Annotated in this window: 98 protein-coding genes, 3 tRNA genes and 1 pseudogene (1 of these 102 only partly in view); 49 read left to right on the plus strand and 53 right to left on the minus strand. The window is 54.5% G+C overall.

The window, feature by feature from the left end:
- Positions 1 to 57 precede the first annotated feature (57 nt).
- The 9 genes from DBR37_RS06190 (at position 58) to DBR37_RS06230 (ending at position 8,113) form a co-directional block, all read left to right on the plus strand.
- A tRNA-Glu gene (locus DBR37_RS06190) sits at positions 58 to 133 on the plus strand.
- Positions 134 to 279: 146 nt separating this feature from the next.
- A tRNA-Glu gene (locus tag DBR37_RS06195) sits at positions 280 to 355 on the plus strand.
- A 207-nt stretch (positions 356 to 562) separates the two neighbouring features.
- Entirely contained in the window at positions 563 to 1,168 is a 606-nt protein-coding gene (locus DBR37_RS06200) for an ankyrin repeat domain-containing protein (protein WP_124573600.1), read from the plus strand.
- Positions 1,169 to 1,388: 220 nt separating this feature from the next.
- Positions 1,389 to 1,868, plus strand: a complete 480-nt coding sequence (locus tag DBR37_RS06205) for a MarR family winged helix-turn-helix transcriptional regulator (RefSeq protein ID WP_124573601.1) — start codon at positions 1,389 to 1,391, stop codon at positions 1,866 to 1,868.
- A 32-nt stretch (positions 1,869 to 1,900) separates the two neighbouring features.
- Positions 1,901 to 3,406, plus strand: a complete 1,506-nt coding sequence (locus DBR37_RS06210) for an efflux transporter outer membrane subunit (RefSeq protein WP_124573602.1) — start codon at positions 1,901 to 1,903, stop codon at positions 3,404 to 3,406.
- Positions 3,403 to 4,599, plus strand: coding sequence for an HlyD family efflux transporter periplasmic adaptor subunit (locus tag DBR37_RS06215; RefSeq protein WP_124573603.1), 1,197 nt, complete (start codon positions 3,403 to 3,405; stop codon positions 4,597 to 4,599). The genes DBR37_RS06210 and DBR37_RS06215 overlap by 4 nt, the downstream gene beginning before the upstream one ends.
- A gap of 3 nt (positions 4,600 to 4,602) precedes the next feature.
- Complete coding sequence (locus DBR37_RS06220) at positions 4,603 to 6,156, plus strand: DHA2 family efflux MFS transporter permease subunit (RefSeq protein WP_124573604.1); 1,554 nt, start codon at positions 4,603 to 4,605, stop codon at positions 6,154 to 6,156.
- Between the two features lie 94 nt (positions 6,157 to 6,250).
- On the plus strand, positions 6,251 to 7,411 hold the full coding sequence (gene earP, locus DBR37_RS06225; protein ID WP_124573605.1) for an elongation factor P maturation arginine rhamnosyltransferase EarP: 1,161 nt from the start codon (positions 6,251 to 6,253) through the stop codon (positions 7,409 to 7,411).
- A gap of 126 nt (positions 7,412 to 7,537) precedes the next feature.
- Positions 7,538 to 8,113: an elongation factor P gene (locus DBR37_RS06230; protein ID WP_012078983.1), complete on the plus strand. Its 576-nt coding sequence runs from the start codon at positions 7,538 to 7,540 to the stop codon at positions 8,111 to 8,113.
- Between the two features lie 66 nt (positions 8,114 to 8,179).
- Here the strand turns inward: DBR37_RS06230 and DBR37_RS06235 are convergent, their stop codons facing one another.
- Positions 8,180 to 9,169: a M48 family metallopeptidase gene (locus DBR37_RS06235; protein ID WP_124573606.1), complete on the minus strand. Its 990-nt coding sequence runs from the start codon at positions 9,167 to 9,169 to the stop codon at positions 8,180 to 8,182.
- A 15-nt stretch (positions 9,170 to 9,184) separates the two neighbouring features.
- The gene (locus DBR37_RS06240; RefSeq protein ID WP_124573607.1) at positions 9,185 to 10,279 is read right to left on the minus strand and encodes a YjgN family protein; all 1,095 of its coding nucleotides are present in this window, start codon (positions 10,277 to 10,279) and stop codon (positions 9,185 to 9,187) included.
- Positions 10,280 to 10,854: 575 nt separating this feature from the next.
- Here DBR37_RS06240 and DBR37_RS06245 point away from each other — a divergent pair.
- A complete protein-coding gene (locus DBR37_RS06245) occupies positions 10,855 to 11,397 on the plus strand; it encodes a polymer-forming cytoskeletal protein (RefSeq protein ID WP_124573608.1) in 543 nt (180 codons plus the stop codon).
- Between the two features lie 168 nt (positions 11,398 to 11,565).
- Positions 11,566 to 12,435 carry a formyltetrahydrofolate deformylase gene (gene purU, locus DBR37_RS06250; protein ID WP_124573609.1) on the plus strand — a complete coding sequence of 290 codons (870 nt, stop codon included), beginning with the start codon at positions 11,566 to 11,568 and terminating at the stop codon, positions 12,433 to 12,435.
- 183 nt (positions 12,436 to 12,618) lie between these two features.
- Here the strand turns inward: purU and DBR37_RS06255 are convergent, their stop codons facing one another.
- From DBR37_RS06255 to yjgA, 3 genes are read right to left on the minus strand one after another with little or no spacing between them, the layout of a single operon-like run.
- The gene (locus DBR37_RS06255; protein WP_124573610.1) at positions 12,619 to 13,281 is read right to left on the minus strand and encodes an alpha/beta hydrolase; all 663 of its coding nucleotides are present in this window, start codon (positions 13,279 to 13,281) and stop codon (positions 12,619 to 12,621) included.
- Positions 13,282 to 13,314: 33 nt separating this feature from the next.
- Positions 13,315 to 13,929, minus strand: a complete 615-nt coding sequence (mog, locus tag DBR37_RS06260) for a molybdopterin adenylyltransferase (RefSeq protein ID WP_124573611.1) — start codon at positions 13,927 to 13,929, stop codon at positions 13,315 to 13,317.
- Positions 13,913 to 14,503, minus strand: coding sequence for a ribosome biogenesis factor YjgA (gene yjgA / locus DBR37_RS06265; RefSeq protein ID WP_124573612.1), 591 nt, complete (start codon positions 14,501 to 14,503; stop codon positions 13,913 to 13,915). The genes mog and yjgA overlap by 17 nt, the downstream gene beginning before the upstream one ends.
- Positions 14,504 to 14,591: 88 nt before the next feature.
- On the opposite strand from yjgA, the gene pmbA reads away from it, so the two are divergent.
- Positions 14,592 to 15,956 carry a metalloprotease PmbA gene (pmbA, locus tag DBR37_RS06270; protein WP_124573613.1) on the plus strand — a complete coding sequence of 455 codons (1,365 nt, stop codon included), beginning with the start codon at positions 14,592 to 14,594 and terminating at the stop codon, positions 15,954 to 15,956.
- 179 nt (positions 15,957 to 16,135) lie between these two features.
- Complete coding sequence (locus DBR37_RS06275; protein ID WP_012078992.1) at positions 16,136 to 17,215, plus strand: TRAP transporter substrate-binding protein; 1,080 nt, start codon at positions 16,136 to 16,138, stop codon at positions 17,213 to 17,215.
- A gap of 229 nt (positions 17,216 to 17,444) precedes the next feature.
- Here DBR37_RS06275 and DBR37_RS06280 read toward each other — a convergent pair whose 3' ends face one another.
- The 3 genes from DBR37_RS06280 to argH all read right to left on the minus strand — a co-directional run bounded on the left by DBR37_RS06280 (position 17,445) and on the right by argH (position 21,460).
- Positions 17,445 to 19,136 carry a TRAP transporter large permease subunit gene (locus tag DBR37_RS06280; protein WP_124573614.1) on the minus strand — a complete coding sequence of 564 codons (1,692 nt, stop codon included), beginning with the start codon at positions 19,134 to 19,136 and terminating at the stop codon, positions 17,445 to 17,447.
- 15 nt (positions 19,137 to 19,151) lie between these two features.
- Positions 19,152 to 19,736: a TRAP transporter small permease subunit gene (locus tag DBR37_RS06285; protein WP_124573615.1), complete on the minus strand. Its 585-nt coding sequence runs from the start codon at positions 19,734 to 19,736 to the stop codon at positions 19,152 to 19,154.
- A gap of 329 nt (positions 19,737 to 20,065) precedes the next feature.
- Positions 20,066 to 21,460, minus strand: a complete 1,395-nt coding sequence (gene argH / locus DBR37_RS06290) for an argininosuccinate lyase (protein ID WP_124573616.1) — start codon at positions 21,458 to 21,460, stop codon at positions 20,066 to 20,068.
- 154 nt (positions 21,461 to 21,614) lie between these two features.
- Between argH and DBR37_RS06295 the strand changes: the two genes are divergently transcribed.
- Together DBR37_RS06295 and DBR37_RS06300 are read left to right on the plus strand one after the other, a co-directional pair.
- Positions 21,615 to 22,586, plus strand: a complete 972-nt coding sequence (locus DBR37_RS06295; RefSeq protein WP_124573617.1) for a sensor histidine kinase — start codon at positions 21,615 to 21,617, stop codon at positions 22,584 to 22,586.
- The gene (locus tag DBR37_RS06300) at positions 22,583 to 23,371 is read left to right on the plus strand and encodes a LytTR family DNA-binding domain-containing protein (RefSeq protein ID WP_124573618.1); all 789 of its coding nucleotides are present in this window, start codon (positions 22,583 to 22,585) and stop codon (positions 23,369 to 23,371) included. The genes DBR37_RS06295 and DBR37_RS06300 overlap by 4 nt, the downstream gene beginning before the upstream one ends.
- Positions 23,372 to 23,445: 74 nt before the next feature.
- On the opposite strand, the gene ppc is transcribed toward DBR37_RS06300, so the two are convergent.
- Entirely contained in the window at positions 23,446 to 26,301 is a 2,856-nt protein-coding gene (gene ppc / locus DBR37_RS06305; protein ID WP_124573619.1) for a phosphoenolpyruvate carboxylase, read from the minus strand.
- Positions 26,302 to 26,516: 215 nt separating this feature from the next.
- On the opposite strand from ppc, the gene hemC reads away from it, so the two are divergent.
- From hemC to ppa, 5 genes are all read left to right on the plus strand, one after another.
- Positions 26,517 to 27,470, plus strand: coding sequence for a hydroxymethylbilane synthase (hemC, locus tag DBR37_RS06310; RefSeq protein WP_124573620.1), 954 nt, complete (start codon positions 26,517 to 26,519; stop codon positions 27,468 to 27,470).
- A complete protein-coding gene (locus DBR37_RS06315) occupies positions 27,463 to 28,233 on the plus strand; it encodes a uroporphyrinogen-III synthase (RefSeq protein WP_124573621.1) in 771 nt (256 codons plus the stop codon). The genes hemC and DBR37_RS06315 overlap by 8 nt, the downstream gene beginning before the upstream one ends.
- Positions 28,230 to 29,402, plus strand: coding sequence for a uroporphyrinogen-III C-methyltransferase (locus DBR37_RS06320; RefSeq protein ID WP_370454230.1), 1,173 nt, complete (start codon positions 28,230 to 28,232; stop codon positions 29,400 to 29,402). The genes DBR37_RS06315 and DBR37_RS06320 overlap by 4 nt, the downstream gene beginning before the upstream one ends.
- A 65-nt stretch (positions 29,403 to 29,467) precedes the next feature.
- A complete protein-coding gene (locus DBR37_RS06325) occupies positions 29,468 to 30,664 on the plus strand; it encodes a heme biosynthesis protein HemY (protein ID WP_124573623.1) in 1,197 nt (398 codons plus the stop codon).
- Between the two features lie 167 nt (positions 30,665 to 30,831).
- The gene (ppa, locus tag DBR37_RS06330; RefSeq protein WP_012079003.1) at positions 30,832 to 31,371 is read left to right on the plus strand and encodes an inorganic diphosphatase; all 540 of its coding nucleotides are present in this window, start codon (positions 30,832 to 30,834) and stop codon (positions 31,369 to 31,371) included.
- A 155-nt stretch (positions 31,372 to 31,526) separates the two neighbouring features.
- Here the strand turns inward: ppa and DBR37_RS06335 are convergent, their stop codons facing one another.
- The 3 genes from DBR37_RS06335 to DBR37_RS06345 form a co-directional block, all read right to left on the minus strand.
- Positions 31,527 to 32,405 (minus strand): EamA family transporter, encoded by an 879-nt coding sequence (locus DBR37_RS06335; protein WP_124573624.1) that lies wholly within the window; start codon positions 32,403 to 32,405, stop codon positions 31,527 to 31,529.
- 94 nt (positions 32,406 to 32,499) lie between these two features.
- A complete protein-coding gene (locus tag DBR37_RS06340; RefSeq protein ID WP_124573625.1) occupies positions 32,500 to 33,537 on the minus strand; it encodes a serine/threonine-protein kinase in 1,038 nt (345 codons plus the stop codon).
- Positions 33,538 to 33,624: 87 nt separating this feature from the next.
- Positions 33,625 to 34,782 carry a GNAT family N-acetyltransferase gene (locus tag DBR37_RS06345; RefSeq protein ID WP_124573626.1) on the minus strand — a complete coding sequence of 386 codons (1,158 nt, stop codon included), beginning with the start codon at positions 34,780 to 34,782 and terminating at the stop codon, positions 33,625 to 33,627.
- A 78-nt stretch (positions 34,783 to 34,860) separates the two neighbouring features.
- Here DBR37_RS06345 and DBR37_RS06350 point away from each other — a divergent pair, with 78 nt between their 5' ends.
- Positions 34,861 to 36,474 carry an NAD+ synthase gene (locus DBR37_RS06350; protein ID WP_124573627.1) on the plus strand — a complete coding sequence of 538 codons (1,614 nt, stop codon included), beginning with the start codon at positions 34,861 to 34,863 and terminating at the stop codon, positions 36,472 to 36,474.
- Positions 36,475 to 36,559: 85 nt separating this feature from the next.
- Complete coding sequence (locus DBR37_RS06355) at positions 36,560 to 36,898, plus strand: P-II family nitrogen regulator (RefSeq protein WP_124573628.1); 339 nt, start codon at positions 36,560 to 36,562, stop codon at positions 36,896 to 36,898.
- A gap of 54 nt (positions 36,899 to 36,952) precedes the next feature.
- Here the strand turns inward: DBR37_RS06355 and DBR37_RS06360 are convergent, their stop codons facing one another.
- Both DBR37_RS06360 and trxB read right to left on the minus strand, forming a co-directional pair.
- The gene (locus DBR37_RS06360; RefSeq protein ID WP_124573629.1) at positions 36,953 to 37,594 is read right to left on the minus strand and encodes a Smr/MutS family protein; all 642 of its coding nucleotides are present in this window, start codon (positions 37,592 to 37,594) and stop codon (positions 36,953 to 36,955) included.
- Positions 37,595 to 37,692: 98 nt separating this feature from the next.
- On the minus strand, positions 37,693 to 38,646 hold the full coding sequence (trxB, locus tag DBR37_RS06365; RefSeq protein ID WP_124573630.1) for a thioredoxin-disulfide reductase: 954 nt from the start codon (positions 38,644 to 38,646) through the stop codon (positions 37,693 to 37,695).
- 295 nt (positions 38,647 to 38,941) lie between these two features.
- On the opposite strand from trxB, the gene DBR37_RS06370 reads away from it, so the two are divergent.
- The 3 genes from DBR37_RS06370 to DBR37_RS06380 all read left to right on the plus strand — a co-directional run bounded on the left by DBR37_RS06370 (position 38,942) and on the right by DBR37_RS06380 (position 43,419).
- On the plus strand, positions 38,942 to 41,275 hold the full coding sequence (locus tag DBR37_RS06370; RefSeq protein WP_199739052.1) for a DNA translocase FtsK: 2,334 nt from the start codon (positions 38,942 to 38,944) through the stop codon (positions 41,273 to 41,275).
- Between the two features lie 8 nt (positions 41,276 to 41,283).
- On the plus strand, positions 41,284 to 41,952 hold the full coding sequence (gene lolA / locus DBR37_RS06375) for an outer membrane lipoprotein chaperone LolA (protein ID WP_124573631.1): 669 nt from the start codon (positions 41,284 to 41,286) through the stop codon (positions 41,950 to 41,952).
- A 165-nt stretch (positions 41,953 to 42,117) separates the two neighbouring features.
- A complete protein-coding gene (locus DBR37_RS06380; RefSeq protein WP_124573632.1) occupies positions 42,118 to 43,419 on the plus strand; it encodes a replication-associated recombination protein A in 1,302 nt (433 codons plus the stop codon).
- A gap of 87 nt (positions 43,420 to 43,506) precedes the next feature.
- On the opposite strand, the gene DBR37_RS06385 is transcribed toward DBR37_RS06380, so the two are convergent.
- The gene (locus tag DBR37_RS06385; protein WP_124573633.1) at positions 43,507 to 44,910 is read right to left on the minus strand and encodes a hypothetical protein; all 1,404 of its coding nucleotides are present in this window, start codon (positions 44,908 to 44,910) and stop codon (positions 43,507 to 43,509) included.
- A gap of 278 nt (positions 44,911 to 45,188) precedes the next feature.
- A complete protein-coding gene (locus DBR37_RS06390) occupies positions 45,189 to 45,395 on the minus strand; it encodes a hypothetical protein (protein WP_124573634.1) in 207 nt (68 codons plus the stop codon).
- A 147-nt stretch (positions 45,396 to 45,542) separates the two neighbouring features.
- Between DBR37_RS06390 and serS the strand changes: the two genes are divergently transcribed.
- Positions 45,543 to 46,838: a serine--tRNA ligase gene (gene serS, locus DBR37_RS06395; protein WP_124573635.1), complete on the plus strand. Its 1,296-nt coding sequence runs from the start codon at positions 45,543 to 45,545 to the stop codon at positions 46,836 to 46,838.
- Between the two features lie 7 nt (positions 46,839 to 46,845).
- Here the strand turns inward: serS and DBR37_RS06400 are convergent, their stop codons facing one another.
- Positions 46,846 to 48,831 carry a GGDEF domain-containing protein gene (locus DBR37_RS06400; RefSeq protein ID WP_124573636.1) on the minus strand — a complete coding sequence of 662 codons (1,986 nt, stop codon included), beginning with the start codon at positions 48,829 to 48,831 and terminating at the stop codon, positions 46,846 to 46,848.
- A gap of 262 nt (positions 48,832 to 49,093) precedes the next feature.
- On the opposite strand from DBR37_RS06400, the gene DBR37_RS06405 reads away from it, so the two are divergent.
- Positions 49,094 to 49,184, plus strand: a tRNA-Ser gene (locus DBR37_RS06405).
- 240 nt (positions 49,185 to 49,424) lie between these two features.
- On the opposite strand, the gene DBR37_RS06410 is transcribed toward DBR37_RS06405, so the two are convergent.
- Positions 49,425 to 50,312, minus strand: coding sequence for an ImmA/IrrE family metallo-endopeptidase (locus tag DBR37_RS06410; protein ID WP_124573637.1), 888 nt, complete (start codon positions 50,310 to 50,312; stop codon positions 49,425 to 49,427).
- Positions 50,305 to 50,631 (minus strand): helix-turn-helix domain-containing protein, encoded by a 327-nt coding sequence (locus tag DBR37_RS06415; RefSeq protein WP_124573638.1) that lies wholly within the window; start codon positions 50,629 to 50,631, stop codon positions 50,305 to 50,307. The genes DBR37_RS06410 and DBR37_RS06415 overlap by 8 nt, the downstream gene beginning before the upstream one ends.
- Before the next feature lie 393 nt (positions 50,632 to 51,024).
- On the opposite strand from DBR37_RS06415, the gene DBR37_RS06425 reads away from it, so the two are divergent.
- On the plus strand, positions 51,025 to 51,342 hold the full coding sequence (locus DBR37_RS06425; RefSeq protein WP_124573640.1) for a hypothetical protein: 318 nt from the start codon (positions 51,025 to 51,027) through the stop codon (positions 51,340 to 51,342).
- Positions 51,343 to 51,972: 630 nt separating this feature from the next.
- Here the strand turns inward: DBR37_RS06425 and DBR37_RS06430 are convergent.
- From DBR37_RS06430 to DBR37_RS06440, 3 genes are all read right to left on the minus strand, one after another.
- Positions 51,973 to 54,468, minus strand: a complete 2,496-nt coding sequence (locus DBR37_RS06430; protein ID WP_124573641.1) for a TonB-dependent receptor — start codon at positions 54,466 to 54,468, stop codon at positions 51,973 to 51,975.
- Positions 54,469 to 54,613: 145 nt separating this feature from the next.
- Positions 54,614 to 55,633, minus strand: coding sequence for a FecR domain-containing protein (locus DBR37_RS06435; protein WP_124573642.1), 1,020 nt, complete (start codon positions 55,631 to 55,633; stop codon positions 54,614 to 54,616).
- 28 nt (positions 55,634 to 55,661) lie between these two features.
- The gene (locus DBR37_RS06440; protein ID WP_370454232.1) at positions 55,662 to 56,204 is read right to left on the minus strand and encodes a sigma-70 family RNA polymerase sigma factor; all 543 of its coding nucleotides are present in this window, start codon (positions 56,202 to 56,204) and stop codon (positions 55,662 to 55,664) included.
- Positions 56,205 to 57,005: 801 nt separating this feature from the next.
- Here DBR37_RS06440 and DBR37_RS06445 point away from each other — a divergent pair.
- The 4 genes from DBR37_RS06445 to DBR37_RS06460 all read left to right on the plus strand — a co-directional run bounded on the left by DBR37_RS06445 (position 57,006) and on the right by DBR37_RS06460 (position 60,343).
- Positions 57,006 to 57,257: a hypothetical protein gene (locus tag DBR37_RS06445; protein WP_124573643.1), complete on the plus strand. Its 252-nt coding sequence runs from the start codon at positions 57,006 to 57,008 to the stop codon at positions 57,255 to 57,257.
- Positions 57,258 to 57,343: 86 nt separating this feature from the next.
- Positions 57,344 to 57,580 carry a hypothetical protein gene (locus tag DBR37_RS06450; RefSeq protein ID WP_124573644.1) on the plus strand — a complete coding sequence of 79 codons (237 nt, stop codon included), beginning with the start codon at positions 57,344 to 57,346 and terminating at the stop codon, positions 57,578 to 57,580.
- Between the two features lie 177 nt (positions 57,581 to 57,757).
- Positions 57,758 to 59,116: an MgtC/SapB family protein gene (locus DBR37_RS06455; RefSeq protein ID WP_124573645.1), complete on the plus strand. Its 1,359-nt coding sequence runs from the start codon at positions 57,758 to 57,760 to the stop codon at positions 59,114 to 59,116.
- A 378-nt stretch (positions 59,117 to 59,494) separates the two neighbouring features.
- Positions 59,495 to 60,343, plus strand: coding sequence for a Crp/Fnr family transcriptional regulator (locus DBR37_RS06460; protein WP_199739053.1), 849 nt, complete (start codon positions 59,495 to 59,497; stop codon positions 60,341 to 60,343).
- Positions 60,344 to 60,426: 83 nt separating this feature from the next.
- Here the strand turns inward: DBR37_RS06460 and DBR37_RS06465 are convergent, their stop codons facing one another.
- From DBR37_RS06465 to DBR37_RS06480, 4 genes are all read right to left on the minus strand, one after another.
- Positions 60,427 to 61,110 carry an OmpA family protein gene (locus DBR37_RS06465; protein ID WP_124573646.1) on the minus strand — a complete coding sequence of 228 codons (684 nt, stop codon included), beginning with the start codon at positions 61,108 to 61,110 and terminating at the stop codon, positions 60,427 to 60,429.
- A 324-nt stretch (positions 61,111 to 61,434) separates the two neighbouring features.
- Positions 61,435 to 61,758, minus strand: coding sequence for a BON domain-containing protein (locus DBR37_RS06470; protein ID WP_124573647.1), 324 nt, complete (start codon positions 61,756 to 61,758; stop codon positions 61,435 to 61,437).
- A 291-nt stretch (positions 61,759 to 62,049) separates the two neighbouring features.
- Positions 62,050 to 63,636, minus strand: a complete 1,587-nt coding sequence (gene gshA, locus DBR37_RS06475) for a glutamate--cysteine ligase (RefSeq protein WP_124574179.1) — start codon at positions 63,634 to 63,636, stop codon at positions 62,050 to 62,052.
- 185 nt (positions 63,637 to 63,821) lie between these two features.
- Positions 63,822 to 66,014: a YgiQ family radical SAM protein gene (locus DBR37_RS06480; protein WP_233588329.1), complete on the minus strand. Its 2,193-nt coding sequence runs from the start codon at positions 66,012 to 66,014 to the stop codon at positions 63,822 to 63,824.
- A gap of 389 nt (positions 66,015 to 66,403) precedes the next feature.
- Between DBR37_RS06480 and DBR37_RS06485 the strand changes: the two genes are divergently transcribed.
- From DBR37_RS06485 to DBR37_RS06495, 3 genes are all read left to right on the plus strand, one after another.
- Positions 66,404 to 67,048, plus strand: a complete 645-nt coding sequence (locus tag DBR37_RS06485) for a hypothetical protein (protein WP_124573649.1) — start codon at positions 66,404 to 66,406, stop codon at positions 67,046 to 67,048.
- 156 nt (positions 67,049 to 67,204) lie between these two features.
- Positions 67,205 to 67,918, plus strand: coding sequence for an rRNA pseudouridine synthase (locus DBR37_RS06490; protein ID WP_124573650.1), 714 nt, complete (start codon positions 67,205 to 67,207; stop codon positions 67,916 to 67,918).
- Positions 67,919 to 68,424: 506 nt separating this feature from the next.
- Positions 68,425 to 70,146, plus strand: a complete 1,722-nt coding sequence (locus DBR37_RS06495; protein WP_124573651.1) for a methyl-accepting chemotaxis protein — start codon at positions 68,425 to 68,427, stop codon at positions 70,144 to 70,146.
- Positions 70,147 to 70,249: 103 nt separating this feature from the next.
- Here DBR37_RS06495 and fghA read toward each other — a convergent pair whose 3' ends face one another.
- The 5 genes from fghA to minC form a co-directional block, all read right to left on the minus strand.
- Complete coding sequence (gene fghA, locus DBR37_RS06500) at positions 70,250 to 71,095, minus strand: S-formylglutathione hydrolase (RefSeq protein ID WP_124573652.1); 846 nt, start codon at positions 71,093 to 71,095, stop codon at positions 70,250 to 70,252.
- Between the two features lie 10 nt (positions 71,096 to 71,105).
- Positions 71,106 to 72,212 (minus strand): S-(hydroxymethyl)glutathione dehydrogenase/class III alcohol dehydrogenase, encoded by a 1,107-nt coding sequence (locus DBR37_RS06505; protein WP_124573653.1) that lies wholly within the window; start codon positions 72,210 to 72,212, stop codon positions 71,106 to 71,108.
- Positions 72,213 to 72,356: 144 nt separating this feature from the next.
- Positions 72,357 to 72,626 carry a cell division topological specificity factor MinE gene (minE, locus tag DBR37_RS06510; protein ID WP_012079030.1) on the minus strand — a complete coding sequence of 90 codons (270 nt, stop codon included), beginning with the start codon at positions 72,624 to 72,626 and terminating at the stop codon, positions 72,357 to 72,359.
- A gap of 2 nt (positions 72,627 to 72,628) precedes the next feature.
- Positions 72,629 to 73,444 (minus strand): septum site-determining protein MinD, encoded by an 816-nt coding sequence (minD, locus tag DBR37_RS06515; RefSeq protein ID WP_012079031.1) that lies wholly within the window; start codon positions 73,442 to 73,444, stop codon positions 72,629 to 72,631.
- Positions 73,445 to 73,480: 36 nt separating this feature from the next.
- Complete coding sequence (gene minC, locus DBR37_RS06520) at positions 73,481 to 74,278, minus strand: septum site-determining protein MinC (RefSeq protein ID WP_124573654.1); 798 nt, start codon at positions 74,276 to 74,278, stop codon at positions 73,481 to 73,483.
- Positions 74,279 to 74,571: 293 nt separating this feature from the next.
- Here minC and DBR37_RS06525 point away from each other — a divergent pair, with 293 nt between their 5' ends.
- Entirely contained in the window at positions 74,572 to 75,474 is a 903-nt protein-coding gene (locus tag DBR37_RS06525; RefSeq protein ID WP_124573655.1) for a recombination-associated protein RdgC, read from the plus strand.
- Positions 75,475 to 75,610: 136 nt separating this feature from the next.
- A complete protein-coding gene (locus DBR37_RS06530) occupies positions 75,611 to 76,063 on the plus strand; it encodes a DUF2721 domain-containing protein (RefSeq protein WP_124573656.1) in 453 nt (150 codons plus the stop codon).
- Positions 76,064 to 76,126: 63 nt separating this feature from the next.
- Here DBR37_RS06530 and DBR37_RS06535 read toward each other — a convergent pair whose 3' ends face one another.
- The 4 genes from DBR37_RS06535 to argA all read right to left on the minus strand — a co-directional run bounded on the left by DBR37_RS06535 (position 76,127) and on the right by argA (position 79,311).
- A complete protein-coding gene (locus tag DBR37_RS06535; protein ID WP_124573657.1) occupies positions 76,127 to 76,582 on the minus strand; it encodes a DUF2628 domain-containing protein in 456 nt (151 codons plus the stop codon).
- Entirely contained in the window at positions 76,579 to 77,376 is a 798-nt protein-coding gene (locus DBR37_RS06540) for a hypothetical protein (protein WP_124573658.1), read from the minus strand. The genes DBR37_RS06535 and DBR37_RS06540 overlap by 4 nt, the downstream gene beginning before the upstream one ends.
- Positions 77,377 to 77,582: 206 nt before the next feature.
- Positions 77,583 to 77,855, minus strand: coding sequence for an oxidative damage protection protein (locus tag DBR37_RS06545; RefSeq protein ID WP_012079035.1), 273 nt, complete (start codon positions 77,853 to 77,855; stop codon positions 77,583 to 77,585).
- A gap of 145 nt (positions 77,856 to 78,000) precedes the next feature.
- Complete coding sequence (gene argA, locus DBR37_RS06550; protein WP_124573659.1) at positions 78,001 to 79,311, minus strand: amino-acid N-acetyltransferase; 1,311 nt, start codon at positions 79,309 to 79,311, stop codon at positions 78,001 to 78,003.
- An 85-nt stretch (positions 79,312 to 79,396) separates the two neighbouring features.
- Between argA and hrpA the strand changes: the two genes are divergently transcribed.
- The gene (gene hrpA / locus DBR37_RS06555) at positions 79,397 to 83,353 is read left to right on the plus strand and encodes an ATP-dependent RNA helicase HrpA (RefSeq protein WP_124573660.1); all 3,957 of its coding nucleotides are present in this window, start codon (positions 79,397 to 79,399) and stop codon (positions 83,351 to 83,353) included.
- A 17-nt stretch (positions 83,354 to 83,370) separates the two neighbouring features.
- Here the strand turns inward: hrpA and DBR37_RS17240 are convergent, their stop codons facing one another.
- From DBR37_RS17240 to DBR37_RS06575, 5 genes are all read right to left on the minus strand, one after another.
- Positions 83,371 to 83,679, minus strand: coding sequence for an iron transporter (locus DBR37_RS17240; RefSeq protein WP_233588295.1), 309 nt, complete (start codon positions 83,677 to 83,679; stop codon positions 83,371 to 83,373).
- Positions 83,676 to 85,280: a PepSY domain-containing protein gene (locus DBR37_RS06560; protein WP_233588296.1), complete on the minus strand. Its 1,605-nt coding sequence runs from the start codon at positions 85,278 to 85,280 to the stop codon at positions 83,676 to 83,678. Before DBR37_RS06560 ends, DBR37_RS17240 begins: the two co-directional genes overlap by 4 nt.
- A gap of 20 nt (positions 85,281 to 85,300) precedes the next feature.
- Positions 85,301 to 87,841, minus strand: a complete 2,541-nt coding sequence (locus tag DBR37_RS06565) for a TonB-dependent receptor (RefSeq protein ID WP_124573661.1) — start codon at positions 87,839 to 87,841, stop codon at positions 85,301 to 85,303.
- A gap of 111 nt (positions 87,842 to 87,952) precedes the next feature.
- Positions 87,953 to 88,942, minus strand: a complete 990-nt coding sequence (locus DBR37_RS06570; RefSeq protein WP_233588297.1) for a FecR domain-containing protein — start codon at positions 88,940 to 88,942, stop codon at positions 87,953 to 87,955.
- Entirely contained in the window at positions 88,939 to 89,460 is a 522-nt protein-coding gene (locus DBR37_RS06575; RefSeq protein ID WP_124573662.1) for a sigma-70 family RNA polymerase sigma factor, read from the minus strand. The genes DBR37_RS06570 and DBR37_RS06575 overlap by 4 nt, the downstream gene beginning before the upstream one ends.
- Before the next feature lie 333 nt (positions 89,461 to 89,793).
- Here DBR37_RS06575 and dcd point away from each other — a divergent pair, with 333 nt between their 5' ends.
- Both dcd and DBR37_RS06585 read left to right on the plus strand, forming a co-directional pair.
- On the plus strand, positions 89,794 to 90,360 hold the full coding sequence (gene dcd, locus DBR37_RS06580; RefSeq protein ID WP_124573663.1) for a dCTP deaminase: 567 nt from the start codon (positions 89,794 to 89,796) through the stop codon (positions 90,358 to 90,360).
- A 20-nt stretch (positions 90,361 to 90,380) separates the two neighbouring features.
- The gene (locus DBR37_RS06585; protein WP_124573664.1) at positions 90,381 to 91,100 is read left to right on the plus strand and encodes a hypothetical protein; all 720 of its coding nucleotides are present in this window, start codon (positions 90,381 to 90,383) and stop codon (positions 91,098 to 91,100) included.
- Positions 91,101 to 91,105: 5 nt separating this feature from the next.
- Here DBR37_RS06585 and DBR37_RS06590 read toward each other — a convergent pair whose 3' ends face one another.
- Positions 91,106 to 92,011: a LysR family transcriptional regulator gene (locus tag DBR37_RS06590; protein WP_124573665.1), complete on the minus strand. Its 906-nt coding sequence runs from the start codon at positions 92,009 to 92,011 to the stop codon at positions 91,106 to 91,108.
- Positions 92,012 to 92,109: 98 nt separating this feature from the next.
- On the opposite strand from DBR37_RS06590, the gene DBR37_RS06595 reads away from it, so the two are divergent.
- Positions 92,110 to 92,685 (plus strand): chromate transporter, encoded by a 576-nt coding sequence (locus DBR37_RS06595; RefSeq protein ID WP_124573666.1) that lies wholly within the window; start codon positions 92,110 to 92,112, stop codon positions 92,683 to 92,685.
- The gene (locus DBR37_RS06600; RefSeq protein WP_124573667.1) at positions 92,682 to 93,212 is read left to right on the plus strand and encodes a chromate transporter; all 531 of its coding nucleotides are present in this window, start codon (positions 92,682 to 92,684) and stop codon (positions 93,210 to 93,212) included. Before DBR37_RS06595 ends, DBR37_RS06600 begins: the two co-directional genes overlap by 4 nt.
- Before the next feature lie 34 nt (positions 93,213 to 93,246).
- Here DBR37_RS06600 and DBR37_RS06605 read toward each other — a convergent pair whose 3' ends face one another.
- Complete coding sequence (locus tag DBR37_RS06605) at positions 93,247 to 93,708, minus strand: PliI family lysozyme inhibitor of I-type lysozyme (RefSeq protein WP_124573668.1); 462 nt, start codon at positions 93,706 to 93,708, stop codon at positions 93,247 to 93,249.
- Between the two features lie 180 nt (positions 93,709 to 93,888).
- Here DBR37_RS06605 and DBR37_RS06610 point away from each other — a divergent pair, with 180 nt between their 5' ends.
- Together DBR37_RS06610 and DBR37_RS06615 are read left to right on the plus strand one after the other, a co-directional pair.
- On the plus strand, positions 93,889 to 94,539 hold the full coding sequence (locus DBR37_RS06610) for a SatD family protein (protein ID WP_124573669.1): 651 nt from the start codon (positions 93,889 to 93,891) through the stop codon (positions 94,537 to 94,539).
- A complete protein-coding gene (locus DBR37_RS06615; protein WP_124573670.1) occupies positions 94,532 to 94,888 on the plus strand; it encodes a hypothetical protein in 357 nt (118 codons plus the stop codon). Before DBR37_RS06610 ends, DBR37_RS06615 begins: the two co-directional genes overlap by 8 nt.
- 11 nt (positions 94,889 to 94,899) lie before the next feature.
- Here the strand turns inward: DBR37_RS06615 and DBR37_RS06620 are convergent.
- The 5 genes and pseudogenes from DBR37_RS06620 to DBR37_RS06640 all read right to left on the minus strand — a co-directional run.
- Positions 94,900 to 95,004: pseudogene (locus tag DBR37_RS06620) on the minus strand (VOC family protein); the annotation flags it as partial.
- Between the two features lie 12 nt (positions 95,005 to 95,016).
- Entirely contained in the window at positions 95,017 to 97,269 is a 2,253-nt protein-coding gene (locus DBR37_RS06625) for an arginine/lysine/ornithine decarboxylase (protein WP_124573671.1), read from the minus strand.
- A 172-nt stretch (positions 97,270 to 97,441) separates the two neighbouring features.
- On the minus strand, positions 97,442 to 97,930 hold the full coding sequence (locus tag DBR37_RS06630; RefSeq protein ID WP_124573672.1) for a dihydrofolate reductase: 489 nt from the start codon (positions 97,928 to 97,930) through the stop codon (positions 97,442 to 97,444).
- Positions 97,931 to 97,942: 12 nt separating this feature from the next.
- Entirely contained in the window at positions 97,943 to 98,917 is a 975-nt protein-coding gene (locus DBR37_RS06635) for a thymidylate synthase (RefSeq protein WP_124573673.1), read from the minus strand.
- Positions 98,918 to 99,023: 106 nt separating this feature from the next.
- Positions 99,024 to 100,811, minus strand: a complete 1,788-nt coding sequence (locus DBR37_RS06640) for an ABC transporter transmembrane domain-containing protein (protein ID WP_124573674.1) — start codon at positions 100,809 to 100,811, stop codon at positions 99,024 to 99,026.
- A gap of 304 nt (positions 100,812 to 101,115) precedes the next feature.
- Between DBR37_RS06640 and egtD the strand changes: the two genes are divergently transcribed.
- Both egtD and egtB read left to right on the plus strand, forming a co-directional pair.
- On the plus strand, positions 101,116 to 102,066 hold the full coding sequence (egtD, locus tag DBR37_RS06645) for an L-histidine N(alpha)-methyltransferase (RefSeq protein ID WP_124573675.1): 951 nt from the start codon (positions 101,116 to 101,118) through the stop codon (positions 102,064 to 102,066).
- Positions 102,067 to 102,147: 81 nt separating this feature from the next.
- On the plus strand, positions 102,148 to 103,359 hold the full coding sequence (gene egtB / locus DBR37_RS06650; RefSeq protein ID WP_124573676.1) for an ergothioneine biosynthesis protein EgtB: 1,212 nt from the start codon (positions 102,148 to 102,150) through the stop codon (positions 103,357 to 103,359).
- Positions 103,360 to 103,379: 20 nt separating this feature from the next.
- Here the strand turns inward: egtB and DBR37_RS06655 are convergent, their stop codons facing one another.
- From DBR37_RS06655 to selD, 3 genes are all read right to left on the minus strand, one after another.
- The gene (locus DBR37_RS06655) at positions 103,380 to 105,737 is read right to left on the minus strand and encodes a fatty acid cis/trans isomerase (protein WP_124573677.1); all 2,358 of its coding nucleotides are present in this window, start codon (positions 105,735 to 105,737) and stop codon (positions 103,380 to 103,382) included.
- Positions 105,738 to 105,856: 119 nt separating this feature from the next.
- Positions 105,857 to 107,515 (minus strand): 2-isopropylmalate synthase, encoded by a 1,659-nt coding sequence (gene leuA, locus DBR37_RS06660; RefSeq protein WP_124573678.1) that lies wholly within the window; start codon positions 107,513 to 107,515, stop codon positions 105,857 to 105,859.
- A gap of 476 nt (positions 107,516 to 107,991) precedes the next feature.
- Positions 107,992 to 109,038, minus strand: coding sequence for a selenide, water dikinase SelD (gene selD / locus DBR37_RS06665; RefSeq protein ID WP_124573679.1), 1,047 nt, complete (start codon positions 109,036 to 109,038; stop codon positions 107,992 to 107,994).
- Positions 109,039 to 109,506: 468 nt separating this feature from the next.
- Here selD and DBR37_RS06670 point away from each other — a divergent pair, with 468 nt between their 5' ends.
- On the plus strand, positions 109,507 to 110,022 hold the full coding sequence (locus DBR37_RS06670; RefSeq protein ID WP_158610233.1) for a fimbrial assembly protein: 516 nt from the start codon (positions 109,507 to 109,509) through the stop codon (positions 110,020 to 110,022).
- A 69-nt stretch (positions 110,023 to 110,091) separates the two neighbouring features.
- On the opposite strand, the gene DBR37_RS06675 is transcribed toward DBR37_RS06670, so the two are convergent.
- Complete coding sequence (locus DBR37_RS06675) at positions 110,092 to 110,523, minus strand: YXWGXW repeat-containing protein (RefSeq protein WP_124573681.1); 432 nt, start codon at positions 110,521 to 110,523, stop codon at positions 110,092 to 110,094.
- Positions 110,524 to 111,046: 523 nt separating this feature from the next.
- Here DBR37_RS06675 and DBR37_RS06680 point away from each other — a divergent pair.
- Complete coding sequence (locus DBR37_RS06680; protein ID WP_370454233.1) at positions 111,047 to 113,401, plus strand: putative bifunctional diguanylate cyclase/phosphodiesterase; 2,355 nt, start codon at positions 111,047 to 111,049, stop codon at positions 113,399 to 113,401.
- A 58-nt stretch (positions 113,402 to 113,459) separates the two neighbouring features.
- Positions 113,460 to 114,314 carry a phosphate/phosphite/phosphonate ABC transporter substrate-binding protein gene (locus DBR37_RS06685; protein WP_233588298.1) on the plus strand — a complete coding sequence of 285 codons (855 nt, stop codon included), beginning with the start codon at positions 113,460 to 113,462 and terminating at the stop codon, positions 114,312 to 114,314.
- 16 nt (positions 114,315 to 114,330) lie between these two features.
- Here DBR37_RS06685 and leuD read toward each other — a convergent pair whose 3' ends face one another.
- Positions 114,331 to 114,948, minus strand: a complete 618-nt coding sequence (leuD, locus tag DBR37_RS06690) for a 3-isopropylmalate dehydratase small subunit (RefSeq protein ID WP_124573683.1) — start codon at positions 114,946 to 114,948, stop codon at positions 114,331 to 114,333.
- Positions 114,941 to 115,343, minus strand: partial view of a 3-isopropylmalate dehydratase large subunit gene (gene leuC / locus DBR37_RS06695; RefSeq protein ID WP_124573684.1) — the 3' portion only. It continues 1,004 nt past the right edge of the window; only the last 403 of its 1,407 coding nucleotides appear in the window; the start codon falls outside the window, past its right edge; the stop codon is at positions 114,941 to 114,943. Before leuC ends, leuD begins: the two co-directional genes overlap by 8 nt.

Here is a 115,343-nt window from a genome sequence, read left to right on the forward strand (position 1 = left end):
CCAACTGTGGTAGAGAAGTGTAGGAAGCAGTAAGGCCAGTAATACGGGCAGTTTTCTGTCCCCATCGTCTAGAGGCCTAGGACATCACCCTTTCACGGTGAGTACAGGGGTTCGAATCCCCTTGGGGACGCCAGGTTAAAAACACCACGCTGATGCGTGGTGTTTTTTTTTCCGATTCATGCATATCGCGGAATGTACATGATGTGCGTGCAAATTGATTGCGCCTGTTTGGTAGAGAAGTGCAGGGCGTAGCAAGGCCAGTAATATGGGCAGTTTTCTGTCCCCATCGTCTAGAGGCCTAGGACATCACCCTTTCACGGTGAGTACAGGGGTTCGAATCCCCTTGGGGACGCCAGGTTAAAAACACCACGCTGATGCGAGGTGTTTTTTTTTGTCTTTTCGATTCATGCATATCGCATGATGTACGCTTGTTACTACCGCATATTCATATGCGTCGGTCACACGATGCCTGAATTGGATGAAAATGAAATGTGCGTAAATTGATTGCGCCTGTTTCGTAGTCCTTACTTATCAGTTTCGCGCGACAGACAGGAGAAGACATATGTTAAACAGCGAAGCAGTAAGCCAGTTTTTACAAGCGGCCGAAGAAGGTGACCTGGCGCAGCTGCGCGTCTTGCTGGCAGCAGGTGTGGATATCAATGCGACTAATCGCCAGGGACGTACCGCGATTACCTTGGCGAGCCTGAAGCAGCACTATGCATGCGTAGAGTGCCTGATAGCAGCCGGTGCCGATATCAATAAGCAGGACCAGACTTGCTTCAATCCTTTTTTGCTGGCCTGCCTGAATAATGATTTGCGTTTGCTGCGCATCGTATTGCCAGCGCAGCCTGATCTGAATCGTTTATCGCGCTTTGGTGGCGTAGGCCTGACGCCGGCCTGTGAAAAAGGTCATCTCGATATCGTGCGCGAGTTATTGCTGCATACCGAGATCAACGTTAATCACACCAACTTTGTCGGCTGGACGCCGCTGCTGGAAGCCATCATCCTCAATGACGGCGGCAGCAAGCAGCAAGAGATCGTGCGTTTGTTGCTGGAGCATGGTGCGAATCCGCATATGACCGATATGTGGGGCAAAACGCCGCTCTTCCTGGCGCGCGAAAAAGGTTACGAAGAAATCGCCCAATTGCTGATCGCGGCCGGCGCTTGATGGTGTCAGCGGGTAGCCTTCTGCAGCTACTCGCGATGCATCGCCAGATCTATCCTTCCTCATCTTAATTAATAACGTCTGTATATAGAGCGACGCGAGGGCGGCGCGCGTCGTCCTTCCTGTCTGATTTCCCGGTTTTTTGAGTTCCCTGCAAGCTTTTGAACTTTTCGGCATAATAGCTGCCTATGCAGTTATTGACATGACCCCTATTATGACAAACATGAAAGAAAAGTTTCCTCCCGGCAGCTACTGTATTGAAGACAGTGTTGGCTATCTGCTCGCGCGTTCGCGCACCAAACTTGCAAAACGCGTGGATTCCAAGCTGGCGGCGCATGACATTACGTCGGCGCAAGGTGCGGTAGTGATGATGCTGGCCAGCGGCAATTTCTCGACTGCTGCCGAATTGTCGCGCGAGCTGTATCTGGATTCTGCTTCCATGACCCGCATGGTTGATCGCCTGCAAAAGCGCGGCATGCTGGTGCGCAAGCCACGTGGTGATGACAGGCGTGTCATTGATTTGCATTTAACTGAAACTGGCGCAGCACTGGCCGAGCAATTGCCGACTTTGTACTCCGTGGTGCTGAATCAAAGCTTTGCCGATTTCAGCGTGGAAGAAGTGACGACCCTGAAAAGCCTGTTACGCAAACTGCTGGATAGCAATGCCGGTGAAGTCCCTGTTGCAGAAAAAAACGACAAGTAAGTCTGGTCAAAAAATATTAAGCAGGATCTATCATGAAAATTTCCTCATCCCAGGGTTTGCGCTTACCGCTCCGCGGTTTGCTGACGGCTGGTTGTGCTGCCGTTTTGCTGAGTGCCTGTGCCAGCTTCAAGGGCATAGATACCAGCGCCACCATGCAGCAGAGCAGTGATTACGCCAGCGCGACTTCGTTGCCGCAGCAGGGCGGGCAGTGGCCGGATGCATCATGGGCACAGAGCATAGGCGGTGCGCAGTTGCAGGCTTTGGTGGATGAAGCCATCGCTGGTAATCCCAATCTGCAAGTCGCTGCGGCGCGTGTCGCCGGGGCACAGGCAGCCGCCGATGTCGCTGCCGCGAGCGCACGACCATCATGGTCGGCGAATGCCAGCAGCACCTATCAGCGCTATACCGAGAACGGCATCATCCCGCCACCATTGGGTGGTGAGTACAAGTCCGACAATCAGCTTACGCTGAATTTTTCCTATGATTTTGATTTCTGGGGCAAGCACGCGGCTGAATTGCGCAGCGCCTTGTCGGCCGGAAAAGCCGCGCAAGCCGAGCAATACAATGCGCGCCTGATGATTTCCACCGCAGTGGCGCGCGCCTGGATACAACTGGCGCGTCAGTACGGGCAACTGGATTTGAACCAGGAGCAGTTGAAAGCAGCCGCCGAAATCCAGCGCCTGACGCAACTGCGCTTCAAAGTCGGCCTTGGTACCCAAAGTGAAAACCAGCAAACCACGCAAAGCCTCGCCAGCCTGCGCGCAGAAAATGCGCAACTGAATGAAGCCATCGCACTGACACGCAATCAATTGGCTGCCTTGCTGGGCAAGGGCCCGGATCGTGGCTTGCAAATCGAGCGTCCGGCTTTGCCGTCTGAAACGGCCATCGCCTTGCCGGATGCCTTGCCGCTGGGCCTGATCGGACGTCGCCCGGATATCGTGGCGGCACGCTGGCATGTGGAAGCGGCGCAAGGTGATATCGATGCCGCCAGGACGCTGTTCTACCCGAACGTCAACATCATGGCCTTTGCCGGTTTCTCCAGCCTCGGCCTGACCAATTTGCTGAAAAGCAGCAGCGGCATCGTCGGTGTCGGCCCCGCGATTTATCTGCCTATCTTTGACCGCAGCTTGCGCGCCAACCTGAAAGGACGTGTCGCATCGTATGACGGTTCGGTCGCAACCTATAACCAGACCCTGACCGAAGCGCTGCATGATGTCGCCGATCAGGTGCAGTCCCTGCGCGCGGCTACCCTGCAAAGCGAACAGCAACAGCTGGCGACGCAGGCTTCGGCGAACAGCTTCCGGCTGGCGCAGCAACGTGAGCGTGTCGGTACCACCAATATGCTGCCGGTGCTGTCGGCGCAGATGACCATGCTGTCGCAACGCCGCATCGACCTTGATTCTCGCGCACGTCGCAGTGATCTGCGCATCACTCTGATCAAGGCACTGGGCGGTGGTTTTGACGCACAGGCGCAAGGCTTAGATAAAGACAATTCCAATTCAACTACCGTTTCCACCTCCGTGAGAAGTGCATCATGAATACGACTAGCCCAGAAGTAGCAGAAACACCTAAAACCAACGGTAAACGCCGTCAACGCCTGATAGCAGTATCGGTCCTGCTGGCCTTGCTATTGATCGCCTATGGCGTCTGGTGGGCGATTTACGCGCGTCATTTTGAAGATACCGATGATGCATATGTCGCCGGTAACGTGGTGCAGGTGACGCCGCAGGTCAGCGGCACGGTAGTCGCGATCCATGCCGACGATACCGAGCTGGTAGAGGCGGGCAAGCCGCTGGTTGATCTCGATCACAGCGACGCCAAGGTAGCGCTGGATCAGGCGGAAGCGCAGCTGGCGCAGACCGTACGTGAAGTACGTACGCTGTTCGTCAACAACGGTGCATTGAATGCAGCGGTCACCCAACGCGTCGCCGATGTGGCCCGTGCGCGTGATGATCTGGCGCGGCGCCAGGAATTGAGCGGTACTGGTGCGGTAGCGAAAGAAGACCTCGACCATGCCCGCACTGCATTGATTGCCGCCGAGTCTGCGTTGCAGGCAGCACGTGATCAACTGACGTCGAACCAGGCGTTGACCGATGGTACGACCGTGGCCCAGCATCCGAATGTGCAACGTGCAGCAGCACAAGTACAAGCCGCTTACCTGGCTTTGTCGCGTAATACTTTGCTCGCACCGATTACCGGTTACATCGCCAAACGCTCGGTGCAGGTCGGCCAGCGCGTCGCACCTGGCACACCTTTGTTGTCGGTCGTGCCTTTGAATGCGCTGTGGGTCGATGCCAACTTCAAGGAAGTACAGGTTGCGAAGATGCGTATCGGCCAGCCGGTTGAACTGTACTCAGATGTATACGGCAGCAGCATCAAGTATCACGGCAAGGTAGCAGGTTTGTCGGCGGGTACCGGTGCAGCCTTCGCTTTGTTGCCGACGCAAAATGCCAGCGGCAACTGGATTAAGGTGGTGCAACGTATTCCGGTGCGGATTACCCTGGATCCCAAGGATCTGGAAGCACATCCATTGCGCGTAGGTTTGTCCATGCAGGTAGATGTGGATGTGGCGAAATCGGAAGGGACATCGCTGACTTCGACCGTAGCACCACGTGAGCAACCGGCGTATCAGACAGCAGTGTTTGAAGACGCTGGTAGCCAGGCTGCAGCACGCGTGGCACAGATCATTGCAAGCAATCTGAATAGCGCTGCGCCTACAGCCAAACACTAAACCATGAGCGCCACTCCCCGTACCGCCTTGCCGCCACTGAGCGGCACGCCGCTCATTATCGGCACGCTGGCTTTATCGCTGGCGGTGTTCATGAACGTGCTCGATTCATCGATTGCCAACGTATCTATCCCGGCGATCTCCGGCGACCTTGGTGTGTCGCCGCAGCAGGGTACCTGGGTGATTACATCGTTCTCGGTGGCGAATGCAATTTCAGTTCCATTGACCGGCTGGCTGACGCAACGCATAGGCCAGGTACGCCTCTTCATCGGTTCCATCCTCTTGTTCGTGCTGGCTTCCTGCCTGTGCGGCTTTGCTCCCAGCATAGAAATCCTGATTGCCGCGCGCGTGTTGCAGGGCGCAGTGGCGGGCCCGATGATTCCTTTGTCACAGGCTTTGCTCTTGTCCAGCTATCCGCCCGCGAAGAGCGGGATGGCGCTGGCGTTCTGGGGCATGACGACGCTGGTGGCGCCTATTATGGGGCCGCTGCTCGGTGGCTGGATCTCGGATAATTACACCTGGCCGTGGATCTTCTTTATCAATATTCCTATCGGCCTGTTTGCTGCATGGGCGACCTGGTCCATCTATAAAGAACGCGAATCCAAAACCTACAAATTGCCTATCGATAAGGTCGGACTGGTATTGCTGGTGTTGTGGGTGGGCTCGCTGCAATTGATGCTGGATAAGGGCAAGGAACTGGACTGGTTCCACTCTGGTGAAATCATCATCCTGGCCTCGGTCGCAGTCGTGACGTTCATCTACTTTGTGATTTGGGAAATCGGTGAAGAGCATCCGGTGGTTGATCTGTCGCTATTCAAGGGACGTAACTTCAGCGGCGGTGTGATTGCGATTTCCGTTGCTTATGGTTTGTTCTTCGGTAGCCTGGTGATCCTGCCTTTGTGGTTACAGACGCAAATCGGCTATACCGCAACCGAGGCCGGGAAGGTGATGGCGCCGGTGGGTATCTTCGCGATTATCCTGTCGCCCATCGTCGGCAAGATGTTGCCGAAGATCGATGCACGCTGGGTTGCGACCACGGCCTTCCTGATCTTCTCGCTGGTGTTCTTCATGCGCTCGCAATTCACGCAGGATGTGGACATGATGACGCTGATGATCCCGACCGTGATCCAGGGTGCGGCGATGGCGATGTTCTTCATTCCGCTGACCTCCATCATCCTGTCCGGACAATCGCCGGACAAGATTCCGGCGGCGGCAGGTTTGTCCAACTTCGTCCGTATCATGTTCGGCGGTATCGGTACTTCGGTGATGTCGACCATGTGGGATAACCGCACCATTCTGCATCATGCGCAACTGGCTGAATATACCGGCGTGCATAATCCGGCCTTCACGCAAGCGGTGAATGCGCTGATGGCACGTGGTATGTCGGAACAGGCCGCATGGGCGGTGATAGACCGGCAGATGACGGTGCAGGCCAGTACGCTGGCGGCGACCGATCTGTTCTGGATGTCGGCCATCATGTTCCTGTGCCTGATCGGCTTTATCTGGATTACCAAGCGCAGCAAGGCCAGCGGCGGCGCCGATGCGGCGGGTGCGCATTGATGTAGTACATGTGCTGCGTACGGAATATGACTATATTCGGGCGCAGCACATGGCTGATCGTCTATCATGCTGGGATTAAATTTTGGCCTGCAGCATGACTACTCCTCAAACTTTGCATCTGTTCTGCCGTGTCGTCGATAACTATGGCGATATCGGCATCTGCTGGCGTCTCGCACGTCAGTTGCAACAGGAACACCATATTTCCGTCACCTTATTGGTAGATGATCTGCTCAGCTTCCGGCGCATCTGCCCGGAAGTTGTGCCGGACGCTGAACTACAGCAGGTAGCGGGTGTTACGGTACGCCACTGGCGTAGTCAGGATGGTGAGTACACAGCGAAAGACGTCGCCGATATCGTCATTGAATTCTTTGCCTGCGATATCCCGCCCAACTATATTGCCGCGATGGCGCAATGCGAGCCGCGTCCGCGCTGGTTCAATCTGGAGGGCCTGACTGCGGAAGAGTGGGTCGAAGGTTGCCATACGTTGACTTCACCGCATCCGCGCCTGCCGCTGATCAAGCATTTCTTTTTTCCCGGCTTCACAGACAAAACCGGTGGCTTGCTGCGCGAAGCCGGGCTGGAACAAGAGCGTCTGCAGTTCCAGGCTGATCCGGCCGCGATGACGGACTTCCTCGCGCGCTTTGGTGTGACGCCTGTTGACATGGCGGCGACCAGGGTTGCCCTGTTTTGTTATCCGTATGCTCCGGTCGCTGAATTGTTTGAGGTGTGGCAAAACGGTCAGAAGCCGGTTTGTTGCCTGGTGCCGGAGGGCGTCGCGACTGCAGCAGTACAGGCTTTCCTCGGTACGGAAGCGAAAGCTGGCGCGAGTGCCAGCCGCGGTGCATTGACGGTACGGGTGCTGCCTTTTGTGCCGCAGCCTGATTACGACAAGTTGCTCTGGGCTTGTGATTTTAATTTTGTGCGCGGTGAAGACTCCTTCGTCCGGGCGCAATGGGCGGGTCTGCCCTTCGTCTGGCATATCTATCCGCAGGATGAAAACCTGCATCACAAGAAACTGCGTGCCTTTTTGCAACGCTATAGCGCGGCTTTACCCAGCCTGGCGGCTTTCTCGCTGTACTGGAATGGCGCAGAGGTGCCGGGTGGTGCGCAGCAGGCAGACTGGGGGGCTTTATGGGCTGCAGTCGAGGCAGATATGGCTGAAATTACGGAAAAATCGGCAGATTGGCAGCGTCAAATGCTGAAAAATGGCGATTTAGCGTCAAATTTGTTGAAATTTGCTACTACGCTGCCTTAAGTCGAGCGCCCAGAAAAGGTATAATTCTCGGCTAATTTAGAATTCGATCAAACGTGAGCTTACGGCGCTGTTGGGCGGGAGGCGACCGATGATTTTTATGCAACCCACTTTTTACGTACACTTTTTATGAAACCTGCAAAAGAAATTCGCGTTGGCAACATCATTATGGTTGATAGCAAACCTATGATCGTGTTGCGTTCTGATGTCAATGGTTCTAGCCGCACGGGCTTCACATACAAATGGAAGATGAAAAATCTTCTGACGAACACCCCGATGGAAAACGTATTCCGCGGTGACGACAAGTTCGACGTTGTTGTTCTCGACAAAAAACCAGTTACTTACTCGTACTTTGCTGATCCGCTGTATGTCTTCATGGATGAAGAATACAACCAGTACGAAATCGAAGAAGAAAACCTGGGCGATGCATTGCACTACCTGAAAGACGGTATGGAATGCGAAGCGGTGTTCTACGACGGCAAAGCAATCTCGGTTGAGCTGCCTATCACCATCGCACGTCAAGTTGTGTACTCCGAGCCAGCAGTCAAAGGCAATACTTCGGGTAACGTATTGAAAGAAGCGAAAATCGAAAACGCGGTTGAAGCACACCGTCACACGGTTCAGGTTCCACTGTTTGTGAGCCAGGACGACGTGATCGAGATCGACACCCGTACCAATGAATACAAACGCGTGGTTCGTAACTAATCACCGTCTGTAAATAAAAAAGCTGCCCGCGGGCAGCTTTTTTTTCGTTCATGCAAATGCAAAGGCTTAACGCGACTTGAGTATGTGGTCGATACGCTCGTCGGTTGAAGGATGGCTGGACAGATAGGGTGGTGGCGTAGTTTCTTTGGTTGCCGCCTGCAGCTGCTCAAAGCCGCCTGCCATGTGCACCAGGTCTATGCCGTTCGCTTTCATCATCGCAATCGCATAGTCATCCGCTTCACGTTCGGCATCACGTGAATACTTCATATCCAGCAGCAGTGTCGGAATATTCGCCACGATAGCTGATGCATCGCCAAATACGACCGTAGCCAGTGCTGCTACCGCCGAGCTTTGCACCACCCGGCGCATCAGGTGACGTTCGTGCAAATGACCGAGTTCGTGCGCCAGTACCCCCATGACTTGCTCGTCGTTCTTCATCAGCTTTACCAGTTCATCGGTAATGATGATTTCACCCGAGGGCAGCGCAAAGGCGTTCGGACCTATCTTGCTCTTGCGGAACAGGATGCGGTATCCCGGTACGTCTCCGCGTGGCGGCTGCAAGTGCCTGAACTGTCCGATCAAGGCTTCTTGTCGTGCCTGCGGTAGCTGGCTGGGTGCGAAGATTTGCTTGTCGAGAAAATCCAGCATGCCTTTGCCGATTGAACGTTCCACCTTTTCCGGCAGCATCTTGGCGATGCCTTCGGATGCCAGCGGTAACACGTATAGATAGCTGAGGGTCAGCACGATCAGGGTCGCGACCACTGCAGTCAGCGCACCACGCCAGCTTTGCTGCATGCGTACGATCAAGGAATCCTGATGGCCGGTATCTGCCAGCAGCGCATCGAAAGCCGCGGTATCGGCTATCTCGAGATAAGCCTCATCCGGGAAAGTGACCTTGCGTTTGGTGTTGCGCGCACGTTCGGAGACGCGCAACTCGCTGATCGGGCAGCTACGTTCAGCTTCACCTGAAATAGTCGCATGCCCGCCCTCTACCGATAGCGTGACCTGATGCGCGCGTGAAGTCTTGCCATCGAAATAAAGGGCGGGGATGCTCATGCCTGGTTCCAGCACTTACAACGACAAATCAAAATCAAGCAGATCGGCTACGCCTTCGCCAGTCGCGCTGACTTGCTGTTGGCTTGCTGCGATGAAATTCTCCAGGCTGCCGTCAGGAAGCAGGGACATGCATTCAATGCGGTACTTCATCGCGCGTATCTGTGCGAACGGCAGGAACAGTCCCAGTGTGCAGATAATGCCGATGATGTTGGTGACGGTAATGAATGCCATGCGTGTCCACTTCATATCGCTGAGGAAACGATGTTTCTCAAGCTGCGTATTATTCCAGATCAGGTTCTGGATCAGGGTCGCAAAGATAGGGAAGAGCAGGAACATCCAGATATACAACGCACCGAAGAATAGGAAGACGCCTGCCGCACCTGCAGCAGCCGCTCCTTCACGATCCATCGCGTCCGCGGTAATGATCGCAAACAAGGTGCCTCCCAGGGTGACCGAGATGGCGATGATGCCGGCCAGCCAGATGACGAAGACCAGCAGATAGGCTTTGTAAAAACTGCCGACTGTAGCGCTGAAGGAAAAATGGCTGGTACCAAAGCGGCTTTCCTGATGCTGGAATTTCTTGATGCGTTGATGCGTGAATGGCCCAAGTATAAAGAGGGATAAAGCGGTCAGGATAGGCAGCGCCAGGTACACCCAGTAGATTTGCTTTAATGCGCCACGGAAACCAAAGCGGATGCCGCGATAGCTGGTGTTGTACAGTTTGAACTGCAGGCTTTTCCAGATCAGCCACGGTGTCGCCGCCATCACCGCCAGCACCATCAGAAGGCCGACCAGGTTCGACATTTCGAGTGCGATGTTATAGATGACGATAAGCACGACCGCCATGATGCGCCCCTTGAGGATGGCGATCGGATTGCCGTGATATTCGAAGCTGGTGCCGGCCACGCTGCTGCTGCCGTAGAAGTAGCGTGTACGGCGTACTTTGGCCCACGCAGAATAAATGCCGAGGGTGAGAATGGAAAACAGCAGGTTGACGATCCAGATGCGGAAATATTCGCTGCCGGTGCCGCTGAAAGAAAAGCGTATCGGTGTATCGGAGGCCTGGGGATTGTTTTCAGGTATGTCGTGAAAAACAGCTGCGTCGGTCATGGTTGCTCCCTGAGGGGTTATTGTTATTAAGTACGTCTGGCCACAAGGTTACTTGTTGATAAGCAATTGTCAAGCACAGACGCCCACCGAGTATGCGGGCTAAATATATCTGCTTTGTGACATGCACTGAGCAAGGCGGTGATGCAGGAATATGCATTGCTCACGCCTCAATGAATAAATTCGATTTCAAGAGTAGTCCCGTCAGCAGATTTTTGCTGCGCGCTTTTATCCCATCTGTGATGCTCGCATCGACTTCGTAAGTCGCGTCTTCTTCGTGTGCTGTGTAAATATTTCCTGAGCAACGCAGTGATTTGTAATTCTTACCCGATAAAATTTACTGCTTAAAATTTAAGCAAAATATTTTTTATAAAAATGTAACAAATGTGAACTTTAAAAACGCATGACACACCAAGTGTTGGTTGTGCAGAGTGGAGAGCTAGTCTGTCTGCTCATAGCATTGCCACCACGCAAAACAGATAAGCCGGGATGCCGTTACGCGCGATGTACTGCCGATGCTGCCAGCGTATTCATTTATTTTTATTACGTCATCGCGACAATTATTTTCAGGAGATTTCATGCTTCGATCCGACACGCTTTTTGGCAAGCGAGAAACCAATACGCCAAATCCTCCTATGAGCACAACCAACTCATCGTCATTGTCCAGTTCAAGCACAGGCAGCTCCAGTTTTCCTAAAGCATCAGTTCCGACAGGTGGTTTGAATGCCTCGGGGCAAGCATCAAATCAGCACACCAATGAAGTTGGCAGCAAACTGATCGTTGGTCCTAACATTAAACTCAAGGGTGTTGAGATCACTGATTGCGACACGCTGGTGGTTGAAGGTTTCGTTGAAGCGACGATGGATTCACGCGTGATCCAGATTTCCAAAGACGGCTCCTTCAAGGGTTCGGCCGGTATCGACATCGCTGAAATTCACGGCACGTTTGACGGCGAACTGACAGTACGCCAGAAGCTGGTGATCTACGCATCGGGCAAGGTCTCCGGAAAAATTCGTTACGGCAATGTCGTGATCGAAGAAGGCGGCCAACTGGCTGGTGATGTGCAGGTAGGTGGTGCGGCGACTCAGGCGAAAGGTTTGTCAGTCGCGAAAAGCGTCTAACTTTCCCGCACGCAAAAAACTGTCCCTCGCCGTGGCGGCATGGCTATCGCGAGGGACTTATAACGTCTGCTGACATGATGTATTCGGGCAGGATTTCTCCTGATTAACAAAGGCATGCGACAATAAAGCGCAACGCTTGAGCCGCAAGCGCACTTTATTCAGGTACTCATCATGCATCCGGAATACATACTCAATCTGTCCTGTATCGATCAGCGTGGCATCGTGCAACGCGTATCCGGATTTCTGGCCGAGCATGGGTGCAACATCATAGAGTCAGCCCAGTTTGGTGATGCGCAATCGCAACTGTTCTTCATGCGCGTCTATTTCGCGGCGGAAGATGCATCCATCAATGATGCGGCTCTGCGCGCCAGTTTCTCGCTGATGGCAGAGACGATGCAGATGACCTGGCAATTGCATGATGCGCAGAAAAAGCCGCGCGTGATGCTGATGGTTTCGAAGATCGGGCATTGCCTCAACGATTTGCTGTTCCGCTATAAAAGTGGTTTGTTGCCGGTAGACATTCCGGCCATCGTTTCCAATCACACAGACTTCTATCAACTCGCGGCCAGCTACAACATCCCGTTCCACCACCTGCCGCTGGCGCCTGGTGCTTCTGAAGAAGCCAAGCGTGCACAGGAAGAGCGCGTGCTGGAAATCGCCCGCAGTGCGGAAATCGATCTGGTGGTGTTGGCGCGCTATATGCAGATATTGTCACCGCAGATGTGCCAGGCTTTGCAGGGGCGGGCGATTAATATCCATCATTCTTTCCTGCCTAGCTTCAAGGGAGCCAAGCCTTATTATCAGGCGCATGAGCGTGGCGTGAAGCTGATCGGCGCGACCGCGCATTTCGTGACTGGTGATCTGGATGAAGGTCCGATTATTGAGCAGGATGTGGAGCGCGTGGATCATGCTATGAATCCGGCTACCTTAACTGCGATCGGACGGGATGTGGAGTGTGTGGTGTTGGCGCGGGCGGTTAAGTATTTTGTGGAGCATCGGATTTTGCTTAATGGGCATAAGACGGTTGTTTTTAAGTAGATGGTTTAGTTTCGTTTTCTGATGCTGATGGGGTTCTTTCTTCGATCAGCCTTGGTTTGCCGGGCTACCCCCGGCAACGCACTTCTCCACGAAGAAAGAACAGCGTTATTACCAATCGAGCTAAACCAGACAGACAATAAAAAAGCACGCATATAGCGTGCTTTTTTCAATCCCCCAAAACGCTTACTTCAACACGCGTTTCAGGAAGTTGGAAATATCATCCAGCTGCGGTCCGCAAACCGAGTGCGGCATGTTGTATTCATGCCAGTCCACCTCATATCCCAGCGCTTGCAACAAGCTCAGTGAACGTTGCGCACGTGTAATAGGAATGACCTGATCACCACGACCATGGCCGTAGTAGATAGGGATGTCTTTGTTGGCATCGCTGCGTTCGGCTTCGACCGTCGAGTCGATCGGTACGTAACCGGACAGGCAGAGCAGGCCGCCCAGGCGTTCAGGGTAGCGCAGGCCGACCTGGAAGGTCATCGCGCAACCTTGCGAGAAACCGGCAATGAGGATTTTGTCGGCGGCGATGCCGCGTGCTTTTTCGCGTTCGATCAATTCATTGATGGAAACTTGCGAAGCGCGCAAACCTGCTTCATCTTCTTCGCGACCAAATTCAGTCACCACAACGTCATACCAGGCCGGCATTTCACGGAAGCCGTTAACAGTGACCGGAATTTCCGGTGCGTGCGGGAATACGAAACGGATGCCAGGCAGGCCGCTCAGGTCGAGTTCTCTGACGATAGGAACAAAGTCGTTGCCGTCGGCGCCTAGGCCATGCATCCAGATGATGGAAACGGTTGGGTTGGGTGCGGTTTCAAGTTCGACGGTTTCTAAAGTCATGATGATGAGTAAAAATTACGGGAAGTTAAAAAATTATTTGGCCGGACGGATCGCGTGTTTCGGACGCCAGGCTTTGCAGACTGCTTCGTTCGTTTCGATATACGGGCCGCCCATCAGGTCTATGCAATACGGTACCGCTGCGAAGATACCGCCTACGATTTGCTTGCCGTCGGCATCCCTTAAGCCTTCCAGGGTTTCCTTGATCGATTTGGGCTGGCCTGGCAGGTTCATGATGAGAGCCGCGTGCTCTGCGGTTTCACGGATTACAGTGACCTGACGCGACAGGATGGCGGTCGGTACGAAGTGCAGGCTGATCTGGCGCATTTGTTCGCCGAAGCCAGGCATTTCCTTGGTGCCGACAGCGATGGTCGCTTCCGGTGTGACGTCGCGACGGGCCGGGCCGGTGCCGCCGGTGGTGATGACGAGGTCGCAGCGTTCGATGTCGACCAGTTCTATCAGGGCTTTTTCAATCGCGGATTGCTCATCCGGGATCAAACGGGTTTCTACTACCCATGCACTGGTCAACGCCGAGGTGAACCAGGCTTGCAGTGCAGGTATGCCTTCGTCCTGATACACACCGCTGGAGGCGCGGTCCGAGATCGATACCAGGCCGATCTTCAATTCATCCGGGTTAGTCTTCTTCGACATCGTCTTCTTCGTCCGTAGTAGATGTGGCAGCGGCTGCCGCCTGCAGTTGCTTGAGGATCTGGAAAATTTCGCGATAAGCTTTCGGCGGCTTGTTCTCTGCCTGCTCCTTACGCGCGTTGCGTATCAGGGTGCGCAGGTGCTGGCCGTCCAGTTCCGGATTGTCTGCCAGCAACTGTGTCAGCGCTTTGTCATCTGTCAACAATTTGTCGCGTTTGCGTTCGATCGCGTGCAGGGCAGCGGTTTCGGATTTGGACGCGCCTTTCCAGCTATCCAGCATTTTCTGGATGACGGCGATTTCGTCCGGCTCCAGCGAGCGCATTTTTTTGCCGACATATTGTGTCTGCCGACGGCGACCTTCGTGGTCTTTGATTAACTGGCATTCGAGGATGGCGTCGCGCACGTCTTCCGGCATAGGCACGCGTTTGACGCGGTCGCGCGGTTCGGCGATCAGCTCTTCACCGAGCTTTTGCAGGGCCGTCATCTGGCGCTTTAGCTCGGATTTTGATGGGCGTTCGTATTCCTGTTCGAATTCGCTCGACTGGAATCCGCAGGAGCCTCGGTTGGGATTTGGCATGATCTGATTTGATAAGGCTAGTAGCCATTCTGTAAACGACTGCTATGATAACTGTTTTATAGGTATTTCCGAAGAAAACGACCCCCTCATGAGCGAATCAGTGTTTATACATAGTCAAGATCAATTAAAGCAATTGGCGCAGGATGTGCTGCGTTATGCGAAGGAAAAAGGCGCTTCCGATGCGGCCGTAGAGATCAATGAGGGCAGCGGTTTGTCGGTTTCGGTACGCAAAGGCGGCGTCGAGACGATAGAACAGAATAAAGACAAGGGCATGGGCGTTACCGTTTACCTGGGGACAGACGGCCATGTACGACGTGGTAATGCCAGCACTTCCGACTTTTCCCAGCAGGCACTGAAGGATACGGTTGAGGCGGCTTATAACATCGCCCGCTTTACCGCGGAAGACGATTGTGCCGGTTTGCCGGAAGCCGACATGCTGGAGCGTAATCCGCGCGATTTGCAGCTGTGCTACCCATGGCTGATTTCCAGTGAGGAGGCGGTCGAGCTGGCCAAGCGTGGCGAAGCAGCAGCATTTGCCGTCGACAAGCGCATCACGAATAGCGAAGGGGCCAGCGTCTATGCGCAGCAATCGCATTTTGTTTCAGCTAATTCGCGCGGCTTCATCGGTGGCTATCCTTATTCGCGTCATACGATTTCTGTCGCACCTATCGCCGGCAAGGGCAGCAATATGCAGCGCGACGACTGGTATTCGTCGATGCGTGATCCTAAGAAGCTGGCGAAGCCGGAAGCGATCGGTCAGTACGCAGCGCAACGTGCACTGGCACGCCTGAATGCACGTAAGCTGGATACGCGTAAATGCCCGGTCCTGTTCGAAGCGCCGCTGGCAGCCGGTTTGCTCGGTGCTTTTGTGCAGGCCGTCTCCGGTGGTGCCTTGTACCGCAAATCGACTTTCCTGCTGGATTCGCTCGGCAAGGCCGCTTTTGCATCGCATGTACAAATTGTCGAAGACCCGCACGTGATTGGTGCAGTCGGTTCATCGCCATTTGATGAAGAGGGGGTGAAGACCCACCGCCGTGATGTCGTCAAGGACGGTATCGTGCAGGGTTATTTCCTTTCGACTTATTCGGCCCGCAAGCTCGGCATGCAAACTACCGGTAATGCAGGTGGTTCGCATAATTTGTCGATGACTTCGACGCTGACCAAATCGACGGATGATTTCAAGGCGATGCTGAAGAAGCTCGATACCGGTCTGCTGGTAACCGAACTGATGGGGCAGGGTGTCAATTATGTGACAGGTGATTACTCGCGTGGCGCCTCCGGTTTCTGGGTCGAGAAGGGTGTGATCCAGTACCCGGTTGAAGAGATTACGATCGCCGGAAACATGAAGGATATCTTCATGCAGGTAGTGGCGATCGGAGCCGATACTTTGGTGCGCGGAACCAAACAAACAGGTTCGGTGTTAATAGAAAATATGGTGGTTGCTGGTGGTTAATGCGGCATTTTCGGTGTATGGTTATGGCAGTTGTTTATAGCGTAAAGCAGGAAGATTTTTTCTACTTCGGGCAACTTACGTCACCCTTACAACTGATAATTTGAATGAGATTTAGCGGCTGATTTTATCGGCAAGAAAATTTCAAATAGCTGTTGTCGTTAACCACTCCAGGAGACAAAATGGAACGTCGTTCATTCCTTAAGAAAGCAGCAGTCGGCGCTACCGCAGGTGCGGTCGCTGTGCCTTCTTTCGCACAAACCAACCCGACGATTAACTGGCGTCTGGCTTCCAGCTTCCCTAAATCGCTAGACACGATTTATGGCGCAGCGGATGTATTTACCAAACGTGTATCGCAACTGACAGACGGTAAATTCAACATTCGTCCATTCGCAGGCGGCGAGATTGTTCCTGCTTTGCAAGTGATGGATGCAGTGCAGGCAGGTACCGTTGAAATCGGTCACTCGGCTTCGTACTACTACTTCGGTAAAGATCCTACATTCGCATTCGACGCGGTTGTTCCATTCGGCCTGACTTCGCGTCAACAAACCGCATGGTTCGACCAAGGTGGCGGTCGTCAACTGACCCGTGAATTCTTCAAAGACTACGGCATCGTCAACTTCCTGGGCGGTAACACCGGTACCCAGATGGGTGGCTGGTTCCGTAAGGAAATCAAAGAAGTTAAAGACCTGCAAGGTTTGAAAATGCGTATCGGTGGTTTCGCCGGTCGCGTGATGCAACGCCTCGGCCTGGTGCCACAACAGATCGCTGGTGGTGACATCTACCCAGCACTGGAAAAAGGTACTATCGATGCAGCAGAATGGATCGGTCCATACGACGATGAAAAACTCGGCTTCAACAAAGTCGCGCCGTTCTACTACACACCAGGCTGGTGGGAACCTAGCCTGCAACTCTCGTTCTACATCGGCATCAAGGAATGGGAAAAACTGCCTAAGGCCTACCAGGCTGCAGTAGAAGCTGCTTCCTACGAAGCACACGTTGTTATGCAAGCGGAATACGATGCACGTAATCCAGCTGCACTGGCACGTTTGCTCAAGAACGGCGTCAAGCTGCGTCAATTCTCCAAACCGATCATGGAAGCTTGCTACAAAGCTGCCGTTGAAACGATGGATGAAGAAGCAGCGAAGAATGCCAAGTTCAAGAAGATCTACGAACCATGGAAACGCTTCCGCCAAGATCAGAACCAATGGTTCTCGGTCGCTGAAGTACCTATCCAAAACTTCATGATCGGCCGTAAGTAATCCTTACTGCATCATCAAAACCCGCAGCCTGTGCTGCGGGTTTTTTTATGTCCGTGTGGCCCCAGTGAATGGAGGGCTGTCAGTCCTTGAGTGCGGGTTCAGGCAGTGTTGCTCACGTTGGTGCGATTAGCTGTTCCTGTGCAAGTGGCGTATGCGAGTTATTTGTATATGTTACGGGCAAAAAAAATCCCGCACGGTCAGGTGCGGGATTTTTGTCGGGAGGCCAGTCTTACTTCTTGGCTGGCTCGTCCGTCGAGAAGTTCAGTTGCGGTACTTCATCGTCATGGCTGTCGGGTTTGTCGCTGCTGCTCTCAGTAGCATCGTCACTGCCGTAATCCACGCTGTTGTCGCCCATATCGATCTTCAACTCGATTTTTTCATGCATATCTGTTTTGGTATCGACCGAGATCAGTTTCGGGAAGGCGATGATCAGCGTCACCATGATGACCTGGATCAGCACGAACGGTACCGAGCCCCAGTAAATATCCGAGGTCTTGACCTCTTTCGGCGCGACCGATCTTAAATAGAACAGGGCGAAGCCAAAAGGCGGGTGCATGAACGATGTCTGCATGTTCACGCTCAGCAGTACACCGAACCAGATCAGGTCGATGCCCATTTTTTCTGCGACCGGACCGACCAGTGGTACCAGGATGAAGGCCAGTTCAAAGAAGTCGAGGAAGAAGGCCAGGCCAAAGAACAGGATGTTGACCACGATCAGGAAGCCGGCGGTACCACCTGGCAAGGAGGTCAGCAGATGTTCTACCCACAGATCGCCATTGACGCCACGGAAGATCAGGCCGAACACGCTGGAGCCGATCAGGATGAACAGCACGAAGCAGGACAGGCGTGAAGTGGAATTCATTGCTTGCTTGAGCAGATCCCACGACAGGCGGCGATTCATGATAGCCAGAATCATCGCACCAAAGGCACCCATACCGCCACCCTCAGTAGGCGTAGCGATACCGACGAAAATCGTACCCAGCACCAGGAAGATCAGTGCCAGCGGCGGGATCAGCACGAAGACAACTTTTTCTGCCATCTTCGACAGCAGGCCCAGTTTCATGCGTCGGTTGATCACGGCAACCAGGAAGGCACCAACGATCCCCAGGGTTGCAGCGTAGATTGCACCTTCGTCAGCATGCAACTTCGGATTGCTGGCCAGCAGCATTTCTTCGATGAAGAAGCAAACTGCAACCGTGGCAATGATCAGCACAAACAGCGAAACGACGCCGCTTTTGCCATTTGGTTCGCGCAGGTTACGTGCTTCCAGTGGCAGTGCAGGTACCCAGGTAGGGCGCAGGATGGAGATGATCAGGATGTAGCCAGCGTACATGGCTGTCAGCATCAGGCCGGGACCGAATGCAGCCTGGTACATATCGCCTACGGAACGACCCAATTGGTCGGCCATGACGATCAGCACCAGAGACGGCGGGATGATTTGCGCCAGCGTACCCGAAGCGGCAATGACACCGCTGGCTATCTTCTTGTCATAGCCGTAGCGCAACATCACAGGCAGCGAGATCAGGCCCATCGAAATCACGGATGCGGCAACCACACCGGTTGTTGCCGCCAGCAGGGCGCCAACGAAAATAACCGCATACGCCACACCGCCACGTAAAGGACCAAACAATTGGCCGATGGTGTCGAGCAAGTCTTCTGCCATCCCTGATCGTTCGAGGATCAGGCCCATGAACGTAAAGAATGGAATTGCCAGCAAGGTGTCGTTCGCCATGATGCCGAAGATACGATTCGGCAGGGCTTGTAACAGTTCTGGTTTGAGCAGACCCAGTTCTATACCCAGCAGGCCAAAGAACAGGCCGTTGGCGGCGAGTGCAAAAGCAACCGGGAAACCTGATAGCAGGAATGCCACGAGTGCGCCGAACATGATCGGCGCCATATTCGCAATGAGAAATTCAGTCATGTTTGTTCCTGGCGATCAGTTGAGTTTATTTGCAGCTTTGATCGCCGCAATTTCTTCTTCGGGAGTAGCAACCTGTTTTTCAAAGGCGCTGGCAGGGACCACACCTTTCAGGTAGCCGATCCGTTTGATCATTTCTGATACGCCTTGCAGCGCCAGTAATACGAAGCCGATCGGGATCAGCAGTTTCGCAGGCCAGACGATGAGGCCACCAGCATTGCTCGAGACTTCCTGGTTTTCGATCGAAATCCATGCATACGGTACCGAGTAGTACAGAATCAGCAGCGTTGCTGGCATCAGGAACAGCAGGAAGCCGAGCAAGTCTATCCAGACTTGAGTACGTTTGGAGAAACGACCGACGATAACGTCGATGCGGACGTGTTCGTTACGACGCAGTGTGTAGGAAGTAGCCAGCAAAAAGATGGCAGCGAACAAATACCATTGGATTTCAAGCCAGCCGTTGGAGCTGATATTGAAGAGGTAACGGACGACAGCATTACCCGTACAGATAATGACAGCCGCCAACAAGGCCCAGCTGATGGCATGGCCTATTTTTTCATTGAGGGCATCAATGAATCGCGATAGCGATAGCAAAAAAGACATTATTTTTGTCTCCAGATTGATTTTGAATGAAGCACGTGCGCATGCCCCTGTTTATTAACGCCTGCGAAGATGCTTTTTATTGCCATGTGAGTATAAGCCATATCATTTGACGCCCTGGTTACAAAGGCGTTTTTAAATACGTACACACATATCCCATTTTCACAAGGCAGCACGATACAGTGCCTAGCTGACACGAACATTACGCAGCTCAGGAAAACGACGATTTTTCAGAGGGAAGTGATGCGTTTGAACCCGGTGTGACATCGGGAGGTGCAAGTTGGCATCGGACGTAAAACGGGCATGCAGAGTTGCATGCCCGGAATAGTGCTTTAGTTCAGGTGGCTGCGATGTCTTGCAATCGCCAGGCGCACCTGTTGTGGCGCGGTACCGCCGACGTGGTTACGCGCTGCGACTGAACCTTCCAGCGTCAGTACTTCAAAGATGTCGGCTTCGATCAGCGAGGAGAACACGCGCATTTCTTCCAGTGTCAGGTTGCTCAGGTCACAGCCGCGGTCTACGCAGGCACGGACTGCATGGGCAACAGCTTCATGCGCATCGCGGAACGGCAGGCCTTTTTTCACCAGGTAGTCAGCCAGGTCGGTTGCCGTTGCATAACCTTGCAACGCAGCGTCGCGCATCGCTTCAGGCTTGACGGTGATGCCGGTCGCCATATCGGCAAAGATACGCAGGGTATCGACCACGGTATCGACGGTATCGAACAGTGGTTCCTTATCTTCCTGATTGTCCTTGTTGTAAGCCAGTGGCTGGCCTTTCATCAGGGTCAGCAGGGCGATCAGGTGGCCGTTGACGCGGCCGGTCTTGCCGCGCGCCAGTTCAGGGACGTCCGGGTTTTTCTTTTGCGGCATGATGGACGAGCCGGTGCAGAAGCGATCGGCGATATCGATGAAGCCGACGCGCGGGCTCATCCAGATCACGAATTCTTCCGACATGCGCGACACGTGCGTCATGATCAGGGCAGCCGCCGCGCAGAATTCAATCGCGAAGTCGCGATCGGAAACCGCATCCAGCGAGTTGTGGCAAACGTCTTCAAAATCCAGTGTGCGCGCAACGCGTTCACGGTCGATAGGGAAGGTGGTGCCGGCCAGCGCAGCAGCACCCAGCGGCAGGCGATTGACGCGCTTGCGGCAATCCAGCATGCGTTCTGCGTCGCGACTGAACATTTCAACATAAGCCAGCATGTGGTGACCGAAGGTGATCGGTTGCGCCACTTGCATGTGGGTGAAGCCGGGCAGGATGGTGTCTGCGTGTTTTTCGGCCAGATCCAGCAAGGCCAGACGCAGGTCGCGCAGCAAACCGACGATATTGTCGATTTCGCTACGTACATACAGACGGATATCGGTGGCGACCTGGTCGTTGCGTGAACGGCCTGTGTGCAGGCGTTTACCAGCGTCACCAACCAGTTCGGTCAGGCGTTTTTCGATATTCAGGTGGACGTCTTCCAGGTCCAGCAGCCATTCAAACTTGCCGGCAGCAATTTCTTCCTGGATCTGTGCCATGCCGCGCTGGATTTCCGCGTGGTCTTGCTGGCTGATGATGTTTTGGTGTGCCAGCATCTCTGCATGGGCCAGCGAACCCTGGATATCTACCTGGGCCAGACGCTTGTCGAAAAATACCGAAGCGGTGTAACGTTTAACCAGATCGGAAACGGGTTCGTTGAAGCGTGCCGACCAGGCCTCGCTCTTTTTGGAGAGTTGTGCTGTCATAATTGGGTCCTAATGAATACGCGATTATAGAACAAGCGCACCCCGCAATCCCACCCTAGCCCTGATAAATCCTTCAACCATGCCGCCATCGCCAGATTCCGCGCCCGTCTCCCCGCTGGAAATCGTGATCCCAGACTGTTGCAATATAGGCATCATGGTCAGGTCTTTGCTGGTCGTCAACGGCGTGGTATTGGTGGTGATGCTGATTAATGCTGCGTCGATACAGGCGGGTTTGCTGGCATTTGGGGAAGCCTCGATGTTGCTGGAGCTGGCTAGTCTGACATCCCTGTTTGCCTTGTGTGGCCTGCGTCGGCTGGTGCGCTCGATCCCGCCGTGGGGCCAGCGTCTGGCTTGCGCTCTGGTGCCGGGGGCGATTACCGGCCTGATTATCCATTACCTGCTGAATGACGATTTGATGCTGACCAGTCTGAGTCGTTTGTCGGCGCCGGAAGGTTTTGTGTGCGCGGCTTTGTTTGGTATCAGCCTGCAGCATTATTTTGAATTGCGTACCCGGGCTTTTTCACCGGCACTGGCGGAAGCCCGCTTGCAGGCTTTGCAGGCACGCATACGGCCGCATTTTCTGTTCAATAGCCTGAATGCAGTGCTGTCGCTGATACGCACCGAGCCACGCCGTGCCGAAAGTACGCTGGAAGATATGGCTGATCTGTTTCGCGTCCTGATGCGCGATGCGCGCGACATCACCACGCTGGGCAATGAAGTCCGCATCGGCATGCAATATCTGTCGATAGAAAAGATACGCCTCGGCGAACGCCTGCAGGTGCAGTGGGATACCGATGGCATTTCCGGTGATACCTTGCAAAGAGCGAAGACGCCCGCCTTGCTGCTGCAACCCTTGCTGGAAAATGCCGTGCATTACGGCGTGGAACCCTCGCCGCAAACCGCGCTGATCAGGATTGCCATCAGCCGCGTGCGTGACCGTATAGAAATCGTGATGACGAATCCGTATCATGCCGATGTGGAGTCGACCGGCAATCACATGGCACTGGATAACATCCGTGAACGCCTGACGCTCTTATACGATATGGAGGCGCAATTGACGACGCAAGTAGTGGACGGGCAATTCGAAGTGCATCTCTACCTGCCTTACCAAAAGGCAGGTGTATGACGCCGCGCATCCTGATTGTGGATGACGAAGCGCCGGCGCGTGCGCGCCTGGCGACCTTGCTGGCGGATATTGCGGCTGAGTGCCCGCATGAGTTGGTAGGCGAAGCGGCACAGGCGCAGCAGGCGCTGGACAGCATCGCTGCACTGGCGCCGGACATCGTGCTGCTGGACGTACAAATGCCCGGCATGACGGGCATAGAGCTGGCAGCGCATCTGGCACGCAGTGAGCAGGCCGGGCCGGCGGTGATCTTCGTCACTGCTTACGATGAATATGCATTGAAGGCGTTTGAAGTACATGCGCTGGATTATTTGCTGAAGCCGGTACGGGCGGCGCGGCTGGCGGATGCGATCCGGCGCGTGAACGGTTTGCAGAAAAAAGCAGCGACGCAGAAGCTGAACGACGTCGTGAGCACCATGCAAAGCACGCGCAAGAATTTTTCCGTGCAGGAGAGGGGCCGTTTGCTGCTGGTGCCGGTGGCACATGTGTTGTATCTGAAGGCGGAAGCCAAGTATGTGACTCTGCGCACGCGTGAACGCGAGTACTTGCTGGAAGGTTCGCTCTCGGCGCTGGAGCAGGAGTTCGCAGCCCAGTTCATACGCGTGCATCGTAATGCACTGGTCGCGCGCGACGCCATCATCGGCGTTGAACGCGGCGCCCAGCTGGTGGATGCCGATAACGAGACCGATAAGGCGCAGGAATCGTGGCAAGTCATCCTGCAGCATATCGATGACCGCCTGCCGATTTCACGGCGGCAATGGGCCGGGGTCAAGGCACTGGTGCGTTGATCAGCATTTGAAAAATTGACAGGCGTAAAAAAGGGAAGCAAATTTGCTTCCCTTTTTTGTTGGTCAGGTGAACCTTAGCCTGTGTTGCGCAAGCCAGCCGCAATACCGTTGATCGACAGATGGATGCCGCGACGGACACGGTCATCTACCTTGCCATCACGCATAGCTGCACGGTGACGTTTGATCAGTTCGACCTGCAAGTGATTCAGCGGATCGAGGTAAGCGAAACGGTTCTTGATCGAACGTGCCAGCAATGGGTTGTTTGCCAGGCGTTCTTTCTTGCCGGTGATCATGGTCAGGCAAGTCGAGGTACGTTCATGTTCAGCCACGATGCGTTTGAAAATACTGTTGCGCAGTTTACGGTCAACCACCATTTCCGAATAACGCGATGCAACGGCCAGGTCGGTCTTCGACAGAACCATGTCCATATTCGACAGCAGGGTAACGAAGAATGGCCATTCCTTGAACATGGCGCGCAGGGTTGCTACGCGTTTGGCTTTGTTTTCGCCTTGTTCCAGCCATTGTTCTACCGCGCTGCCGAAACCGTACCAGCCCGGTAGCAACAAGCGGCATTGCCCCCATGAGAAGCCCCATGGAATCGCACGCAAATCTTCAATCCGGCGTGTCGCTTTACGCGATGCAGGGCGCGAACCGATATTGAGTTCAGCGATTTCTGCAATCGGTGTGGCCGAGAAGAAGTAATCGGTAAAGCCTGGTGTTTCGTACACCAGGTTGCGATAACCCTTGTAGGCCAGTTCGGACAACTCGGCCATCACGCTTTCAAATTCAGCGAGTTTTTTCGCTGCCTTGCGATCTGCCGGTGGCGGCGTCAGGCTGGCTTCCAGCGTAGCGGCAACCAGCAGGGCCAGGTTGCGACGACCGATTTCCGGGTTGGAGAATTTGGACGCAATGATTTCGCCTTGTTCGGTCAGACGGATCTGGCCGTTCACGGTGCCCGGTGGCTGCGCCAGGATAGCTTCATAGCTTGGGCCGCCGCCGCGACCTACGGTGCCGCCACGGCCATGGAACAGGCGCAGTTTGACGCCGGCGTGATTGAAGACATTCACCAATTCGGTTTCAGCCTTATACAGTTCCCAGTTCGAAGTGAGGAAGCCGCCGTCCTTGTTTGAATCGGAGTAGCCGAGCATGACTTCCTGCAGGTGCCCCTGCTTGGCGATCAGGCGACGTACTTTAGGGATGGCCATGACTTGTTCCATGATGGTTGCGGCGAGGCGTAAATCAGGAATGGTTTCGAACAGCGGGATCACCATCAGTTCAACTTCGCCTACCGACGCAGCATCGGTGTCTGGACGCAGCAAACCGGTTTCACGTTGCAGCAACAGGACTTCCAGCAAGTCGGATACGGTTTCCGTATGCGAGATGATGTAGTTGCGGATTGCGCGCGAGCCGTAACGCTGACGGATATGATGTGCAGCGCGCAGGATGTTGAGTTCGGAATTGGTTTCGTCCGAGTAATCGATGTATGGCGAGTAGAGCAGGCGTGGCTTATCCAGCTCGGTCAGCAGCAACTCGACTTTCTTTTGTTCCGGCAGGTCGGCATACGAGGTTTCGACTTCAGCACGTTTGAACAACTCGCCCAGTACACGTTCGTGTACATCCGAGCTTTGGCGCATATCCAGCGTGGCCAGATGGAAGCCGAAGATTTCTGCTGCGCGCAGCAATGGCGCCAGACGCGGCTTGATCAGCACGGTGCCATGACGTTCCTTGAGCGAATCGACCAGCAATTGCAGGTCAGCGGAGAACTCGACAGCGCTTTCGTAAGGTGCGCCCGGACCAACTTCCTTGCGCAGGATGTTGGTTGCACCATGTGCGCGAGCCGTTGCTGCCAGGCGCGCATAAATGCCGATCAGGGCGCGGCGGTATTGTTCATCGGCGCGATGTTCGGAAGTGTCCGGCGATTTGTCGGCCAGTGCCTGTACTTCCGGGCTGACGCCGGCGAGGAAGGTCGAGACTGGCAGTTCTGCGCCCAGCGCATGTACTTCTTCCAGGTAGAACTCAAGGATGGTGGTCGATTGACGTGCCAAAGCGAGTTGCATGGTGCCGGCATTGACATTCGGATTGCCGTCGCGGTCACCGCCGATCCAGCTGCCCATTTGTACATAGGAGTGCAGTTCGCGCTTGGCATTCGCGCTGCTTGCGCGTTGCGGGAATTGTTCGGCGATTTCTTCTTCTATGTCTTCATACAGCGCAGGCAATTCACGCAGGAAGGTAATGCGGTAGTAGGACAGGGCGTTGTTGATTTCGTCTTCTACCGACAATTTCGAGTAACGCAGCAAGCGGGTTTGCCACAAGGTGGTAACCAGTGCGCGCAACAATTCAGTATTGGCTGCGCGTTCCTTTGCCGTCATCGGCAGATCACGTGCCGCCAGCAAGCGGGCGATGTCGTGTTCTGCATCGAGGATGCTCTTGCGCTGTACTTCGGTCGGATGTGCGGTCAGGACCGGGGAAATCAGGGCATCCTTGAAGAACTTGCGTACGGTTGCGCCGTTGACGCCGGCATTCGCCAGTTTTTCCAGTGCGTAAGAAACGCTGCCTTCCTGCGCTGCCGAACCTGCCAGCAGGTGGGCACGACGACGACGGTTGTGATGCTGATCTTCGGCGATATTCGCCAGATGCGAGAAGTAAGAGAACGCGCGCACCACGGAAATGGTTTGTTCGCGGGTCAGCTTCTTGAGCAATTTATTCAGGTCCGTACCAGCCTGCACATCGGATTCACGACGGAAACGCACAGCAGTCTGGCGGATGGTTTCGACTACTTCAAATACTGCATCACCTTCCTGGTCACGCAAGACGTCGCCCAAGATGCGTCCAAGTAAGCGTATATCTTCTTTGAGTGGTGCGTCTTTGTTGCTTGCCTTATCGGCAGATGGAGAGCTCACGCGAGGCTGGGTTGTCGGTTGTTTTGCCATATTGAAAAAATGCAGTCAGCTTGTTCAGAGTGATAAGGATGGAGTAATGCGGCGTCTTCTACGAGGGTACATGCTAAAATTTCAAGGAACTATGATGCAACAATCTGCGAGGTCATCGCTACTGTGATGACTCCGAAAGCATGTCGAACTTGTTGAAAACAAAGAAGAATTCAGCAAATTTGGCCGCCCCTGACAGAAAATCGAAAGAAGCCGTGTTGAAATTTCCGCCCCCGAAAAAACTGGTCATTGCCTCGCGCGAAAGCCGTCTGGCCATGTGGCAAGCCGAGCATGTCCGCGAAAAACTAGCCATATTATATCCGCAGTGTTCGATAGAGATTCTCGGGATGACAACTCGAGGTGATCAAATTCTTGATCGTACCCTTTCCAAAGTCGGCGGCAAAGGCCTGTTCGTCAAGGAATTGGAAGTCGCCATCGCTGAACAACGGGCGGATATCGCCGTGCATTCGCTGAAGGATGTGGCGATGACCTTGCCGGACGGATTTGAGTTGGCGGCAGTGCTGGAACGCGAAGACCCGCGTGACGCCTTCGTCTCCAACGAGTTTGACGCACTGGAAGCGTTGCCGGCCGGTGCCATTGTCGGTACCAGCAGCCTGCGCCGCCAGGCCCTGATCGCGGCGCGCTATCCACAACTGGTGATACGCCCGTTGCGTGGCAACCTCGATCGTCGCCTCGGCAAGCTCGATGCTGGTGAGTATGCGGCCATCATCCTGGCCGCGGCCGGTCTCAAGCGCCTGGGCCTGGCGCAACGTATCCGCTCTTATTTGCCGCCGGAGCAAAGCCTGCCCGCACCAGGGCAGGGCGCAATGGCGATAGAAATCCTCTCTGAGCGCGCTGACCTGAAGGAATGGCTGGCACCGCTGAACCATACGGCAACCGCATTGGCGGTGACGGCCGAGCGTACCGTGTCGCGTAATTTTGGCGGTAGCTGCCAGATTCCGCTGGCGGCTTTTGCCACCATAGACGGTGATGACATGCGTTTACGCGCCATTATCGCAACGCCGGACGGTTCGAAAATCGCCAGTGCCGATCTAAGTGCCGCCGCGAACGAGCCGGAAGCACTGGGACGTCAGATTGCCGACGCCCTGAAGCAGCAGGATGCGGCTGCCATCCTGGCGTTGTGTAAAACAGATGCGGACGGGGATGTCTGAGTTTGTAGTAATTACACGGCCGCTGGCGCAAGCCGATGTGCTGGCGCAGCGCGTCACGGCATTAGGACGCCGTGCAGTGGTTTTCCCCTTGCTGGAAATTCTGCCGCTGGATGATCAGGCACCCTTGCGTGCCGCTTTGCGCGAGCTTGATCGTTACGCGCTGATTGCCTTTGTCAGCCCGAACGCGATAGACGCCGCCTTTGCGGCACGGCCCGACTGGCCCTGGCATATTCCGCTGGCGGTGGTGGGCGAGGGTAGTCGTATGGCTTTGCTGCGGCATGGCGCAACAGCTGCTAACAGCACCATCATCAGTCCTACCGATCTCGATCGTACTGATTCGCAGACCTTGCTGGCGGAACTGGATTTGCCGGCTTTGCGTGGCAAGCAAGTGTTGATCATCCGTGGCGAGACCGGACGCGAATTATTGGGTGACACATTACGGGCTGCAGACATAGGCGTGACGCCGCTTGCGGCCTATCGACGTGTCGCGCCGGAATTGAATAGTGCAAGACGCAGCGAACTCAAACGTCTATTAAGTTGTCAGAATGACTGGATCGTCACCAGTTCGGAAGGATTGCGTTTCCTGACCGAGATGGTGGCACAACTTGATGAAGCAGGGAGCGTCGCAAAAATGCAACAACAAAGAATACTCGTATCCCACGTTCGCATCGCAGAAACCGCGCAGTTGCTGGGTTTCTCGAATATCACGCTAACCAGATCAGGCGACGACGGGCTGTTAGCCGCGTTACAATCTTGCTCATGACCGATATGCCAACATCTCCCGACTCGACGCCGCCAGTTACTCCTGCCGCGGCTCCATCCAACGGTGTGCCGCCGAGCCCGCCGCCTGCGCCATCAACCAAGAATAATGCATCTGGCAAGCAAGGCCTGGTCTATGTGGCCCTGGTCGCACTGGCCGCGCTGGTTGGTGTGCAATGGTGGATGTCGCATAAAGAACTCTCCACGGTGCGTACCGAAGTAGCGCGCCGTATCCAGAGTGGCGACGCCATCAATACCGAAACCAAGGTCATTGTGAAGTCGGCGCAGGAAACCGTCACCGAACTGCAAGCCAAGGTGAACGTGCTGGAAGGTAAGCAAGTGGAAGCGCAAAGCCAGCAACTGGCACTGGAGCAGCTGTATCAGGATCTGTTCAAGAAGCGTGAAGACTGGGCGCTGGCTGAAATCGAGCAAGTACTGTCTACCGCCAGCCAGCAATTGCAACTGGCAGGCAATGTACAGGGTGCGTTGATCGCTTTGCAAAATGCCGATGCGCGCCTGTCGCGTGCGGATACGCCGCAATTCGTCAATGTACGCCGCGCGATCGGGCACGATATCGCTCGCCTGAAAGCCTTGCCTAGCCTGGATCTGACCGGAATTGCATTGCGTCTGGATAGCGTCATCAGCCAGATCGATAGCATGCCTTTGCTGGCCGATGAAAAACCGGCACAGCCAGCCAGCGAACCGAAGAATCGTCCGGTAGCGGCCAAAGCACCGGCTAAAAACGCCAAGGCTGGTGCTGCTGCACCAGCGCCGGAAGCAGAGACCAATGACTGGTGGCCGGTCGCCAAAGCCAAATGGGATAGCCTCAGCAGCGAAGTGTGGGGTGATATCCAGCAATTGATACGGGTACGTAGTGTCGATACTTCGGATGCTTTGTTACTGTCGCCGACACAGGCCTACTATGCGCGCGAAAACCTTAAGCTGCGTTTGCTCAATGCGCGCCTGGCACTCTTGTCGCGTAATGAAGTCGCGTTCCGCAGCGACATGATCGCGTCGCAGGACGCCATCAGCAAATACTTCGATACACGTGCCAAACAAACACAAACTGTACAAGCGATGCTGAAGCAAGTGCAGTCGAGCAATCTGGCGATCGAGATGCCGACTCTGGCCGAAAGCCTGAATGCAGTTCGTAATTACAAAGCCAAGCCTTGATTCCGGACATGCGTCTGGTTGCAAGGTCTGCTTTAAAACAACAATGATGGCCTACCGTTTTTAATATGCGTATATTCCTCTGGCTTCTCGTTCTGTTTGCCACTGCCATCGGACTGGCGGTGCTGGCGCGTTTCAACGCCGGCAACGTGGTGTTCTTCTACCCGCCGTACCGGGTAGATCTGTCGCTGAACTTCTTCGTCCTTTTGTCCGTTCTGCTGTTCTTCCTGATCTATGCGGTGCTGAAAACAGTACGCGTAGCGCAAAAGATGCCGGGCAAGGTTGCGGCCTATCGTCGCGACAAGCTGGAACGCAAAGGCAATCAGGCTTTGCGTGAATCGCTGAAAGCATACTTCGAGGGTCGTTTCGGCCACGCTGAAAAAGCCGCGATGCGCGCCACGGATTCTCCGGATAACTCGGGTCTGGCCGCACTCATCGCAGCACGTGCAGCGCACCGCATGCAGCAGACTGAGCGCCGCGACACCTGGCTGGCGACGGTGGAAGAAGATCAAAGCCTGAAGACGGCACGCCTGATGACCGCCATCGAATTGCTGGTCGATGAACGCCAGCCGGAACTGGCACTGGACGTAGTCAAGGAACTCAACGCCAACGGTACCCGCCACATCCACGCTTTGCGTATGGCACTGAAGGCGAACCAACGTGCGAACAACTGGCCTGAAGTGTTGCGCCTGGTACGTACGCTGGACAAAAACAATGCCTTGCATCCGGCCTTGTCGAGCCGCTTGCGTGAACTGGCCTATCAGGATTTGCTGAAAAATCCATCGAACGATGCGGAATCCTTGCGCAATATCTGGTGGGCGATTCCTGCCGATGACCGTACCAAGGCTTACGTTGCGATGCATGGCGCAAACGCGTTCAACCAGCGTGGCCTGCATGATGATGCACGTGCGATTATTGAGAAATCGATGGCGCTGGAATGGGATGACCGTTTACTGCGTCCTTATCGTGCTTCGGCGGCAGGTGAGGGTTCACCGGCCTTGCTGGCGCAGATCGAGCGTTGCGAAGAATGGACCAAGATACATCCGACCGATCCTGAACTGGCATTGACGCTGGGCACCTTGTGCTTGCGCCAGAACCTGTGGGGTAAGGCGCAACGTCATCTGGAACAAGCGTTGTCGGATGCAAGCGGTGCACGCATGTTGCAGGAAGTACATTTGAAACTGGCGCAATTGCATGAAGCGCTGGGTCATGAAGCAGAAGCTGCGTCGCACTACCGCCAATGCGCGGTGGCGACCGTACTGTAATTTGCTGCGGTGGCAGGTGCGCGACTAAGCACCTGCCGGCATTTGCCAGTATCTCCGTGAAGCAACATTTCCTGTTATTCCATCCGTAATACTGCCGCAAGAAAAATGCTGAAAGCCGCTATAATTCAGGGTTTGCAGCACTGTTCCCCACTTTTGAGAAAACAAATATGAGTCTGAATCACGTCCCAGCCGGCAAAGATCTGCCGAACGACTTCAACGTCATTATCGAAATCCCAATGAACGCCGATCCGGTCAAGTATGAAGTAGACAAGGAGTCGGGTGCGATGTTTGTTGACCGTTTCATGAGCACCGCGATGCACTATCCGTGCAACTACGGTTACATCCCGCAAACTTTGTCGGACGACGGTGACCCGGTTGACGTATTGGTGATCACACCATTCCCGTTGTACCCAGGCGTAGTCGTACGCTGCCGCGCAATCGGCATGCTGAAAATGACTGACGAAGCGGGCGGCGATGCGAAATTGCTGGCAGTACCTATCGACAAAATCCTGCCTATCTACAGCCACTGGCAAAAACCAGAAGACATCAACGACCTGCGTTTGCAACAAATCCAGCATTTCTTTGAACACTACAAAGATCTGGAAAAAGGCAAATGGGTTAAGGTTGATGGCTGGGTTGGTCCGGACGAAGCTAAAGCTGAAATCTTGTCTGGCGTTGAGGCTTACAAGAAGAGCGCTGGCAAGTAATTGCCAGGCTGGTTAAAGAAAGCACGCTATATGCGTGCTTTTTTATTGTCTGCCTGATTTAGCTCGATTGGTAATAACGCTGTTCTCTCTTCGTGGCAANNTTGCCACGAAGAGAGAACAGTATCAGCAACATCAACACGAAACTAAGCACAGAATCAAATAATCCCACGTCGCTCCAGCCACTTCTGCCCAAACTGATTAAACGCCAGGCCTCCCAGCACCAGTCCACAAGCGGCAAATTTCCACCACTGTAAAGTCTCGTCCAGTATCAAGGCGGCACACGCCATCCCGATGATGGGAACCAGCAAGGTAAACGGTGCAACCGTAGCAGCAGGGTATTTGCGCATCAGTACCGCCCACGCGCCAAAAGCAAACATCGTATTTGGATAAGCCTGATACAGCACGGTGGCAAAGGCACGCCAGTTCATGTTGTGTGCAGTCGTCACCCAGCCTTGTGTACCTTCCATCAATAGCGATGCAATCAGCAATGGTGGCAGTGAGATGAGTGAGCCCCAGATCATGAGGGCCAAAGGATTTACCTTGCCTATTTTCTTGGTGACGATGTTGCCGCTGGCCCAGCACAGGCTGGCGATGATGACCAGCATGAAGCCTATCAGTGTCGCCTTGCTTTCCAGTTTGTAGGCCACCAGTGCCATGCCGCAGAAGGAGATGAGCGCACCGACCAGCTGCGTGATGCGCGGACGTTCACCGACGAACAGGATGGCCAGCGCGATGGTGAAGAATACTTGCAGCTGCATCACGAGCGAAGCCAGACCGGATGTCAGCCCGAGCTGCATGCCAGTGAACAGGAAGGTGAATTGCAGCGCGAATTGAAACAGGCCGAAGGCGCACAACAGCTGCCATGGAATCGCCGGTCGCTTGATGAAAAAGGCCATCGGTAAAGCAGCGAAGGCGAAGCGTAGTACGGTGAGTGCAATCGGCGACAGGTCGTGCAAACCGATTTTGATGACAACAAAGTTGAGGCCCCAGATACTGACGATCGCAAGCGCAAGCAGGATATCGGTGGGACTCATGAGAAATACAGCTTTCTAAACACGAGATTTTAATACGATTCGACTTTGTCAGCTGGACGCGGCCTGGACGAGCCTGCTGCTGAGTTGGCAGCTGTTAGCCTTGCCAGAGCGTATAGGCGACAAGCAGCAACGCTACCAGACCGCCACATATCGGCCAGAACAGGCGTGATTGCTGGAGCGGCAAGGATTCGACAGTGGCTTCTATATCTTCCAGCTTGGGTTTTCGGCCGTTTTCACGTCGTGTACGGGCGACGAAGCGCTTGATGTCCAGCGCCATGTCCTGCGCATTTTGATAGCGTTTGTCGGTCTTTTTGCTCATCGCCTTCATGACAATTTTCGACAACGCCAAAGGCACACTGGCCTCGACCTTATGTGGTTCGGCGACGGCCTTGAACGAGATATGGTGTAGCAATTTTTCGGTATCACTGGCCTGGAAAGGTTTGCGTCCAGTCAGCATTTCATACATCACCGCGCCCAGTGAATAGATGTCGGTGCGTGTATCGACGGCCAGGCCCATCGCCTGTTCCGGCGACATGTAATTGGGCGTGCCGAGAATGTTGTCGTGGAATAGCGTGTAGGGATCTTCGCTCTTGTTCAACTGGTCGGCGACGCGATTCGGTGCGCGCGCGATACCGAAGTCCACTACTTTGGGTTGCAGGTCTGCGCTGAGGAAGATATTTGCTGGTTTAATGTCGCGATGTACGACGCCGTTCTTGTGCGCATGATCCAGCGCATCGGCGATTTTCCAGCTGATCGAGGCGGTTTCGCTCGCACTGAACAGGTGGCCGCCATCCAGCATCTTGTTCAACTCACGGCCTTGCAGATATTCCATCGCGATATAGGTTGCATCGCCTTCGCTGGAGGCTTCGTAAATCGTGACGATGTTGGCATGCGCCAGTCGCCCGGCGGCGCGCGCTTCATTGATGAAATGTTGTTCGTGCTGCTTTTTCTCTACCAGCGACAGTTTGCTGCGGAAGGTTTTGATGGCGACGTCGCGGTCTATCACGGGGTCGTGCGCCAGATAGACCACGCCGATGGAGCCACGTCCGAGTTCATGTTTGATCGCGAAGCGACCGACGCGTATCAGCCTGGTTTGCGTGCTGCCGTTGGGGAGAGAGGGGCTGAATTTCATCGTGTAACTAGCATGCACTGCGGCGCTGGTACTGGCAAGGGCAGACAGTGAAATAGTTGCCAGTAATCAACGTAAATTTGACAATATTTAACGTTTAAACGGATTCCGTTCATTCAGTTCATCGATGTAGGAATCGATACCGCCGCTTTCGCGTTTCAGGAAATCTTCGATTGCATCTGAAAACACCGGATGCGCCAGCCAGTGCGCAGACCAGGTTTTTTGTGGCAGGAAGCCGCGCGCCATTTTGTGTTCCCCCTGGGCACCGCCTTCAAAGCACGCCATGTTGCTGGCGATGCAGAATTCCAGCGGCTGGTAATAGGCTGTTTCAAAATGCAGGCAATCGATATGCTGCAGCGCGCCCCAGTAACGACCGTAAACGGTTTGCTCGTCGTGAATCAGCAGTGACGAAGCGATAGGGAGGCCATCCCTTTCGGCCACGATCAGCAGAATGTTTTGCGGCATGTTTGCGCCTATACGCTGGAAGAAATCCAGGTTCAGGTAAGGCGTCGAATGATGCATCGCATAGGTGCGGTCGTAGCAGCGCTTGAAAAACATCCAGTCATCTGCGCTCGCTTCGTGCCCGGAAATATGGCGAAAGCTGACGCCCGCCTCCTGTACCTTGCGTCGCTCAGCGCGGATGTTTTTGCGTTTCTTGCGTTCCAGCGTCGCCAGGAATTCTTCAAAGTTGCGATATCCGGCATTGAGCCAGTGGAATTGCACGCCGCTACGCAGCATGAAGCCGGCTGCGCGCAATTGCTCTGCCTGCTCCGCTGGCGGGTAGAGGATGTGGGTAGAGGAGAAGGAATTGTTTTGCTGCACATTGCCGATGGCGGCAATCAGGGCTGCCCTGGCCTCATCGTCGCGCGCCAGCAGACGGCTGCCAGTGACAGGCGTGAACGGAATGGCGGACAGCAGCTTTGGGTAGTATTGCAAGCCGTTGCGCTCATAGGCATCTGCCCAGGCCCAGTCAAATACGTATTCGCCATACGAGTGTCCCTTGGCATACAAGGGCAGGGCAGCGGCCAGCTCCTGCTCGCGCCAGAGCGTCAGGAATTGTGGCTGCCAGCCGGATTTGACCGAAGCGGAGCCGCTTTCATGCAAGGCGTCCAGAAAGGCGTAAGAGAGGAAAGGATTGGCGTCGGCCTGTAGTTGTACCAGTGCATCCCAGGCGTTTTGACCGATTTCTGATAAAGAAGAAACGATACGCGTGCGATAATTAACAAATTGATTAACGGATTCACTCACTTTGATTCAACTTTATCCTAGCGTTTAGTTGCTTCAGCTTTCTTTATCGGGCAGTTTTTCTCAGTTTTTATACACGCCATGACAGTCAAAGTAGCCATCGCGCAGATCAACAGTACAGTCGGCGATCTCGCCGGTAACCGTGCCAAGATTGCCGAATTCTCCCGCCGCGCCGCTGAGCAGGGTGCCGACATCGTATTGACACCGGAGTTGTCGCTGGTCGGCTATCCGCCGGAAGATTTGTTACTGCGTCAGTCATTCTACGCAAAAAGCTCGGAGACGTTGCTTGCACTTGCAAGCGATCTGGCTCCGCTGCATGGCTTGCATGTCGTCGTCGGTCATCCATTCGAACAGGACGGGTTGCGCTATAACGCCGCGTCAGTGCTGCTGAACGGCAAAATCGCTGCTACTTACTGCAAGCATGATTTGCCGAACGCGACCGTGTTTGATGAGAAGCGCTACTTCACATCAGTCGATGAACCGCTGGTGTTTGAAGTGAAGGGTGTGCGTTTCGGTATTAATATTTGTGAAGATACCTGGTTCCCGCATGCACCTGCACGTGCCGCCGAAGCGGGGGCGCAAGTATTGCTGGTACCGAATGGCTCACCGTTCCACATGAACAAGCAGCATTTGCGCGTTGATGTCATGCATGCGAATGTAACGACGCACGGCATGAGCCTGGTGTACGCGAATCTGGTCGGTGGCCAGGATGAATTGATTTTCGACGGCAATTCCTTCGTCCTGGATCAGGCTGGTGAGATACGCGCTCAGTTGCAGCACTGTGTCGAAGATTTGCAGATTATTGAATTCCAGGGCGGGCAACCAGTAGACGGCACCATCGTCGAAGAGTTATCAGTCGAAGCGCAGGTTTATAAAGCGCTGGTGCTGGGTGTGCGCGATTACATAGGTAAGAATGGTTTCCCGGGTGCGCTGATCGGTATGTCGGGTGGCGTGGATTCGGCGCTCACGCTGGCGATTGCTGTGGATGCACTGGGGGCAGACAAGGTGCGCACGATCATGATGCCGTCGCCTTATACCGCCGAGATTTCCTGGGTCGATTCGCGCGACATGGTCAAGCGCGTTGGTGTGCGCTATGACGAGATCGGTATTAACGACTGTTTCGAAGCATTCAACCGTACTTTGGCCGAAGAGTTCAAAGGCCAGAAGCTGGATACGACAGAAGAAAACATCCAGGCACGCATCCGCGGCACCATTCTGATGGCGCTGTCGAACAAGTATGGCTCCATCGTCCTGACGACCGGTAACAAGAGTGAGATGGCGGTCGGCTATTGCACGCTGTACGGTGACATGGCGGGCGGCTTCGCAGTGCTTAAGGATATTGCGAAAACGCTGGTGTATCGCCTGTGTACTTATCGTAACTCGGTATCCGACGTGATTCCTGAACGTATCCTGACCCGTGCGCCGTCGGCTGAATTGCGCCCGGATCAGACTGACCAGGATTCGCTGCCGCCGTATGATGTGCTGGACGGCATCATGCAAATGTATATGGAAGAGAACCAGAGCGGCGCCGATATCATTGCTGCCGGTTATCGCCAGGAAGACGTGGTGCGTATCACCCACCTGATCAAAATCAACGAATACAAGCGGCGCCAGTCGCCGGTCGGTATTCGCGTCACACACCGGGCTTTCGGGCGTGACTGGCGTTATCCGATTACATCAAAATTCCGCGAATGATGGCAAAATGAACGAAAGTTTTCCGCCGGAGCCATCCGCCCGGCGTAGACTTATGCAAGTGCACTAATTAACTGAGGGAGTACTGATGAAACAAGTAACCGCAATTATCAAGCCATTTAAACTGGACGAAGTGCGTGAAGCACTGGCCGAAGTAGGCGTGACCGGCTTGACCGTGACTGAAGTAAAGGGTTTTGGCCGTCAAAAAGGTCATACCGAGCTGTATCGCGGCGCGGAATACGTAGTCGACTTCCTGCCTAAGGTCAAAGTGGAAGCAGTGGTGGACGATTCCGGTGTGGAGCAAGCCGTGGACGCGATCATCAAGGCAGCACGTACCGGCAAGATCGGCGACGGCAAGATTTTCGTACAGGCAGTGGAACAGGTTATCCGTATTCGTACCGGTGAAACCGGCGCGGAAGCAGTTTAAGGCTTACTTCAGACTGTATGCGTGGCCGTATCCTGAATACGGCCGCGGCTGGTTTTAGCTTGCCCTGAGCAGTACGATCAAGGCACCGGCGCCACCGTCGGCCGCCTTGGCCTGGCAAAAGGCGATGACTTCGTCTTTCTGCGTCAGCCAATTCCTTACCTTGTTTTTCAAAACGGGCTCTTTGTTGATCGAGCCCAGTCCCTTGCCGTGGATCACGCGTACGCAGCGCAAGCCGCGTTTCACCGCGCCACGCAGATACTCACCCAATGCTTCCCGTGCCTCATCGGTACGTAATCCATGCAGGTCCAGCTGGCTCTGTATGACCCAGTGACCGCGGCGTAGCTTGCGTATCACGTCAGGTCCTATGCCATTGCGCGCATAGCTGAGCGCTTCATCGGTATCGAGCAGGGTTTCGACAGTGAAGTCGTCCGACATGGATTCACGCAGGGCTGCTTCTTCATCGGCCAGGCGCTGGCGTGCGATAGGCAACGGGCGCGGGCTGCTGGCGTGGTGTTTATTGGAGGGATTCAATGGCGCGACCTCGCCTATGCTGCGGCGGAACAGGTCGGCTTCGAGTGCGGCAGTTTTTTCTGCCTGCAGGCGTTCGGCTTCAGCGATCTTGCGTGCTTCTTCCTGCTTCTTCAAATCCTTGTGCAAAGATTTGAGTGCGGCAAAATCCTTGATAGAAGCAGGCATGGTGGTACGTCCAAATGGCTAGAGGCTGAAGCAAACGAAACTGAATATAACTACGCGCAGCATGCCGGTACTCAGCCCGGCATGCGCTGAACTGCTAATTACTCCTGGCTTTCCAGATAGCGCTGCGCATCCAGTGCGGCCATGCAACCGGTACCGGCGCTGGTAATCGCCTGGCGATAGACGTGATCCTGTACGTCGCCGGCAGCGAAGACGCCAGGTACGCTGGTTGATGTCGCCATGCCTTCCAGACCAGTCTTGGTCTTGATGTAACCGTTATTCATTTCCAGCTGGCCTTCAAAAATGCTGGTGTTCGGTTTGTGACCGATGGCCACGAAGACCCCGTGCAAGTCGATATCGGTGGTGCTGCCGTCTACGGTCGATTTGATGGTCATGCCGGTTACGCCGCTGTCGTCGCCGCACACCTGTTCCAGCGTCGAGTTCCATTTGACTTCAATCTTGCCTTCAGCGACTTTGGCCATCAGGCGGTCGATCAGGATCGCTTCGGCGCGGAATTTGTCACGGCGATGTACGACGGTGACTTTGTTTGCGATATTCGACAGGTAGAGTGCTTCCTCGACTGCGGTATTGCCGCCGCCGATGACTGCCACTTCCTGGTTGCGATAGAAGAAGCCGTCACAGGTTGCGCAGGCAGATACGCCTTTGCCCATGAACGCCTGTTCCGATGGCAGACCCAGATATTGCGCTGAAGCACCTGTTGCAATGATGAGGGCGTCGCAGGTATATTCGCCGGCGTCGCCTATCAGGCGGATCGGTTTTTCATCCAGCTTGGTAGTGTGGATGTGATCGAAAATAATTTCAGTGTTGAAGCGCTCTGCATGCTGCAGCAAACGCTGCATCAATTCAGGGCCTTGCACGCCCAGCGGATCACCCGGCCAGTTTTCTACATCGGTAGTGGTCATCAATTGACCGCCTTGCTCGACGCCGGTGATCAGTACCGGTTTGAGGTTGGCACGTGCGGCATAGACTGCAGCACTGTAACCGGCGGGGCCGGAGCCGAGAATTAAAACGTGGGCGTGTTTTGCGCTGGACATGTGGATAATTAATCGTAAAAGTGAGTCGGAATGCTGTTTTAAACAGTAAAACCTGCTGCCAGGAGCTTATATATGTCGCTCCGGCATCAAATTTCAAGCTGTTCCTGAATTATTCGGTGTAACCGGGAAAAACTGGTTAAGATTATAGACGAACCAGCCGCTCCAGCAGGGGCGGCGGCCAGAAACGGCGCTTACCTGAGCTTTTATTCTGTGCTTTTTGCAGTATTTACGCCGTTTGCCGCGTTACCCGCGGCAGTCGTGCATGTTGATTATTGACGCTACCGCGTCTGGATTTATGACTAAAACAAGCCAAGCCTACACTCGCAAGACCGACGCCACAAAAGCCCCTCCACTACCGGGCAGACTCGTGCGGCTTCTGTCCGAAGCACGCTGGTTGATACTTGCCGCTCTGACCTTATACCTGATCCTGATTTTCCTGACCTATTCGCCGGTTGATCCGGGCTGGTCGCACGCGAATGTCGTGAGCAAGCTGAATAACCTCGGCGGCCGTGTCGGTGCCTGGATGGCCGATTTGCTGTTATTCATTTTCGGCTTATCTGCGTGGTGGATTTGCGTCTTCCTGCTACGCCATGTCTGGGTTGGCTATCGCCGCCTGTCGCAACGCTTTCTGCTGAAAAAAGAACCAGAGCCTGAACATCATCAGGAAGGTTTGATCCGCGGCATAGGTTTCTTCCTGCTGATGACCGGTAGTGTGGCGCTGGAATATTTGCGCATGCACTCGCTCAAGGCGCAGTTGCCACGCTCGCCAGGCGGTGTGCTGGGTGAGTTGATCGGTAGCGCCGCACAAAGCACTTTCGGCTTCATGGGCGCGACGCTGTTGCTCCTGCTCGTGTTTGGCCTCGGCTTCAGCCTGTTCTTCCATGTTTCGTGGCTGGGTGTCGCTGAACGCATAGGCGAAACCATAGAGCTGGCTTTCCAGGCTATCCGTAACCTGTATGGTGCACGTGAAGATCGCAAGGTCGGCGTGGTGGCAGCGGTCAAGCGTGAAGAAGTCGTCGTCAACGAACGGGCGAAGATCGTCGACGCGCCGCCTATCCGCATCGAGCCGCAAATCATCGCCGTGCCGAAATCGGAACGCGTGGAAAAAGAACGTCAGGTTTCCTTGTTCAACGATTTGCCGGATACCAATCTGCCGCCGCTGTCCTTGCTGGATGAAGCACCGCAATCGCAGGAAACCGTCAGCATCGAAACCCTGGAATTCACCAGCCGCCTGATCGAGAAAAAACTCTCCGACTTCGGCATCGTCGTGAAAGTAGTCGCGGCATATCCTGGCCCGGTCGTCACGCGTTATGAAATCGAACCGGCCACCGGCGTTAAAGGCAGCCAGATCGTCGGTCTGGCACGTGACCTCGCGCGTTCCTTGTCGCTGACTTCTATCCGTGTGGTGGAAACCATACCGGGTAAAAACTACATGGCGCTTGAGCTGCCTAATCCTAAGCGCCAGATTGTGCGCCTGACCGAGATCGTCAGCTCCAAGGTGTACAACGATAGTTCGTCCAGCCTGACCGTCGCGCTGGGCAAGGATATCGCCGGTAATCCGGTGGTCGCCGATCTCGCCAAGATGCCGCACTTGCTGGTGGCGGGTACCACCGGCTCCGGTAAATCGGTCGGTATTAATGCAACCATCCTCTCGCTGCTCTACAAATCCGATCCGAATCAGGTACGCCTGATCCTGATCGATCCGAAGATGCTGGAGCTGTCGATTTACGAAGGCATTCCGCATCTGCTGGCACCTGTGGTCACCGACATGCGCCAGGCTGGCCATGCGCTGAACTGGGGCGTCAACGAGATGGAACGCCGCTACAAGCTGATGAGCAAACTCGGTGTGCGTAACCTCGCTGGCTACAACACCAAGATCGCCGAAGCGGAAAAGAACGAACAAAAAATACCGAATCCTTTCAGCCTGACACCGGACGCACCGGAACCACTGGAAAAACTGCCGACCATCGTCATCATCATCGACGAATTGGCAGATCTGATGATGGTGGTTGGTAAGAAGGTCGAAGAACTGATTGCACGTATTGCGCAAAAAGCGCGCGCGGCTGGTATCCACCTGATCCTGGCAACGCAACGTCCGTCGGTAGACGTCATCACCGGTCTGATCAAGGCGAATATCCCGACCCGTATCGCATTCCAGGTCAGCAGCAAAATCGACTCGCGTACCATCCTCGACCAAATGGGGGCGGAAGCACTGCTGGGGATGGGTGATATGTTGTACATGCCGCCTGGCACCGGCCTACCGGTACGTGTGCATGGTGCCTTTGTTTCCGACGATGAAGTGCACCGCGTGGTTGATCACCTGAAAGCACAGGGTGAACCAAACTATATCGAAGGCATCTTAGAAGGGGGCGTTGCTGAAGACGGCGACTTGTCACTCGGTGCCGAAGGTGGAGCCGGTGGCGAAGCGGATGCCTTGTATGACCAGGCGGTGGCGATCGTATTGAAGAACCGCCGTGCATCCATCTCGCTGGTGCAGCGCCATTTGCGCATAGGCTATAACCGTGCTGCGCGTCTGCTGGAGCAGATGGAGCAAAGCGGTCTGGTCTCCACCATGCAATCCAACGGTAACCGGGAAATCCTGGTGCCGGCTGGAAATACTGCTGAATAAAGGATGGTATGAAGCAATCGCAATCTCTTGTTACAAAATTCTTTGCACCACGTACTTTGCTCGTGAGTGCCTTGCTGCTGGGTGCTGCTTTGGCAGTGCCACGCTACGCTCACGCTGCTGCGCTTGAACAGTTTAAATCGTTCGTCTCGTCCACCCAGGCGGCGCGCGGTGAGTTCACGCAGCAACTGGTGAAAGTGGAAAGCGGTAACACCAAGGTCTCGAACAAATCGACGGGTACTTTCACCTTCGCACGTCCCGGCAAATTCATCTGGACTTATCAAAAGCCGTACGAGCAATTGCTGCAGGCTGACGGTGACAAGCTCTACATCTACGATAAAGATTTGAATCAGGTCACGATCAAGAAGCTGGGCGATGCGCTCGGTTCTTCGCCTGCTGCCATCCTGTTCGGCAGCAATGACCTGGAAAAGAACTTTACGCTGAAAGAAGCAGGTAGCAAGAATGGACTGGAGTGGCTGGAAGCCACACCTAAAGCCAAGGACACTACCTTTGATCACATCGGCATCGGTTTGCGTAATGGCGTGCCGGAAGCGATGGAACTGCGTGATTCGTTTGGCCAGATATCGTTGCTGACCTTTACCAAGTTTGAAAAGAACCCGCCTATGCCGGCGAATCAGTTCAAATTCGTGGTGCCTAAAGGCGCTGACGTTTTTCAGTAATTGCTCAATGCTGCCGTTGACGGCAGCCCTGTAAAATAATCGCGACGCCAGTTGAAATATTCGACTGGCGTCGATTTCATTCTTACTCTCGATTTTTTAAGTCAGGCGTTATGCGTTCCATCCCTCTTGCCGAACCACATGCGTTGATTTGTGGAGATGTTCAACATGTCTGATTTGTTTGCACGCGAGCCTGCTGCGCCACTGGCGGAAGCACTGCGCCCCAAGACTCTGGACGAGGTAGTCGGGCAGTCGCATTTGCTGGGTGAGGGCAAGCCTTTAAGATTGGCCTTTCAGTCAGGCAAGCCGCATTCCATGATCTTCTGGGGCCCTCCAGGTGTGGGTAAGACCACACTGGCGCGACTCACCGCGAGTGCCTTCGAATGTGAGTTCATCGCTCTGTCTGCAGTGTTCTCCGGCGTGAAAGACATACGCGCGGCGATGGAGCAGGCCGAACAGAATCTTGCGATGGGCAAGCACACCATCTTGTTCGTGGATGAAATTCACAGATTCAATAAGTCGCAACAAGACGCGCTGTTGCCATATGCAGAAAGCGGCCTGGTCACCTTCATAGGCGCGACGACTGAAAACCCTTCGTTTGAAGTGAATTCGGCGCTCCTGTCACGGGCCCAGGTCTATGTACTGAAGTCGCTGACCGACGACGAACTGAAGCAACTGCTGCAACGCGCGCAGGAAAAAGCACTGGGTGACCTGCAGTTTGACGAGCAGGCGACGGATACCATTATTGGTTATGCGGATGGTGATGCGCGCAGATTCCTGAACCTGCTGGAGCAGACGAATACGGCGGCCAATACGACCGGCACCAAGATAGTTACAGCTGATTTCCTGCAGAATGCATTAACCCTGAATTCAAGGCGCTTCGATAAAGGCGGCGATAATTTCTATGACCAGATTTCCGCCTTGCATAAATCCGTGCGTGGTTCGCATCCGGACGCGGCACTTTACTGGTTGACGCGCATGCTGGATGGCGGTGCTGATCCGCGTTACCTGTCACGGCGCATCGTGCGTATGGCGTGGGAGGATATAGGTTTGGCTGATCCACGGGCGATGCAGATCGCCAATGATGCAGCACTGACCTATGAGCGACTGGGTAGCCCGGAAGGGGAGTTGGCGCTGGGTCAGGCGGTCATCTATCTGGCCGTTGCGGCAAAAAGCAACGCGGGTTACAACGCGTACAACCAGGCTCGTGCGTTCGTGAAGCAGGACAAAAGCCGTGAGGTACCTGTGCATCTGCGCAATGCCCCGACCAAGCTGATGAAAGAACTGGGCTACGGTCACGAGTACAGATATGCGCATGATGAGCCGAATGCTTATGCCGCTGGCGAAACCTACCTGCCTGATGACCTGGACGAACCAGGCTGGTATCAGCCGGTGCCCCGAGGTCTTGAAATCAAGATCGCTGAAAAGCTGACTCTGCTGAAAAAGTGGGATGACGAAGCCGGGGAATAAGGTCGGCATCCATGTCATTTTGAGTGGATAAGAAAATAAAAAGCCAGTCTGCGTGACTGGCTTTTTTAATCACCCTATCAACTTGGTTTACGGTGCATTTAAAAAATCACCTCTTTCCATACGCCCGTCTGCACCATAACCACCACAGAGACCGTGATAAAACCCTGAATAAGTACCTGGTGCTTGCCCAGGTGGAGGAGGTGGAGGAATACGGCCAGCGAACTTTGTCGTCATCGATCCCATTTCACTTGTATAACATGCGTAATACATCACTTGGCCATGCCATATCAAACCATTGCGACTATTGGCTCCTATCGTTTCCAAGCCACCATTTGGGCACTGGAAAGCAGCAGAGCTGTCAAAGAAGTTCTTCGTTTGTCTTGGGTTGAGTACGCAAAATGCAATGACCACAGGTTTACCGCAATTGTTCGCCAGCTGGTTGCCACGCAAACTGATGCAGGAGTTGGCATTATTCTTGTAGGGCTTGCGTTGCGATTGGCTCTGCTCTGGCGTGACGCCCGGGGAGCCGCCAACAGGCGTGTTATTCGCATAGGGATTCTGGCTACTTGTGCTGACAGCGGGCGCTACTGCAGCAGGAGTCGGGCTAGTCGCAGATGTGTTTCTTTGTGGCGCCTGCCTGATCGGATTTGCGGCTGTATAAGCGGCACCTGCACTGCCAATAGCACCGATAATCGCAGGTGACACGGCTGCTATTTGTTGGGCGGCAGCATGGTCTTCTTGAGATTCTTTGAGTCGAGCGCGCCAATTCGCCGCATTGCTTACTTCTTCCTGTCTTTTTTCACTCAGGAATTTTAAACATAAGGTATCTTTTTCAGCCTGGCATTTTGGCGTTTGCTTATCAAGATACGCGACGGACTCTGCAGCTGCAGCATGCATTTGGGAATAGTAACGACGTGTTTCAGCAGGGGTGCCGCTTGTTTGTGTAACGGTACGCTTATAGATGTTGCTGATAACGGTATCTACTTGTCTTATGTATTCCTGATTTTTGCTGATTTGATTGACGATATTGGGATTTTTTTCAAATGGATTTTCACGCCCGGCAATTTTGTAGGCAGTCGCAGCCGTGCCCTTTAAACCATCTTCTGTGCATATGAAAGTCTGATACTGGGCGGTGATATAGGTTCTCTGATTTGGCAGGCAGGCCAATTCAAATTGCTTAATAACTTCTTCAGCCCTGCCATTCTCAAGCAGGCATTGAGAAAATGATTTTTTTCCGTAGTTATAGCCACTGGTAGCAATTCTCGCAACCTGGTTGTGTAGATCTTTGACGTCAAGATACTCGGCTTTTAATTTGTCATAAGATTTAATCGCTGCATCGCATTTGCCCGCTCCGGCAAGTTCTTTTACCTTATCTCCAAGGTCATATCCTTGGCGCCAATGTGGTGTCTCGCAGGCGGCAAGGAGCGCCAGACATCCGGCAATTGCAATGAATTTAATTGAACGATTCGAGTTGGCGGCGGGCTTCTTCATGTCCTCTGTCCTCTCATGGCTATTAGAATTGTTGTCACTTGGGCACCAGGTTAAACGCTAGCATAGATTGAATGGCGCACACTCTTTCCGTAAGATTTTTTGCGATGCATAGGATTGCTGGTGTTGCCTAAGGTCAATAAATGAAAGGGCCGGGCAATCACCTGCAGGACGGGTATGGAACTTTGAGCGCAGAGCGTCAGGCAAGCGGGTGTAAACACGCTTGCTCTTGAACTCTCAGTTAGGGGACGGAAAAAACAGGTGCTTGAAATGCGGTTTTTTTACTGTTTTTCGTTACGACGTATCCGGATTTGCTTCAGGAAGGAATAAGCAGCGCCAATGCTGACACCTGCAAGCACGCCATAGCCGAGGCTATGACCGGAATTCAGGAACTGAAAGCCGCTCCAGATGGCCAGGATGAGGGTAATGACCAGTCCGACGATCAGGACGGTGAGGGAAACCGGGCGGGGTGTGTTCGGATCTTCCATGATTCTGCTTGCTGAGTTCGTAAAGTACGGCAATGGTAACGCAGGCCGGGTGGCGAGGGCTGGTTGGCGATGAATTTTTCCGGCTACGTTGGAATCGGCTTGCGGCTTGGTACAATCTCCACTTAACTCATCTTTTAGTGTTTTCCCATGATAGACATCCAACTTCTTCGTAAAGACATCGATAGCGTTGCCGCCCGCCTGGCTGGTCGCAAGTTCAAGCTCGACGTCGCCGCCTTTAATGCACTGGAAGCGGAGCGCAAGCAGATCCAGTCCAGTACCGAAGACCTGCAAAACAAGCGTAATACGCTGTCCAAGCAAATCGGTGCCTTGAAAGGCAAGGGCGAAGACACATCAGCAGTGATGGCGGAAGTAGCCGGTATTGGCGACGAGTTGAAAGCATCGGCGGCACGCCTGGATGTCCTGCAAGCGAAAATCAGCGAATTCATGCTGTCTATCCCTAACTTGCCGCATGAGTCGGTACCGGTCGGTACGGATGAAGCGGGCAATGTGGAGCTGCGCAAAGTCGGTACGCCCCGCAGCTTTGATTTTGAAATCCGCGACCACGTTGACGTCGGCGCTGCGCTCGGCCTGGATTTCGATGTGGCGGCCAAGATTACCGGTTCGCGTTTCTCGGTCATGAAAGGCGGCATCGCACGCCTGCACCGCGCACTGGCGCAATTCATGCTGGATACGCACACCGCAGAACACGGTTATACCGAGTGCTACACCCCTTACATCGTCAATGCAGATTCGCTGCAGGGTACCGGTCAGCTGCCGAAGTTTGAAGCTGACCTGTTTGCAGTGAAAAAAGGCGGCCAGGAAGGCGAGGGCGAAGCGCTCTACCTGATTCCTACCGCTGAAGTACCGCTGACCAATATCGTGCGCGATGAAATCGTTGCCGGTGATGCCTTGCCTATCCGCATGACCGCACACTCGCCTTGCTTCCGTTCCGAGGCTGGCAGCTACGGTCGCGACACGCGCGGCATGATACGTCAGCACCAATTCGATAAAGTGGAAATGGTGCAGGTAGTCCATCCTGAGAAATCTTACGAAGCGCTGGATGAGATGTGCGGCCATGCCGAAAACATCCTGAAAAAGCTGGGCCTGCCTTACCGTGTGATTACGCTGTGTACCGGCGACATGGGCTTTGGCGCAACCAAGACTTACGATCTGGAAGTGTGGTTGCCGGCGCAGAATACCTACCGCGAGATTTCTTCGGTATCGAATTGCGAAGCCTTCCAGGCGCGTCGCATGCAAGCGCGTTTCCGCAATGCGCAAGGCAAACCGGAATCGGTGCATACATTGAATGGTTCAGGCCTGGCGGTTGGCCGTACCCTGGTCGCCTTGCTGGAAAACTATCAGCAGGCAGATGGCAGCGTCACGATTCCTGAAGTGTTGCATCCATACATGGGCGGCTTGCAGCGTCTGGCGCCACAAGCCTAAAAGCAGATCAGGCGACGAGCTCCTGCGCGGCATCGTCGTCATTCTGCTTTTCCATCGCATAAGGTCCCTGGCGACGGTCTATAAACAGACTGTTACCAGGGATTTTTTTCGCCTGCTTTTTCGCGTCGGCAGTAGCGGCAGCAATCTGATGGTGTGAACCATAATGGCCTGGTTCCACTTTCACCAGGCCGAGCGAGACGGTGGCGAGAGTATGGAAGACTTGTTTGCCGCGACGGTCTTCACTGATGTAGCCGCCGCGTTTGCGATCTTCGGTGCAATAGAAATCTGGGACTGCCACCACGAAGGCATCAATGATGGCGCGGCAGCGTTGTTCCCAGTCTTCACTCTGGAACAGGATGATGAAATCGTCGCCACCGATGTGACCAACGAAGTCTTTTTGCGGATCGCAATGGCCGCTCAGTATCTTGCCCGTCAGGCGCAACATGTCATCACCTTTGCGATAACCGTAAACATCGTTATAGGGTTTGAAGTGATCAAGGTCGATGTAACAGGCACAGAAGCGCGTACCGTTTTCCAGTAAGCGGTCTATGTGTTCATCGATAGGCACATTACCCGGCAACAGCGTCAGCGGATTCGCATAGCGCGCAGCATTGATCTGCATCTGTGTAATCTCGCGCATCAAATCATGCGCATTGCCCATACCCATGTAACGGCCGTTGTCAGTGATGATGAAGCCGTTAAACAGATGATGGCGATCTGCATCGACTATGATCTGACTCAATGCATGCAAGGCGGTATTCTTGTCCGTGATCAGCGGATTGGCATCCATGAACAAGGTGCAGGACTTCTTGCCATGCAGCTCGCGCAGGTAAGGGCGGGCGAAGCGGTCAATCAGGTTTGCACGTGTAATCAGTCCGACTGGTATGCCGTTCGATACGACGGGAATTACTTCCAGTGTCGGATCGTTGTTGAACATTTCATAGATACGATTGTTGTGTACTTCCGGTGCCACTGCTGTCACGCTGCGTAGCAACTTCATCGCAGTCAGCATCTTGTGACCACGGCCATTTTCATGCGGGTACACAGCGACGCCATTGTGGCGCAACAAATTGCGTAAATCGATGGAGAGGGTAGTCGCAGGACTGGCATGCGGGCGGGCGATCTTATAACCCTGGCCATACACCACGCCGAGATCGCGGATCATCAGCAACTCGGCATCGGTTTCTATGCCTTCGGCAATCACGATGGTGCCGGACTTCTCGGCGATCTCCTGGATTGAGCGGACGAATTGCAGCTTGATCGGATCAAGGTTGATGCCTTGCACGAAGTGCATATCGATCTTCACGTATTCCGGCCGCAGCTCGGACCACAGGCGGAGACTGGAGAAGCCTTCACCCAGATCGTCGATCGCGATACGGAAGCCCATCGCGCGGTAGTGTGTCACTGCTTCGCGCAGCAAGTCGTAATCGTAAGTTGGCTGGCTCTCGGTCAGCTCGATAATCACGCGCTCCGGATTGATCCCGACCTCATGGATATAACCCAGGGTTTCACCATGTTTGACGTCAGGCTGGATCAGGCATTCAGGGCTGACGTTGAGAAACAGCTTTCCCGGCAGGCGCAGCTCCGCAAACTTCTCAAGGGTGATGCGACGGCACAGATGTTCGACTTCGACGCTGAGATTACAGGCGCGGGCGACCTTGAACAGATTCAAAGGAGAGTGCAGCGGACTATCGGACGGGCCGCGTATCAAGCCTTCATAACCAATGATCTCGCCGCTTTGCATGCGGATAATGGGCTGGAACAGCGGAGTCAGCTGGCGATGTTCAATGACTTCCTTCAGGCGCTGTACGAGATGATCCGCAGCCTGATCCGTGTCCTCATGCTGCGCAGTAGTTTTGGCGGCGGATGACAAATGAGCCTCCTTGGTTTTGAACCGTAAGGGCTGGGGCAAAGAAATAGCTGATAGCGCCCATGCTTTCTCGGCTAGCGGATACCTTCGTGTCTTGCTTGGCTGTACAGGGGAAAAGAACATCTAAATGACTCTTGGCTTGGTAGCTGCATATGCGGAGCGGATTTATCTCTGCCGAATATTACTGGCCAATTATGACAAGATGATGATAGGAAACATTATTCTTTTGATAATTTATTTGGTGTGTTGTGAATAGCGTTGTGGTGTGAAGTCAGAAATTTTTTACTTAGTGCTTCAACAAAGTGAAGAGAAGGTTTCCCGTCGCGCAAGACTCTGATATAATTTTTTGCTTCGCGGTATTCGACCATCGCGGAGGCAGTATCCAGGAGAGGTGGCAGAGTGGTCGAATGTACCTGACTCGAAATCAGGCGTACGGTTTTCCCGTACCGTGGGTTCGAATCCCACCCTCTCCGCCAAGATTCAATAAAAAAGCCCGCGCAAGCGGGCTTTTTTATTTGGCGTAGAGGAGCAGGCCAAAAGTTTGGCCTGCGCGTGGGATTCGAAGGGTTGCGCTTGCAAGCGCAACCGCGGCCTGCAGAATGTAGGCGAATCCCAGTCTCTCCTCTCACTGGCAAGACTCAATAAAAAGCCCGCGTAAGCGGGCTTTTAAAGCTTCCACAAAAGGAGAAAGTTCACATGCGCGTGGAGGTGTCGCTCTACTTTTTCCAGTTTAGTCCTTGTGAGCGTTCTGATAAAAATTGAAACGAATCCATTACGTCTTCTTCATCGTAATTACTGAAGTTTGCTAGCGGAAATCGGACAAGGAATATTGCTAATTCATATCGATCTGAAAGTAGTATAGATTCCTCTGCTTCTTGGCTGCTATGCCATACGCCTGGCGCGACACGTATGTTTGTATTGATACCGTCAATAAGACGGCCACAATTTAATCTTTCAATTGCTGAATCCGGCACTGGTGAGCCTGGAGACAAGTAAGCACCCAGTTTACGAGCAGCCGGGCTAGGATATGACCAACATATAAAGTCATCACGGCCTACCACGAGCATGGCTGCTTCTTCTGTAAATTCAAGCCACTTCAGTGTTGTCGCTGTTAGCGATGTACCGTAATGTTTAGCACAATGACTCAACAAATTTAATGTGACGGTTTCTCCTACGATTTGTTTTCGAAAGTCGTCGAGGGGCATTAAAAGATAGCCAGCGAACTTGTTTGCTTCTGCCTCTCTTTTGCGGGAGTTTTTACTTTCATAATCTAATAAAGTGTCTTGCCCGCATTTAAATTCGTTAAAAAGGTGACGGTGTAGAAAGTAATGGCCCAGTTCATGAGCAAGAGTAAAGTTCAGCCGGCCTGGAACTTCAACAGTTGCATCGTAAAGTATTACCCAGTCAGTTTTGGATTCTCGTTTAATGAGCATCCCTTCGATACCTGATACATCATGCCCCTTTATTTTCGAAATAGGATCTGGATAGCGAGTTGTGTATTCGCTGGCGATCAGACTCACATTAATAGGGAATGACATTCCCATTTGTTGCCAAATGGTTGCTAATCTCGATCCCCACGCATAAGGGGTATTGGGTTCAGTCATCGTCGATGACGTCTAAGATAGCTTTCAATTTTGCTTTTTTTTCTGGGTCTAATTGTTCAAATCTGCGGAAAAATACTTTGTCAGTATCCGATTCAGAAGAGTTTTCTCTCTTGTCGTCAAGTAAGAACTCTACAGTTACGCCAAAAACTTCTGCAATCTTAGTAATTTTGTCTGCGGATGGCCTAACTACTGGCCGATTCTCTAATTCCCAGATATAGCTCTTACTAGACTCAGTAAGTTCTGCAAGTTTCTCAAGCGTTAAATTTAGACGCTTTCTTTCCGCTCTAATCTTTTTTCCTAGCGGAGTTGCAGGGTTCATCAACTTCTAATCTCCTATTAATACTCAAATCAATAAGTTCAGAGTATCGATATTTATTTTGCTTGACAAGAAAATTCTAAGGGGGCACACTATTTGTGCGTCTAGTCCGAACTTTTAGATGCAATCTTCCAACTTTATGAAAGAAATAGCTATGAAAGAACCAATCGGTACTACAAGAACTACAGGGCAAACTTGCCCGGAAAGCGGAGTTTGGGCAGTCGTTGGAACGCCAAGTACAACGGGTCCGTTCGCGAAAGGTAATACTTTTCCTCCGTATAGCGGGAAAAGTGTGACTTGGAAATTGGCTGCCTACGCTTAATTAAAGCGTTCTTAGGTGGTGGGAAAAGTACTGCCTAAGAACGCTACTTTGTGACATCTAAGATAGGAGGATGTATGAAACAAAACGGATTTGATGAATTACAGAAAAAACTAACCAAGCTGGCAGATAACGCCAAGAAATTGGATGGAGCAAATCAGGTGCCTTTAAAGGATCTTCTCTCGGATGCTTTTATTAAAAGACATTCGGCATTTTCTGATGTTGATGAATTGTTTAAAACTAGTGGTTTTGCAGTGGAGTCTCAAGAAGATTTCGCTGCAATTCCAGATACAGAGTGGGATCAATTTATTGAGAAGTCTACTTCTTTTTCGTCGTGGAATGACATGTTGGGAGCTGCAATAAAAGAATGGACAAAGAAGCAGCTCGGCCTTTGATAATCGGTAGATTTGCCTACCAGATCTTATAAGAAATTGAGGAATGCGTCACAATTGATACGACCATAAGAAGAATACCTGTGCCGAACGTTACAAGTTGAGACCAAAATAATTTCCAAGTAATTTTCCCCAACTTTTGAGATGTGGGGCGTTGTGTTGACGTGAAGCTTTCATCTGTCTTTTGATCACGCCTTTTGGCTATTTCAGTCGTTATACGGAAATCACGTAGCCTATTGATTACCACTGCAATGCCAAGCGCTATAGAAAGTAGAATAAAAAAATCGCAGCGGTATATAGATACTTTCCGCACCTTATGGGCACAAAATCGGGGTTGAATAAGAGAGAAATTTGGAAGCCAAGCGTGGCAATTGCGAATCCAAGAATGAGATTTATTGAATACGTAAGCTGTCCAATTGTTATGGCTTGCCATCTAACGAAACTTTGATTTTGATTATTATTTGATTGCATGATTGCTTGCCTATAAGTGGTTGGTGTTATACGACAGAATGTAAATATTTGATTCTGAGACTTTCAAGTAAGCGCATTGTATTCGCATAGATCCATAGTGTGCGATGATGTAAAAAAGCCCGCATAAGCGGGCTTTTCCATATTCAATCTACGCGTCAACAATCAAAAATTAGCCCGCAGCGTAACCATCACATTACGCGGATCACCGTAGTAATTGGCTATGCCGGTAGGTGCATATTTTTTGTAGTAGACCTTATCAAACACGTTGTTCACGTTCATTTGTATTGAGTAAGTCTTGTCGAAGCGGTAGCCGACCATGGCGTTGTACACCGCGTAACCACCCTGACGTGCGGTGAGGACGCCGGAGCGGACGTAGGAATTACTTTGCATCTGTGCGCCGCCACCGATGGTCCAGCCTTGCGTCTCGCCACCGATACGGTAGCTGGTAAATACACGCAACAAGTGTCGCGGATCTATGCTGCGTAGCGGTTGCCCGGTGTTTGCAGCCGTGTCCTTCAGGTACTTGGTGCGGGTATTGGTATAGCCCGCCATCATTTGCCAGCCTGGTGCCAGCTCACCGGACACTTCCATTTCCCAGCCATCGCTGCGTTGCTTGCCACCGGCGACACGACAGTAACCAGTGGTGTAGTAAGGCAGGCATGGGCTGTACGAGCTGGTGTCTTCTACTGCTTTGCCGTTGTTGTTGATACGGAAGATGCCCATCGATGCATTGAGGCGGCCATTAAAGAATTCGCCTTTGATACCGGCTTCATAATCCTGGCCGGTTACCGGTGGCAGGATGTTGCCATTGATATCCTTCGCGTCTTGCGGTGTGAAGATTTCGGTGTAGCTTGCATAGGCGCTGAGCTGCTTCGAGAAGTCGTAGATCACGCCAGCGAAAGGTGTGATTTCCTTGTTGACTTCATAGTTGCTGGCTGCTGTACGTGGTGCCTTGTAATCCCACCAGCTTACGCGTGCGCCGAGGATAAGCGTGAGCGGATCAGTGAGCGAGAGGCGTGCTGTTGCATACGCGCCTTGCTGACTGGTAGTGGAAGGTGCACCTGTGCCTGTGATGGTCGGGAAGGTTTCCGGATAGCTGGTGTATGGATCCCAGTTACGGATGTCGATGCCAGCAAGTTTGTTCTGGTTACCCACGCCATTGGTTGCGACCGCTTTGTTGCGTAGCGATTCAGCGCCAACGATCAATTCATGTTTGCGACCGAACAGCGTGAACGGTCCGTTGGCGCTGGTTGCCAATGCGAGCTGATCACTGGCATCGCCGGTGTACATGGATGTTGTGACGTCAAAGATGTAAGGATTGGTGGTGCTGGCGCGTGTGAAGTAACTTTGCTTGAAACCGTTATCCTTCATGCGCAGGCGGGTGTATGCCGCACTTGCCTTGACAGTCCAGTCATTGTTGAAGCGGTGTACCAGTTCGGTCAGTGCTTGCTGGTTGTAGCGGTTCCAGGTATTCCATGCTGCGCCCAGATACATGTCGCGCGGCAGATTCAATGGTGTACCGTCGAAGTTGCTCGGCAGGTTGCCCCATGCACCAGTCGCATTCAGGTCTGTGTGCTGCAGGCTGGCGGTAAGGGTGGTACGCGGGCCGAGGTCGGCTTCGAGTACGCCGTAGAACACCTTACGGTCTTCATGCCGTGCTTTCTGGAAGAAGTCTTTCGAGTCATCGACTGCGACTACGCGCCCGCGCAAGGTACCTGCTTCATTCAATGGTCCGGAGATGTCTGCTTCGAGGCGACGGCGATCCCAGGAGCCCAGCGTCAACGCGGCTGAAGCCTGGAATTCCTGAGTAGGACGTTTGCGCACCATGTTGACTGTGGCTGACGGATTACCGGAGCCACGGATCATGCCGGATGCGCCGCGCAAGACTTCAACCCGGTCCAGCACCGCGGTGTCGGGTTGCACAAAGATGGAGCCGCTCTGGTTCATGGTGAGCCCGTCTATTTGCAAGGCGTCGATCTGAAAGCCGCGCGAGAAATAGGTGACGCGTTCACTATCGGTGTAGTCCACGGTGACGCCGGGCGTGTTTTGCAGCACGTCGGTGAGATCCAGCAAGCCACGGTCTTCGATTAACTGGCGTGTCAGCACCGTGACTGGCTGCGGTGTTTCGCGCAGGGTCTTGGTTGATTTGCCTACCGTTGTGCCACGCGCAGCGTAGGAACGGCTGCCTTCCGAATTGGCGTCGAGTGCGGCTGCAGTTACCGATACAGTCGGGAGGGTGGTGTCGCTGACGTTGTTGGTCTGGCGGCGTACTTTGTAGCCACCGTTAGCGCCGGGTATCGCTTCCAGTTGATGTGGTGTTAACAGGATGTGCAAGCCACTGGCGACACTTTGTCTGCCCTGCAAGCCTGCGCTGCGCAAACCACTGGTCAGCGCAGGATCGATGGCGATCATCACACCTGCCGCACGGCCGAAGCTGCCTAGTACCTGATCCAGCGTACCTGCGGGAATATTGTATTGCCGCACATGGTCCGACTGTACTGCCGCATCCGGTGTACCTTGCGCCATCGCCGGAACCAGGGCGGCGCTACCCAGCAGCAAGACACCGCACAGTGCGATGCGTGCTGCATGCGCAATCGGAGTCAGGGTGAGTGGCAAGGGACGATGCAGACGGGCATCGGGCTGGTAGTGCTGGGGCATGGTGTTTCCTTTTCGTATCAAGCTGAAGGTGCGGTGCTGCTGATATGTGCAGCACCTCTATCCTGGTTGATGCGCGAAATCGGTAAACCTGCCTACACAATTGAAAATATTTTTTATCCGGAACGGATCGCTGCCGCGCAGTGCCTTAAGTCTGTGGGCTGGCCACTATCGTGATCCAGTAACGTGTGATGCTGCGCACCTGCAAGGGCAGGGTTTCTTCCAGCAATGCCAGTACGCCATCCGGATCCTGCAAGGGGTAGGAACCGCTGACCAGCAAATCGGCCACGGCCGGATCGCAGCGCAGTATGCCGGGGCGATAGCGATCCAGTTCGGTGATGAAGTCGGCCAGGCGCATGCGCTCGACGACCAGTACGCCATCTGTCCATGCCACGCTGCTGTTATCAAGCGCAAATGGGGTTAATGCCGTAATGTCGGTGAAATGTGTTTGTTCACCGGCGTTGACGCGCTGGCTGCTGCCGTCACCGGGGGTGATATTGACCGCGCCTTCCAGCACTGCCACCGCGGTGGTGGATGGGCGCTCGTTGTAGCGGACTGTGAAACGCGTACCTATAGGACGGATATGACCATTGCCGGTAACCAGTTCAAACGGCCGACCTGCATCGTCCTGCGCAGTTTCGATCATGATCTCGCCGCGATGCAGGATGACCTGGCGTAATTCATCATTGAAAGATACGTCGATAGCGGTCGCTGTATTGAGCATGATGCGCGTGCCGTCTGCGAGGACGATTTTGCGTTGTTCACCAGTGCTGGTCTGATGCCCGGCCATTGCGGTTTGCCAGGCTGGCTGTTTGCGTACTACGGCAGCGGTGCCGCCCAGGAGTGCCAGGCCGAACAGCGATTTCAGGATGACGCGACGATTGCTGCGCGCGCTGTTACGCAATACCGAACGTAATACAGGTGGCGCCAGATAGTCGCCGCCACTACGCAAATCCTGCCCCAGTGTATGCAGGCGTTGCCACGCTTGTTCATGTCTGCTGTCTGCTTCACGCCAGGCCGCACATGCGCGTCGATCCGAGGGACTTGCAGTGCCGGACTGCAGGGTGACGAGCCAGACGATCGCTTGTTTGACGATGGTGGAATCGATGACGGTGTCATTTGTGTCATCGTGTTCGGCGTGCGGCGAAAAGAGTGTACGTATGTGCATGGAAGGGCGATGCGAGGATGTATTTTGCTCAAGCGGCATAGACGGCTGCATAGCAATGCTGAAAGGCGCGGATCATCGATTTCTGCACAGCGTTGACGGACATGCCGTATTGCCCGGCGATCTCTGCATATGTCAGGCCATCCAGTTGCGCCAGCAGGAAGATCTCACGCACGCGCGGCGACAAGCCATCAAGTACACGGCTGATCGCAGTCAGCGCTTCGACTACCAGCATTCTTGCTTCAGGCGAGGGGGCGGTATCTTCCGGCATGCCGGCCAGCGCATCCAGATAGGCGCGCTCTAATGCAAGTCGACGAAAGTATTGTGCGGTGAGACGGGAAGCAATGGTCGTGAGATAGGCGCGCGGTTCACGTATCAGTTCTTCGCTACGTGCTGTTAACAGGCGTGTGAAAGTGTCTTGCGCCAGGTCGTTGGCGTTGTCCGTATTTCCCAGCTTCCGGCGTAGCAAGCCGACCAGCCAGCCATGGTGATGGCTGTATATGTGGGCGACTGAATCGGAATGACTGGCGGGATGCACGGTTTGCTCCAGGGTGTGATGCCTGCGCGGCATCATTAAGCTGGCTTGCAATCCGGGAGAGCGCTGGCTGTGCTTTGTTGAGAATGATTCTCATTATTGCAAGATGTCACTGCAACGTCAATTTGTATAAGGATTTGTGTTGCGTGAGGTGTACAGACGTCGGGTGCGGGCGTGTCATTGTTTGCAAAATGAAACACTAGTGCTGCATGACGGGATCAGCGGAAGCAAGGATGGGGTGGGTGGCGCGCAAAAAAATAGGGCGGCTCCGGTAAGGAAGTCGCCCCAAAGAGTATCGAAGGAAAAGATGCAGCTTGAGTATCTCTGAATCTTTTTTGCTTGACGATCCCATGTACATGGGATTTTTTCATTTATTTTTCATTTTTTTATTTGTCCTCTGATGTATTTCTTCATTTTGAGCAGGACTGATAATTTCTTTCAGATCAAATGCTTAGGGTACTAGCCACACGGTTATCCACAGGACTGTCCACAGAATTCGGGGATAAGTTTTTTGTGTGGATAATTTAATCTGTATGCCGTACAGATTATTGACGTTGCAGGCATAGGATATGTTTTAGTTGCCGTGTACGGAGATGAAAAGCGCATTAGAAAAAACATGGGCCGCCTTGTTGCCAGGGCAGCCCGAAGAGACATCAATGGAGTTGTAATTTGTTGTGATTATCGGGTGTCTCGCTGGCAATAGCGATCCCATGTGTATGGGATATCGTCGTTTTATTCACACAAATTAAATTCGTCATAGTCCTGGTTTTGTACGAATAGCGGCATCGGATCTGCAAATGCCGTCCATGTTAGGATGGTCAGGCTGACAAGGAGACAGAGATGCCATCTGAAAAAATTGGTGAGTATGAAGTCGAATGCTCCGCCGTCGCATTGATAGGCGCACCAGGTTGGGTCGCGCATCTGTCGATTTACGGACATTCAAGCAATCCTATGCACAGGAATAATGTATTTCCCGATCAGCGCGTATCGCTGGATGCCGTGTTTTCCACCAAAGAAGAAGCAGAAGCCGAGGCGCACCGGGTTGCGCTGACGATGTTGACGCCGGGCGGCAACGGCGCACGTCCACACTGATGTAAGCAACGCAGCACTGTTCTTCCAGTTCTCACTATGTAAATGCTTGTGCAATGAGCGACGCACACTTATCTGAGGAGTGAATCATGAGCCGGGTGCCTGATACTGTTTATAAGGGATATGAAATTTTCACCATCGTTGTGCCGGTAAGCGAGGGGTTGTGGTCGGCCACCAGTGAGATTGAAATTAACGGCGCACAGGGCGAAGAGATATCGCAAGGTTTTGCCGGTCCCTTTGAAGCACATAGCCGCGACGCCGCCAAGGAAATGGTGATCGCGGAGACCAAACAAAAGATCGATGACTTGCTGGCGCGCCCGGTTTGAGTTGCACAGTTCCTGGCGTAAGCCTTGCTAGTAGTCTGCATCCGGATAGGCCTGAACGAACGTACGCGAATCATGGTGCGTATGCCGTAAGCGCTTATCCATATGCAGACGCCGGGCGGACAATTGCCAGCCGGTGGTTTATAGTCGCCTGTTACACGTTTTTTTCTGTTTATTTCTATGACTGATCCACATACCGCCAGCGCCGTCGTCGAACCTTTGATACAGGTCGGCATGTCGCTGCCTGAAATTAAATGGCCTTACCTCGTCAGCCTGACGCGCCTGAGTCTGGCACTGGCTCTGGGTTTGCTGATCGGTCTCGAGCGTGAGCGGCGCGGCAAGGAAGCAGGGCTGCGCACGTTTTCCCTGATTGCGCTATTGGGTGCAATGGGCGGCACGCTGGGTGATAACTATGCTTATCTGATCCTGTTCCTGGTCGGTATCCTGACGGTGTTCCTGAATGTGCAGCGTTTGCGTACCGATGACAGTAGCGAGCTGACGACGTCTGCTGCGATGTTGATTACCTGCGTCGCCGGTATCTTGTGCGGCAAAGGACATACCGCAACGCCGGCTTCGATTATCGTCATTGTTACCGCACTGCTGGCGTGGAAAGATCGCCTCACCGGCTTTAGTCTGGGCCTGACAGAAAATGAAATGCGTTCGGCCCTGTTGCTGGCGATTCTGGCGATTGTGATTTACCCGGCCCTGCCTGCAGGCGCGATAGGCCCATGGAATCTGATAGAACCGCGTGCGGCGTGGGTGACGGTGATCCTGATTGCCGGTATCGGCTTCGTCAACTATGTGTTGTGGAAGCTGTACGGCACGCGTGGCATCGTGATGACGGGTTTCCTCGGCGGCCTGGTGAACAGTAGTATTACCGTGAGTGAACTGGCTTCGCGCGCGCGCGATAACCAGCGCGATACCGTCAGCGCGGCGTATCGCGGTATTTTGCTGGCAACGGCAGCGATGCTGATCCGTAACGGTGGCTTGTTGCTGATACTGGCACCGGCGGCGGCGTTCTCGGCATCGATACCTTTCGTGCTGATGCTGGCCATCAATGCGATCTGGTTCTTCATTGATACGGATACCGTGAAGAAGACAGCAGAGACGCAGACACAAACCGTTGCGCTGCCTTTGCCGTTCTCTTTGAGCGCGGCCCTGAAGTACGGCCTGCTGTTCCTGATCCTGCATATCGCGGGTGTGATCGCACAACAAGGTTTTGGTGAAGCCGGTTTCTATGCGGTCAGCCTGATCGGTGGTGTAGTTTCCAGCGCCAGTGCGGTGGCCGCCGCTGCCAGCCTGGTAACGGGTGGTTCTATCCCTGAGCATGTTGCTTCGACAGGGGCGGTGATCGCTTCACTGGCAAGTGTGCTGATTAACTTGCCACTGGTGTTGCGCGCGCATAATCGCGGACTGACTTTGCGCCTGACGATTGCCATGCTGTCGATTTCGGTGGTCGGTATCGTCGGTGCGTTTGTGGCGAAACCTTTGCTCCGTTTTCTGGTGGAAGCATTCCCGATGTTGTCGCAATTCAATTAGGCCCCGGCGCTTGCCGTTGTGTACAGGCAAGCAGCTTGCATTGGCCTGATACAGCGTTATATGAATTTGTGACTATGCAAATAATTAATTGATCCTTGGGTTATATGTTGCGGTGCAGTATAGTTGCACTGTCTCCTCCAACTCCCCAAGAATTGGATTCAGCCCGCTCCCACAAGGACGCGGGCTATTTTTTTGTCTGTGCCGTGGGAAATATTTGCAAAAGGAAATTAATGTTTCCTGCTGCAAACGAAATGCTTATTTTTATTATCTTTTTGTCAGTGTCATCTCACACGAGAATGGGATATGCACTGATTTTGATATGGCGCTGCTGATGCAATGATGAAACCGTGGAAATATTGACTATCCAGGGAGGAACACATGGCACAGACTGCTAACCTTCGAAATTCCGTAGCAAATCGTCAGATTCTCAACTCCAATGCGATGGTCGCGTTACGTATGAAAGACGGCGTTGCGTACGGTGCCCTTAAGCACAGACCGGTTGCACCGCGGGCTTTGGCCGGTTTGCATGGTCATCATCCGCAACATAACGGTTTGCTGGCAGCGTTGCCGGAAGCAGACTTTGCGCGCTTGTCGCCACATCTGGAATTCGTCGATATGCCTTTTGGCACGACCATATGTGCAGCCGGCGAGCAGATGCAGTATGTCTACTTCCTCACCAGCAGCATCGTATCCCTGCTGTATGAAACTGCCGACGGTGCGTCATCCGAGACCGCAGTAATCGGTTACGAAGGCGTGGTGGGCGCAGATGTCTTTATGGGTGGCGGAGCGTCCCTGCACCGTGCTTTTGTTAAAAGCGCCGGTTACGGTTTCCGCATCAAGGCTTCTATCCTGATCGCAGAATTTGCGCGCGGTGGCGCCTTGCAACAACTATTGCTGCGTTTTACGCAGGCATTGTTTACGCAAATGGCGCATACCGTTGCTTGCAACCGTCACCACACCATCGTGCAGCAACTTTGTCGCTGGCTGGTGCTCAGCCTGGATCGTCTGCCCGGCAACAAGATCAGCATGACGCAGGATCTGATTGCAAATATGCTGGGTGTGCGACGCGAGAGTGTGACCGAAGCTGCGCGTAAATTGCAGGATGAAGGTTTGATTCAATACAGCCGTGGCCAGATTACCGTACTTGATCGTGCCGGGCTGGAAGCGCATATCTGCGAATGCTATGCTGGTATCAAGAAGGTGTATGAGGGCTTGTTGAAGAACTAGCATATTGTCAGATCAGTGCTGCGTATCAGCGTATTAAAAAAGCCCCGCATGCGGGGCTTTTTTATGGTCGTCAACTGCGGTTCTTATCTCAGAGGCTGAGGTTGATGTTGTGGCTGCGCTTGTGCTTGTGGTTCAGCGACAAAAATTTCAACGCGGCGATTGCGTGCGCGGCCTGCTGCATCACCGTTGCTGGCGATCGGTTCACGGCTGCCACGGCCGTCAACATGAATGCGTTGCGGTGCGACGCCACGGCCGGCGAGGTAATCGCGGGTACGCGCAGCACGGTCAAAGGACAACGGGTTGTTGATGGCGTCGCTACCGGTGCTATCGGTATGGCCGATGATGGTAACGGTTGCTGTCGGATTTTCTACCAGGCCGGAAGCAAAACGATCGAGGATAGGTTGCAGGCTAGGATTGATATCGGAACGGCCGGTAGCAAATGAAATGTCGCTAGGGATTTCCAGCTTCAGGCGATTGTCGGCAGTCTGGCTGACTTGTACACCGGTGCCCTGGGTTGCCTGTTCCATTGCACGTTTTTGATTTTCCATGCGGCTGGACCAGACGTTGCCGGCTACCGCGCCGATCACGCCGCCTATCGCTGCGCCTCCTGCGATGTTGCGTGAACCGCCGGTGATGCCGCCGAGCAGTGCGCCCACGCCGGCGCCTATACCTGCACCTTGTGCGGTACCGCGTTCGGTTTCAGACATATTTGCACAGCCGGAGAGGGCTAATACTGCGGCAAGGCTGCCGATCATTAATGTGCGCATGATGATTCCCTTATAGAAGATATGGTTTAACAACGCGTAATGAGTATTCGTTGGGCAGGTACACGCCGCAGCGCCGAACATTCATCATAATGCAGTTTGCGGCAAATGACAGTGCAGTTCTGCATCGCGTATCCATGTGCAGCATCAGAGATTTAAGAGATGCTGATACAGCGCCAATAACGGTTTTTCACTACGATACGTTGACACGCGGCTTAATAATTCAAGAGGGAACTATTCCAGGTCAGGAATGTCGTTGTTGTATATTTTGGGACCAAAAGTTTGGACGAAAAAGAGGCCACGAGCGTGGCCTCTTTTTTATTGCCTTTACTTGACGATCAGATTGTTTTTAACAGCCTGTACGCCTTTGACACTACGCGCAACGCTGGTTGCTTTCGGAATGTCTTGCGCCTGTTTGACGAAGCCGCTCAGTTGCACCGTTCCTTTGAATGTTTCGACGTTGATTTCGGTCGCTTTCAAAGTCGGCTCATTCACGATGGCCGCTTTTACCTTGGTCGTGATCCACGAGTCATCAAAGTATTCGCCGGTGCCTTCTGTTTTCGAGGTTGATGCGCATCCGACGACAGCTGTCAGCATAACGGCGGTAAACAATGCGGTCATCCATTTCGATTTGGATTTGTTCAGAATCATAATTTACTCTCCGGTTGATTTTATCGACACGGGACAGAGGTCCGATGCAGATGGTTGGGTATCAGTTACGACGCAATATTGTCGTCGTCGATGGAAAGAGATTACTGATCTGCAATGAGGGGGTCTGTACGTTAGCGTACACAAGATCAAAATGACAATTGTTTGCAGCTGTATACCCATTTTATTGCTGCAAGGAATCTATGTTTTGTTTGCCGGTATTAAAAAAGCCCCTGCACCGCATAGCGCAGGGGCTGTCTGATCAGATCAGTGATATCCGGATCATTTCCAACCTTAGTCACACAGTTGCTGTGGTGTCCTTTGATTGTAAGCGGCAACGAAGGCATCGAAATCACCGCACTGCGTGCGTTCCATTTCTTCCTGTTCGGCAATAGAAGTTTGGGCCAGCGCATCGAAGTAGTCGTTTTCTTCGGCATTTAAAGGACGCGCGCGGAAGTACTCAGCGTGTGTCACGCTTTGACGCAAGCCGAATTGCTCGAATGATTTATCGGTCGCTTGCAGTTCGGCCAGCACACGCGCTGATGGCGTCAGGCTGGCGTCCAGCAGTTTTTCTTTTTGCGCTGCCAGCGCTTGTGTATGTTGCTGATCTCCGCGTTGCGCATCCAGCAGGTCGGCGGCAGACTGTATCTGCGCCAGTAATTCGAGGCCCCAGTCTTGCAACTTGATCGGTGCGCCGTCGCGTTGCAGGAGCAGGCCCGGACGTCGGCCTTCTTTTACGGTACGGGCAAAGTTTTCGGTGCGCTCACGATTGTTTGCTTCATCCGTAAACGGGCTTTCATCCAGTGCACAGAACAACAGGAAAGCGTCGAGGAAGCGTGAGGTCGGCAGGCTGATGCCGAGCGGTTCAAACGGATCGATATCCATGCAACGTACTTCGATGTACTGTACGCCGCGTGCGCACAATGCTTCGACCGGACGCTCGCCGCTATTGATTACCCGTTTTGGACGGATGGTTGCGTAGTACTCGTTTTCGATCTGCAGCAGATTGGTGTTGAGTTGTATCCATTCACCATCGCGGCGTGTGCCTATCGCTTCATATGCCGGGTAGGGCTGGCGTACTGCGCGCGACAGGCTGCGCATATAGCTTTCCAGATCGTTGTACGGCGGCATCAGTCCGGCTTGCGCGTTGTTCTGGTAACCGAGGTCGCTCATGCGCAAGCTGGTTGCATACGGCAGGTAAAGCGTATCGTCGGACAAGGTTTCCAGCTCATGCTGGCGACCACGCAGGAAATGTGTGGACAGTGCCGGGGATGCGCCGAACAGATACATCAGCAACCAGCTGTAGCGCTGGAAGTTGCGGATCAGTGAGATATAGCTTTCGGATTGGTAGGACTTGTCGTCGAGCGGGCTGGCTTCATTCTTTTTGATGACACGCCATAGATCTTCCGACAGCGAATAGTTGTAGTGCAGTCCGGCGATGCATTGCATCGCTTTGCCGTAGCGCAGTGCCAGGCCGCGGCGGTACACATGCTTGATCATGCCGATATGCGAAGTGCCGTACCAGGCGATCGGTATATCGGCTTCTTCCGGTAGTGTGCACGGCATGGACTGGCTCCACAGCAATTCATGGTCCAGCCTGGTATAGACAAAACGGTGGATGCGATCCAGTTCTTCCAGCGCGGTAGCGACATCGTGCTCGGCCGGAGTAATGAATTCCAGCAGTGATTCCGAATAGTCAGTCGTGATTTGCGGATTGGTCAGCGCCGAGCCTAGCGCGCGTGGATGCGGCCCCAGTGCGAGCTGGCCTTGCGTGTCTACGCGCAGCGTCTCCCGCTCTATGCCGCGGCGTCCCTGATTCAGCAGGCCGCGATGCGCGTCGCCTGCGAGTAGAGCGAGTCGGCGCGTGTATAAATTGCTCAATTGGTGATCCCCTATCGATACTTCCGCCATTTCAAGCGCGGTAACTTTGGCGGAAGAATAACCGAAAATCGGAAACGAGGTGGGACAGTGAAGTTTTGTGTGAGCGCAAAAAATGTGCTTAATTGCGCTCGTCCTGATGCAAAAACGAGTAAGCGGCAGGCGCTAACGCCCGCCGTATCTGCGGATTACTTGCGGCCGCCGCGATTGCTGCTGGTGGTGGCCGTGCGCGCAGGTCGTGCTGCGGTGCTGCCGCGGTTACCCGCATTGCGTGCGACCGGGGTACGGACCACGGCGGCACCCGGACGCGGCTTGTTTTGCCCGAATTTCTTCGCCAACTGGTTAGGACCGGGTGTTTCGCGGCGGTGTTCAGCGGCGATGACGGCGCGTGACGGTGCGGCATGGCGCGGCACCAGATGATGCTCACTGCTGCCGATCAGGTCGCTGCGTCCCATACGTTGCAAGCCTTCGCGCAGGATTTCCCAGTTTTCCGGATCGTGATAGCGCAGGAAGGCTTTGTGCAGTTTGCGGATTTTGCCGGTGCGTACAGTTTCTACCGCTTCCGATTCTTCGCTCACCTTGCGCAACGGATTCTTGCGCGTGTGGTACATGGTGGTCGCCAAAGCCATAGGCGTCGGCATGAATGTTTGTACCTGATCGAGACGGAAATTATTTTTCTTCAGCCACAGTGCCAGGTTCAGCATATCTTCATCGGTGGTGCCCGGATGGGCTGCGATAAAGTAAGGGATCAGGTATTGCTCCTTGCCTGCTTCCTTCGAATACTTTTCAAACAGTTCCTTGAACTTGTCGTAGGCCCCCATGCCTGGTTTCATCATCTTCGACAACGGGCCTTCTTCCGAATGCTCAGGCGCGATCTTCAGCAAGCCACCGACGTGATGCGATACCAGTTCCTTGACGTATTCAGGTGAGCGCACTGCGAGGTCGTAGCGCAGGCCGGAACTGACCAGGATTTTTTTGATGCCTGGAATCGCGCGTGCCTTGCGATACAGCTGGATCAGCTTGCTGTGATCCGTGCCGAGGTTGGAACAGATGCTCGGGTAGACGCAGGACAGACGACGGCAGGATTCTTCAATGCGTTTGTCCTTGCAGGCGAGGCGATACATATTCGCAGTCGGGCCGCCGAGGTCGGAGATGGTGCCGGTAAAGCCTTTGACCTTGTCGCGTATCAATTCGATTTCGCGCAGGATGGATGGTTCGGAACGACTCTGGATGATGCGGCCTTCATGCTCGGTAATCGAGCAGAAGGTGCAGCCGCCGAAGCAGCCGCGCATGATGTTGACCGAGAAGCGGATCATTTCCCATGCCGGTATGCGTGCCTTGCCATAGCTGGGGTGCGGCGCACGTGCATAGTTCATGTCGTACACGCCATCCATTTCATCCATCGCCAGTGGCAGCGGCGGAGGATTCAGCCAGACGTCACGTTCACCATGCGCCTGCACCATGGCGCGGGCATTGCCCGGGTTGGATTCAAGATGGAATACGCGTGATGCATGCGCATATAGTACCGGGTCATCCTTGACCACTTCATACGCGGGCAGGCGTACTACGGTTTTGTTGCGCACTTCACGTTCAGCTTCACGGCGCTCTTCGCGGCTCATGATTTTGATGACTTTGACCGCAGGTTCCGGCGGCGCTGCATTTTCAGTTTTGCAGCCTTCCGGATCCTTCATCTTCATTTCATACGGATCTGGATGCGGTTCGACCTTGCCCGGTGTATCGACGCGGGTCGAGTTGGCTTCGGCCCATTCCGGCGTTGGTTTCCAGCCTGGCGGTACCATGAAGGCGGTACCGCGCAAATCGCGTATCGATGAAATCGGCTCACCCGCGGCGACGCGGTGTGTGAGATCGACCAGCGCACGTTCGGCATTGCCGAAGATGAGGATGTCGGCCTTGGAGTCGGGCAGTACTGAACGACGTACCTTGTCCGACCAGTAGTCGTAATGGGCGATGCGGCGCAGGCTGGCTTCGATGCTGCCGATGACGATATTGATGCCGGGATAGGCTTCCCGTGCGCGCTGCGCATACACCGTGACGGCGCGATCCGGGCGTTTGTTGGGTTCACCGTGCGGTGTGTAGGCGTCATCCGAGCGGATTTTGCGATCAGATGTATAGCGATTTACCATCGAATCCATATTGCCGGCAGTGATGCCGAAATACAGATTCGGTTTGCCGAGCGCACGGAACGGTTCTGCCGACAGCCAGTCAGGCTGGCTGATGATGCCGACACGGAAGCCTTGCGACTCCAGCAAACGGCCGACCAGCGCCATGCCGAAGCTCGGATGATCGATATACGCATCGCCTGTTACCAGGATCACATCGCAGCTATCCCATCCCAGTTTGTCCATTTCTGCACGTGACATGGGCAGGAAAGGCGCCGGCTTGAGGTCGCGGCGGCGCTGGCTGGTATAGGAAAACAGATTTTTTGGCTGTGCGCTCATGAGATGCAAAGGTGGAAACAGCGGGCCAGCTTACAGTAGCCGGGCAAACGCCATTTCACGACAGGCGAGGAAGGCGACAGTATGACAGCTTTGCTGTCTGGCGACGAGGCTTAACGTCAGGTAGCACCTTGATTTACATGGATATTTTATTTGATATTGCTTGGTTGGCAATAAAACATCCGGCTGTTTGCGGTGCTGCTCAGCTTTTCCTGTTTTCAGCCGTTAATCCTTATACGATTGCGGCGAATTTGAGCAGGGCGTTGTCAATGCGATCATTTTTTACGAATGAACTGATGAATGAAGGAGTTCACATGAGCATTAGTATTTTAAATAGTACGCAAAGACCATCGACTGTCCCGGCCACATCAGCACGCGATGCGGCCCAGCGTCCGGCCGAAAAAAACGATGCTGCTGCAAGCGACAAAGTTACCCTGGGCGCGCAGCCTGCAGAAGACGGGACTTATGGTGACTTGCGCAATGTCGCCAGTGCAAGCCAGTCGCGTCCGGCGGATGTTGCCGCCATGCTGGAAGAGTCGAACCGCAAGGTGAAGGAAATCATCAACCTGATCCTGCCTCTGGTAGAGCAGCAAGGCCTGAATCTGGCGAAGGTGGTCAGCGGCGAACAAAAGCTGACGACGGATGCGGCGAGCATCGAAGAAGCACAGGCCGCGATAGCGGAAGATGGTGAATTCGGTATCAAGGCTGTAGCGGAACGCATACTGAATTTTGCCAAAAGCGTGATCGGTGGCGATCCTTCCAAGCTGGAAGCGATACGTGCTGCAGTTGAAAAGGGCTTTAAGGAAGCCACTGAAATGCTGGGTGGCGTCTTGCCGGAGATTAGCCAAAAAACGCACAAGGCCATCATGACTGAATTTGATCGCTGGCAAAGTGATGGCATACCGGAGACCGTCGATATCTCTGTTAAAGCAGACAGTACACAGGCGCAAGCCGCCTGATCAGGCTCAGACTGCACTACACAAAACGGCTCCTCGACGGAGCCGTTTTCTTTTTATATTCAATTATTTATCTGCAGGCTGCACGCTGCACGCTAAAAGGCTTGCAGCGACTGTGCGCCAAGCTGACAATACACATCTTTTTCAGATTGCATGATCATGGTTGACTCTATCCGCCTTTCCAAACGTGTTGCCGAAGCACTCGCCTGTTCGCGCCGTGAAGCCGAACAGTATATCGAGGGCGGCTGGGTCAGCGTGGACGGCAAGGTCATCGAAGAGCCGGGTCATCGCGTAGCACCGCAGCAGCCGGTCGTGCTGGCACCGGATGCGACCCTGGTCGCAGTTGAGCCTGTCACCATCCTGTTGCACAAACCGGCGGGTATGGATGCGGATGCTGCGCTGCAATGCATTGCGCCGGAAAACCTGTATGCAGAAGATCGTTCCGGCATACGCTTTCTGAAAAAACATACGACAGGTCTGCAAGCTACCGACAAACTGGAAACCATGGCCAGTGGATTGCTGGTCTTGACGCAGGACTGGCACATCACGCGCAAGCTGGTTGATGACGCCGTCAGCATAGAGCAAGAGTACATCGCAGAAGTGAGCGGAGCGCTGGTGGTCGGCGGACTGGTGTTACTCAATCATGGCCTGAGCATGAACCGCAAAGCTTTGGCGCCAGTCAAGGTGAGCTGGCAAAACGAAACGCGCCTGCGTTTCGCCGGCAAGGGCATACAGCGCGGCCAGATTGCCCATATGTGCGAGCAAGTCGGTCTGAAACTCGTGGGCCTCAAGCGCATACGCATGGCGCGCATGCCGATGGCAGCTTTGCCGGTCGGGCAATGGCGCTACCTGAAAGGCTACGAGCGGTTCTGAACCTGGCTGCCAGCCAGTTTTTTTACCCCATTCGTCAGCTTGTCAGATTTGCTCAGCCTTTAAGCGGCTTAGCTGGGCTATAAACGCGCAGAGTCTCGCGTGTACCTATCCATGCCCCATAGCGGCGGCAAGTTCACACACCTCACAGTCCTTCTTTCATGCCGGCTGCCGGGCAGGAATTTTCTTGTGCATGTGCACATATTTGTTTTTCTTATAAAGATGCACTATTTTTGTGCCCGACCATCAATATTGCTCATTCACTGCCGTTAATGACTTACGTATGAGATGAGATTTATCTTTGTTTTCATACTTATTTTCAGAATGTCATGTTGACGGTATTGCACTTACAAATATGGTGTCAGATCACTGCCAGTTGAGAGTGATGATGAAAATGCCGGGCTTACTTTGGTTTTGCAGGTGTATAGCGTGCATCGATTTTTAGTCGGAGGACGAAATAGACACAATGTTTTTTGCAGTACAAAAAATAAAATATTGAAGGAGAAACGATGCGCTTCGCGAATATGAAAATAGGTGTACGGCTGGGCCTGGGTTTTGGCCTGATTTTGTTGCTGGTGGCTGCCATGGGCGCAACCGGCATCATGCGACTGGAAAATATCAATGATGCCAGCCGCAATCTGGTTGACCATTCATTGCAAAAACAAAAGGCTGCAGAAAACTGGTTGCTGGCAACCAGCGTCAACGGCACACGTACCCTGGCCTTGGTCAAGAGTTCTGATGCTGAAACTCAGCAATTCTTCCAAAAAGCAATTACCGCCCAGAGCAAGCAAATCACCGACATCCAGAATGGTGTTGAAGCTTCGCTGGTCACTCCTGAAGAAAAGCAGCTCTTTGCCGAAGTAGGCAAGAAGCGCGCGGTCTATGTAGATCTGCGTAAAGCAATCTTCGCCGTAAAAGATAAGGGCAACGAGGCGGAAGCCAAGCAACTGATCGATAGCAAGATGATCCCGGCGCTGGATGCTTATGTAGACAGCGTGCGCGACGTGCTTGCCTACTACCAGAACGAAGTAAAACTGGCTGATCAATCGATTACCGCTGATTACGCTTCGGGTCGCATGACACTGATCATCGGTGCAGTGATCGCACTGATCCTCGGTGCATTGATTGCGTGGCGCCTGACAGTTGGCATTACTCATCCATTACAGGAAGCACTGTCGATGGCGGAGTCGGTTGCCGAAGGTGATCTGACTGCACGCAGCACCATGGCGGTGGGCGATGATGAAGCCGGCCTGTTGCTGAAAGCCCTGCGTCGCATGCAGGACAGCCTAGCTAAAACCGTTACGCAAATCCGTATGGGTACCGACACGATAGCGACCGCCTCCAGCGAAATCGCCAGCGGTAACCTGGACTTGTCGTCGCGTACTGAAGAGCAAGCCAGTTCACTGGAAGAAACCGCTTCCTCGATGGAAGAACTGACCTCCACCGTGAAGCAAAATGCCGATAACTCGCGTCAGGCCAATCAGTTGGCAGTGGCGGCTTCGGCAGTTGCAGTCAAGGGTGGTGCAGTGGTGTCGGAAGTGGTCAACACCATGGGTTCCATCAATGATTCGGCGAAGAAGATTGTCGATATCATCGGCGTGATCGATGGCATTGCCTTCCAGACCAATATTCTGGCGCTGAATGCTGCAGTCGAAGCAGCGCGAGCCGGTGAGCAGGGCCGTGGCTTTGCGGTGGTGGCAACCGAGGTGCGTAACCTGGCACAACGTTCGGCTGCTGCAGCGAAGGAAATCAAGGCACTGATCGGTGACTCGGTAGAGAAAGTCGATGCCGGCAGCAAGCTGGTGGCCGAAGCGGGTACCACGATGGATGAGATCGTCGATGGCGTTAAACGCGTGGCCGACATCATGGCGGAAATCACCGCAGCCAGCCAGGAACAAAGCGATGGTATCGAGCAGGTGAACCAGGCGATTGGCCAGATGGATCAGGTTACCCAGCAAAATGCCGCACTGGTGGAAGAGGCAGCCGCTGCTGCTGAATCCTTGCAGGATCAGGCGCGTAATCTGGCGCAGGCTGTCAGCGTGTTCCAGATCGGTAGTGGCTATACGGCAGGGCATGTGGCTGCGCCACGCACTGTGCAATCGACTGCAGTACGTGCGCCAGCACCAGTGGCAGCAGTGACGCGTGCACCAGCACCAGTTGCCGAAACCAGAAAAGCGGCACCGAGCAAGGCAGCAGTGCAGGGCAATAACGACGACTGGGAAGAGTTTTAAGCCGGCGTTCGGAAACTGCTAATACAAAAAGGGAGGGACAGAATTTCTGTCCCTCCCTTTTTTATTGTTGCTGCAAAACGCGGTGTGCGTCCTGCGCTACTAATTACTTATTCAGGATCGCGCTGTGATAGGCGATGTGATCCTGCATGAAGGTCGAAATGAAATAGTAGTTGTGGTCGTAACCGCGATGACGACGCAGGGTCAGCGGTTGATCTGCTGCCCAGCAAGCGGATTCGAATTGATGTGGCAGCAATTCGGTATCCAGGAATTGATCGTCCAGGCCCTGGTCTATCAGGATGCCTTGCGGGAATGGTGTCTTGCGGGCACGCATCAATGCGCTGGCATCATGCTCCAGCCAGGTGCTTCTGTCTGCGCCCAGGTAGTTGGAGAAGGCTTTCTCACCCCAAGGGCACTGGCTAGGTGCAGTGATAGGAGCGAATGCGGATACCGATTTATAGATATCCGGATTCTTCAGTGCCAGCGTCAATGCGCCATGACCACCCATCGAATGACCGAATACGCCGATGCGGTCAGCGAGCGCCGGGAAGTTGTTGATGATGGTATTGCGCAATTCATGCACGACATACGAGTACATGCGGAAATGATCCGACCACGGTGCTTGTGTGGCGTCGATATAAAAACCTGCGCCATGGCCGAAATCCCAGGCGTCGCTGGCACCCTTGATGCCGGTGCGGCGCGGGCTGGTATCGGGCGAGACCAGCATGATGCCGTGCTCGGCGGCGTAACGCTGTGCGCCGCCCTTGATCATGAAAGTCTCTTCGGTACACGTCAGTCCGGCCAGGTAAAACAGTACCGGTACTTTTTTGTGCCTGGCCTGTGGCGGCTGGTACACCGAAAAAGTCATCGGCAGGCCGGTCTCTTTCGATTGTTGTTTATAGAATCCCTGTACGCCGTCAAAGCATACGTGTTGGCTGATCAGTTCCACCATCTTCCCCGTATTAGTAAATAACAACCGAGCGTATCGATTCACCGCTCTTCATCAAGTCAAAACCTTCGTTGATCCGTTCCAGCGGCAGCGTGTGCGTGATCAGATCATCGATATTCAGTTTGCCTTCCATGTACCAGTCGACGATTTTCGGTACGTCGGTACGGCCACGTGCACCGCCGAAAGCGGAGCCTTTCCATTCGCGGCCGGTCACCAGCTGGAACGGACGGGTGCTGATTTCGGCACCGGCTTCAGCCACGCCGATCACGATCGACTGGCCCCAGCCCTTGTGGCAGCATTCCAGCGCCTGGCGCATGGTGTGTACATTGCCTATGCATTCAAAGCTGTAGTCAGCACCGCCGTCGGTCAATTGCACGATGGCGTCGACCACGTTTTCAACTTTGCTCGGGTTGATGAAGTGCGTCATGCCGAATTTACGCGCCATCGCTTCACGTGCCGGATTGAGGTCTACGCCGATAATTTTGTCCGCACCAACCATCTTGGCGGCCTGGATCACGTTAAGGCCGATACCGCCAAGGCCGAACACGACCACATTCGCACCCGCTTCCACTTTGGCGGTGAACAGTACCGCGCCTACGCCGGTGGTGACGCCGCAACCGATGTAGCAGACTTTATCGAAAGGTGCGTCTTCGCGGATCTTCGCCAAAGCGATTTCCGGGACCACGATGTAGTTCGAGAAGGTCGAGGTGCCCATGTAGTGGAACAGCGGCTTGCCGTCGATGGAGAAGCGGCTGGTTGCGTCCGGCATCAGGCCGCGACCCTGGGTCGAGCGGATCTTCTGGCACAGATTGGTTTTGCGCGACAGGCAGAATTTGCATTCGCGGCATTCCGGGGTGTAGAGCGGAATGACGTGATCGTCTTTCTTCAGGCTCTTTACGCCGGGGCCGACTTCAACCACCACGCCCGCGCCTTCATGGCCGAGAATGGCAGGGAAGATGCCTTCGGGATCGGCACCCGACAGGGTATAGTAATCGGTATGGCAAATGCCGGTGGCTTTGATCTCGACCAGCACTTCGCCTTCACGTGGACCACCCAGTTCCACTTCTTCGATTGTCAGCGGTTGTCCTGCTTTCCAGGCGACGGCAGCTTTGGTTTTCATGGTGGGGTCTCACTCAATAATGGAGGTGAAATGATACGTCATCTGCGTACAGATTGACGGCAGCGATGATGCTTGTGTGCCGCTGCTGGGAACATACCGGATTCCAGCGTCGCCGGAATCCGGTTTCAGACTTTGAGGTCCGGATTACTTGACTGCTTCAATTGCGTCGTCCGGCAACACAACGTTGACGTCCAGCACTTCCAGGTTGCCCTGGCTGTTAAGCGAGATCTTGATGTCGTCAGGATTGACCTTAACGTACTTCGAGATCACGGCGATCAGTTCCTGATGCAGCGCAGGCAGGAAGTCGGGGCCGGCACGGCCATTGCGCTCACGCGCGATGATGATTTGCAAGCGTTCCTTGGCTGCACTCGCAGTTTTCGGCTTGCTATTGAAGAGAAAAGACAAAAGCGCCATGATTACTTACCTCCAAAAATTCTCTGCAGAAAGCCAGGTTTTTCGTAGTCGGTAAATCGCAGCGGAACGTCTTCTCCGAGGAAACGCGAGACGACATCTTTATATGCTTCCGAAACTTCACTGCCTTCAATATGTATCGCCGGATTGCCCGCATTCGATGCGTGCAGTACGGATTCCGATTCAGGGATGATGCCGACCAGTGGAATGCGCAGGATTTCCTGCACGTCGGTGTAGGACAGCATTTCACCCGCTTCTACACGCTTAGGTACGTAGCGCGTAATCAGCAGGTGTTCCTTGACTGGTTCGCCGCCATTCAGTGCGCGGCGCGATTTGGCCTGGATGATGCCGAGGATGCGATCCGAATCGCGTACCGACGACACTTCAGGATTGGTGACGATGATGGCTTCGTCAGCAAAGGTTAGCGCCATCACGGCACCGTGCTCGATACCTGCAGGTGAATCACAGATGATGAATTCAAAATCCATCGCGGCGAGGTCTTGCAAGACGCGCTCTACGCCGTCTTCACTCAATGCATCCTTGTCGCGGGTTTGCGAAGCAGGCAGCACGAACAGGTTGTCGCAGTGCTTGTCCTTGATCAGCGCCTGGTTCAGCGTTGCTTCTTTGTTGACGACATTGATCAGGTCGTACACCACGCGGCGTTCGCAGCCCATGATCAAATCGAGGTTACGCAGGCCGACGTCAAAGTCGATGACGACTGTTTTATGTCCGCGCATGGCCAAACCAGATGCAAAGCTTGCGCTCGAGGTCGTTTTGCCGACGCCGCCTTTACCTGACGTTACAACGATGATTTTTGCCAAAGGAAACCCCTTTCGTTATTTATTAGAACTTCTAAGTTATGCGGCTGCCTTGATAGGCAGCATGTCGATGCGATCGCCAACCAGGCGGACTTGCGTAGCCTGTTGTGCGCGATCCTGTGGAAAGCCGTTTTCAAAAGTGCGATACATGCCAGCGATGGAGACCAGTTCGGCTTCCATGCTGAGGGTAAAAATGCGTGCTTCGGTATTGCCGCTGGCACCCGCCAGCGCGCGCCCACGCAGCGGTGCGTAAATGTGGATGCTGCCGTCAGCGATGACTTCGGCGCCATTGTTGACCGCGGCGGTGATGATCAGGTCGGCACCACGCGCATAGATGCGCTGGCCGGCACGGACCGGGGTATCCACGATCATGGTGTTGGCTGCGAATTGTGTAGCAGCCGGAGCAGGGGCAGCGGCTTGCACCACGACTGGTTCCGGTTCTGCCACGGCGACCGGCGGCGCCAGTTCGATTTCAGCTTGTTGCGGCGTCGTAGGCGCTGTCGGTGCACGTTCCTTGACCGAGCCATCCAGGCTCAGGCCGTGCGCCAGTACTTCTGTCGCCATTTCCGGTGTCGCATTGCGTACTGCTACTGCGTTCAGGCGATACGATTTGAGCAGTGCGGTAATCGCGGGCCAGTCTATGACCTGGCCGGCCGGCTCCAGCGAACCGACATCGATGACCGCGAATTCATCATCGAAGAAGTCGGCGTTGCCGCCGGTCATTTCCTGCATGGCGGCATCGAGCACGGCGAGGTTGGCATCACGCAGGATGGCCGAGACGGCGACGACGGTGGAAATCTTGATTTCGATCGGCTTGCGAGATGAGCTTTTGGACATGGAGGCGATAAATGTTGATGCTGTGTGCTAAAAAATTTCGTAATCAATTTCTGACCGGTAAGCTCGTTCGTCAGTGCTGCACCGTGCAGGGCTGGCGGCCAGATGATAAGTGAGCGCTATTATACCCGTTACCGCGAGTGTTTCCGCGGTGTTTGACCGCAGAAGATGGCATTTTTACGAGCTTTCCCGAGGGTAATCGCGGATGCCGGCCTGGGTGCCATTTTATGTAATTTTGTGTGCGGCAGAGCAGGGCGTCGCGTGTAGAATAGCCCCTTTTTTTGCCGGGGCACGCCATGTGGTTCAAGAATCTTCAGATATATCGTCTTCCTGCGCCGTGGGCCGTTACAGCAGAACAATTGGCAGCAGACCTCGCGCCGCATGCATTCCAGCCTTGCTCCAGCCTGGAAATGCAAAGCCAGGGCTGGGTTTCGCCACGTGAAAACGGTGAACTGGTGTATGCACTGAACAAGCAAATGCTGCTCTTGCTCGGTACCGAGAAGAAGCTGTTGCCGACTACCGTGATTAACCAGGTCACCAAGATCAAGGCGGCAGAGATCGAAGAGCAGCAAGGCTTCAAGCCGGGTCGCAAGCAAATGAAGGAACTCAAGGAAGAGGTCATCGACGACCTGTTGCCGCGTGCTTTCAGCGTCTGGCGTCAGACCTGGGTCTGGATCGATCCGGTCAATGGCTGGATGGTGGTCGACGCAGGCAGCCCGGCCAAAGCCGACGAAGTGATCAAACTGCTGGTCAAATCGGTCGATAAATTGCCGCTGGAAACGCTGCACGTAGCGCAATCGCCAGTGACTGCGATGACCGAATGGCTGGCAGCCGATACCGCACCGCATGGTTTCACCGTGGATCAGGACACCGAATTGCGCGCCACCAGCGAAGGCAAGGCTACCGTGCGCTATGTGCGCCACACGCTGGAACCAGAGGATGTGCGCCGCCATATCGCCTCCGGCAAGCAATGTACGCGTCTGGCCATGACCTGGGCCGACAAGATTTCGTTTGTGCTGACCGAGTCGCTCACCATCAAGCGCGTGACACCGCTGGACGTGATCAAGGAAAACGCTGATTCCAGCGCGCAGAACGATGATGAGCGCTTCGATTCCGACATCATGCTGATGACGGGTGAGTTGAGCCAGATGCTGGGTGATCTGGTCGTTGCACTGGGTGGCGAAGTCGAGAAGAAGTAAGCGTCAGGGCGGGGCGTGCACTTAGCTGTTTCTTGCCTGCCTTGACCCGCTTCAGGCATGATATCGTGGTGTCAGGCGGTCGTTTTATGACCGCTTGCACTACGTTTATCCCGTGTTAATTTTTTAGAGTACTGCCATGGAAATTCAAGTCGGGGATATAGGTCACATTATCCAGTTGTCGGTAGCACCGGTGTTTCTGCTGACCGGTGTCGGCACCAATCTGATGGTGCTGACCAATCGTCTGGGCCGGATTACTGATCGTTCACGCGTGTTGGAAGACAAATTGCGTACGGTAGATCCTGTCCATCATGCAGATCTGAACGCCGAGCTGGTGACTTTGTACCCGCGGGCGCACCTGATCAATCGCGCGATTGTGCTGAGTACTGCTTGCGCACTGATGGTCAGCCTGGTCATCATTTCCCTGTTCCTGGGCGATGCCCTGAGCATCGAGTTATCCAAGTTCATCGCGGTCTTCTTCATCATGGCCATGTTGTGCCTGGTCTCGAGCTTTGTCATGCTCTTGCGCGAAATCCTGGCGGCGACGGGTTCCTTGTATGAACGCAGGATAGAGCCGATAGCACGCCCCTGAATAGCGCAATAATTTTGTTTGCGGTAAAGGCCGCTCATATGCTCAGCATGTGAGCGGCCTTTTTCATTTACGGGCGGCGGCGCGTTGCGCGCGTCTTTTGTTGCGATGTTCCTCGCGCCTTTCCTGTCTTGCCGAGAGTTCTGTCCTATATCGCTGCAAGGCGGCGTGTACAGATGCCGCACGCACGTTACGGCCTATCAAGTGATACCCGAGTCGGATGTAGCGCTTGTGTAGCTGGTCATTGCCCTTTATGCCCAATGCACCGTTGATGCAAAAAAGCAGGGCACTGCTCCAAAAATTGAGACGCTCGGAAATCCAGCCCGCCTGCAGCTCCAGCAAAGTGCAGAGCAGGATGGCGGCGAGGTAGATGCCGACTGGCAGCCATAGCTTGCGATACATGGCCCACAACGGGCCGTACAGGAACGCGGGCCAGCTCCAGCCCTTTTTGATCGCCAGCAGACGACCATGCTGGTCGCTGAATACGGCGTAGTCATGGAGTGGGTCTGGTTCCAGTTTCATGTGATGAACATTGCATGAGTAGTAGATGCCACGCTATCCATGATGGATCCCGGGTGCCTGGTTTTTGAGTCCGTCCTGGGCGTACAAGCCTGGCCGGTTTTTTTTGCCAAATCAAGAGGGCTGCGCCAGACAGCCTGCGATTCGATCTGCAGCACAGTTGTACCCAGAACGCTCTCGCACAGGGTCAGTCGTACCGCGGCTTGCGGTCTTAATTTCTGTATCACGCGATCATATTCGAGGCCGCGTATATATAGCCCTCCTTCGGTCGTGGCGAACAAAGTCACGCCGCTGCAAGTCGTACTGGCTACCCGGGTATGGCGCGAGTATGTCGTGGTGCATAGCACATCGTGGCGGAGCAGCTTGCCATCCACGAAGCGCTGCGTACCCGTATGTACGTTGGCAAAATTCAGAAGCTGGGACTCAATAACGATTGCACCCAGCAAGCCGGATATCAGCGCAAGCAGTATCACGCCTTCAATGGGAATAAAAGATGACACCTTTGTCGCCAGGAGTTTCAGCAGCAGATACATGCCATAACTTATATGCGTCATGCACAGTACATACAGGCCACGCCAGAGCCAGCTGGAATACGGCTCGTAATCAGATGGATTATCGAATGATGCAGTCAGTATCCAGCCTGCGATGAGCGGGAGCATGGCTAGCAATAGTCCCGGTGCGATGAGGGCAAAAAGTGTGATAAATCCGACCGGCAGTTGCCACAGCAGATGCCAGCTCAGAGGCGGGGCCTTGTCTTGATCGTTGTTGTCCTGCCTGGGGAATCGTGGTCTGGCCATGCTTACTTGGTGCGGAGTAGTGTCGCCTGGTTCAGCTGATAGGGGAGAGGGACTTGCATGAGGTTTACGTGCGAGGCATAGGTCAGGGCCTCAGTGTCATTGCAAGCGATACAGATGGGAACAAGCTAAGTCTCGTTTTGCTGTGAGGCATGCCGGAAATAAAAAAGCCCGCAGATCGCGGGCTTTTTTATAGTCTGAAGCTAATATCAATAGGTTGGCGGCACATAACCTTGTGCAGCATCGGCGCCATCGCCGAAGAAGTGTTTTTCCATTTGCGTTGCCAGGTATTTGCGGGCGCGCACATCGGCCAGGTTCAGGCGGTTTTCATTGACCAGCATGGTCTGGTGTTTGAGCCAGGCAGCCCACGCTTCTTTCGATACGGTCTCATAAATGCGTTTGCCCAACTCGCCCGGGTACGGAGGAAAGTCCAGGCCTTCCGCTTCCTTGTCGAGTTTGATGCAGTGAATCATGCGTGTCATGGTGCTGTCCTTTTCTATTGCCACGTCGCGTTGCCATTCGGGTCACGCGGGTACGGCGGGTGTTGATAAGTGTTGACTAATCATGTCGTCGCGTCAGGGGCTTAAGCACCTGGCGCGCCGACATATATCGGGTAAGAAGGCGACATTATAGGTTTTTCGTGAAAACCAGGGATTTTCGCTGCCAGTTATACATTTGCTGCCGGTTCTTCGGCAGGCTGTCCACGGTCGCCGGGACAAAGCCGCGCTTCAGGAACCAGTGCGCGGTACGCGTCGTCAGTACGAACAGTTTCTTCAGGCCGGCGGCGCGCGCGCGGTTTTCCATATGCTTGAGCAAACGCTCGCCATCGCCTTGCGTCTGTACTTCCGGATTGACGATCAGGCAAGCCATCTCGGCCATTTTTTCTGCCGGGAAAGGGTAGAGCGCCGCACAGGCAAAGATCACACCGTCATGTTCGATGACGGAGAAGTAATCAATTTCACGTTCTATCAGTTCGCGACCACGCTTGACCAGTGTGCCGTCCGCTTCATACGGCTCGATTAATTTAAGGATGCCGCCGACGTCTTCAATCGTGGCATCGCGCAGGCTTTCCAGGTTCTCGAAGGAAACCATGGTGCCGACGCCATCATGTGTAAATAATTCCAGCAAGGCCGAGCCGTCGGTAGCATAAGGCACGATGTGCGCACGCGGAACGCCGCCGTTACAGGCTTGCATCGCATGCTGCAGATAGAAGGCAGCATCAGCCGGGACGCAATCGTGCTGCAATACCGCGTCTACCTGGTGCGATGACAATTCATGGATGTCGGCCCCGGTCATATCCTGGATCATCGGTGTTTCGGTGATGAAAATCAGCTTGTCGGCGCGCAGGGCGACGGCGGCATTGACCGCCACGTCTTCCATCGTCAGGTTGAAAATTTCGCCGGTAGGCGAGAAGCCGAGTGGTGACAGCAAGACCAGGCCGCCTGCATTCAGGATCGGATGGATGGCTTCATACGCGATTTTGCGCGTAACGCCTGTCAATTCGAGGTCTACACCGTCTATGATGCCGACCGGGCGTGCGGTGACGAAGTTGCCGGAAATAATGCGGATGGCGGCATGCGCCATCGGCGTATTCGGCAAGCCCTGGCTAAAAGCGGCTTCGATATCGAGGCGCAATTCGCCGGCAGCTTCTTTCGCGCACTCCAGCGCAGCGGTATCGGTAATCCGTACGCCGTCATGGAAGCGTGCTTCCACGTGGCGCAACGCCAGTTGTTCTTCTACCTGCGGGCGCGAGCCGTGCACGATGACAACCTTGATGCCGAGCGCGTGCAGCAGGGACAAATCCTGTGCCAGCACCGGCAACGCGCCATCCTTGACCAGCTCGCCCGGGAAGGCGACCACAAAGGTCTTGCCGCGAAAGGCGTGGATGTACGGCGCGACCGAACGCAGCCACTGGACGAATTGATCTTGGTTTTCCATGAGACGCATTATAACCACGGCAACCCGGATCGATTGTGTGAACTGACGACGAAATGCGACACTGCTCTGTATAATTCTGCCCTACATGTCCGCTCCAGAATCCAAGTCCAAGCCGGGTGCTCCATCCCGGCGTCCTGCGCCCAGGGTGCAGGCTCCATCCGCTCCGCCGGTACGCAACCCTTTACCGGCGATCAGCTTCCCCGAAGAGCTGCCGGTTTCCGGCAAGCGCGACGATATCGCGCGCGCGATCCAAAACAATCAGGTCATCATCGTCAGTGGTGAAACCGGGTCCGGTAAAACCACGCAGTTGCCAAAGATTTGCCTGGAACTCGGGCGCGGCCTGAACGGCCTGATTGGTCACACGCAGCCGCGCCGTATCGCTGCGTCATCCACTGCCAAACGCATTGCGCAGGAAATCGGTACGCCGCTGGGCGAGCACGTCGGTTTCAAGGTGCGCTTCAACGACACCCTGACCAAGGGCGCGTGGATCAAGCTGATGACCGACGGTATCTTGCTGGCGGAAACGCAAACCGATCCGCTGCTGCGCCAGTACGACACCATCATCATCGATGAAGCGCATGAACGCAGCCTGAACATCGACTTCCTGCTCGGTTACCTGAAGCAGTTGCTGCCCAAGCGGCCCGACCTGAAGGTCATCATCACCTCGGCAACCATCGATGCCGATCGCTTTGCACGCCACTTCGGCAGCAACGGCAAGCTGGCGCCGGTGATCGAAGTATCCGGCCGCCTGTATCCGGTCGAAGTGCGTTATCGCCCGGTCGAACCGTTTGACAAGAATGCCGATAGCAACCCGAATGCGACCTCGGACGCAGCCGCAGCACGACGCTCGGCATTGGCAGCCAAGGAACGCGGCCAGCGTGACCTGATGGATGCAGTGGTCGATGCGGTCGATGAGCTGGCGCGCATAGGTTCCGGTGATGTGCTGGTGTTCCTGCCCGGCGAGCGCGAGATACGTGACGCTGCCGAAGCGCTGCGCAAGCACCATCCGCCGCATGTAGAAATCCTGCCGCTGTTTGCCCGCTTGTCGGTGCAGGAGCAGGAGCGCGTATTCAAGATATCAAATGCACGTCGCATCGTGCTGGCCACCAACGTCGCCGAAACCTCGCTGACCGTGCCCGGCATACGCTTTGTGGTCGACGCCGGGCTGGCGCGCGTCAAGCGCTACAGCTATCGCAATAAAGTTGAGCAGTTGCAGATAGAACCGATTGCACAATCGGCGGCGAACCAACGCGCTGGTCGTTGCGGCCGTGTTTCGGCCGGCGTCTGTATTCGTTTGTATGACGAACAGGATTATCTGCTACGGCCTAAATTCACCGAGCCGGAAATCTTGCGTTCGTCGCTGGCCTCCGTCATCCTGCGCATGAAGTCGCTGCATCTGACGGATGTGGAAACTTTCCCCTTCATCGAGCCGCCGCTGGGCCGTGCGATTGCCGACGGCTATCAATTGCTGCAAGAGTTGGGCGCCGTCGATGATGAAAACAAGCTGACGCGCCTCGGTCGTGAACTGGCCAAGCTGCCGCTGGATCCGCGCGTAGGGCGCATGATCCTGGCGGCGAAAGACAATGTCTGCCTGACCGAAGTACTGATCATCGCTGCCGCCTTGTCGGTGCAGGATCCGCGTGACCGTCCGATGGAAGCGCAGGCTGCGGCAGACAATGCGCATAAAAAATTCGCCGATGAAAAATCGGAATTCAGCAGCTATCTGAAAATCTGGAAATGGTTTGAAGACGCGATCGCGCACAAAAAATCGAATCGCCTGTTACAGGAAGAATGCCGTGCCAACTTCCTGTCGCAATTGCGCCTGCGTGAATGGCGCGATGTGCACTCGCAGTTGCTGACCATCGTGCGCGAGCAGGGCTGGCGACTGAATGAAGCACCAGCTACCTACGAGCAATTGCACACTGCACTGCTGACCGGTTTGCTCGGCAATATTGGCTTCAAGTCTGAGGACGAGCCCCACTACCTCGGTGCACGCAGCATCAAGTTCCATATCTGGCCGGGTTCCAGCCTGATCAAAAAAGCGGGCAAATGGGTGATGGCGGCCGAGCTGGTCGATACCACGCGCTTGTACGCACGCTGTATCGCGCAGATACAGCCGGAGTGGCTGGAGCGCGTAGCGGGCCACTTGCTGAAAAAGTCGTATGGCGAACCACGCTGGGAAAAACGCACGGCGCAGGTTTCTGCCTACGAGCGCGCGACCCTGTATGGTCTGGTGGTGTACAGCCAGCGCCGTATCCAGTACGGCCTGATCAATCCTTCCGATGCACGCGAAATATTTATTCGTGATGCGCTGGTCGGAGGCGACTTTGAAACGCGTGCGCCTTTCTTTGCGCATAACCACAAGCTGGTGCGCGAGATCGAAAACCTCGAACACAAATCGCGTCGTCTCGACGTGCTGGTCGATGATGAGTTGATCGCTGCGTTCTACGACAAACTGATCCCGGCTGATATTCACAATGGCATCAGTTTCGAGAAGTGGCACAAGGATGCAACGGCTAAAGAGCCGAAGTTGCTGTACCTGAACCGAGATGACCTGATGCGGCATGAGGCGGCGGGCGTCACCACCGAGCTGTTCCCGAAAGTGATGAATGTCGCGGGCGTTGATATGGCTTTGTCGTATCACTTCGAACCGGGTACGCCGCGTGACGGTGTAACCCTGGCCGTGCCGCTGTATGCGCTGAATCAGGTATCCGCCGACAGGTGCGAATGGCTGGTGCCCGGGATGCTGAAGGAAAAAGTACATCTGCTGCTGAAGTCTTTGCCGCAAAAGCTGCGCCGTCATTGTGTACCGCTGCCGGATTACGCCGCTGGTTTCTGTGATCGCGTGCAGGACACGCATGCTTTCGGTAAAGGCAGCTTGCTGGATGCGGTGATTGCTGACGTACGTGAACAAACCGGCATCGCCAGCAAGACCACAGACTACAAACTGGAAACTCTGTCCGCGCATCAATTCATGAACTTCAAAGTGATCGATGAGCATGGACGTCAGCTCGAGATGGGGCGCAACCTCGGTGCCTTGCGTGCAGAATTTGGCGGGCAGGCACGCGAGAGCTTCCAGCGCATCGCCGAGAAAACCGCAACGCCGGTGGCTCCGAACGCACAGCCGCAAGCGGCAGCCAGCGGCAAGAGCGCTGTACCTGTTGCGAATAGCAAGGCTGCGCCTGCGGCAGTCGCAACACACCAGAACCTGACCGGCTGGAGCTTTGGTGAATTACCCGAGTTGCTGGAAATCCAGCGCGGCAAGCAGACCCTGATCGGCTTCCCGGCGTTGGTGGATAAGGGCGCACATTGCGATCTGGAAGTGTTTGATGATCCGGATGAAGCGGCACGTGTGCATCGTATAGGCTTGCGTCGCTTGCTGGCTTTGCAGTTGAAAGAGCAACTGAAGTATCTGGAAAAGAACGTTCCCGGTTTGCAGCAAATGGGCATGCAGTTCATGGCACTGGGTACGCAGGAAGAGTTGCGCGATCAGATCATCCACGCCGGACTGGAGCGCGCCTGTCTGCAAGAACCTTTGCCGAAGAATGCCGAACAGTTCAATGCACGCAAGGATGAAGGAAAATCGCGTCTCGGTTTGCTGGTGAATGAGATCGCGCGTCTGGTCGGCCTGATCCTGACCGAATACCATGCTTTGCCGAAGAAGCTGCAAACGGTGAAAGCACATGCGCAGGCGGTGACCGATATCCAGGCGCAATTGCAGGGACTGGTCGGCAAGCGCTTCATCGCCGACAACGATTACAGCAACCTCACGCATTTCCCGCGCTACCTGAAAGCCATCAATGTGCGTATCGATAAACTGCGCGCCGATCCGGCACGTGATACGCGGGCGATGGCTGAGTGGCAGCAGGCCGCTGCACCGTGGCAGCGTGCTTTGAAAGAGCGGCACGGCGATCCGAAAATGACGGAGTTCCGCTGGTTGCTGGAGGAGCTGCGCGTATCCCTGTTTGCGCAGGAATTGCGTACGCCTATGCCGGTATCGGTTAAGCGTTTGCAAAAAGTTTGGGAAGCTATGCAGCGCTAAGCTTGGTCTGCGCCAGCTTAGCCCTGTAAGAAATACAGCAACAAGGCTAACCCCGCAGACCAGGCGATCAGCCACATCCACACACGCATCGCACTGCGGCAGCAGAATACCCATAAGGCGATGCAGGTGTAAATCACGAAACTCAATAGCGTCCCTGTCAGCACACCTTCGGCGCGGGAAACACCTGCGATAAGTGGCAATAATAGTGCCAGTACTGATGCGCTCAACGCGCTCAGTACATAAGCACCGACGCTGGCGGCCAGGACCCGGCTTGCGATCATCCAGCGATACGATGGTGAGACGGTAGGGATGGGTTTGGCTCTCATCGCTTTGCTTTCGATACAACTGCAGGCCGCATGTTTTTTCTCCACACTTTGTACGCAGCATAAGCCAGCGCTACGCCGAATGTCAGCGCTACCATTTCCACCGAAAAGCCTTGCCAGTCAGCGCGCTGCAGGTAGTGCACAAAGTATGCGCCCGTGGTGACGAAGTTGAGTAATGGCAGCGCGATACAGAGACATGCAGCGAATGCCAGTTGCTCCACCCATGCCCGCGCAGCTGGTCGCAGCATGGCGTGCAGCAGTGTCAGCAACCATGCGATAAAAAATGCCCTGATTTCCCATGCAGAACGTAGTGCAAAGTCAGCATCTATCAGGCGATTCGCATAGAGGTAGCTGATGCAGGCAACGCAGATACCGGTGACTGACGCGACATTCAGGGCTTCTATCCAGCGATAGACGCGCGCAGTTGCGAAGCCGAATTCCATTTCATTTTTATTGCGGCGTTTGACTGAAAACAGAATGGTGCCGGTTGCGATCATGATCATGCCCATGATCCCGCACAGGAAGTAAAGCCACTTCATGCCCCAGCCGCCAAATCCGGCGACGTGCAGTGTCTCGACGACGCGATGTGCTTTGCTGCTGATTGCGTCGTGGTTGCCTTCGGACTTTTGCCATTGCAGCACCGCGCCTGTTACACCGTCGAAGGTGACGATGCCGGGCGAGTTCAAAATGCGCCCGGTGCCTGCGGTGTCGGGCCCGCGGTCGTAGATCTTGATGGTCATGCTGGCGTCGCCCGGACGTTCTATCAAGAGCATGCGTGCAGGCAGTCCTGTCATGTTCTGTGCCTGCTGCATGAGTGGTGACAGTTCAGGGAGCGGGGCAGCCTCGCCGCTGAGCTTGCGTTTCAATATTGGTGCCGGCGCCAGTTCCTGCTGATACTGCGCATAAGCCTTGCCATCCGAACCGTAAGCCGTGCGCAAAGGCATAGGCATATAGCTGGTGTAAAAAAACGCCAGGCCGGTATACACAATCATGAACAGGAAGGGTAGTGCCAGAACGGCTGTGACGTTGTGTGCGTCCAGCCACGAGCGTTGACCTTTACCGGGGCGGAAGGTAAAGAAATCCTTGAAGATACGTTTGTGCACGATGACGCCGGATACCAGCGCGAGCAACATGCCCATAGAAACAAAGCCGACCAGCCAGAAACCCAGCATGTCGGCATGTAATGCGTAGTGGAAGGACATGAAGTGACGGCCGCCCTCGGTCTGTCGCCCCCATGGTAGTGACAGGAAGGCCCCCGACTCCGGATGCACGACCAATTGGGAACCTGTACGCGGCCCATCCTTGCTGCGCCAGAATACTTGTAGTGCGTCGCCTGGCTGTTCCGGCAATGTGATACGCCAGAAGGGAGCACCTGCGGCATTGGTCGCCATGTATTGCATGGTGGATGCCAGCACATGTGCATCCAGTCCATGTGCGGCATGCGTATTTGCCGCAAGCACCGGCTCTGCCTTCATCCAGTGCGTGATCGGATCACGAAATACACTGAGTGAACCCGCGAGAAAAATTGCACACAGGAGCCAGCCGCAAAGCAGCCCGCACCATGTGTGCAACCACGACATACTGAGTCGCAAACTATCCTTCATGTAAGCCGCTCAGTTGTTCGTCAGAACGAGCCGCGCATGGTCAGCATCACGTTACGTGGTGTGCCGAAGTAGCCGCCGTTTAGCGTGCCACCAACGACAGCAAAGTAGTGTTTGTCGAACAGGTTGTCGATGTTCAAAGACGCGGTCCATTTATCACTGATTTTGTAGGAGCCGAATGCATTCCAAACCGAGTAACCACCTTGCGTGATGGTGACGTTGGCTGATTCTTTGTATGAGTAATCGCTTTGGGCGATTACACCACCGCCGATAGACCATTTTTGCCATTCACCCGGTAAACGGTAGGTAGTCGAAGCGCGGAACAAATGCTTGGGTGTTTCCCAGCTGGTGGTTTGACCGTTTTCGTCTTCATTCTTCAGACGCGTGTAACCGGCCGTTGCTTGCCAGCCTCTCGCCAGTTGACCTCCAACTTCGATTTCGAAACCACGGCTGTCCCGGAATGCGGAAGTGCGGTAGCAGTAGCTGCTGGATACACCAGGGCAAAGACCATTTGTATTCATATCCTGTACTGCGACATTCTTTTTCTTGGCCTGGAAGACGGACATAGCGATATTCAGGCGACCGTTATATAACTCGCCTTTGATACCTGCTTCAACATTGGAACCAATGGCTGGCTTAAGTGGTACGCCTGAAGCAGTTTCGTAGCGGCTCTGCGGTTCGAAAGTATCGGCATAGCTGGTGTAAACAGACCATTCCTTGCTCAGGTCGTAGACCAGGCCCGCATAAGGGGTGAATTCAGCCTTCTGCTTGTAATCATTGGTCAGTCGGCTGGTCACCAGGTTCTCACTGCGTGCCGCGAACCAGCTGACACGACCACCCAGCAACATGTGGAGATCGTCTGCCAATTCCCAGCGAGTGCTGCCGTAGATACCGAAGCGATCATCCCTGTTGACCGAGCGGTTTGCCCATGCCGGTTGCGTTGGTTCTGCCAGTAGCCAGGGGTTGGGATTGTAAATACTCATAGTGCCGACCGCAGGCAGATCCGACGTTGCCGTACGTATCCATGTCGTTGACTTGGACCAGTTCGCACCAAACATCGCCTGATGCGTACGACCCCAGGCCTTGAAACTGCCGGATGCATTTGCATCAATGCCGTAGCTTGGGACTTCGTGGTTCATGAAGTAGGAGCGCTCAACGTTGGTCGTTTCTACTGCAGGATTGACGGCGCCACGTATACGTCCCAGTTTTTGATAGATGCTGGTTTTGCTATAGGTAGCAGTCAGCTTCGCTTTCCAGTCACCGGCGAAACGATGTTCGAGTTCGGTAAATATTTCATCTGTCGATGCTTCGTGACGGTTCCAGGCTTGCGTGAAGGAGGTCGAACGCGGCACATTCAAGGCTGCGCCATTGGTAAAGCGCGGCAAACCGTAAATTGCATAGCCATCGATATTGGTTTCCTGATGACGTACGCCGACGGTCAGTGTGGTATCGCGGCTGAGATCCATATCAATGACACCGTAGACCAGCGGTGTCTTGGAGTGGGCTACGTCGTAAAAGAATTTGTTGTCCTGATACGCAGCCACTACGCGGCCACGTACTGTACCCGCTTCATTCAGCGTGCCGCCTGCATCCACTTCCATCCGGTAGTTGTTCCAGGAACCGACACGTGCCGTTACATCAAAATGTTTTTCCGCTTTCGGGCGCTTGCGCACCATATTGATGACGCCGCTTGGATCACCGGCACCGACGATCAGCCCACCCGCACCGCGCAGTACCTCGACGCGATCAAAGACTGCCATATCGGTGGGAACCCAGCCGGTCGGATTGTAAACATTGCCGGATACGCCATCGATCAGATAGTTGGTTTCAGGGATGACATAGCCGCGTATGGTGTAGACATGGGCACCAAAGTTGCGCTGCGATTTGGTGATGCCGGTTGTATGTTCGAGTACCTGATCCAGCGTTACCAGATTCTGGTCATCCATTTGCTTACGTGTGACTACGGTGACCGATTGCGGCGTTTCACGTATCGATTGCGTCATCTTGCCTATGGTCAGCGCACGCGTCGTATAGGAGTCACTGCCTTCGGTCGTCGGCGTCGCCGCGGCGGTCGCAGTCACGGCAGGCAAAGTCGCTTCATGCGGAGCAACGTTGGAAGAAGGTGGCAGCTTGCTCAGTGTGTAGACATTGCCGCCGCGCGCGACTGCGGTCAGGCCACTGCCTGCCAGCAGGCGGGCGAAACCTTCCTGTACCGTGAAGCTGCCTTGCAGGCCCTGTGTGCGCAGGCCGTCGGTCAGCGCTGGTTCGGACGCCAGGTTGACGCCGGCACTACCGGCAAATGCTGACAGGGCAGGGCTGAGCGGACCCGCCGGAATGTTGTAGCTTTTTTGTGCGGACGTGCTGACACCCGGTTCTGCTGCAAATGCCGGGGTGGCAGGTACACCGGCCATGACCACGGCGGCAGCCATCACGACGATGGCACCGCGTACCAGCCTGACCGAAGGCTTCAGGCGAGGAAAAGCCTGGTGGGCGGTGGATGCAGCAGATTTGATTGCAGAAGAAGCACTAAATGCCGTGCTGCGCGCTGAACGCGGGTGAGTCATGAAGATGTCCTTTCGAGGGTCAGAATGTGTTGCTCTTATCCTGTCTGACCGTCGAACTTTGAAAAGGGGACATCGCTACAGCATTGTTGGTTAATATTTTTTACGGCGGGCTTATACGGGCCCTATCGTCACCCAGTAGCGCGTGACCAGGGTCGCACGTATCGGCAAGGAGGCGACCAGTGCCTTGATGACTGCATCTGTATCGCGCAACTGGAATGCGCCGGAGACGCGTAAGTCAGCGACAGCCGGATCGCAACGCAGGATGCCGGGGCGATAACGCGCGACTTCAGTGATGAACTCGGAGAGCTGCATTTTTTCTGCGTACAAGACTCCGGTGGTCCAGGCGTCGGCATGTGGGTCTATGGTTTGCAACACGCCTGCTTCGCTATTGAAATTCGCCTGTTCACCGGCGCCCACTATGAAAGCGCCGGATTCGTTGTGGCGCGGCCTGACTTCAATCGCGCCTTCAGTCACCGCTACCAGGCTGGAATCATTGTGTTGCGTCACGATGAAGCGGGTGCCGAGTGCGCGCATGCTGCCTTGTTTGCTTTCCACAATGAACGGGCGCGGCATGGCGGCGCTATCTTTGGCGGTAGTCACCATAATTTCACCGCTACGCAGATAAATACGCCGCGTGTTGTCATCAAAGGCGATATCGATAGCAGTTGCGGTATTCATGAACAGGCGGGTGCCATCTGCTAACGTGATTTCACGCTGTTCACCGGTCGCAGTATGTTCATTGGCAGCCCATTCCTGCCACGGTGCAACGCGATAGGCGGTCCAGGCGACCGGGCCGGCAGCGATGAGTAAAGTGAGTGTCTTGATGGCGCTACGACGATTCATTGCAGCTGCATTCCGCAGTACCGGCACGCCGACCTTGGACGGCACCAGACCGAATTTTTTGCTGACCATTGCTGCGCGTTCCCACGCGAGTTCATGATCGGCATGGCTGGCGCGCCAGCGGTCGCAGGCCTGGCGATCAGCATCTGTCATTTCGCCGGAATGCATGAGTACCAGCCATTGCGCGGCCTGTTTGGCAGCACCTGGGTCAACCGCCCTGGGGTTGTTGCGTAGCGGGTTGCTGATGGCGGACGGCATCATTCTGCAGCCACCAGCAGGATGCATTGTTCGAAGGCTGCCGCCATGTAGCGTTTGACGGTGCGGTCGGTCACGCCGAGACGTGCGGCAATTTCTGCATAGGTCAGGCCTTCAAGCTGCGACAGCAAAAAGGCTTCACGTACTTTGCTGCCCAGACCGTCGAGCATGGCGTCGATTTCATGCAGGGTTTCGAGGATGAGCATGCGTGTTTCGGCGGACATCGTTTCCGGTTCCGGCATCTGCGACAGCACGTCCAGATAAGCCTGTTCCAGCGATACCCGTTTAACGTGATTGATCAGCAGACGATGCGCGATGGTGGTCAGATAGGCGCGGGGTTCCTGCAGTGTCAGTTCGCGCCGTGTTTCCTGAACTGCGAGTATGCGCACGAAGGTGTCCTGTGCCAGGTCTGTGGCCTGATCTGCGCCGCCCAGTTTGCGACGCAGCCAACTCACCAGCCAGCTGTGGTGATCGACATAAATAGCAGCGACGTCCCGGTCCGAGACTAGCGGTACAGCTGACACAATAAGATTTCCTGAGCGATGAGCCGCATACACATCGAAGAATGACCGTGATGCTTGCGGCTATATACAAATGAGAATTATTATCAATATTACAGAGGCAGGCTTTTTTTGACCATAAAAAATTGGCGGGAAATGCATTTTGATGGTCGCAATGATGTGTGTACGCCACATTCATGCGTCGTCACAGGTGTGCATCCCCGGCATTTGAAAAAGGTGTTTGCGCCAGTTATCGCAGCTTTGCGCTGCCTCCTATCGTCGGACAGCAGTCGAATCGCGGTTGATTTCGCGTAAAATTGCGGAAGTCCCTTACAACACTCACTTAAATCGAAGAATATGACCATCAAATCCGATAAATGGATACGCCGCATGGCAGAGCAAACCGGCATGATCGAACCGTTCGAGCCAGGTCAGGTACGCCAGTCCAACGGCCAGAAGATCGTCTCTTACGGTACTTCATCCTACGGCTACGATATCCGTTGCGCCGACGAATTCAAGATTTTCACCAATATCAACAGCACCATCGTCGATCCGAAGAACTTTGATGAAAACTCCTTCGTCGATATCAAGAGCGATGTCTGCATCATCCCGCCGAACTCGTTCGCGCTGGCACGTACCATCGAGTACTTCCGCATCCCGCGCAATGTGCTGACTATCTGCCTCGGTAAATCGACTTACGCACGCTGCGGCATCATCGTTAACGTGACGCCGTTCGAACCTGAATGGGAAGGCTATGTAACACTGGAGTTCTCCAACACCACACCATTGCCGGCGAAGATTTATGCAGGTGAAGGTTGCGCGCAAGTGCTGTTCTTTGAAAGCGATGAAATCTGCGAAACATCGTATAAAGATCGTGGCGGCAAGTACCAGGGCCAACACGGTGTGACGTTGCCTAAAACCTGATGCATGTGAGCGGCTTCCCCATGAAGAAATATGCGCGCATGTTTGCGTTGCTGTCAGTAGTGTCTGCGGCGACGCCTGCGTTGTCGCATGCGCAAACGCTCGTCCCTGCCGGAAAGATGTTCGCGAATGCCTTCCTCGATGTGCGTGCGCCATTGACTGGTGACTGGATGATCGCCAAGTCGTCGCAGGCTGAACTGGCTTTTGCGCGTGCCGGTGATGCGCTCAATGAAAGTTTTATTGCGCAGGTCAGCCTGTTTGCCTTGCCCGATTTCAAGGGCAAGGATGAGTTTGAGGCGCTGGTGAAACAAGGTGTACAGGCCGATTCTCCGACAGAGCGTTTCAAACCGGTCTCGGCTGATTTTGAATATACCGAACAGCGCGGTTATCCGTGCGTGAAGTATGTCGGTGTGACTGAAGACATGAAGGCGAAGACCAGTACTTCAGCGACTGAAACTGTGAAGCTGATGTTGCAATTCAATTCGCTGTACTGCCAGCATCCGACCGTGCCGGGCGTCGGCTTTATGGTCGGCATGTCGCACCGGGGTGACGCGGTGATAGAGGATCTGGCGAAGGATGCAGAAGTCTTTATCGCGGGCGTGCAGGTCGCCAAGCGCACGGCCAAGCCGGTGGTGCAGACGGAGGCGCCAGCCGGGATGCAGCCTGAAGTAATACCGCAAACGCAGCCTGAAGTTCAGCCTGCGGCACCAGCGGAAGAAGTCGAAGAAGAAGTGCGCGGCTAACTGTTTTAACGTTGCGCCAGCTTCCGCGCTTCGATAATCATCCTCTCCGCGGCACCCGATTGCGGTTCATCGCGATACGCCAGATGCAGCGGCGCACGCAGGTCGGGTGCCTGCTCCAGCTTCAGGTAAACCACTTCCTTCAGTTGTACGTGTCGCATTGATGCGGGCACGATAGAGACCCCCAGTCCCGCCGCCACCAGACTCAGCGTCGATAAATTCTTTTTTGCTTCCTGCACTACACGCGGGCTGAACCCGGCGGCGCGGCAGGCGGCAATCACGCTGTCATAGAGACCGGGACCGCTCGGGCGTCGGTTCAGGATAAAGTCGTCCTCGGCCAATGCCGTCAGCGGCAGGCTCTTGCGTCGTTGTGCCAGTTTATGCGTGACCGGCAACGCGACGATCATTTCTTCCACCAGCATGGTTTCCATTTTCAGGCCGGCAGCACTCCCTATCGGCGAGCGTATGAAGGCGACGTCGAGGCGGTTGTGCCGCAAGTCTTCGACCAGATCATTGGTATTGCTTTCCTCGACTGCCATGATGACGCCCGGCGATTTTTGCCGGAAGGCGCGTATGACTGCCGGGATGAAAGGGTGCAACGCTGCCGACTCGGTGAAACCGACTGCGAGGCGGCCACTTTCGCCGAGCGAGATGCGGCGTACACCTTCTATCGTCGTGTTGATCTGCTCCAGTATCAGGCGCGCATCCGTCAGTAGCGCCTGACCGCTCTCGGTCAGTTCCATGCCGCGTGGCATACGCCGGAACAGGGTGACCCCCAGTTCTTTTTCCAGTGCACGGATTTGCTGGCTCAGCGGCGGCTGTTGTATGCCTATGCGTTGCGCCGCCTTGGTCAGATGGCCTTCTTCCGCGACGGCGACGAAGTAACGCAGCAGGCGGAGGTCTATGGATGACATATATTTTAAGTATGCTTAACTATGATTCCATATATTAGACTGAATGGCGTTGCAAGCGTAAGCTTTCGTTTATCGAGATGTCACGCGGAAGCAAGATCATGGAAAGCAGCACACAAGTAGCGCAAGCCGCGCAGGAACAGGCCACGGCTCCGACGTTGCGACAATTGTTCCTCGGCTTCCTGGGGCTGGGGATGATGGCGTTTGGCGGTGCCTTGCCGCTGGCGCACCGTATGCTGGTGGAAGACAAGCGCTGGCTGAATGAAACTGAGTTCACCGAATTACTCGGCCTGTGTCAGTTTCTGCCTGGCGGCAATATGATTAATTTATCGGTCGCTGTCGGTATGCGTTTCCGTGGTGTGAAGGGGGCCTTCGTTTCCATCATGGGGCTGGTCGCGATGCCATCGGTGGTGCTGGTACTGCTCGGTATGTTGTATGAGCGCTTCCAGAATGATGCACAGGTAGCGCATGTATTTGCCGGGCTGGCGGCAGCGGCAGCAGGGTTGCTGGTTGCGATGGCGATCAGGATAGCGGTGCAGTTGCGCGGGAAGTATTTGATGGCGCTGGTGGCGATACTTTGCTTCGTCGCGATTGCAATACTGCGCTTGCCTTTGCTGTGGGTGATGCTGGTGATGACGCCGCTGAGTATCTGGGTCACCGCAAGGAGCAAGAAATGACGCAGACCCTGATCGCCTTATTCCTCATTTTTACGCAGTTGTCTTTGCTGGCCTTTGGTGGTGGCAATGCCATCCTGCCGGAGATGCAGCGTCAGGTAGTCGAGGTGCATCAATGGATGACGGCCAAAGAGTTCAGCGCCTTGTTTGCCTTGAGCCAGGCTGCGCCGGGGCCGAACATGATGATAGTGAATCTGGTCGGCTGGCAGGTTGCAGGCTGGGCCGGGATGCTGGTGACCGCCATCGCCAAGTTCGGGCCTTCGTCGCTGCTGACCATCATGTCGCTGCATGCATGGGAACGCTTCAAGGATAAACCGTGGCGTGCTTACATACAGTCCGGCATGGTGCCGGTGACGGCGGGTATCGTCGCGGCCAGTGCCGCCGTGATTGCGCACGCATCGGATAGCAACTGGCTGCTGACTGCGATTACAGTTGTCAGCGCTGTGCTGGCGTGGAAGACACGCATCCATCCGTTGTGGTTGCTGCTGGTGGGCAGCCTGGTGGCTTTGCTGGGGAATTCCTGGGTGTGAGCGGGCGAGGGCGGTTGCACCTCACCGCTGCGTCTTACTTGCCGCTGTTGTTAGCCAGTTTTTTCTTCAAGGCCTGTATCGCATCCTTGCTGGCATCCATGCCTGCAATCGAGGTGACGAGTTGCAGGTTTTTCTTGCGTAGCCGGAAGGCGTCAACCGTGACGTAGTTGCCGCTGCCGACATACCGTGTGGTGACGATGATTTCCGCTGTGCCATCGCGGTCGACGTCGGCGAATGTCAGGCTTTCTACGGTGCCGTTACGCGGGCGTATGGTGCCGGTCAGGAATGCATCATACGGATAGGCCGGATCGTTCTTCGCATAGACGCGTAAGGTATAGCTACCTATGCCACGTGGTTCATAGTCCCCTTCGGCGACGACTACCATGCCTTTGGTAGCCGGGTAGATTCCGCTTTTGATGACGCGGCTGCCGTTGTCGGCGGCGTAGCTGCTGGCTGAAGCGATCAGCGCAGCGAATAAGAGTGCGATTTTATGCATGAGAATGTTTCTGTTTGACTGATGATGCAAAACCGGATGTGAGATTTTGCCGGGAAATTGGTAGTGACGATGTGTTTTAGAACGTTGTTTAAAAGCAGAAAAGCGAGGCTATACCCAATATATTTCAGTTTTTTTGAAAAAATTGATAAAATTCAAAAAAAATGAAATGTATGGAAAGTCATGGCTCAACATTATATTGTGATGGCAGATATCGTTCGTAGCAGTGTCTACGACGGTGATCTTTTGATGCCCGAGTTTAAGAAAGTCGTCGAAGAATGCAATCAGGCTTATCGAGAAAAATTATTGTCTCCTTTTACGATCACTTTAGGAGACGAGTTTCAAGGTGTGGCCGACTCTCTTCGCAGTGCCGTTGAAGCTATTCTTTTTTTAGAAGATCGGCTGCTTACGGTACATCCCGTTTTCTCACTTCGTTATGTGCTCGTCTATGGCGCCATAGACACCCCTGTCAATCCTGAAATTGCGTACGGCATGGCCGGCCATGGCCTAACCGCAGCCCGAGAAATTCTTGCTAAAAAACGGCGCGGAAGACTACGTTTCCAACTCAATCTACCAGACCATCCTTATAGCCAGGAGTTGCAGATGCTCTTTAGATTGCTGGAATTGCTAGCGGGACACTGGAAACAAAAAGACTACGTTTTGATTAAAGAACTTTTAGCCAACAGTAGTGATATGGCTGTCGCTGCATTATTTGAAAAAACTGCATCACAGATCTGGAAGCGCAGAAAGACACTACAGATCGAAGAATTTACCTCCGTCAAAGAGCTGTTGATACGAACGGTGGATTATTGTGAAAGAGATCGCCATGCTTGATCACCTGCTTTATTCATGCGGAATTTTTATTGCGGGTGAGGTAATTGCACTTTTGATTTTTCCGTTGGTGCGCAAATATGTTGGCGGAGCAGCTCTTTTAAAAGTGCCTGATATCGAGACCTTCAAGGGCGTGTTGGAACGCCTTGTTATTTATGTCGGTCTTTTGAGCGGCTATGAAATTATCCTGGTCATGTTTGGCGCGTTGAAATTGGGTACGCGCTTACATGATGAAGGAAAGAATCCCGTTTCCAATAACTACTTTCTGGTCGGGAATCTGACGTCGGTATTGATCGCGATCACGGCGGCAGTTGCGTTGTTCTATTTCGCAAAGAATAACTATAGCTTCTAAGCTAATGCACAGCCGATGACGGCTTCTGTCGCCAGGCCCGGACCATCACGATAGAAACGCAGCGCTCGTTCCAGGTCATCGACAGCTAATGTGATGACGCTGATACGAGGCTGCATGCTTGATCCCTGTTACTGACGGACGCAATCAACGAAGTAATCGCGCTTGCCATCGACTTCGCGTTTGACCAGACCGTGGACATCGGTTTCGAAGCCCGGGAATTTTTCGTTGAAGTCACGTGCGAAGCGCAGGTAATCGACGATGGTCTTGTTGAAGCGTTCGCCCGGGATCAGCAAAGGAATGCCCGGTGGATACGGTGTCAGCAGGATGGAAGTAACGCGACCTTCGAGTTCATCGATAGGCACACGGTCGATTTCACGGTGCGCCATTTTTGCGAACGCATCTGAAGGTTTCATCGCCGGCTGCATGTCGGACAGATACATCTCTGTCGTCAGGCGCGCCACGTCGTAAGCCTTGTAGAAGTCATGGATCTGCTGGCACAGGTCGCGCAGGCCGATGCGTTCATAGCGTGGGTTCGCAGCAGCGAACTCCGGCAGGATACGCCACATAGGCTGGTTCTTGTCGTAGTCGTCCTTGAACTGTTGCAATGCGGTCAGCAGCGTGTTCCAGCGGCCTTTGGTAATGCCGATGGTGAACATGATGAAGAACGAGTACAAGCCGCATTTTTCAATGATGACGCCGTGTTCAGCCAGGTATTTCGTGACGATGGAAGCCGGAATGCCGGATTCGCTGAATTTGCCGTCGAGCGACAAGCCCGGATTGACGATGGTCGCCTTGATCGGGTCCAGCATGTTGAAGCCCGGAGCCAGGTCGCCGAAGCCATGCCATTCATCTTCGGCGCGGATGATCCAGTCTTCGCGCGAACCGATGCCGTCTTCCGAGAAGTTATCCGGCCCCCAGACCTGGAACCACCAGTCCTGGCCCCATTCCTGATCGATTTTTTTCATCGCACGACGGAAGTCCAGCGCTTCAAGGATGCTTTCTTCTACCAGTGCGGTACCGCCTGGTGCTTCCATCATCGCAGCGGCGACGTCGCAGGATGCGATGATCGAGTACTGTGGCGAAGTGGAGGTGTGCATCAGATAGGCTTCATTGAAGGCGTCCTGATCCAGCTTCACGCTTTGTGATTCGCGCACCAGGATTTGCGATGCCTGCGACAGGCCGGCCAGCAATTTGTGCGTCGATTGGGTCGAGAAGATCATCGATTCCTTGGCGCGCGGACGATCCTTGCCGATTGCGTGCATGTCTTTGTAGAAATCGTGGAAGGTCGCGTGCGGCAGCCATGCTTCGTCGAAGTGCAGGGTGTCGATCTCGCCGTCCAGCAAGTCTTTCAATGTTTCCACGTTGTAGATGACGCCGTCGTAGGTCGATTGCGTAATGGTCAGGATGCGTGGCTTCTTGTTGACTGCTTCGCGTGCGAACGGATTCGCTTCGATTTTCTTGCGGATGTTTTCCATCGAGAATTCAGACAGCGGAATCGGGCCGATGATGCCGAGGTGATTACGGGTCGGCATCAGGAAGACCGGGATCGCGCCGCACATGATGATGGAGTGCAGAATCGATTTATGGCAGTTACGGTCAACCACAACGATATCGCCGGGCGCGACGGTCGAGTGCCATACCATCTTGTTCGAGGTCGAGGTACCGTTGGTGACAAAGTAGCAGTGATCGGCATTGAAGATGCGCGCTGCGTTGCGTTCGGACGCGGCAACCGGACCGGTATGGTCGAGCAGCTGGCCGAGTTCTTCCACCGCGTTACAGACGTCGGCACGCAGCATGTTTTCACCAAAGAATTGGTGAAACATCTGGCCGATAGGAGATTTCAGGAAAGCCACGCCGCCGGAGTGTCCCGGGCAGTGCCACGAGTAAGAACCGTCCTGCGCGTAATGCACCAGTGCGCGGAAGAATGGTGGCGACAGGCCATCCATGTAGGACTTGGCTTCGCGGATGATGTGACGGGCGACGAATTCCGGGGTGTCTTCAAACATATGGATGAAGCCGTGCAGCTCGCGCAGGATGTCGTTAGGGATATCGCGCGAGGTGCGGGTTTCGCCATACAGGTAAATCGGGATGTCGGCGTTCTTGTGGCGAATTTCTTCGACGAAGGCGCGCAGCGACTTTAATGCGTAATCGGTTTCTTCAAACGAACCGGCGCCGAACTCTTCATCGTCGATGGACAGGATGAAAGCGGATGCACGCGATTGTTGCTGCGCGAACTGCGACAGGTCGCCGTAGCTGGTCGCGCCCAGCACTTCCATGCCTTCTTTCTCGATCGCTTCAGCCAGCGCGCGGATACCGAGCCCGGAGGTGTTCTCTGAACGGAAATCTTCATCGATGATGACGATGGGGAAGCGAAATTTCATGAGGTCTCCAACAAGACGAAAAGTGCGGCCCACCAGCTATTTGGGTGCGCCAGATAAAGAATGCGAATTTTCGCAGATATGTGTGCGATTTGGGGAGAAAAAAGCCGCTGATTGGCCCATCAGCGGCATAGTGCGTCATCACTGTGACGCTAGTGTTACAAATCGGCCCGGATTAACGAATACGTTCGTAAGTGACGTAGGCGTAATCGTAGCCGTTGGCCTCTGAGTGATGCTGTTCGCGGGCGGTTTCCTGCCACAGTTTAGGGTCGATAGCCGGGAAGAACGCGTCGCAATCGAAGGATTTGTCGATTTGGGTCACGATCAGGCGATCCACCTGTGCCACCGTGTCAGCGTAGATTTGCGCGCCACCGATGATGAAGCCCTGGTTGTCGCCGACCAGTGCCTTGGCGGCGTCCAGCGAGGTCACGGCTTCCACGCCGGCATGTTGCCACTCTGCATTACGGGTGATCACAATATTGCGACGATTCGGCAGCGGACGGCCGATCGAGTCGAAAGTCTTGCGACCCATGATGATAGGGTGGCCCGAAGTCGTGCGCTTGAAGTGCGCCAGGTCTTCCGGCAGATGCCAGGGCAGGGTGTTGTTGATACCGATGCCGTTATTGCTATCGGTAGCGACGACGATGGTCAGGTGTGCAGGCATAGTCTCTTCTGATTAAACAGCCATGGGCGCGGTCAGTGGCGCGTGGTGTTGATAGTTTTCCAGGCTGAAATCGCTCGGTTCGAGTTTTTCCAGCCATTCTGGTTCGTATTTGCCGGTGACGGCGTAATCCGGAATCCGGTCCGACAGCACCAGCTTCGGAGCCGGATGCGGTTCGCGGGTCATTTGCTCGTTGAGCATGTCCAGGTGATTCTCGTAAATATGCGCATCGCCTATGAAGTAGGTGAACCACTTCGGCGTGTAGCCGGTCAGGCGACCGACTACGTGCAGCAGGGCAGCGGCTTCGGCCAGATTGAATGGCGTACCGAGGCCGATGTCGTTGCTGCGGATGTAGAGGCAGAGCGAAATCTCTTTGGTCGTCGCATTCGGGATGAACTGGTACAGCAAGTGACAGGCCGGTAATGCAATTGCATCCAGGTCGGCGCAGTTCCAGCCGTGGAACAGGATGCGGCGGCTGCCCGGATTCTTGATGATGGTATCCAGGCAATCACGCAATTGGTCTATCGCCTTGTACAACAGCACCTTGTCCTTGCCTGCATCGTTGACGGCTGACACCACGCGGAAGCCGCGCTTTTGTGCATCGGCTATCTGCGCCTGCTGGTCGGCGTCCAGCAATTTATAGGCTGGCCACTGGCGCCATTGCACGCCATATACCGGGCCCAGGTCGTCCGGGCCGGTGCGGTAAGGGTTGTTTAGCCATTCGGTATTTTCGTTGGCATTCTGATCCCAGACTTTGCAGCCGAGCGCGCGGAAGTCAGCAGCGCTGCGCGTCGCGCGCAGGAATCCTATCAATTCGCCTATCACTGATTTGAAAGCGAGACGTTTGGTGGTGATCGCGGGGAAGCCGTCTTTTTGCAGATCGAAGCGCAACATTGCGCCTGGAATGCTGATGGTGCGGATGCCGGTACGATTTTCCTGCCAGGTGCCCGTATCTAGTACTGTTTGCACCAGGTCAAGATACTGTTTCATGCATAGTCCGTTTTTGTTAGTTAAGTTGTCAGAAATATAGGTGTTTCGATATTTCCCGCGAATTCGCTATTTTAACGGGTTCCGGCCCCGGTCTAGCAGATCCGCGTCAATGCTGGCCGAACTGCAGTGCGGCGAGGCTGGCGTACAGGCCGCCGCCGGCGACCAGCGATGCGTGGGTGCCGGTTTCAACGATGCGGCCATGTTCCATCACGATGATACGGTCGGCGCGTTGTACGGTGGCCAGCCTGTGCGCGATGACCAGGGTGGTACGACCTACCATTGCGGCTTCCAGTGCGCCTTGCACCAGACGTTCGGATTCCGCATCCAGTGCGCTGGTGGCTTCGTCTAGCAAGAGCAGCGGAGGATTCTTCAGCAAGGCGCGCGCGATGGCGATGCGTTGCCTTTGCCCGCCGGATAAGCGCACGCCGCGTTCACCAAGGAAGGACTGATAGCCCTCAGGCAGGCGTTCGATGAATTCATGCGCTGCGGCGAGACGGGCGGCTGCGATCACTTCATCATCCGTCGCTTGTGGACGACCATAGCGGATGTTCTCCATCGCGTTGGCGGAAAAGATCACCGTGTCTTGCGGCACGATGCCTATGGTGTTGCGCAGTGCGTGCAAGTCGAGTTCACGGATGTCGATGCCGTCGAGTTCGATCACGCCTTCCTGCGGATCGTAGAAGCGCAGCAGTAACTGGAACAGTGAGGTTTTGCCGGCACCGGATGGGCCGACGATGGCGACGGTTTCACCTGCCTGTATCGCAACCGACAGATTCGATAATGCCGGCGTCAACGGGCGTGACGGATAGTGGAAGGTCACCAGGTCCAGCGTCAGTGCCGCACCATTGGCACGACGTGGCGGCAACGTACGTGGTTGCGCCGGCGATGCAATCGGCGACTGCACCGAGAGTAATTCCAGCAGGCGTTCGGTGGCACCTGCAGCGCGTTGCGCATCGCCTAACACTTCCGACAAGGCGCCGATCGCACCGGCTACGATGGCCGAGTACAGGATGAACTGGCCAAGCTGGCCACCGCTCATGGTGCCGTCTATCACCGCATGTGCGCCCAGCCACAAGACGAAGACGATGGCACCGAATACCAGCAGAATCGCAATCATGGTCAGCAACGAGCGGGCGCGTATGCGTCGCATCGCGGTTTTGAATGCGTTCTCTACAGTCTTGCCGAAGCGTTGCGCTTCGATTTTTTCATGGGTATAGGCTTGCACCGTCGGCATCGCATTCAGGATCTCTCCGGCCAGTGCCGATGCATCGGCAACGCGGTCCTGTGAATCGCGCGACAGGCTGCGCACGCGGCGACCAAACCAGACAATAGGCAACACGACGAAGGCCAGCGTGACGAGAATGATGGATGAGAGCTTGATGCTGGTGATGAAGAGCATCACCAGGCCACCGGCAAACAGCAGCGCATTGCGCAATGCCATCGAGATGCTGGTGCCGATCAGGGTCTGGATCAGTGTAGTGTCGGTGGTGATGCGTGACAGTACTTCACCGCTTTGCGTTGTTTCAAAAAATTGCGGGCTTTGCGTGACCACATGCGAATAGACGGCATTGCGCACATCGGCAGTGACGCGCTCGCCTAGCCAGGACACCATGTAAAAGCGGGCTGCAGTCGCGATGGCGAGTACACAGGCCACGCCGAACAGTGCAATGAAGTAAGTATTGATGCTGGACGTATCGTGTATGCCATTGGCGCCGAAGCCGAGGTCTATCATCTGGCGGAAGGCGTAAGGAATGGCGAGCGTGGCAGCGGCTGCGACGATCAGCGCAATACCGGCCAGTACAAATTGCTTCTTGTAAGGCAACAAAAATTTCAGCAAGCCGCGCAGGGTGGCGATACTACCTTTTTGTAATTCTCGGGACGTCTTGATGGTCATGGATGCCGTGTTCTGATGTACTGATGAAAGTGGGATGCCAACCAGTGGCTGCCTGTCACCGGGATTTAACGTTTATTTAATGTGCTTCTGTGCGGCTGACATGCAGGCGTAGCTTAACACCAGTAGCGGCGTGCTATTTTTCCGGAAACTTTGGTAAAAAATACCGAAAACGCTTTGTTCTCAGGCAATATGGGGGCAGGTCAGCAGGCTGCAACGGCTATCTTTTCCGGATAAATAAACTGTTATACCGGAACTGTCATCGCTAAACGGGGTCATTCAGATTCACGCATCACGGGAGAGCAGATTGCTGCAATTTATCCAGTGTACCGAACAGAATGACCAGAGTGTCCGTGACGAACTGCTCGCGGGCCTGAGCGCAGCACAGGCTTTTACTTCACCCAAATATCTGTACGATGCACTCGGCTCCAGGTTGTTTGCAGCGATCTGTGAGCTACCGGAGTATTACCCGACCCGTACTGAAGCCCTTATCTTCAATACGCATGCCAGCGCTATCGCGCTAGCCGTAGGCAGTGGCAGCACCTTAATTGATCTTGGGGCCGGTAATTGCGCCAAGGCCGCGCGCCTGTTCCCGGTGCTGCAACCGGTGCAATATGTGCCGGTCGATATCTCAGTCAATTTCCTGCGCGATGCCTTGCAGCGTTTACAGCAGCAATTTCCATCCATCGTCATGACTGGCATAGGCATGGATTTCTCGCATGAGCTGGTGTTGCCGGACAGCGTGCGTGAGGCTAAGCGTTTGTTCTTTTACCCCGGTTCGTCGATAGGTAACTACACGCCGGATGAAGCGCTGCTGTTCCTGCAACGCATACGCGCTGCCTGCGACGACGATGGCGGCTTGCTGATAGGTGTGGATCTGGTCAAGGAAAAAGCCATACTCGATGCTGCTTACGATGATGCACTCGGTGTGACCGCCGCCTTTAATCTCAATATCCTGCGTCATTTGAATCATTTGCTCGGCACGGATTTTGATGTGCAGGCGTGGCGGCATCGCGGCTTTTACAATCAGCAGGCGAGCCGGATAGAGATGCATCTGGAAGCCGCATTCGACCTCACTGTGCGCTGGCCACAAGGAGAGCGCCGCTTCGTGCGCGGCGAACGCATACACACTGAAAATAGTTATAAGTACACACAGCGCAACTTTACAGATTTGCTGACAGAGGCAGGCTTTGGCCGCCTGTCGTTCTGGACTGATCCGCAGCAGTGGTTCATGGTGTGCCATGCCCACGTGACCTGAAAGCGTCTTCTAAGCCGGACAGCAGTAGACTGTAGCAAGTGGCATCCCGTAACTGTTCTATCAATTACATGGCGGATTGCAATGAACGTACAGACAGAAACTATTCATCTGCTGGCACCGCATCAGAGCCTTACGCGTTATCTGACAGTGCGCGCATATACGCTGGCGCTTGCCGCGCCGTTGTCGGAAGAAGATTGCGCGGCGCAATCGATGCCGGATGCGAGTCCGGTCAAATGGCATCTGGCGCACACCACCTGGTTTTTTGAAACCTTCATTCTTGAGCGCTACGAAGAGAATTTCCAGCCGCATCATCCGGCTTTTCGTGTGCTTTTCAATTCCTATTACAACGGTGTCGGTGACAAGCACGCGCGTGCGCAGCGCGGCTTGCTGACGCGTCCGCCATTCGATGAAGTGCTGGCTTACCGCCGCGATGTGGATACACGTGTGCAAGCTTTGCTATCGCAAACGTGGTCGGCATCATTGCAGGCGGAAATCAATGTTCTGCTGGAACTGGGTTTGCAGCATGAGCAGCAACATCAGGAATTGATACTGACCGATGTCCTGCATTTGTTTTCACGCAATCCTTTAAAACCCGCCTATGCCGCAACTCCATATGCGATGGCAGACATGCCATCGCATATGGAGTGGTTGTCATTTGATAGCGGGGTGGTGCAGATCGGGCATGAAAGCGCGGGCTTTTGTTTCGATAATGAGTTGCCGCGGCACCGGCAGTTTGTCGAAGCGTATGCATTGGCGACGCGATTGGTGACGAATCGTGAGTACCTGGCTTTCGTCGAGGCAGGTGGTTATGAGGATCCTGCCTTGTGGTTATCGGAAGGCTGGGATTGGGTGCAGGCACAGCAAGCCGTGCATCCGCTGTACTGGCAACATGACCGCGGTTGGCATGCGTTTACCTTGCATGGACTGCGACCGCTCGATCTGAATGCGGCCTTGACGCATGTTTCTTACTTTGAAGCGGATGCTTATGCACGCTGGAGCGGTGCGCGTTTGCCGACCGAGGCAGAGTGGGAGCATGCAGCACAGAGCTCGGTGGAATTGACGCAGTTGTTTGGTACGTGCTGGCAATGGACCAGCAGCAGTTACGCTGCGTATCCCGGTTACCAGACTGCCGCTGGCGCGCTGGGCGAGTACAACGGCAAGTTCATGTCCAACCAGTATGTCTTGCGCGGCTCATCTTGCGTGACGCCGGACGGCCATGCACGCATCAGCTACCGCAACTTCTTTCCGTCATCGGCACGCTGGCAATTCAGTGGTATCCGGTTGGCGCGCTAGAGATATCTTCCTGCTGGCGCCTAGCGGAACTCCAGTCGGTTGTAGTCCAGTATGCCTGCTTCCAGTGCCTGCTCAGTGAAGTAGCGCTGGTGCAGCGCATCGCTGAAAGCCCAGAAATCCTTGTTATCCCTGCGTACTGACCAGCGTTGCGTAAAGGTGGCGTAGTCGCTTTCCGAGCGCAAGCCTTGCAGTGCAGTCACCATTGCAGGCAGGTCGGCCGCGCTGACGCGATAGAAAGCATTCGGATAATTGAAACCTATGCCAGGCGTCAGGGTCAGCGTGTCTTCTTCAGGTATCAAGGCCTTACTTTCTCCGAGCAGATGCGAGACGCTGGCATGTGCGGTATTGCGCATCAGGCTGTAGCTGCGTGCTTTGCCATCCGGCGTTTCGACCACCAGTAGCGCTGTTTCAGGCAACCATTGCAAGGCGATCCCTTTGCTGGCCGCGAGTTTCTTTAGCGGCGCTTGCAAGCCAGCGGGTGTTTGCTTGCGCCAATCCAGATTGCTTGCGATGACAGGGGCGAGTCGTTTGCGCATCAGTTCCAGCAATTCCTTCTTCGGATCATTGCTGGCATAGCGTATGCCACTGTCCACATTCAGCGTGGTGGCTGATCCGCCATAGACTTGTTCGCGCACGGACAGGCTGTCACCGCGATACCAGTCGTCACGTACCGCGTTGCGTTGCGCCTTCGGCAGCAGCATCAGGAAAGTGGATTCACCTTCGGCGCGCAGATAATCCATATACAGCCGCGACGCCAGTTGATGGCCGACATTGCCGTACACATCGTAGTTGGCAACCAGCAGGTAGTGGATGCGCTCCAGTAACGGGTAGCCGATGACCCAGGCGGTTTTCGGAGTGTCACCGACAAAGCCTTTGACCACACTGGCATTGTCAAAGTGACGGAATACGGTGAGTGCTGCATTGTCGTTGTTGCCGTCGCCATCCCAAATCAAATTGAGGTTCACATCGGCAGGTTTCTTGATGACTTTGGCCAATAAATCCGAGCGCGCTTTCAGATATTCATTTTCCAGCTTGCCGTAGGCCAGCCATGGCGCCAGGATACCGGTAGTGCGGTTGCCGGTCGGCAGGCGTGCCAGTTCCGAGCTTTGCTGCAGCAAGGCATCGACATCCTTGTCGTAGCTGTCGGACGGCGCAAGGAAGGTGACCCAGAACTGATCCTGGATGACATTCAGCGCAACCTGGCCGCGACATACCGGGCCTTTGATGAAACCCATGATGGTAAATTCGGCTTCCTCCAGCATGAAGCGATAACGCGCGCCGACCGGTAGCTGGGCGAAAGTGGCGAATGGGTTGGCGGCGGTTTCTTCGCTATAGCCGGGCAACTTGTTCACTTCATAGGGCGCTTCAAAGAAGAGCTGACGCCAGCGCGCCATGCGCTTCGCATCGAGGCGATAGGGCATATGCGTTTTCGCGACGATGGTTTCGCGTTCTTCGGTCAGGCGATAGTAGACACGGCTGGCTTTGGGATCATCGACCGGACGCGCTGTCGGGATGATGTTAATCGCTTGCCCTGGCGGTGTCGTTGAACGTACCAGCTTGAAGTAGTTACGTTGTTTGTCGTTGCTGATGCCGTCACCGAAGTACAGGTGCGCGAGGAACAGATGCTCATAGGCATAGCGTGCGAATAGTTGTTCCTTCAGCGTGTCGCCGTTGAGGAATTTTTCCCATAGCTGGACTTTGACTGTCACCGCTGCCGGGAGGGCAGGCTGTCCTTCATAAGGCGCACCCTGTTCCAGCCATGCCGTCATCTTGCGCTGCTCGTCCGGCGACAGACCGGGCAGGCCGAAGGGCATACCTGCCAGCGGCTCTTTGCGTTCGTAGGCGGCCATTTCAAAATCGGTAGCACACATATTGGCGCGATCGGCCGAGATGTTCAGTTTCTTGTTCGCGGCGGCGTCCGGTAGCCATGGGTGCTCTTGCTTGAGCATCAGCATGCGATGGATCAGGCCGACTGTACGATTCGCTTCCGGCGTCGCCATGTGTTCATTCAGGACCGGGAAGAAGTTGCGTTGCCGCCATTCGGAAGGTTGTTGCGCATCGATGTAGAGGCGCGATGGGTCGGCTGCCAGCAAGCGCGTTGCGTCATATACAGCTGTTTTATTGGCGCCACGTGCGAGGCCGTCCCAACTGGTGGTTTTAAGCTGGCAGGGGGCGTCATAGCAGGCATGGCATACGACGCAGCGCTGGTTGAGTATCGGTTGTATGGTTTGCAGGTAGGACGCATCGGCAATCGGCTTCATTGGTACGTCAAAGCGGGTCGGATCGGCCGGGCCGTACATGCTGTCGAACTGCGTGCTGAGCAAGGTGCTGCAGGCAGCGATCAGGAGGATGAGGGGTAAGAGGACAATCCGGCGCATACGACTTACCGTGGAAACTGGAGTTGAGGTGACCTTGCCGTATTTCAGGCAAGGTGTCAATTTACAGACGTAAAAAAGCCGCTGACGGACAGCGGCTTTTTGTTTGCTGGCATCGCTACTTAGCTGGCCAGGGCGATGTCACGGTTGACGGCGCTCAGTACGGCACGGAACGATGCCGTGACGATGTTGCCATCGATGCCGACGCCGAAGCGGGTGACGCCGTTGTTGACGCGCAGTTCCACATAGCTGGCGGCATTCGCGCTGGCACCGGCGCCAATTGCGTGCTCATGGAAGTCCATCAATTTGATGTTCAGACCGAGCGCATTGATGAAGGCGTCGATAGGACCATTGCCACTGCCTTGCATGGAAACTGGCTTGCCATCTTTTTCCAGCTCAACCTTGATTTGCACTTCGCCGTCTCTCGAGTCGTCGATGTGGTGATTGCGGTAGTGGTAAGGCGTGACCGCGTTCAGATATTCGCTGTTGAAGATGGTGTGGATGTCATTGGCTGCGACTTCGCCACCGGTTTCGTCGGTAATCCGTTGTACGGCGCGGCTGAATTCGATTTGCAGCCGACGTGGCAAGACCAGACCGTATTCCTGTTCGAGCAGGTAAGTCATGCCGCCTTTGCCGGACTGGCTGTTGACGCGAATCACGGCGTCGTAGCTGCGGCCGAGGTCGGCCGGATCAACCGGCATGTAGGGTACTTCCCAGATTTCATCCGGTTTTTGTTTGGCGAAACCTTTTTTGATTGCGTCCTGGTGCGAGCCGGAGAACGCGGTATAGACCAGGTCGCCGACGTACGGATGACGCGGGTGCACCGGGATCTGGTTGCATTCTTCGACGCATTGACGGATTTCATCAATGTCGGAGAAGTCGAGGCCAGGATTGATGCCCTGCGAATAGAGGTTCAGCGCGAGCGTGACGAGATCCACGTTGCCAGTGCGTTCGCCGTTGCCGAACAGGCAGCCTTCGATACGATCGGCACCGGCCATCACGGCCAATTCTGCAGCGGCGACTGCGCAGCCGCGATCATTGTGCGGGTGCACGCTGAGGATGATGGCGTCGCGGCGTGCCAGGTTGCGATGCATCCATTCAACCTGGTCGGCGTAGACGTTCGGGGTGCTGGCTTCGACTGTGCCAGGCAAGTTGATGATCATCTTGCGTTCAGGCGTCGGTTGCCATGCTTCGGATACCGCGTCGCAGACTTCCTTGGCGAAATCGAGTTCAGTCATGCTGAAGGTTTCCGGCGAATACTGGAATACCCATTCCGTTTCCGGATGCGCATCGGTCAATTCGCGGATCAGCTTGGTACCGGCGACTGCGAGTGCCTTGACTTCTTCTTTCGACATATTGAAGACGATGCGGCGGAAGGCCGGTGCCGTAGCGTTATACATATGCACGATGGCGCGACGCGAGCCGATGACGGAATCCACGGTGCGGCGGATCAGGTCTTCGCGCGCCTGCGTCAGGACTTCGATGGTGACGTCGTCCGGAATACGTTTTTCGTCGATCAGCTTGCGTACGAAGTCGAAATCGGTTTGCGAAGCGGAAGGGAAGGCGACTTCAATTTCTTTCAGGCCGATTTTCAGGAGCATGTCAAAGAAGCGTAACTTCTTTTCATGGTTCATCGGTTCGATCAAAGCCTGGTTACCATCACGCAAATCGGTGCTCATCCAGATCGGCGGTGTGCTGATCACGCGATTCGGCCAGGTGCGGTCCTTGAGTTGCACGGGAGGGAAGGCGCGGTATTTCGCAGCCGGGTTAGTCAACATCATGATAAGTCCTTAAATTCTTCGTTCAATCGGGGTAAGCGTCAGGGGTGGCGATGGGCTACCTGACTGCCACGTGCGCTAGGTCAGGTAACCGATCGGTAGCAATAGCAAAGCCAATGAACGCGCGAAGCTCATCCCGGCGAACAAATCGCCATTGATGCGCACTGCTGAAATCGGCTTGATAGGCATGATGGTTACGGATAACTCGGTTGTACTGCTGTATTTACTGCGACGGTATTACTGGTGTGTTGCGGGCAACACAGGGGCACGCTACTAAGCTAGTAGTAGCGATAGCAGCGTCGATAGCGAGATGCCAGCGATGTGCTTGGATGCGGAAGGAATGTGGTGTGCAGAAAACATAGCGCTAACTTTAGGTGATGCAGGGGCGGACTGTCAAGCCCGATATGGGCTGAAAGGGGCATAGAATGGTGCTTGGTTGCAAATTTGATAATGCTGTAGGTCTCGTGCCGCGAGCCGGCTCAGGCCTGTACTTCGACTCTGGCGGCGCCAGCTGACATCTCGCCTATGACGGTGGCATGGGCAAAGCCTTCGCGTTGGAATATTGCTAATACCTCATCTACTGCAGCCGGATCGCAGGCTACCAGCAAGCCGCCTGAAGTTTGCGGGTCGCTTAGCAGGGCCTGCTGTACTGCACTGATACCCGTTGCGAGGCTTACATCGTGGCCATACGCGTCCCAGTTGCGGCCCGAAGCGCCCGTAATGCAACCCTGTTCAGCCAGTTGCAACACGCCGGGCAGTAAAGGAATCGCCTGCAACTCTAGCGTCGCCGTCAGTTTTGCGCCACGCGCCAGTTCCAGTAAATGACCGAGCAAGCCGAAGCCGGTCACATCGGTCAGTGCATGCACGCCATCCAGTTTCGATAAAGCCATACCAGGTTTATTGAGTTTGGTTGTGTTGGCGATCATCGCTGCATAACCATCGTCATCCAGTACATTTTTCTTCAATGCCGCGGAAAGTATACCGACGCCCAGCGGTTTGCCGAGTATCAGTTTATCGCCAGCCCTGGCGTCGGCATTGCGTTTGACTTTAGACGGATGGACCAGGCCGAGTACCACCAGTCCATAGATAGGTTCAACCGAATCGATGGTGTGACCACCGGCAATCGGGATACCTGCTTCGGCACAGATGGACTCACCGCCCTTGATGATTTGACCTATGGTTTCCAGTGGCAGTTGATGGATGGGCATGCCGACCAGTGCCAGCGCCATAATAGGTGTGCCGCCCATCGCATACACATCGGAGATGGCATTGGTCGCGGCGATGCGGCCGAAGTCATAAGGATCATCGACGATAGGCATGAAGAAATCGGTCGTCGCTATCAGTGCCTGTTCGTCATTCAGTTTGTAGACGGCAGCATCATCAGACGTTTCTATCCCGACCATGAGTTCCCTGGGAACCGGGAAGCCACTCGAGTTCTTGAGGATATCGGCCAGCACGCCGGGTGCGATCTTGCAGCCGCAACCGCCGCCGTGGGAAAACGAAGTGAGTTTGATAGTCGTATCCATTTAATCTCTTTATTCATTTTGTTGTGGCTTTGCACGCCACCTGACATTCTTTTTTTGCAAGGTACAGATAATGATAATCGCCTGCATTGTAAAAGCGTTGGCGACTATGAGTGTTGCTTGCAATGAGCGACGTTGTGCAATGATTCAGGGACACAATGTTTAACACATTTGCGCCAGAAAGAAACAATCTTTAACAGAGCGCCCCTCAGAAACGCATGCTGACGGTCGTTAATAGAGGGACGAGCTTGAAAACAAGGCACGGACGTAAAACCATGTGAGCAGCATGTTTAGCTGTGATGAAAAATGCGCGCGACGTCCGCGATCAGCAGTCCCGGCCATTATTGTCTGAGATCTGTACGGCAGGTTGCTGGAGTTATTTCATGCGTTGTTCTTCATGCAGATGCCGATAAGGGCGCTTCATCCATATTCTCGCGCGGAAATGTGGATGGAAATTTGAAGGAGGTAGTTTTGAAACTCAATTCAATTTTGTTCGCATTAGGTATGGGTGTGTTTTTTTACAGCCCTGTCCACGCACAGCCGATAGTTAAGACCATCAAACTGACTGCGCATATCAGCGACACTATTCATATTTCCAAACCGGACGGCGCGAGCTGGTATGGTGAGGAAGCCTTACTTCCGACTGATCGCAAGCAAACGAGCTTCTCAAATACTTTTCCGATCCGCATCTGGAGCAATCAGGCTGATTTCAATATGCTGCTGGTGCAGCCGCTGAGAATGGTGAATGGTGGTTACGAGATGACGGATGCGAGGGTCTCTGTACTGCAAAACAACGTGGAGCGAGAACTGACCTCGCAGTCCATGGCCATGAAGCAAACCAGGGCGGAGGCCGATGGCTATGATCAGATCTATCAGTTGAAGGTCAGCGCGAAACCGCCTGTGCGTACACCAGGCGGTGCGGACATCAACGGTTACTACCGTGGGGATTTGATCGTATTGTTTGAGCCGCGTAACAACGCACCTTGAGATGCACACAGCACGCCTGAGAGTAGCTCGCGGGCGTGCTGCGCTGTATTCGGGCTTTAGCTCTCGGGATTAGCAGTTACCTTTTTTCGCTTGTCCAGGCGGGCAGTGATAGCCGTGATCGTTTCCGTAGTGTTTGTCCCTGTAGTGCTTGTCATGGTGCTTGTCTTTATGACGCGGACGGTCATATTTGCTTTGCTGCCATCTCTCATTGTGCAGGTACCAGCGGCCATGATCCTGACGCCATTCCGGACGGTGGTAGACGTAACCGGGACGTGCGCGTACCCAGTGACCTTGTGCCCATACATGCTGGTAGCCATTCCAGTTCCAGTAGCCGGGCGCCCATACATATCCGTTGCGCGGCGGCGGCATGCGTTCATATCGTAGCGGGGGCGGGGCGGTGCCGATATTCACATTGACGCTGACTTGCGCCATTGCTTGCATAGGCACAACGGCGCTGCTCGTAATGGCAACTGCAGCCAGGGCTAAAAGTAAACGTTTCATGATTTTATGAGCGGAAAGTGGTGATGGCTTCAATATAGCGTTTGCCGGAAATATTTCAGCAAAGTATTCATCTGCTTACAATTGTTACGGCTTATGCGGTTGCTTATAAGCAGCGCCAGTGCCGGAGTATCCGCCGCGCAAGCATAAAAAAAGCCCGCATCGGTGAGGAGGCAGGCTGGTGTTGCGTTCACCCAAACCTATAGTGGAGTGTGGCGAACAGGGCGTACTGTACAGAGCGAAAATGACAGTACGATGACATGTGTCACTATCAGCTAATTTTTTTCTCGCCTGTTCTAAAGCGGCATGAATGCCTCTCGGTCATCACACAAGTGGACGCTAATCCTGATACAGCATAGAATCGCGCGGCTCGCCGGTTGTGGTGCTTAAGCCGCATCAGACGCAAGACTTTGGGCAATTGTCATTAAGTTGACATGTTTGCTCACTAACATTGCCTGATGGTAACTCTGCGCCACAGCGTTATTTATGCACCGTCCACGTAGTATTTATCCAAGTACCCGTCACCTTGCAATCCGTACTCAACTCCCTGAAAAAGCACGGCAATAATCTGATCCTCGGTGAAAAAGGTCTGGTTCCGGTAACCTTTTTGCTGGCGTTTGCGATGCTGACGATTATCTGGTGGGGTACTTTGTCACGTATGGCACATGAGAAAGAGCTGGTACTGGAAAGCTCGATTTCAGACGGACAGAATATCGCATCCATCGTCGCAACCAATCTGACTGAAGTACTGGACAGAGCCAGTCATTACGCCCGCATGGGGCGTTCGATGATGGAAGAAGAGCGCTTTTCCGAGCTGCAGCTCAGGCCCTTGCTGAGTGGTGATCCTGCATACTTGCGCATAGCGATCTTTGACGGGCTGGGTAATTTGCTGCAGTCATCTGCCAACCGGCAATCAGAGCCTGAACTCATGCAACTGGTACATGTGGCGCAGCAGCAAGCCTGGTCGAGCGGGAATGAGACCCAGCTGATGGTAGGGCGACCGTCGATTACCGATAGTTCTGCCTGGCGCGTACCGCTGGTGATTCCGTTCACGACTGCTGGCGGTCAGCGTGGATTCCTGGCGGCCGTGATTGATCTCGGCTATTTCCTGCGTTTGTATAAAGATATACATCTCGGCGACGGAGGTCGGATCGAGATCCTGACCCGTGATGCTTATCAGCTGGCGGAGTTGAACGGCGCCGGTTTGTCGGCAGGCATCGATTATAAGGGGGCACTTTATAGCTCCTTTCTGTCGCACCGGGAAGAGGAAGGCGTGATCGAGGCGCCGCGTCCGGGCGCGACTGAACAAGAGATCGCCGTGTATCGCATGCTGGCAAATTATCCGTTTACGGTCGTTGTGACACGTGACCAAAGCTATGTGATGGCACGCCTGACTGCGCGCCATCGCGATTATTTGCAACGCGCCGTCCTGGTCTCGGTCGTCGTGGTTTTACTGATGCTGGGTTTGCTGGTGATCGCTTACCGCCAGCGCCGTCTGTATAACGTGCTGGCGGCGTCGGAACAGGAAAAGCGCAGTCTGATCGGACAACTGGAGCAGGAGAAAGGGCGGGCACTGCTGCAAGCGTCGCATGATTACCTGACCGGCATTCCCAATCGCATGTTGTTTTACGAACTGGCCGCTGCCGAACTGGCGCGTGCGCGGCGCAGCCGCAAGTTGTACGGCATGTTTTTCCTCGATCTGGATAAGTTCAAGCTGATCAACGATACGCTGGGTCATGCGGTGGGCGATCTTTTGCTGCAGGACGTGGCGCGGCGTTTGCGCGAATCATTGCGTGAGTACGATTTGCTGGCGCGGCTGGGTGGCGATGAGTTCGTCATGCTGATTTCGGAAATGACATCGGAGAACGATATCGCCAAGGTTGCCGCCAAACTGGTGGATGTGGTGCGTGCGCCTTTCGCTGACCTTGATGGGCACGATATCGAGATCAGTCCCAGCATAGGCATCGCCCTTTATCCGCGTGATGGACAGAACGTGGAGACCCTGCTCACCCATGCTGATGCCGCAATGTATAACGCCAAGGCGGCCGGGGCGGGGACATATCGCTTCTTTGACAGTTCGCTGAATGCATCGTCGGCGCGCGATGTTGAGTTGCTGACCCGCTTCAAGCGGGCGATCCGCGATGATGAGTTTTGCCTGCATTACCAGCCACGCGTCGAATTGCAGGAATTTGGCCTGGTCGGGCTGGAAGCACTGGTGCGCTGGCAGCATCCCGAACACGGTTTGATTTTCCCGAATGATTTCATCGCGCTGGCTGAAGAAAATGATTTGATCGTATTGCTTGGACGGTGGGTGATCGATGCCGCCTGCCGGCAAATCGTAGCCTGGCGCGCTGCCGGTTTGCCGCTGGTGCCGGTCGCCATCAATGTCTCGCCCAAGCAATTGAAGGATAGCGCCTTGCTGGAGACCGTGATGGATACGCTGGCGCGTTACCAGATAGAACCGGGCTTGCTGGAAATAGAAATTACCGAAGGCTGTTTTATCGAAGACTTCGAGACAGCGAACAAGGTACTGGAACAATTGCGTGCTTATGGTCTGCGCATTGCGCTGGATGATTACGGTACCGGTTTCTCGGGGTTGAAGAATCTGAAGCAGTTACCGATTTATGCGATCAAGATAGATCGTTCCTTTATTCGCGATATTCGGAATGACAATAGCGATGCGGTGATCGTCGCATCCACTATTTCCCTGGCGCATAACCTCGGCTTGCAGGTGGTGGCTGAGGGGGTCGAGAGCAAGGAACAACTGGTGCACCTGAAGACGGCCGGCTGCGATCAGGTGCAGGGCTTTTATTTCAAGCGACCCGTACCTGCTGCGGACATTGTGGACGTACTGCGCCGCGGCAGATTCTCGCCGACATAGAGGAGAAATTATGCGTACCCTGTTTCGTATTGTTCGGTTGCTGTTGCCCCGGACTCTTTTGCCCCGGGTTCTTTTGCTGTGTTTCTTGCTGTCGCTGACGTCTGTGCAGGCTGCGGAATGCGAACGCCCGGCACGCCTGCATTTCTCGCTGGTGCCGCAGAGCGATTTGCAAAAGGATGTCGAGTCGCTGAAACCCTTGTTTGCCGACTTGCAGGCTGCGCTCGGAATACCGGTTGAAGTGGTGATGCCGACTTCGTATGGCGCAGTGATCGAGGATTTGATATCTGGCGCAGTGGATCTGGCGCGCCTCGGTCCTGCAGCCTATGTATCAGCGAAGAAGCAGGACCCCGGCATTAGCGCTTTTGCGACGGTATCGCGCCGCGCGCCAGGGCAAAGGGAAGAGGACACTTTCTATCATTCGATCCTGATCGTGCGTAAGGGAGGGCCTTATCAGACCATCACTGCGCTGCGTGGCAAGAAAGTGGCGCTGGTGGATCCGGACAGTACCTCGGGTGCACTGATACCGCGCCATGTGTTTGCGCGTGAAATCCGTATGCCGCTGGAAAAATATTTCGGGCAGGTGGTGTATAGCGGGGCGCATGACCAGTCGATCGCCAATCTGAAGAAAGACAAGATAGATGCGGCGTTCATTTCCAGCTCCACCTTGAATATGCCGGGTGAAAATATGCGTACCAAGGCGGATGATTTCCTGACCTTATGGCGCTCGGCAGCGATCCCGCGCAATCCCTTTGTCTTGCGCAGCGGCTTGTGCGCCGATATCAGGAAAAAAATCATCGGCGTCTTTCTCGACAGCGGCGGCAATGCCAATGAAAATCTGATGCGCAAACTGAACGTGACGCGCTTTGTCCCGGTCAGCGATAAGGATTATCAAATCGTGCGGGACTTGCCTTGAGTTGCCCTGAATTCTGCTAGGCCGCAGGTAATACTTTGCTCCATGGAGTGCGCGCGTTGTGGCTGGCCTCAAAGCGTTCGATCTCAGGCAAGAGCTGCATGGTCGCACCTATCATGTCCAGTCCTTCAACGATCATTTGTCGATGCCGCGCTCCCAGCGTAAATGGAAAGCTGTGTTGTGCGCTGCTGATTGTCATCGCATCCAGGTTTATCGTCAGTTGATGATTGCCGTCATCCATATCTGCCAGCAATACTGCGATTTTTTCTTCTTCGAGTGCGATCAGCAGCAAACGATTATTCAATGCATTGCCAAAGAAAATTTCGCCGAAGCTGGGCGCAATGATGGCTTCTATACCGAGTTGCTGTAAGCCCCAGACTGCATGTTCACGGCTGGAGCCACAGCCGAAGTTAGCACCGCCGAGCAGAAATTTGCTGCCGCTGAAGGCGGGTTGGTTCAGGATGAAGTCCGGGCGCGGACTGCCATCCGGATGAAAGCGCAAATCGTATAAAACACCTGGTGCCAGGCCTGCCTTGTCGATGATGCGCAGGAATTGCTTGGGCATGATTTGATCGGTGTCGAGGTTGGCCAGCAACAATGGTGCGGCGACTCCTTGCAGCAATGTGGCGTCAGACATGAGCCAGCTCCTTATCCAGTTCACGTACATCCGAGATGCAGCCGCGTATCGCCGCTGCTGCTGCCATCGCGGGACTCATCAGATGGGTCCTGCCTTCACGTCCCTGGCGTCCTTCGAAATTGCGATTGGTGGTTGATGCGCAGCGCTCACCTGGTGTCAGCACGTCGTCATTCATCGCGAGGCACATCGAGCAGCCTGGCTGGCGCCATTCAAAACCAGCTTGAATAAAAATATCGGCCAGGCCTTCCTGTTCCGCCTGGCGGCGCACCGTGCCGGAACCCGGCACCACCATCGCACGTACGCCCTTGGCGACATGTCGGCCAGCGATGATGCTGGCGGCGCTGCGCAAGTCTTCGATGCGGCCATTGGTGCAGGAACCGATGAAGACGCGTTCT

Origin of the sequence: Herminiimonas sp. KBW02, from assembly GCF_003852535.1 — a bacterium.
In the GTDB taxonomy this organism is placed as follows: Bacteria; Pseudomonadota; Gammaproteobacteria; order Burkholderiales; family Burkholderiaceae_D; genus Oxalicibacterium.

What these genes read in the sequence shown, in the direction of transcription:
- DBR37_RS06675 (WP_124573681.1), bottom strand. Translation starts at nt 110,523, where the DNA reads ATGAAACGTTTACTTTTAGCCCTGGCTGCAGTTGCCATTACGAGCAGC.
- DBR37_RS06335 (WP_124573624.1), bottom strand. Translation starts at nt 32,405, where the DNA reads ATGAGTCCCACCGATATCCTGCTTGCGCTTGCGATCGTCAGTATCTGG.
- DBR37_RS06430 (WP_124573641.1), bottom strand. Translation starts at nt 54,468, where the DNA reads ATGCCCCAGCACTACCAGCCCGATGCCCGTCTGCATCGTCCCTTGCCA.
- DBR37_RS06655 (WP_124573677.1), bottom strand. Translation starts at nt 105,737, where the DNA reads ATGCGCCGGATTGTCCTCTTACCCCTCATCCTCCTGATCGCTGCCTGC.
- DBR37_RS06220 (WP_124573604.1), top strand. Translation starts at nt 4,603, where the DNA reads ATGAGCGCCACTCCCCGTACCGCCTTGCCGCCACTGAGCGGCACGCCG.
- DBR37_RS06545 (WP_012079035.1), bottom strand. Translation starts at nt 77,855, where the DNA reads ATGACACGCATGATTCACTGCATCAAACTCGACAAGGAAGCGGAAGGC.
- minC (WP_124573654.1), bottom strand. Translation starts at nt 74,278, where the DNA reads ATGTCCAAAAGCTCATCTCGCAAGCCGATCGAAATCAAGATTTCCACC.
- ppc (WP_124573619.1), bottom strand. Translation starts at nt 26,301, where the DNA reads ATGGCAAAACAACCGACAACCCAGCCTCGCGTGAGCTCTCCATCTGCC.
- DBR37_RS06295 (WP_124573617.1), top strand. Translation starts at nt 21,615, where the DNA reads ATGGTCAGGTCTTTGCTGGTCGTCAACGGCGTGGTATTGGTGGTGATG.
- DBR37_RS06560 (WP_233588296.1), bottom strand. Translation starts at nt 85,280, where the DNA reads ATGAAGGATAGTTTGCGACTCAGTATGTCGTGGTTGCACACATGGTGC.
- DBR37_RS06590 (WP_124573665.1), bottom strand. Translation starts at nt 92,011, where the DNA reads ATGTCATCCATAGACCTCCGCCTGCTGCGTTACTTCGTCGCCGTCGCG.
- earP (WP_124573605.1), top strand. Translation starts at nt 6,251, where the DNA reads ATGACTACTCCTCAAACTTTGCATCTGTTCTGCCGTGTCGTCGATAAC.
- DBR37_RS06505 (WP_124573653.1), bottom strand. Translation starts at nt 72,212, where the DNA reads ATGAAAACCAAAGCTGCCGTCGCCTGGAAAGCAGGACAACCGCTGACA.
- DBR37_RS06535 (WP_124573657.1), bottom strand. Translation starts at nt 76,582, where the DNA reads ATGAAACTGGAACCAGACCCACTCCATGACTACGCCGTATTCAGCGAC.
- DBR37_RS06625 (WP_124573671.1), bottom strand. Translation starts at nt 97,269, where the DNA reads ATGAAATTTCGCTTCCCCATCGTCATCATCGATGAAGATTTCCGTTCA.
- DBR37_RS06490 (WP_124573650.1), top strand. Translation starts at nt 67,205, where the DNA reads ATGGTTGACTCTATCCGCCTTTCCAAACGTGTTGCCGAAGCACTCGCC.
- pmbA (WP_124573613.1), top strand. Translation starts at nt 14,592, where the DNA reads ATGAGCGAATCAGTGTTTATACATAGTCAAGATCAATTAAAGCAATTG.
- dcd (WP_124573663.1), top strand. Translation starts at nt 89,794, where the DNA reads ATGACCATCAAATCCGATAAATGGATACGCCGCATGGCAGAGCAAACC.
- serS (WP_124573635.1), top strand. Translation starts at nt 45,543, where the DNA reads ATGATAGACATCCAACTTCTTCGTAAAGACATCGATAGCGTTGCCGCC.
- DBR37_RS06385 (WP_124573633.1), bottom strand. Translation starts at nt 44,910, where the DNA reads ATGAAGAAGCCCGCCGCCAACTCGAATCGTTCAATTAAATTCATTGCA.
- DBR37_RS06240 (WP_124573607.1), bottom strand. Translation starts at nt 10,279, where the DNA reads ATGACCGACGCAGCTGTTTTTCACGACATACCTGAAAACAATCCCCAG.
- DBR37_RS06570 (WP_233588297.1), bottom strand. Translation starts at nt 88,942, where the DNA reads ATGATGCCGTCCGCCATCAGCAACCCGCTACGCAACAACCCCAGGGCG.
- DBR37_RS06605 (WP_124573668.1), bottom strand. Translation starts at nt 93,708, where the DNA reads ATGCATAAAATCGCACTCTTATTCGCTGCGCTGATCGCTTCAGCCAGC.
- DBR37_RS06495 (WP_124573651.1), top strand. Translation starts at nt 68,425, where the DNA reads ATGCGCTTCGCGAATATGAAAATAGGTGTACGGCTGGGCCTGGGTTTT.
- DBR37_RS06255 (WP_124573610.1), bottom strand. Translation starts at nt 13,281, where the DNA reads ATGACTTTAGAAACCGTCGAACTTGAAACCGCACCCAACCCAACCGTT.
- DBR37_RS06235 (WP_124573606.1), bottom strand. Translation starts at nt 9,169, where the DNA reads ATGAGCATCCCCGCCCTTTATTTCGATGGCAAGACTTCACGCGCGCAT.
- DBR37_RS06210 (WP_124573602.1), top strand. Translation starts at nt 1,901, where the DNA reads ATGAAAATTTCCTCATCCCAGGGTTTGCGCTTACCGCTCCGCGGTTTG.
- DBR37_RS06415 (WP_124573638.1), bottom strand. Translation starts at nt 50,631, where the DNA reads ATGAACCCTGCAACTCCGCTAGGAAAAAAGATTAGAGCGGAAAGAAAG.
- DBR37_RS06435 (WP_124573642.1), bottom strand. Translation starts at nt 55,633, where the DNA reads ATGCACATACGTACACTCTTTTCGCCGCACGCCGAACACGATGACACA.
- DBR37_RS06350 (WP_124573627.1), top strand. Translation starts at nt 34,861, where the DNA reads ATGACAGTCAAAGTAGCCATCGCGCAGATCAACAGTACAGTCGGCGAT.
- DBR37_RS06200 (WP_124573600.1), top strand. Translation starts at nt 563, where the DNA reads ATGTTAAACAGCGAAGCAGTAAGCCAGTTTTTACAAGCGGCCGAAGAA.
- DBR37_RS06525 (WP_124573655.1), top strand. Translation starts at nt 74,572, where the DNA reads ATGTGGTTCAAGAATCTTCAGATATATCGTCTTCCTGCGCCGTGGGCC.
- DBR37_RS06285 (WP_124573615.1), bottom strand. Translation starts at nt 19,736, where the DNA reads ATGTCTTTTTTGCTATCGCTATCGCGATTCATTGATGCCCTCAATGAA.
- DBR37_RS06455 (WP_124573645.1), top strand. Translation starts at nt 57,758, where the DNA reads ATGACTGATCCACATACCGCCAGCGCCGTCGTCGAACCTTTGATACAG.
- DBR37_RS06440 (WP_370454232.1), bottom strand. Translation starts at nt 56,204, where the DNA reads ATGATGCCGCGCAGGCATCACACCCTGGAGCAAACCGTGCATCCCGCC.
- ppa (WP_012079003.1), top strand. Translation starts at nt 30,832, where the DNA reads ATGAGTCTGAATCACGTCCCAGCCGGCAAAGATCTGCCGAACGACTTC.
- DBR37_RS17240 (WP_233588295.1), bottom strand. Translation starts at nt 83,679, where the DNA reads ATGAGAGCCAAACCCATCCCTACCGTCTCACCATCGTATCGCTGGATG.
- hrpA (WP_124573660.1), top strand. Translation starts at nt 79,397, where the DNA reads ATGTCCGCTCCAGAATCCAAGTCCAAGCCGGGTGCTCCATCCCGGCGT.
- DBR37_RS06380 (WP_124573632.1), top strand. Translation starts at nt 42,118, where the DNA reads ATGTCTGATTTGTTTGCACGCGAGCCTGCTGCGCCACTGGCGGAAGCA.
- DBR37_RS06400 (WP_124573636.1), bottom strand. Translation starts at nt 48,831, where the DNA reads ATGTTCTTTTCCCCTGTACAGCCAAGCAAGACACGAAGGTATCCGCTA.
- DBR37_RS06615 (WP_124573670.1), top strand. Translation starts at nt 94,532, where the DNA reads ATGCTTGATCACCTGCTTTATTCATGCGGAATTTTTATTGCGGGTGAG.
- lolA (WP_124573631.1), top strand. Translation starts at nt 41,284, where the DNA reads ATGAAGCAATCGCAATCTCTTGTTACAAAATTCTTTGCACCACGTACT.
- DBR37_RS06610 (WP_124573669.1), top strand. Translation starts at nt 93,889, where the DNA reads ATGGCTCAACATTATATTGTGATGGCAGATATCGTTCGTAGCAGTGTC.
- DBR37_RS06630 (WP_124573672.1), bottom strand. Translation starts at nt 97,930, where the DNA reads ATGCCTGCACACCTGACCATCGTCGTCGCTACCGATAGCAATAACGGC.
- DBR37_RS06425 (WP_124573640.1), top strand. Translation starts at nt 51,025, where the DNA reads ATGAAACAAAACGGATTTGATGAATTACAGAAAAAACTAACCAAGCTG.
- DBR37_RS06280 (WP_124573614.1), bottom strand. Translation starts at nt 19,136, where the DNA reads ATGACTGAATTTCTCATTGCGAATATGGCGCCGATCATGTTCGGCGCA.
- DBR37_RS06370 (WP_199739052.1), top strand. Translation starts at nt 38,942, where the DNA reads ATGACTAAAACAAGCCAAGCCTACACTCGCAAGACCGACGCCACAAAA.
- argH (WP_124573616.1), bottom strand. Translation starts at nt 21,460, where the DNA reads ATGACAGCACAACTCTCCAAAAAGAGCGAGGCCTGGTCGGCACGCTTC.
- DBR37_RS06230 (WP_012078983.1), top strand. Translation starts at nt 7,538, where the DNA reads ATGAAACCTGCAAAAGAAATTCGCGTTGGCAACATCATTATGGTTGAT.
- fghA (WP_124573652.1), bottom strand. Translation starts at nt 71,095, where the DNA reads ATGGTGGAACTGATCAGCCAACACGTATGCTTTGACGGCGTACAGGGA.
- DBR37_RS06595 (WP_124573666.1), top strand. Translation starts at nt 92,110, where the DNA reads ATGGAAAGCAGCACACAAGTAGCGCAAGCCGCGCAGGAACAGGCCACG.
- DBR37_RS06635 (WP_124573673.1), bottom strand. Translation starts at nt 98,917, where the DNA reads ATGAAACAGTATCTTGACCTGGTGCAAACAGTACTAGATACGGGCACC.
- DBR37_RS06470 (WP_124573647.1), bottom strand. Translation starts at nt 61,758, where the DNA reads ATGATTCTGAACAAATCCAAATCGAAATGGATGACCGCATTGTTTACC.
- DBR37_RS06355 (WP_124573628.1), top strand. Translation starts at nt 36,560, where the DNA reads ATGAAACAAGTAACCGCAATTATCAAGCCATTTAAACTGGACGAAGTG.
- DBR37_RS06445 (WP_124573643.1), top strand. Translation starts at nt 57,006, where the DNA reads ATGCCATCTGAAAAAATTGGTGAGTATGAAGTCGAATGCTCCGCCGTC.
- DBR37_RS06390 (WP_124573634.1), bottom strand. Translation starts at nt 45,395, where the DNA reads ATGGAAGATCCGAACACACCCCGCCCGGTTTCCCTCACCGTCCTGATC.
- DBR37_RS06540 (WP_124573658.1), bottom strand. Translation starts at nt 77,376, where the DNA reads ATGGCCAGACCACGATTCCCCAGGCAGGACAACAACGATCAAGACAAG.
- DBR37_RS06360 (WP_124573629.1), bottom strand. Translation starts at nt 37,594, where the DNA reads ATGCCTGCTTCTATCAAGGATTTTGCCGCACTCAAATCTTTGCACAAG.
- DBR37_RS06410 (WP_124573637.1), bottom strand. Translation starts at nt 50,312, where the DNA reads ATGACTGAACCCAATACCCCTTATGCGTGGGGATCGAGATTAGCAACC.
- egtB (WP_124573676.1), top strand. Translation starts at nt 102,148, where the DNA reads ATGAACGTACAGACAGAAACTATTCATCTGCTGGCACCGCATCAGAGC.
- DBR37_RS06565 (WP_124573661.1), bottom strand. Translation starts at nt 87,841, where the DNA reads ATGACTCACCCGCGTTCAGCGCGCAGCACGGCATTTAGTGCTTCTTCT.
- DBR37_RS06530 (WP_124573656.1), top strand. Translation starts at nt 75,611, where the DNA reads ATGGAAATTCAAGTCGGGGATATAGGTCACATTATCCAGTTGTCGGTA.
- DBR37_RS06480 (WP_233588329.1), bottom strand. Translation starts at nt 66,014, where the DNA reads ATGTCACGTGCAGAAATGGACAAACTGGGATGGGATAGCTGCGATGTG.
- DBR37_RS06640 (WP_124573674.1), bottom strand. Translation starts at nt 100,811, where the DNA reads ATGACCATCAAGACGTCCCGAGAATTACAAAAAGGTAGTATCGCCACC.
- DBR37_RS06450 (WP_124573644.1), top strand. Translation starts at nt 57,344, where the DNA reads ATGAGCCGGGTGCCTGATACTGTTTATAAGGGATATGAAATTTTCACC.
- DBR37_RS06320 (WP_370454230.1), top strand. Translation starts at nt 28,230, where the DNA reads ATGACCGATATGCCAACATCTCCCGACTCGACGCCGCCAGTTACTCCT.
- DBR37_RS06585 (WP_124573664.1), top strand. Translation starts at nt 90,381, where the DNA reads ATGAAGAAATATGCGCGCATGTTTGCGTTGCTGTCAGTAGTGTCTGCG.
- DBR37_RS06460 (WP_199739053.1), top strand. Translation starts at nt 59,495, where the DNA reads ATGGCACAGACTGCTAACCTTCGAAATTCCGTAGCAAATCGTCAGATT.
- DBR37_RS06215 (WP_124573603.1), top strand. Translation starts at nt 3,403, where the DNA reads ATGAATACGACTAGCCCAGAAGTAGCAGAAACACCTAAAACCAACGGT.
- minE (WP_012079030.1), bottom strand. Translation starts at nt 72,626, where the DNA reads ATGGCGCTTTTGTCTTTTCTCTTCAATAGCAAGCCGAAAACTGCGAGT.
- trxB (WP_124573630.1), bottom strand. Translation starts at nt 38,646, where the DNA reads ATGTCCAGCGCAAAACACGCCCACGTTTTAATTCTCGGCTCCGGCCCC.
- DBR37_RS06485 (WP_124573649.1), top strand. Translation starts at nt 66,404, where the DNA reads ATGAGCATTAGTATTTTAAATAGTACGCAAAGACCATCGACTGTCCCG.
- DBR37_RS06245 (WP_124573608.1), top strand. Translation starts at nt 10,855, where the DNA reads ATGCTTCGATCCGACACGCTTTTTGGCAAGCGAGAAACCAATACGCCA.
- argA (WP_124573659.1), bottom strand. Translation starts at nt 79,311, where the DNA reads ATGGAAAACCAAGATCAATTCGTCCAGTGGCTGCGTTCGGTCGCGCCG.
- mog (WP_124573611.1), bottom strand. Translation starts at nt 13,929, where the DNA reads ATGTCGAAGAAGACTAACCCGGATGAATTGAAGATCGGCCTGGTATCG.
- DBR37_RS06325 (WP_124573623.1), top strand. Translation starts at nt 29,468, where the DNA reads ATGCGTATATTCCTCTGGCTTCTCGTTCTGTTTGCCACTGCCATCGGA.
- leuD (WP_124573683.1), bottom strand. Translation starts at nt 114,948, where the DNA reads ATGTCTGACGCCACATTGCTGCAAGGAGTCGCCGCACCATTGTTGCTG.
- DBR37_RS06205 (WP_124573601.1), top strand. Translation starts at nt 1,389, where the DNA reads ATGAAAGAAAAGTTTCCTCCCGGCAGCTACTGTATTGAAGACAGTGTT.
- DBR37_RS06465 (WP_124573646.1), bottom strand. Translation starts at nt 61,110, where the DNA reads ATGCGCACATTAATGATCGGCAGCCTTGCCGCAGTATTAGCCCTCTCC.
- DBR37_RS06600 (WP_124573667.1), top strand. Translation starts at nt 92,682, where the DNA reads ATGACGCAGACCCTGATCGCCTTATTCCTCATTTTTACGCAGTTGTCT.
- DBR37_RS06275 (WP_012078992.1), top strand. Translation starts at nt 16,136, where the DNA reads ATGGAACGTCGTTCATTCCTTAAGAAAGCAGCAGTCGGCGCTACCGCA.
- DBR37_RS06340 (WP_124573625.1), bottom strand. Translation starts at nt 33,537, where the DNA reads ATGAAATTCAGCCCCTCTCTCCCCAACGGCAGCACGCAAACCAGGCTG.
- leuA (WP_124573678.1), bottom strand. Translation starts at nt 107,515, where the DNA reads ATGATGTTGACTAACCCGGCTGCGAAATACCGCGCCTTCCCTCCCGTG.
- DBR37_RS06300 (WP_124573618.1), top strand. Translation starts at nt 22,583, where the DNA reads ATGACGCCGCGCATCCTGATTGTGGATGACGAAGCGCCGGCGCGTGCG.
- selD (WP_124573679.1), bottom strand. Translation starts at nt 109,038, where the DNA reads ATGGATACGACTATCAAACTCACTTCGTTTTCCCACGGCGGCGGTTGC.
- DBR37_RS06315 (WP_124573621.1), top strand. Translation starts at nt 27,463, where the DNA reads ATGTCTGAGTTTGTAGTAATTACACGGCCGCTGGCGCAAGCCGATGTG.
- yjgA (WP_124573612.1), bottom strand. Translation starts at nt 14,503, where the DNA reads ATGCCAAATCCCAACCGAGGCTCCTGCGGATTCCAGTCGAGCGAATTC.